Source organism: Mesorhizobium sp. WSM3868, assembly GCF_002294785.1.
GTDB lineage: Bacteria > Pseudomonadota > Alphaproteobacteria > Rhizobiales > Rhizobiaceae > Mesorhizobium.
Map to the genome: position 1 here is coordinate 288,358 of NZ_NSGB01000001.1, position 115,343 is coordinate 403,700.

Consider the following 115,343-nt stretch of genomic DNA (forward strand, 5'->3'; position numbering starts at 1 on the left):
GTGCGCGCGGCGGATGCGCTCGAAGATCGGCGCCAGCCGCACCTTTTCCGCATCATGGGCGAAGACCTGGCCGCGATTGTCCATCTCTGCCGAAAGCGCCAGGGTCTTGCCCCCGGCGCCCGCGCAATAGTCGAGCACCTGCATGCCTGGCTCGGCGCCGGCGAGCGCTGCTGCAAGCTGCGAGCCCTCGTCCTGCACCTCGAACCAGCCTTTCTGGAAGGCGGGCTCGGCCTGGACGTTCGGATGCCTGCCGTCGCCATTGATCGGCGGGATGCGAATGCCGTGCGGCGCGATTGCGGCAGCTGCTGCACCGGTGCCCCGGAGTTCCGCCAGCACCTTGCCGCGGTCTGCCTGCAGCGCATTGACCCTGAGGTCCAGCGGCGGGCGCATCGCGAGAGCCGCGCCCTCTTCGACCCAGGCATCGCCATAGGCGTGCTCGAGAAGCGGCGCGCACCAGTCCGGAACATCGGCCCGCACGGCAGCCGGCGCATCGGCGAGCCTGCCGGAGGCTGCCGCTTTCAGTTCGGCGGCGCTGAGCAGCGGCGGCGCGAATTTGTCGCCGTCGAGAGCGTCATTCAGCGACCGCGCCGTCTGGCCCCATTCCAGCAGCAACGCGCCGAAGCCGATGGCGCGCGGCGTCTCCTCGCCGAAGAGCCAGCCGGCCGAGCGCTTGCGGCGCAGCGCGTCGTAGACGATGTTGCCGATAGCCGCGCGGTCGCCGCCACCGGCAAAGCGGTGCGACAAGCCCCAGTCGCGCAAGGCGTCGGCCACTGGCCGATGCCGCCGGCCGATGTCTTCAAGCACTTCGATGGCCGCCGCCAGCCTTCCGCCCAGTCTCATTCCTGCTTCCGTCTATCGTTGCTTCCAGCCCTGCTCTTAGAGCCTTTCCGGCTCCGATTGAAACACTTCTCTTGCGGTGAAGCCAAAACGACCTGTCCCATGCCATCGTCCATGCAACAGGCGGAAGGTTCTTTCGCGGCAGTCGGCGGTCAGCGGATAACAAGAAAAACGCCTCGCACATCAAACTTCTCTAATGTCTTGACTGGCGAATGCAAAGCAAGACCGCTGGCTTAACACTCAGCTTTCCAAGTTTTGCCGGCAGGAATACTCTTTCGTCTGTGATTCGCGACGCGGAAAACGCGGTCTGGCGGATCCCTATGAGGAGAGGGCAATGAAGACTTATCTGGCAGAAGTTCTAGGCACGTTTCTGTTGGTGTTCATCGGCACGGCCTCCGTGGTCACGGGCGGCTTCGGCGGCGCGCTGCCGCTCGGACAGGAAGGTATCGGCCTGGCGTTCGGCATCGGCTTGATCGCCGCGGCCTATGCGATCGGCCCGATCTCGGGCGCGCATCTCAATCCGGCGGTGACGCTCGGCGTGTTCCTTGCGGGGCGGATGCCGGCGAGGGAAGTCGTGCCTTACTGGATCGCGCAGATCATCGGCGCCATCATCGCTTCGCTGGCGCTGTGGATCATCGTCACCGGTCAGGCCGGCGGCCACACCGGGGGCTTCGGCGCCAATGGCTGGGACGAGGCGAAATGGGGCATGAGCTCGGCCTTCCTGTGGGAGCTGATCGGCACCTTCACCTTCGTCACCGTCATTCTCGGCGTCACCAACGCCAAGCACATGACGGCCTTTGCCGGCCTGGTGATAGGCCTGACGCTGGCAGGGCTCCACTTTGCCATGATCCCGGTGACGGGCACTTCGGTCAATCCGGCGCGCTCGATCGGCCCGGCGCTGTTTTCGGGCGGGGCGGCGCTCGGCCAGCTCTGGCTGTTCATCGTCGCGCCACTGATCGGCGGGGCGATCGCCGGCATCGTCGCCAAGGCGGGCATCTTCGAAAAAGACTGATAGCTACTTTACCCAATGCAAAAGGCGCGGGCATGAACCCGCGCCTTTTTTTGGGAGGATGAGACCTAAAGCGTATCGCGATCTTTCAGTTTCGCTCCGTGCGCTTTAGTTTTTTTATTTGCGCATGTCTTTGTCCCGAAACCGGTTCCCACTCTCGGGAGACCTGCTTTACTTCGCGACCAGTTCGAACCGGTCGAGATTCATCACCTTCGTCCACGCCTTCACGAAGTCCTTGACGAACTTCTGCTTGGCATCCGCCGAGCCGTAAACCTCGGCCAGCGCACGCAATTGCGAGTGCGAGCCGAAGATCAGGTCGGCGCGGGTGCCGGTCCACTTGACTTGCTTGGTCTTGCGGTCGCGCGCCTCATAGACCTCATCCGAGTCTGGCTCGGAGCCGGCCGCCGGATCCCAGATGGTCGCCATGCTGAGCAGGTTGATGAAGAAGTCGTTGGTCAGCGTGCCCGGCCTGTCGGTGAACACGCCGTGCTTTGAGCCGCCATGATTGGCGCCGAGCACGCGCAGGCCGCCGACCAGCACCGTCATTTCCGGCGCCGTCAGCGTGAGGAGCTGCGCACGGTCGACCAGCATCGCTTCGACGGACATGGGCAGCCTGCCGCGGACATAGTTGCGGAAGCCGTCGGCCCTCGGCTCGAGTGCCGCGAAGGATTCGACATCGGTCTGCTCCTGCGAAGCGTCCATGCGGCCTGGCGTGAAGGGCACGTTCACCTCATTGCCGCCGTCCTTCGCGGCCTTCTCGATCGCGGCGGCGCCGCCGAGCACGATCAGGTCGGCGAGCGAGATCTTCTTCTCGCCAGCCTGCACCGCGTTGAACTCCTGCTGGATGGCTTCGAGCTTCACCAGCACCTTCGAAAGCTGGGCCGGCTGGTTGACTTCCCAGTCCTTCTGCGGGCTGAGACGGATGCGGCCGCCATTGGCGCCGCCGCGCTTGTCCGAGCCGCGGAAGGTCGAGGCCGAGGCCCAGGCGGTTGAGACCAGTTCAGGAACCGCAAGGCCGGAGGCCAGGATCTTCGCCTTCAGCGCGGCGATATCCTCTTCGCTGACCAGCTCGTGGTCGATCGCCGGGATCGGATCCTGCCAGATCAGTTCTTCCTTCGGCACGAGCGGGCCGAGATAACGCACCACCGGGCCCATGTCGCGATGGGTGAGCTTGAACCAGGCGCGGGCGAAAGCGTCGGCGAACTGATCCGGGTTCTGATGGAAGCGACGCGAGATCTTCTCATAGGCCGGATCGAAGCGCAGCGCGAGATCGGTGGTGAGCATGGCCGGAGCGTGACGCCTGGAGGGATTATGCGCGTCCGGAACCGTGCCGGCGCCGGCGCCGCCCTTCGGCGTCCACTGATTGGCACCGGCCGGGCTCTTCGTCAGCTCCCATTCGAAGTTGAACAGGTTGTCGAAGAAATTGTTGCTCCATCTGGTCGGCGTCGTGGTCCAGGTGACTTCCAGCCCCGAGGTGATGGCGTCACCGGCAATGCCGGTGGCATGTTTGCTCGACCAGCCAAGGCCCTGCGCTTCGATGCCGGCACCTTCGGGCTCCGCGCCCACCAGCGCGGCATCGCCGGCGCCATGGGTCTTGCCGAAGGTATGGCCGCCGGCGATCAGCGCCACAGTCTCTTCGTCATTCATGGCCATACGGCGGAAGGTCTCGCGGATGTCGCGGGCCGCGGCGACCGGATCCGGCTTGCCGTTCGGGCCTTCCGGGTTGACGTAGATCAGGCCCATCTGAACGGCGCCGAGATGGCCCTGCAGTTCACGGTCGCCGGAATAGCGCTGGTCGTCCAGCCACTTCGTTTCGGAGCCCCAATCGACGTCCTGCTCCGGCTCCCACACGTCGGCACGGCCGCCGGCGAAGCCGAAGGTCTTGAAACCCATCGATTCCAGCGCGACGTTGCCGGCCAGGATCATCAGGTCAGCCCAGGAGATCTTGCGGCCGTATTTCTGTTTGACCGGCCACAGCAGCCGGCGTGCCTTGTCGAGATTGGCATTGTCCGGCCAGCTGTTCAGCGGCGCGAACCGCTGCTGGCCCGCACCGGCGCCGCCACGCCCGTCGCCGATGCGATAGGTGCCGGCACTGTGCCAGGCCATGCGGATGAAGAGCGGTCCGTAATGGCCGAAATCGGCCGGCCACCAGTCCTGCGAGTCGGTCATCACATGGTGCAGGTCCTTGATCACGGCATCGAGATCGAGGCTCCGGAATTCCGTGGCATAGTCGAAATCCTCGCCCATCGGGTCCGAGAGGCTCGACTGCTGATGAAGAACGCCAAGGTCGAGCAGATTCGGCCACCAATCCCGATTGGTCCTGCCGGCGGATCCATGCGCCACGGGGCATTTGCCAGCGCTGTTGTCGTCGGTTTTCGCGTCCATCTTACTCTCCAGGGTTTTGATTTTTCCGAGATTGATTCTGCGCAGATTTCGGGGCCGGCCAGCGGCCGCGCCAATCTGGAACGATTCCAGCCTAGGCCGGCTGGGCGATAAAGACAAATTGCCTTTCCTGTTCGTTTTGATAAGCTTTCCTTATGATCGGCCTCACCGTGCGACAGATGCTTTATTTCGACGCGCTGGCGCAGACGCTGCATTTCGGCCGCGCCGCGAAGCTTGCCGGCGTCAGCCAGCCGGCGCTCTCCGCCCAGATCGCCGAAATGGAAGAGCGGCTGAACTGTCTTCTGTTCGAGCGCGGCGGCAAGACGGTGCGGATGACGGACGAAGCGCTTGTGCTGCAGCCGCGCATCGAGCGCATTCTTGCCGACATACGTGACGTCGAGACGACCGCCCGGCGCGGTCGCCCCGCGATGGAAGGCCGCTTCCGGCTGGGCATCATCCCGACCGTAGCGCCCTATCTCCTGCCGCGGGTCCTGCCGGAATTGAAGAAGCATTTCCCGGGCCTGCAGCTCGAACTGCGCGAGGCGCTGACGGCATCGTTGGTCGAGGACAATGTCTCGGGCAAGCTCGACGCTTTCATCGCCGCGCTGCCGCTCGACCATCCGGGGCTCGTCACGGAAGAGCTCTTCCCGGACCGCTTCTTCCTTGCGGTCCCCGCCGGCGATCCGGCTTTCGCCTCGCCGCCCGTGCCGCCGGAAAGCCCGGCGCTGGAACGGCTGATGCTGCTCGAGGAAGGCCATTGCCTGCGCGAACAGGCTCTGGCCGTCTGTGGCAATGTTCGACCGGTGGCGATGGCAAGCTATGGCGCCACCAGTCTCACCACCCTCTTGCAGATGGTGGCGCATGGGCTGGGCGTGACGCTGGTTCCGGAAATGGCGGCAAACGCCGCGGGCGTCATGCCGGACCTGAAGATCGTGCCGTTCCAGGAGCCGATGCCGCAGCGCATGATCTGCCTCGCATGGCGGCGCAACAAGGTGCGCCAGGACGAATGCGTGGAACTGGCAAAGATCATACGGGGATTGGATCAGGCGGTGCTGGCGGGCTGACCCTGGATTCTGAACTTTCCCAATCCCAGTTCTCAGCCAACGCCTGGTATCGGAAGCTTCTGCTGCTTACCCGAGCTAACGCTGCCCGCTTCGAAAATCCGATAGTGCGGTTCCCCAACCTCGTGTTCTCTACCCTGCGTTCGATTGCCAGCCTTTACGGCACAAATATTAGAAATACGTAGGTAAAGAACACCACAATATGAACCATTCCGGTCAGGAATGTCGTTCTTTCGGTGCTGAAGCTTACGCTGCAAATGAAAAGAGCCAGGGCCAAAAGTACCGCATCAGCCGCCGGAAGCCCAAGGGTTAACCCTCGGCCTGTCAGCAGGCTGGCGGCCGCGACCGCCGGTATCGTCAGACCGATGGTGGCGCAGGCCGAACCCATCGCAACGTTGAGGCCGCGCTGCAGCTCATTGTTGAGCGAGGCGCGAACCGCCGAAATGGCCTCCGGCATCAAAACCAGCCCGGCGATCATCGCTCCCACGATGCTGTCGGCCTGCGTCACCTGGTAGGCAACGAGCGTGTCCTCGACACCTGCGGCGACCTGCTCGGCCAGCATGACGATGCCGATCAGCCCGCTCAGCAGTAGCAGAACGCCGAGAGAAAGGCTTTCGTGAAGGGCAGTTCGCATCGAAACCCCGTGCGCCCGTTCCTGGACGAAGTCGTCCCGGTGCCGAACGGTCTGGGCGAACACGAAGCTTGCATAGAGCAGCACTGAAAGGACGCTCACAAAACCAAGCTGGCCTGCCGAAAACGTGCCTGGATCCGTCGTCTGGGTGTAGGTCGGCAGGACGAGCGTCATGACAGTCAGCGCGATCAGAACCGCGAGATACGCGCTGGTCCCTTGCCGAACGATTGCCTGCTTGCGATGACGCCAGCCGCCAAGCGTGAGACACGTACCGACGACGCCGGTGGAGATAATCATCACTGTCGAGAAAACGGATTCGCGCGCCAATGTCGGGTTGTTCTCTCCATGCAGCATCATGGAAACGATGATCGACACTTCGATTGCCGTCACGGCAAAGGTCAGCACCAACGTCCCGTACGGCTCCCCCACGCGCCGGGCCACTCCCTCGGCGTGGTCGAGCACCACGAAAATGGTGATGAACATGATCGCACTCGAAAGTGCTCCAACGACAATCCTGATGCTCAGCGAACCTTCGTCCACCGAAAGGCCGCTGGCTCTGACCGCGACAGCCATCACCAGGGCGGCCAATGGCATCGTGTAGGAAGTCACCGACCGCGCGAAACCAGTCATTGGAGCCCCTGCGTTTCCGCGAATTTAGCGGAAAAGCCTGTGGGAAACACCCCAGCCGACATCATTGCGAAGTGGACGGACCGATCGCCCGGCGTTCGACTTCTTCCGAGAAGCCGATCCGCTGCTGCCGAGGATGCTCGAGGAGTTGCGGCGCCGGCTGTTCCAGCGCACCGAAACCTCGAGATGCCGTGGTCTACGCCGTTTCCCGCCCCGGCAATCACCAACCTCAAAGCATCCGCGCCAGGACTTTACGCGTGCGTGACGTGCTCCCCCTTGCCGGTCTAGGGTGAGGCGGCTTTAGGAAACGATCGAACGGCTTCTGGCATCGACGGTGTCAATCGCCTTGCGAACCGCCGTGCAGAATTTTCGCAAAAGTTCCGGTTCGTTCCCCAGCCGCTGGCGCAGGGAGAAGGGTATCTCCAGCTGCGCTCCTTTGCCGGTCAATCCACGATTGACGATGTTCAAATCGCCGATGCCTGGAAAAATATGGTTGTCCCTTTTGGTGTTGAAGCCGGCTTCCTGGAGGCGCCGAACTATCTCTGTAATCAGCGCGGCATCCTTGCCGCCCATATAGATTGTCGAGGGATCGTCCCGATCCTGGCGACCATGGATAGCAACGACAATCGACTTCGCCCGCACCAAGTCGAGCGCGGATTCCTCGTCAAAGTTATTTGACGTTATGTGCAACTCGCGATTGCTGTGCGGCATCAGTCCTTCAAAGCAATACAGATCCAGATCGCTCCCTGCCACCGTCTCGGCAATCAGCGAGGTGCGGGGCTCGATCTTCCCACCGTGCGGGGCGAGGACGATCGCATTGCCGGTTCGAGTGCCACGCCGCACGACGATGCGATAGTCCACATTTTCGATTTTGGCGGCCTTCAGCGCCGCAAAATTTGGGAACTCGTTGTCCATAATCCCATCCAAACGCGTGGTCGGCAGTTGCGCTTCGAGCGCGTTTTGCGAAGGCTGAATATTTCCGGATCAATCCCGCCTCACGCCGTCTTCTGCGCCACCAGCCCCAGTTCCTCCACCATTGCCTCGCGCATCAGGAATTTCTGCGGCTTGCCGGTCACCGTCATCGGCAGCTCCGTGCGGAAGCGGATGTAGCGCGGCACCTTGTAATGCGCGATCTGGCCGCTGCAGAAGGCCTTGATCTCCTCAGCGGTGGCGATCTGGCCGGGCTTCAGCACGATCCAGGCGCAGATCTCCTCGCCATATTTGTCGTCGGGAATGCCGAAGACCTGCACTTCCTTGATCTTGGGGTGGCGGTAGAGGAATTCCTCGACCTCGCGCGGATAGACGTTCTCGCCACCGCGGATCACCATGTCCTTCACCCGGCCGACAATGTTGCAATAGCCCTCCGCGTCGATCGTCGCGAGGTCGCCGGTGTGCATCCAGCCGTCAGCGTCGATCGCCTCGCGGGTTTTTTCCGCGTCGTCCCAATAGCCCTTCATCACCGAATAGCCGCGTGTGCAGAGCTCGCCCGGCTCGCCGACCGCGACGGTGGCGCCATCGGCGCCGATCGCCTTGACCTCGACATGCGGATGGATGCGGCCGACCGTGGAGACGCGTTTTTCCAGCGGGTCGTCGACGCTGCTCTGGAAAGAAACCGGACTGGTCTCGGTCATGCCATAGGCAATGGTCACTTGCGCCATATGCATCAGCAACACCACCTTCTTCATCACCTCTATCGGGCATGGCGAGCCGGCCATGATGCCGGTGCGCAGGCTGGAGAGGTCGAAGCTAGAGAAATCGGCATGATCGAGCATGGCGACGAACATGGTCGGCACGCCATAAAGGCCGGTGCAACGTTCCTGCGCGACGGCTCTGAGCGTCGCGCCCGCGTCAAAACCTTCGCCCGGGAAGACCATCGTGGCGCCTTTGGTGACGCAGCCCATCGTGCCCATCGACATGCCGAAGCAATGATAGAGCGGCACAGGGATGCAGAGCCGGTCGTCGACGGTGAGCTCGATCGCCGAGGTGACGAAGCTGCCGTTGTTGACGATGTTCAAATGGGTGAGGGTCGCGCCCTTCGGCGCGCCCGTCGTTCCGCTGGTGAACTGAATGTTGATGGCGTCGCCGGGCTTCAGGCTTTCGGAGATGCGATCGAGGCTGTCATGCTCGTCGCGTCCGGCCATTGCCAGCACATCGCCGAAATTGAACATGCCGGGCGAGTTATCCTCGCCCATGCGGATGACGATCTTCAGCGACGGCAGCTTCTTTGCCTCGAGCTTGCCGGGCTCGCCCTTGGCGATCTCCGGCGCCAGCGTCTGGATCATGCCTAGATAGTCGGAGGTCTTGAAGCTGACCGCCGTGACCAGCGCCTTGCAACCGACCTTGTTGAGCGCATATTCCAGCTCGCTCAGCCGGTAGGCCGGGTTGATGTTGACCAGGATCAGGCCGATGCGCGCGGTGGCGAACTGCGTCACCAGCCATTCCCAGCGGTTGGGCGACCAGATGCCGACGCGATCGCCCTTCTCCAGGCCGAGCGCCAGGAAGCCGGCGGCCAGCGCGTCGACCGCATCCGACAGCTCGCTCCAGGTGAAGCGCTTGTCTTGGCCGACGAAGACCGCGGCATCGAGCGTGGCGTATCTGCTCACCGTATCGGAGAAGAGTTCCGGAATGGTTTTGTCGAGCAACGGCGCCGAACGGTCGCCCGAGACATGCGCCCTGCCGTCCATCGGAGCAATGAAGGTGCCATGCGTTCCGCGCCCGCGCAGATTGGTGGCGTTCATGAGCTCGTCGAGTTTGATCGCCATCGCCGTCTCCTCCCGGGATGAGCCAGCCTATCAGCCTGCCGGGACGGTGGAAACCCGCCGAAGGTACCGGTTAAGCGACCAGCGCAGCCATCTTCGCTGCGATGCCACGCAACTGTGCCTCATCGGCCGCGTCGCGCACCTTCCTGGAAGCAACGAGACAGGCCTGCGACTTCAGGATTATCCCATCGCTCAGCACCTTGAGATGGTTGGCGCGCAGCGTCGAGCCGGTGGTGGTGATGTCGACGATGACGTCGGCAAGGCCGGCCGCCGGTGCGCCTTCGGTGGCGCCGAGGCTTTCGACGATGCGGTAGACCTGGATGCCGTGCTTCAGCGAAAAGAACTGCTGGGTCAGCCGCCAGTATTTGGTGGCAATCCTGAGCCGCCGGCCATGACGCTGGCGGAAATCGGCGGCGACATCATCGAGATCGGCCATGGTATCGACGTCGAGCCAGATATCCGGCACCGCCACCACGACATCGGCATGACCGAAGCCCAGACGGGCGACGATCTCGGCGCGCGCTTCCCAGTCGGCGAGGTTTTCGCGCAGCAGATCCTCGCCGGTGATGCCGAGATCGACCGCGCCCTGGCCGATCTCGCCGGCGATCTCGGACGCGGAGAGGAAGGCCACTTCGACATTGTCGAGGCCCTCGATCCGGGCGCGGTATTTGCGGTCGTCCTCGGGCAGAGTGACCGCCAGTCCGGCCTTGGCCAGGACTTCAAGCGACTGCTCCTTGAGACGGCCCTTGGATGGGATCGCCAGCGTGATCATCGCGTGGGCTCCCGCAGTGCTTCGATGCGGTCGAGCCACACCGAGAAGCCGACGCCGGGGATAGGCTTCTTCGCGCCGAGCAGCGTCAGCAGCCGGTCGTAACGACCGCCGCCCACCAGCGGACGGTCGCCACCCTGGGCAGCAATCTCGAAGACGAGACCGGTATAGTAATCGAGCGGACGGCCGAAGGCGGCGTCATAGCGGATCTTTTCGACCGGCAGGCCATGCGCCGCGATCGCCTCGGCGCGGGCGGCGAAATTTTCGAGCGCCGCGCCAAGGGACAGGCCGGCAGCGGCGGCGAATTTTTCCAGCGCCTCAGTTGCTCCGCCCAGCGCGACGTCGATCTCGAGAAATCCTTTCAACGCCGAGAACGCCTCGTCGGACAGCCGCACGCTGCGCAGTTGCGCCTTCTCGATCAACCGCCGCGCGATGTCGGCCGGGGCGCGGCCCGAGGAGGCCGACAGCCCGGCCTCTTCCATGCCGGCGGCGATATAAGCGGCGAGGCCGTCGGTATCGCTGTCGAGCACCAGCAAGGCCACCGGACCCGACAGCTGGCTGTTGCGCGGCGGATTGGCGAGGTCGGCAAGGGCCGCTTCCAGCATCGACGCCGAGCCGAAGGCGCGGGCGAGGCGCATGCGCCAGCCACGCGGCAGGCCGAGCGCGGCCAGCACCGCCTCGAACAAGGTCTGGTCGCCGAGCGTGATGGCGAGCGGCACGCTGGGCAGCACCAGCGAGAGCAGCGCGTGCGCGTCGGCCAGCGAGCGCGCGTCAGCGGCGGCGGTATCACGATCGCCGAGATCCTCGATACCGGCCTGGAAGAACTCGTTGCCGCCCTCGCGGCGCTGTCGGAACACTTCGCCGAGATAGGAATAGCGCCGCGGCGTGCCCGCCTGGCTGGCAATGTGGTCGAGGCAGACCGGGATGGTGAATTCGGGCCTGAGGCACAGCGTCTTGCCGGTCTCGCTCTCGGTCAGAAAGATGCGGCGGCGCAGATCCTCGCCCGCCATATCGAGGAACGGATCGGCCGGCTGCAGCACCGCCACCTCGACCGCGTGGGTGTCGCGCGCGGCGAAGAGTTTTGCGACGTCGGCGGCGATGGCGGGATAGCGGGAAGTCATAAAGCGCCACCTCCCCTTCTCCCCTTGTGGGAGAAGGTGGATTGGCGCGCAGCGCCGAGACGGATGAGGGGTGCTGGGCGGAATGAGACGCTGGCGCTCCCTGGAACACCCCTCATCCGACCGAGCTTCGCTCGGCCACCTTCTCCCACAAGGGGAGAAGGAGAGGTTGGCGCCCTACTTGCCACGTGCCCGCTCCTCGGCCTGCGCTGCCAGGATCTTCTTCACCTCGGCGACCAGCTCGCTCTCCGCCACCGTCACCTGCGCCGGGCGCGCGGCGCGCCATTCGGCGTTATCGGTGATCTCGGCCGACAGGCGCGCGCCTTCGATGAGGTCCTTGATCTGCACCTCTCCCTTGACGCGCTCGTCGCCGCCCTGGATGACGGCGATCGGGCTGCCGCGGCGGTCGGCATATTTCAGCTGCGCCTTCATGCCGGCGCCGCCGAGATACATCTCCGAGCGAATTCCGGCGGCGCGCAGATCGGCGACCATCTTCTGGTAGCGGCCGAGGCTTTCCGTATCCTTGTCCATGACCAGAACGACGACCGGAGCAATGACGTCGGAAGTGTCGAGCTTGCCGAGGTTCTTCAGCGCCGTCATCAGCCGCGAGACGCCGATCGAGAAGCCGGTCGCCGGTACCGGCTCGCCGCGGAAACGCGAGACCAGCCCGTCATAGCGGCCGCCGCCGCCGACCGAGCCGAAGCGCACGATCTGACCTTCGTCGTTGGGGATCTCGGCCAGCAGCTCGGCCTCGAAGACCGGGCCGGTGTAATATTCGAGGCCGCGCACGACGGAGCGGTCCATCGCAACGCGGTCCTCCCCATATCCTGCAGCCCTGACCAGAGCTTCAATCGTTGCAAGTTCGCCGACGCCTTCCTGATACACGGCGTTGGCACCGACGGTGGAATCCTGGCCAGCCTGTCCGTTCCTTGCCGTTGCGAGAAGAACCGCTTCGGCCTGCGCGTCACTCAGCCCCGCGCCCTTTGCGAAATCGCCTTCGCCTTCCTTGCCGCCATCCCATCGTCCCGGGCCAAGCAGCAGCCTCACGCCTTCCGGCCCGAGCTTGTCCAGCTTGTCGATGGCGCGCAGCACCGTCAGCCTGCGCCCGGCATTCTCCTCACCGCCAAGCCCAATCGCCTCCAGCACCCCGTCCAGCACCTTGCGGTTGTTGACGCGGATGACGTAGTCGCCGCGCTTGATGCCAAGCGCCTCCATCACGTCGGCCATCATCATCGCCATCTCGGCGTCGGCGGCGACGCCCGGCGTGCCGATCGTATCGGCGTCGAACTGCATGAACTGGCGGAAGCGGCCAGGGCCCGGCTTCTCGTTGCGGAACACCCAGCCGGACCGGTAGCTGCGATAGGGTTTCGGCAGGCGGTCGTAATTCTCGGCGACGAAGCGCGCCGTCGGCGCCGTCAGGTCGTAGCGCAGCGACAGCCACTGGTCGTCATCGTCTTGGAACGAGAAGACGCCTTCGTTCGGCCGGTCCTGGTCGGGCAGGAATTTGCCCAGCGCGTCGGTGTATTCGATCATCGGCTGGTCGACCGGCTCGAAACCGTAAAGCTCATAGACCGAGCGTATAGTCGCCATCATCTTCTCGACGGCGCGAATGTCTTCTGCGCTGCGGTCGGCAAAACCGCGCGGCAGGCGCGCTTTCGTCTTTTCCGATTTGTCGGCCATGGATGGGTCTTTTCGCTATGTGAACGCTGACTTATTTCGAGCGGGCGTGTCCTAGACGATACCGCCTTGGGCGGCAAGGGTTGGCGCCTTCCCTTCTCCTTGTGCGAGAAGGAAAGGCCGCGCCTTCGAAACAAAACGGCGCCAAGAACGAAACAATCGCGTCACCGGCGCGGCATGCTGCCGACACAATCGAGGACCATATAAGCGCGCCGAAATAAGGGTTCCGGCCATGACGACCACGGAAGACATCATCGAGAGCAAGCCGGTTGCCAAGCTCCGGCCGGCCGGCAGCGCCACCCCCAAGCCGGCGCAGCAGCCTGCAGGGCCGTTCGAGGTCGTGGCGGAAGCCCACAAGCCGACGGTGCGCGACGCGCTGGTGACCGGACTGCTGGTGATCTACCCGGCCTTTGCGGCCGTGGCGGCCATCATCGCCGGGCTGTTTCTGACAAGCGCCGGCAGCCTCTGATCTTCCCCCACCCTCACGATGTGCGGACGCGTAGCGTCGGAGGCGATGAGCTCGGTTTTGCGACCCGACCCGCGCCTTCGGCGCGACCTGCCCACAAGGGGGCCATAAGGGGCAGGTAGAAGTGACGCTATTTCGGTCTCTTGAACCTCTGCCGCTCGGCCTCCACCTCTGCCCGGCAGACACAGCCTTCGAGATGGTCGTTGACCAAGCCCATCGCCTGCATAAAGGCGTAGACGGTCGTCGGGCCGACGAAGCTCCAGCCGCGCTTCTTCAGTTCCTTCGAGATCCGGACCGAGACCGCCGTCGTCGGATTGGCGCGCAGATGGGCGAGGTCGACAACCGTCGGCCGCTCGTCAGGCCCCGGCTCGAACTTCCAGAACCAGGCGGCCAGCGAGCCGAATTCATCGGCCATTTCACGGGCGCGCCCGGCGTTGTTGATGGTCGAGACGATCTTGCCGCGATGGCGGATGATGCCGACATTGCCGAGCAGACGCTCGACATCCTTGTCGGTGAACGCCGCCACCTTGTCGAAGTCGAAATTGGCGAAAGCCTCGCGGAAATTCTCGCGCTTGCGCAGGATGGTCAGCCAGGAGAGACCGGACTGGAAACCTTCGAGGCAGATCTTTTCGAAGAGCCGGCGATCGTCCGCTACGGGCCGGCCCCATTCATGGTCGTGATAGTGCAGATAGTCCGGCAGATTGCCGTGCCAGAAGCAGCGCGTGATACCGTCGGGGCCGTCGAGCAGGCCGGCATGTTCTTGTTCCATTGTCGGAAATCCGTCCGTTAATGCGCCAAAGCGTCGGTTTTACGGTGGCTTTACCAGATTCCTGAACCGGCCGGTAACCACACCACAAAGTTTACTGACAAGTCGGCATTTTACGCATTTCGATTCATGTTTTGCTTGCCGCTCAGCGCCAAGGATCGCCACGCCGAGGCCTCTTCCCTGCCCTCGGACGAGTTCGACGATCAAGGTGCGTTCCGATGAAGACAGCGTTCACTTTCGTGCTCGGCGCAGCCGCGGTGCTTGCCGCCGGCGCGACGACCTCTTTCGCCAATGACCGTTATGCCGACAGGCCGCCCGTGATAGTGAGCCCCGACCTTTCAGCGCCTTGGGTGCTGCAGCTCGGCCATGCGCCAGGGATCGTGCGCCCGAGCCGCCAGGCGACCCAGCAGCCGCTGCGGCGGCTTTTCCAGGCGCAGCCCGACCAGCAGCGCACCGCAGCCGTGCGGCAGCCTGCCAAGCGCATGGTGATGCGGCCACAGATCAACCCGATCTACCTGCCTCAGGAAGTCGCCTATGACGGGCCGCAGAAGCCGGGCACGATCGTCATCGATACCCACCAGAACTTCCTTTATCTGGTCGAGAAGGACGGCAAGGCGCGCCGTTACGGCGTCGGCACCGGCAAGCCCGGTTTCGAATGGTCGGGCACGCACAAGATCACCGACAAAAAAGTGTGGCCGGACTGGCGCCCGCCGGCGGCGATGATCGCCCGCGAGGCGGCCAAGGGCCGCTACCTGCCGACCTATCTGGCCGGCGGCATCGAGAACCCGCTCGGCGCGCGCGCGCTCTATCTCGGCACCACGGAATACCGCATCCACGGCACCAACCAGCCCTGGACGATCGGCGGCGCGGTGTCCTCCGGCTGCATCCGCATGCGCAACGAGGATGTTGTCGACCTCTACGAGCGCGTCAATGTCGGAACAACCGTCGAGGTGATATAGTAATTGCGAATCAGCCGGTTAGGCGGCGCTGAGCAGTTTTGGCGCTTGCTGTTGCCCTCAAGCCATAGCGCGCCTTTGATAGACATGCTTAGACTGGCATCGAGTTAACGGGGGACGGGCCGTGTGGGGATACGGCCAGTCACGAAAGGGCAGCACGGGAGACCGCGCTGCCCTTTTCGTTTCAAGCCCGTCAACGGGTCGCCCCGGAAGCAGCATGCTTCGCATTCGGGGCTGATTTCCCGGCGCACCTCTGCTATTGCAGCGCACAATCTTGGTTTTACGCAATTCCGGACGGAAAACCGCCCTTCTGGAGTTGCTCCAGAAGGCAGAGGTTCCACCTATGACCCGGTCCGACGACAGCCGCTATCTCAGGGGCGGTCCGGTCGCCCAGCGCATCATCGCTTCGGTACGCGAGGAAGCGGCCATCGCCACAGCGGAAGGCTTCCCGTCGAAGCTGGTCTCGATCACCGTCGGCGACACCGACGCGGTCGACGTCTATGTGCGCAACCAGCGCGCCAAGGCCGGGCTTGCCGGCATCGGCTTCGAGGAACGGCGCTTTGCCGCCGACATCACGGCGGGCGAGCTGGAAGCCGCCATTCACGGCCTCAACGCCGATCCGCGCGTCACCGGTATCATCATCCAGCGGCCGGTGCCGGCGCATATCCCGATCAAGACGCTGCAAGCGGCGGTGCACCCGCTGAAGGACGCCGAGGGCATGCATCCGGCCTCGATCGGCAACATCGTCTACAACCAGCTCGACCTCGCGCCCTGCACGGCGGCCGCATCGGTCGAACTGCTCAAAGAGACCGGCCTCGACCTGAAAGGCCTCGAGGTGGTGGTGGTCGGCCATTCCGAGATCGTCGGCAAGCCGATCGCCTTTCTGCTGATGAGCGAGGGTGCGACAGTGACAGTGTGCCATCACATGACGCGCTCGGTGGCGGCGCATGCGCGGCGCGCGGACGCGCTGTTCGTCGCCGTCGGCAGGCCGCGACTGATCAAGGCCGAGATGGTGAAGCCCGGCGCCTGCGTCATCGACATCGGCATCAATTCCGAGATCGGCCCGGACGGCGAGAGCCGCATCGCCGGCGATGTCGACACCGAGAGCGTCAAGGAGGTCGCTTCCTGGATCACGCCGGTGCCGGGCGGCGTCGGCCCGCTGACGGTGGCGATCCTGCTGCGCAACACCATGGTGGCGCTCAACCGTCAGCGCGCGCTCTACCGCGCGACCTACGGTGTGGCGGACCAGCTGGCGGCTGAGTAGCTATTCGGGGGCGACCAGGCTTTTCTCGGAAACGCCTTCCGGCTTCGGACCGCCATAGGCCCAGTCGAGCAATTTTATCGTGTGCACCACCGGCAGCTTCGCCGCGGACGCGATCTGTGTGATGCAGCCGATATTGCCGGTGGCCACCAACGAGGCCCCGGTCGCCTCGATATTTTTCACCTTGCGGTCGCGCAGCTTGGCCGAAATGTCGGGCTGCAGGATGTTGTAGGTGCCGGCCGAGCCGCAGCAGAGATGCCCCTCGCGCGGCTCGCGCACGACGAAGCCCGCCTTGGCCAAAAGCTCCTTCGGCTGACGGGTGATCTTCTGGCCGTGCTGCATCGAGCAGGCGGAATGATAGGCGACGATCGTGCCCGGCTTGCGCACCGGCTCGGGCAGGTCGAGGGCAGCGAGATATTCGGTGATATCCTTAGCCAGCGCCGAGACACGAGCCGCCTTTTCCGCGTAGGCCGGATCGAGACGCAGCATGAAGCCGTAATCCTTGATGGTGGTGCCGCAGCCGGACGCGGTGATGATGATGGCGTCGAGCCCGCCCTGGTCGATTGCGCGCATCCAGGCGTCGACATTTTGCCTGGCCGAAGCCAATGCCTGATCCTCGCGGCCCATGTGATGCACCAGCGCGCCGCAGCAGCCCTCGCCTTCCGGCACCACGACCTCGACGCCGAGCCGCGTCAGCAGCGAGACGGTCGCCTCGTTGATGGCGGGATCGAGCACCGACTGGGCGCAACCGGTGAGGATGGCGACGCGGCCGCGTTTCGTGCCCTGCCCCGCATGCACCCCGGGTGAGGCGATCGGCGATGCCGGCGGGGTCGACGACGGCGCAAGCTTCAGCATGGCGGCGACCGGCTTCAGGGTCGGCAGCTTTTCCAACAGGCCGATCAATGGCCGGCCGAGTCCGGCGAGCTTCAGCGCGGCGCGGAAGCGGCCCGGATAGGGCAGCACGAAAGCCAGCATGGCGCGGGTCAGCCGGTCGAGCAGCGGCCGTCTGTAGGTCTGCTCGATGTGGGCGCGGGCATGATCGACCAGATGCATGTAATTCACGCCTGACGGGCATGTCGTCATGCAGGCAAGGCAGGAGAGGCAGCGGTCGATATGGGTGACGATCTCCTTGTCCGCCGGCCGGCCGTTCTCCAGCATATCCTTGATGAGATAGATGCGGCCGCGCGGCGAATCCAACTCGTTGCCGAGCGTTACATAGGTCGGGCAAGTCGCGGTGCAGAAGCCGCAATGCACGCATTTGCGCAGGATCTTCTCCGATTCCGCGACATGCGGGTCAGCGAGCTGCGCGGCTGAAAAATTGGTCTGCACGAAAAATGTCCTTATCGTCTAAGCATGATCTTTTCCGCAGACCGGTTTCCACGTTGCTGGATCATGCTCTCATTGACCGAGAAGCCAGCTTCGCGGGTCCCTGATCGGCTCGCCACGCTGCAGCGCCTGCAGGCCGAGAATGCAGCGGACGATGAACCAGACGGCAACCGCAAACATCAGCAGGAAGCCGATCGCGAGCATCATCAGGACCACCGAGATCAGCGCGTAGAGAAGGCCGATCCAGAACGTCCTGATCAGGAATGTGTAGTGGCTTTCGACATAGCCGCCCGCCTTGCCGCGATTGATGTAGGCAAGCACGATTCCGATAATGCCGGTGACGCCGACGACAAGGCTGGCGAGATAGAGAATGTAGATGACCAGCGCGTTGGTCTGGCCCGGCTCAAGCCAGCGATCGGTCTGGCGCGAGCCGCTGCCCGGGCCTGGATTGGCATTGCTCATGGTGCTGCTCCCTCCGTTGACAGAGAAAGAGTAGCAGAGCTGGAAGTAGGCGCCATGCGGCCGGGGTTGAGAATGTGCTTCGGGTCAAACTCGGCCTTCACCCGCGCGGAAAGCGCCGCCAGATGCGGCGGTTGCGGTTCGAAAACGGGGAGCGCCGCGCGATGCGAGGCAGACGCGCGCACCAGGGTCGCGTGGCCGCCGCCATATTTGCGGATTAATCCGCGCAGCAGCTCCGCCTCCGGGTCGTCCTCGCGCATCGAGAGCCATACCAGCCCGCCCTGCCAGTCGTAGAAGGCGTCGGCCGCTGCCTGCATGCGCAGCGCCATCACCATGTGATGCGCCTCAGACGGCGGCATCGAGACGCGCCAGACCGGCCCTGCGCCGCCATCGGCAAAAGGCACGCAGTCGCGGATGTCGCGCCAGATCGCCTTCGACGCTTCGCCGGCAATTTCCTGCAGCGGGCCGGCCTTGCTGAGCAGGTTTCGCAATGCCTCCGTACGGTAGACGACCGAGGGGCCAAAGCCTTCGACGCGCAGCAGCGTCGCGGCATCGCTGCCGAGATGGCCGGCGGCGACGCGCGCGGTGATCCGCTCGGGCAGGTGCGCGGCGCTCGAGACCTCGGCGCTGGAGCCCAGCGCCATAGCCGCAACGGCAGCATCGTCGAGCAGGCCTCGAATGGCCAAAGTCACCTCGGTTTCCGCCGCCGGCAGCACCTTGAAGGTGACGTCGGTCAGCACGGCAAGCGTGCCCCAGCTCCCCGCCATCAGCTTGGAAAGGTCGTAGCCGGTGACGTTCTTGACGACCCGGCCGCCCGACTTGAAGGCTTCGCCGCGGCCGGAAACCGCCGATATGCCGAGAATGTGGTCGCGTGCCGCACCCGCCTTGAGCCGGCGCGGACCGGACAGGTTCGAAGCCAGCACGCCGCCCAGCGTTCCCTTACCCGGCTCGCCGCCGAGCAGCGGCCCGTAATCCATCGGCTCGAAGGCGAATTGCTGGCCGTTCTCGGCAAGCAGTTTTTCGACTTCGGCGAGTGGCGTGCCGGCGCGTGCCGAAAGCACCAGCTCGGCCGGCTCGTAGAGCGTGACGCCGGTGAGCGTCGACAGGTCGAGCGTATGCTCGGTCTGCAGCGGCCGGCCAATGCCGCGCTTGGAGCCATGGCCGAGGATTTCGAGCGGGCTTTCCTCCGCGGCGGCCCATTGGATGGTGGAGAGGACCTCGGCGGGGGTGGATGGGGTGAAGGTGGTCATTGCAATCTCCGGTTCCTCCCCCCGCGAAGCGGGGGCGAGGAACCCAGGTTCTGAGACGTTCCCATCAAAACCTCGGAATGTCCGGAAACGCCACCTGGCCCCGATGCACGTGCATGCGGCCGAGCTCGGCGCAGCGGCGGAGCTGCGGGAAGACCTTGCCGGGGTTGAGCAGATGGCTGGGATCGAAGGCGCATTTGACGCGCATTTGCTGGTCGAGATCGGTCTGGTTGAACATTTCGGGCATCAGATCGCGCTTCTCGACGCCGACGCCATGCTCGCCGGTGAGCACGCCGCCGACCTCGACACACAGCCGCAATATTTCGGCGCCGAAACTCTCGGCCTTGTCGAGCTCCCCCGGCACGTTGGCGTCGTAGAGGATCAGCGGGTGCAGGTTGCCGTCGCCGGCGTGGAAGACGTTGGCGACCCCCAACCCGTATTTTTCGGAGAGATCGCGCATGCCGGCGAGCACCCTCGGCAGCTCCTTGCGCGGGATGGTGCCGTCCATGCAGTAATAGTCGGGCGAGATGCGGCCGACGGCCGGGAAGGCCGCCTTGCGTCCGGCCCAGAAGCTCAGCCGCTCCTGCTCCGACTGCGATATCCGGCAGGTGGTCGAGCCATTGCGATAAGCGATCGCCTCTACGAGACCGATCAGATGATCGACCTCGACGCTCGGCCCGTCGAGCTCGACGATCAGCAGCGCCTCGACATCGAGCGGATAGCCGGCATGGACGAAATCCTCGGCCGCGTGGATCGCCGGGCGATCCATCATCTCCATGCCGCCCGGGATGATGCCGGCGCCGATGATGTCGGCGACGCATTGGCCGCCCTGCTCGCTGGTCGGAAAGCCGATCAACAGCGCGCGTGCCGTCTCCGGCTTCTTCAGGATGCGCACCGTCACCTCGGTGACGACGCCGAGCAGGCCTTCCGAACCGGTCATGACGCCGAGCAGGTCATAGCCTTCCTGATCGAGATGGCTGCCGCCGAGCCGCACCACCTCGCCATTCATCAGAACCATCTGGATGCCCAGCACATTGTTGGCGGTAAGCCCGTATTTCAGGCAATGCACGCCGCCGGAATTCTCCGCGACATTGCCGCCGATCGAGCAGGCGATCTGGGAGGATGGATCGGGGGCGTAGTAAAAGCCCTCGTGCTCGACGGCGGTGGTGATGCCGAGATTGGTGACGCCCGGCTGGGCGACGACGACACGGTTCGGATAGTCGATCGCGAGGATGCGGTTGAAGCGGCTCATCACCAGAAGCACGGCATCTTCGAGCGGCAGCGCGCCGCCCGACAGCGACGTGCCGGAACCGCGCGGCACGACGGGGATGTTGCGCTCGTTGCAATATTTCATCACGCGGGAGACCTGCGCCACCGTCTCGGGCAGCACGACGACGAGCGGCAGTTGGCGGTAGGCGGTCAGGCCGTCGCTCTCGAAGGCGCGCATCTCGGTGGCCGTGTCGACAACGCCCTCGCCTGGCACGATGATGCGCATGTCGGCGACGATCTCGGCGCGCTTGCGCAGCGTCCCGGCATCTGGCTTGGGCATGGCAAGGCCGGACATCGACGCCTCCTCCACTCGACTGGTCAAAATCTTTTACCAGCCGGGAGCATTCCTTGCAAACGCTGCTTTGGTCGAAATCGGATGGCGAACGACGGCCGAGCTTTCGCAGCGGCAATCTGCCGCTGGCTTCTGCCCGCTTGAGGGACCCTCGAGGGGAGATGGCCGCGAAGCGGTCAGGGGTTCGCCTCACGTAACCGCCGGCTCGTCTGGCGTCGAGGAAGATCCTGGAACTTATCGCGCCGCGGCCCTCTGTTGTCTTCCGGAAATCCCCCGCTCGATGGGAGGTTTACTCGCCCGGATGCTTGGCCGGCTCGGAGTGCAACTTGCGCACGCGGCGCATGCCCCACCAGACGAGCAGGATGGCGACCGGCACCGAAGCCGCGGTGACGACTTCCGGCGCGAAGGCATGGCCGAAGCTCGACGCGCCTTTGGCGACATAGCCGATGAGGCCGACGACATAATAAGAGACGGCAGCGACGGAGAGGCCTTCGACCGTCTGCTGCAGGCGCAACTGCAGCCTGGCGCGATTGTTCATCGAGGCCAGCAGGTCGCGGTTCTGCTTCTCGACGTCGACATCGACCCAGGTGCGCAGCAACGTGGTGGCGCGGGTGAGTTTTCGCGAGAGGTTCGCCTGGCGCTCCTCCACCGAGCGACAGGTTCGCATCGCCGGCGCCATGCGCCGCTGCAGGAAGCCTGCCCAGGTGTCGTAGCCCTGTACCGATTCCTCATCCAGCGCCTCCAGGCGCTCGCTGACGATGCCGTCATAGGCGCGGCTGGCGCCGAAACGGTAGAGGCTGGATGCCGCATCGGCCTCCAATTCGGCGGCAAGTTCGGTGAGGTCGGCGAGCAAGGTCTGGCTATCGCGGGTCTCGACCGCCTTCATTTCAAGCGTCGTCTGCGCCAGCCGGTCCTCGATGCGGCGGGCGCGACCAGACAGCGTCAGCGCCAGCGGCAGGCCAAGCATGGCGAGCGTCCGGTAGGTCTCGATGTCGATCAGCCGTTGCGACAAGGCGCCGGTGCTGGCCGGCGTCAGGCCGCGGTCGAGCACCAGCATGCGGGTCAGCCCGTCACCATCCTGGCGAAAGTCGGTGACGATGGCCGCCGCACCGCGCTCGACCAGCGAATAGCAGAGGCTGGTCGGGTCAAAGCCGGCGATCAGCTTCTCGCTCGCCTGCGTCCATTTGCGGATTTCGAGCCGGATGCCGGAGATCACCGTTCCCGGCGGCGAGAAGCCGTTGCCGAAGGGCGAGTCCTCCTGGCCCCGGCTGCTTTCGGCCAGCGGCCCTTCCCAGAGATAGGTCGAGAACTCCGTGTGCCGTTCCCAGCGCAAGGTGCCCTTGCCCCATTTCATGGCATGGTGGCGGGCATGGCGTTCGGGCGCTGCGATGCCCAAGCGCCGCGACAGGTCCGACAGCACGGCAAGGTCGACGGCCGAGCCGCCCTCGGTCATGAAGGAGAGTTGGATGAGCACGCGCGGCTTCTCGACCAGCGGGTGCGGACGAGCATGGACCTCGCCTAGCGCGCCGGGGCGACCCTCATGGGCCGGAAAGCCCATGACGCTGCCCTGGGCACGCGGCTGGAATTCGAGATTGGCGTCCGACACGGCTGGTCCCCCTGGTTTCGACCCTTCGTGCAATCGCGTTGTCTTGCGGCAATCGGCAGGGGCCGTAAACAGCAAATTTCAGCTGCAGCCGATTCACAGAGCCGCCGGGGAGTCAACCTGATTCGGCGAATTGGATAAATAATTTGACCAGTTGGCGACGGAGGCTTAGATCTGCGCGACATCCATTCCGTTTCCAGGCGCGCTTCCATTGAGCGATATCTTCTCCAGGATCGAGCATTCGCGCACCGCCGAAGAGGTGGTGCAGCAGATCGAGAGCCTGATCCTCGAGGGCGTGCTGCGCACCGGCGACCGGCTGCCGGGCGAGCGCGAGCTGGCGCGTCAGTTCGACGTGTCGCGGCCGATCCTGCGCGACGCGCTGAAGGCGCTGGAAGGACGCGGGCTGCTGACCACCAGACCGGGCGGCGGCACGCATGTCGCCGACGTCATCGGCCAGCTTTTCACCAAGCCGGTGACCGATCTGATCTCGATGCACCGCAAGGCGGTGACCGACTATCTGGAATACCGGCGCGAGGTCGAGGCAATCGCGGCCGAATACGCGGCGCGGCGAGCGACGCCCGAGGATCTGGCGCTGCTCGACCGCATCATGGCGCGCATGGACGAGGCGCACCGTACCGGCGACTTCGACGACGAGGCGGAAATCGACGTCGAATTCCACCACGCGGTCTGCGAATGCGCGCACAACATCATCCTCCTGCACACGCTGCGCTCCTGCTACCGGCTGCTCTCCGAGGGCGTGTTCCAGAACCGGTTGCTGGTCTTCACCGTGCCCGGCGCGCGCGAGGCGTTGCTTGAGCAGCACCGGGCGATCCACGCCGCGATCAAGGCGGCGGATCCTGCCGCCGCCCGCAAGGCGGCGATGGACCACATTACCTATGTCGAGCGCTCCATGGCTGAGGCCGAGCGCAGCGGCGACTGGCAGCGCGTGTCACGGCTGAGGCTCAGGCAGCGCTCGGAAGCCGGCGACATCGAACCCACACGCAAACGCTCCTAAGCACTGATCACGCGGGGACTACCATGAGCGACATCCTCACCATCGCCGACCTCAAGGACATGGCGCGCCGCAAGGTGCCGAAGATGTTCTTCGACTATGCCGATTCCGGCGCCTGGACGGAGAGCACCTATCGGGCCAACGAGGAGGACTTCGGCAAGATAAAATTCCGCCAGCGCGTGCTGGTCGACATGAGCAACCGCTCGCTGGAATCGACCATGATCGGTGAGAAGGTGGCGATGCCGGTGGCGTTGGCACCGACCGGGCTGACCGGCATGCAGCATGCCGACGGCGAGATGCTCGCGGCGCAGGCGGCTGAGGAATTCGGCGTGCCGTTCACGCTGTCGACTATGAGCATCTGTTCGATCGAGGATGTCGCCTCGGTGACCAAGACGCCGTTCTGGTTCCAACTCTACGTGCTGCGCGACAAGGATTTCGTCCTCAATCTCATCGACCGCGCTAAGGCGGCGAAATGCTCGGCGCTGGTGCTGACGCTTGACCTGCAGATCCTCGGTCAGCGTCACAAGGACGTGCGCAACGGGCTGTCGGCACCGCCCAAGATGACGCTCGCCAACATCATCGATCTGGCCCTCAAGCCGCGCTGGTGCCTGGGGATAGCGGGCACGCCGCGCCGCACCTTCCGCAACATCGTCGGCCACGCCAAGGGTGTCGGCGACGTTTCTTCGCTGTCGTCCTGGACGACGGAGCAGTTCGACCCGCAGCTGTCCTGGAAGGATGTCGCCTGGATCAAGGAGCGCTGGGGCGGCAAGCTGATCCTGAAGGGCATCCTCGACAAGGAGGATGCGTTGATGGCGGCCGAGACGGGAGCCGACGCGATCATCGTGTCCAATCATGGCGGGCGGCAGCTCGACGGCGCCGCCTCCTCGATCTCGGTGCTGGAAGAGATCGCCGACGCTGTCGGCAATCGGATCGAGGTGCATATGGATGGCGGCATTCGCTCGGGTCAGGACGTGCTCAAGGCGCTCTGCCTCGGCGCCAAGGGCACCTATATCGGCCGGCCGTTCCTTTACGGACTCGGCGCGATGGGCAAGGCGGGCGTCACCAAGGCGCTGGAGATCATCCGCAAGGAGATGGACATCACGCTGGCGCTGTGCGGTAAGCGTCTGGTAACCGACATGGGCAAGGACCAGCTGCGGCGCTAGGGGCTTATTCACCGATCCGCCCTAGTTTCCCGTGATGACAGACACGGGAAGACGTCGCCTTGACTGAAGCCGGCATCCACTATCTCGACGCGCGCGGGCCGAAAGGCATACGCATCTATGCCATCGGCGACGTGCATGGCCGTCATGACCTGCTCGCCGCCATGCACAGCCGGATAGCAAGCGATCTGGAGTACGGACCAAAGTCCGATTGGCGCATCATCCATCTCGGCGATTATGTCGACCGCGGACCGGACTCGAGGAACGTCATCGAATTCCTAATCGAGGCGCGGAGCCGTGATCCCCGCAACATCATGCTTGCCGGCAACCATGACATCGGCATGCTCGAATTCCTTGCCAAACCCGATCCGGAGGGTCTGTTCATGCGCTATGGCGGCGTCCAGACCGCGGCGTCATACGGGGTGAAGCTCTCGACCGGCAGCAGCTGGTTCGGCAGGTCGGACGAGGCGCTGGCGCACGGACACGCGGCCCTGGTCGAAGCAGTGCCGCAAGCCCATGTCGACTTTCTGCGCTCGCTGTCTTTTTCAGCGTCCTTCGGCGACTTCTTCTTCTGCCATGCCGGCATCCGGCCGGGGGTGCCGCTCGAAAGCCAGAACGAGCAGGACCTGATCTGGATCCGCGACCTCTTCCACGATTACCCGGGGCTGTATCCCAAAGTGATCGTGCACGGGCATACGCCGGTGCCGGACGTCGAGGTGATGGCCAACCGCGTCAATCTCGACACGCTCGCCTGGCAGGCGGGAACGCTCAGCGCACTTGCCGTCGACGGCGCTGAAAAGCGCATTCTGACGGTCGAGGGAATGGCGTTCTGGCCATGACCCCAAGTGTGGGATCAGCTTTCCGTTTGTCGGGAAGGATCAGGCTCTAGCGAAGCGCGGCGGTGACGCCGTAGCCGTCGACGGCCTGGTGATTGTTTGCAGCGTCGGCAGAATAAATGCCGAGGCCGCACACGACGATGGCAGACAGCATTACAAAGGACAAAAGCGCTGCTTTCACGGACGTCATCTCTGGTTGAGCTTTCTGCATCTGTGCACGAGGCGGTTACCAATGCGTTGAAACGATAAAATGCATCTCAATGTTTCGACGATTTCGCGCTTCTAAGCAGATTCTGTATCGCCGGTGTGTCGCTTGGATCACACAACAGGTTCATCGCGGTTGCACGGACGATACAGAGGGCGCCCTCTTAGGCGGGCGGCCGGACACAAACCAAGAATGAAGTGCGTTTTCCCCAGGCGGAACTGCCGCCGCGTGCCAATTATGTCACGCTCCGCGGCGGTGCGACGGTCAGATCGTCGCCACCCATGCACGCGCGATCGCGAGCCCTGCGGCGTCGGCGTGCGGTCCGTTGCTAGCCATCTCGTAGTCGAGCCTGCCGGTCCAGTCGGGATGGCGCTCGGCGATCAGCGCCGCGAAGGAGGTGCTCCAGTCGCGCACCAGCGGGCGATCCGCCTCGAAATGGAACTGGAAGCCATAGACGGCGCGGCCAATACGAAAAGCCTGGTTCGCCGCGACATCATTGCCCGCAAGCCGCACGGCCTTCTCGGGCAGGTCGAACGTATCGTCGTGCCATTGGAAAGTCGGGAACTTTTCCGGCAAGGCGCCGAGAACAGGGTCGTGCTTGGCTTCGGCCGTCAGCGACACCCCGCACCAGCCGAATTCAACCGCACCGCCGATGTGGTTGTCGGCGCCAAAGGCGCGGGCGACGAGCTGGCCGCCGAGGCAGATGCCAAGCACCGATCGGTCCTTGCCGGCGAAATCGCGCGTCAATTCGAGCAAGGCGGGAAAATAGGGATAGTCGTCGTCGGCCAGCGCATTCTGCCCCCCGCCCAGAACCACCATGGCATCGTGACCGTTCGCGTCCCGGGGCAGCGGATCGCCTTGGTAGGGGCGGCGCAAGTCAAGCTCGGCGCCAGCCTCCGCGAGAGCGGCGCCGACTTGGCCGAGGCCGGTATTGTCGTAGTTCTGGACCACCAGCACCCGCATCCGCGAATCCCTGCTGACATGAAAATGACGGTGGGAGCGATATCATGCCGCCTCGGTTTCAGCCAAGCCGCGCGCCGGAGAGAAAGCTATGCCACTGCAGAACCGGGTCGATCCGTTCGGCGCCATCCATGCCGTGCCCGAGCGCGGCCTCTTCACCGGCAATCGCGGCATCATCCATGACCCCGAGACTAAAACGCTTCTGACGAAGCGTTGGGCGCTGCCGGCCTGGATCATCTGCGTCTGCCAATTCCGCGGCGTGCGACGCGAGCCGATGGGCCGCAATCGGCCTGGAGGAAAGGCCGGCTGGACCGAGCTGTTCTTTCTCGACGAGGTGACGGCGCTCGCGGCCGGTCACCGGCCCTGCTTCTACTGCCGGCGCGACCAAGCGAGAGATTTCGTGCGGCGCTTCGGAAAGGTCTTCGGCATTGCCGAACCGCGCGCGCCGATGGTCGACAAGCGGCTGCACAAGGAGCGGCTGGCCTCCGGCGGGCGTCCGCCGGCCGTCTCATCGGACGAACTCGCCGGTTTGCCGGATGGAGCAGTCGTGGCCGAGGGGGAGACCGCCTATGCGCTCCGCGCCGGCAAGGCGCTCGAATGGTCCTTCGCAGGCTATGCCGAGCCCGTCTTGTTCAATCGCCTCGCCGGGCGATCGCTGCGACTGCTCACGCCTGCCACAAGTGTTTCGGTGCTGAGACATGGTTACGCGCCGGTCTGGCATCCGTCCGCCGATACTTGACGACAACCCGCGCCTCGCCCATTGCTCGGCCATGCGCGCCAACTACAAAATGCAGCGGCTGTTCGTGCCGGACGATCTCGGACCGGGCTTCGAATTCGATGCTGGACAGCAGCAGAGCCACTATCTCGCGCATGTGATGCGGCTCGGCGAAGGCGCGGAGGTCCTGCTCTTCAACGGCCGCGACGGCGAGTGGTCCGCTTCGATCGCCGCCAAGACCAAGAAAGCCGTGCGGCTCAAGGTGCTTACCCTGCAGCGGCCGCAGCCGCCGCTGCCCGATCTCGTCTATTGCTTCGCCCCGCTGAAGCAGGGCCGGCTCGACTATCTGGTGCAGAAAGCGGTCGAAATGGGTGCCGGCATCCTGCAACCGGTCATCACCCAGCACACACAAGTGGCCAAGCCTGGCATCGATCGGCTGCGCGCCAATGTCGTCGAAGCGGCCGAGCAATGCGGCATCCTGGCGGTGCCAAAGGTGTGCGAAGCAGAGAAGCTGGAGCGGCTGCTCGGCGGCTGGGACAAGGAACGGCGGCTGATCTTCTGCGACGAGGATGCCTCGACCAACAATCCACTGCCAGCCTTGCAGAAGGTGAGCGAGAAGAAACTCGCGCTGCTGGTGGGGCCGGAGGGCGGCTTTTCCGATGACGAGCGCAGGATGCTGCGGGCGCTGCCCTTCGTCAGCGCCATTCCGCTCGGGCCGCGCATCCTGCGCGCCGACACCGCGGCGGTCGCGGCGCTCGCGGTGATGCAGGCGACGATCGGCGACTGGTGATCAAATCCAGTTGAGGCGTGGCTCAGGATTTTTCGCTTGATCGGCTACTGACATTTCGTCCATCTAGCGCCCGGCGGCTAGCTGACGGCTGCGGAGGGCTTTCTTATGGCGCGCGACACAACCGATATCCAGCCCATCGAAGGCATCGACGAACTCGTCGGCTATCTGGCGGCCGGCAACAAGCCGCGCGACAAATGGCGGATCGGCACCGAGCACGAGAAGTTCCCCTTCTATGTCGATGGCAACGCGCCGGTGCCCTATGGCGGCGAGCGCGGCATCCGCGCCATCCTGGAAGGCATGCAGGAAAAGCTCGGCTGGGATCCGATCATGGATGCCGGCCGCATCATCGGCCTGGTCGAGCCGACCGGCCAGGGCGCGATCTCGCTGGAGCCGGGCGGGCAGTTCGAGCTCTCCGGCGCGCCGCTGGAGACGATCCACCAGACCTGCCGCGAGGGCAACGCGCATTTGGCGCAGGTGCGCGAGATCGCCGAGCCGCTCGGCATCCGCTTCCTCGGCCTCGGCGGCAGCCCAAAATGGTCGCTTGCCGAAACGCCGAAAATGCCGAAGTCGCGCTACGAGATCATGACTCGCTACATGCCGAAGGTCGGCTCCAAGGGCCTCGACATGATGTATCGCACCTGCACGATCCAGGTGAATCTCGACTTCGAAAGCGAATTTGACATGCGCCGCAAGATGCAGGTGTCGCTGAAGCTGCAGCCGCTGTCGACGGCGCTGTTCGCCAATTCGCCCTTCACCGAGAGCCGGCCGAACGGGCTGCAGAGCTGGCGCGGCGACATTTGGCGCGACACCGACAACCAGCGCTCCGGCATGCTCGAATTCTGCTTCGCGCCGGATTTCGGCTTTGCCGACTATGTCGAATGGGCGCTCGACGTGCCGATGTATTTCGTCATCCGCGACGGGCAGTATCACGACATGACGCGCTACACCTTCCGCCAGTTCATGGCGGGTGCCGCGCGCACGCAAGTGCCCGACGGCCTGCCGACGATGGGCGACTGGGCGAACCACCTCTCCACCCTCTTCCCCGATGTGCGGCTGAAGCGCTTCCTCGAGATGCGGGGCGCCGACGGCGGACCGTGGCGGCGCATCTGCGCGCTGCCGGCTTTCTGGGTCGGCCTGCTCTATGACGAGCAGGCACTCGACGCCGCGGAGACGCTGACCTCGAGCTGGACCTACGAAGAAGCGCTGGCGATGCGCAACGCCGTGCCGGAGCACGGCATTTCGGCGCCATTCCGCAACGCCACCTTGCGCGAGGTTGCCCGCGACGTGCTGGCCATCGCCCGCACGGGTCTGAAGAACCGCGCCAAGAAGAACCGCGACGGCTATGACGAGACCTCGTTCCTCAACACGCTCGACGAGGTCGTGGCGCGCGGCACCACCAGCGCCGAGGAGATGCTTTCGGCATATCACACGCGCTGGGGCGGCTCGATCGAGCCGGTGTTCATGGAATATGCCTACTGACCGTTCGCCGGCCACCTGAGCCGTGGCTCGGCAAAAGCTGCTTCATTCGGTGATGGAAACGAACTAGGCTCCCCCGTGAGGATATTGCGGAGGAGATCTCATGCCTTCCCTGTTCGATATTTTTTTGAAAGCCCAGAACGGCGCCGGCATGCAGGCGCTGGCCCAGCAGTTTGGCCTTTCGATGCAGCAGGCGCAGGCCGCGGTGCAGGCGCTGCTGCCGGCCTTCTCACAGGGGCTTCAGCGCAACACCGCCGATCCCTATGGAATGGGTGCTTTCATGACGGCGATGGCGAGCGGCCAGCACGCCAAGTATTTCGAGGACGCAACCCGGGCCTTCACGCCGCAAGGCATCGATGAAGGCAACGGCATTCTCGGCCATCTGTTCGGCTCGAAGGACCTGTCACGCGCTGTTGCAGCCCAGGCCGCTCAGGCGACCGGCCTTAGCCAGCAGGTGCTGCAGCAGATGCTGCCGGCGATGGCGTCGATGATGATGGGCGGATTGTTCAAGCAGACCAACAGCCAGATGCAGGCCGCCGGCGGCTTCGGTGGCGGCGGCAATCCTTTCGGCGAGATCATCGAGGAGATGATGCGGCAGGCGGGAGGCGGCGCACAGGCCCCGCAGCCAGCGCCAAATCCCTATGGCGACAATCCGCTCGGCAAGGTGCTGCAAGACATGTTCGGTGGCGGCGCCCAACAGCCGCAAAGCCAACCGCAGCAGGCGCCGAACCCTTACGGCGACAATCCGCTGGGCAAGATGTTCGAAGAAATGCTGCGGCAAGGCGGCGGTTTCGGCACGCCAGACGGACAGCAGGCGCCGCAGCAATCCCAGCCGCAGCCGCAAACCAATCCGAGCGGCCGGCCGAGAAATCCATTCGACGACATCTTCGGCAGGATGTTCGAGACCGGCGCGCAGCAGCGCGAGGAATATCAGAAGGGCATGGAGACGATCTTCGACCAGTTCAAGCGCGGGATGGACCGACGGTAGGGCGCTCCACTCAAAAGAAAAATGCCCGGTCCTGGAGGGGAACCGGGCAATGTGCAGGCAGGCCGGCGGGAACCGGCAGGGAGTGTGGGAGCCTGCATGAAACTTGGTCGCGCCGAGCCCTCGAAAGGTTCAGCGCGAGCGCAAACGCAGCCGGCGAAGCCGCTCAGGCGACCTTGCGGGCAAGATCCTCGATCATATCGGCGCGCTCTTCTGCGATTGCGCGCAGCTTCACCGTCGGATCGCGGCCGAAAGGCACGCTGACGGCGACGTGGAGGTCGGCGCGGGTCAGTCCGATATCGGCAAGCTCGGCATCGGACATCTCGCCAAGGCGATAAAAGGCGCGGCGGTTTTTCCAGGCGCGAAACGCATCGGCGACCGCATTGAGCACGCGGGTCGCAACGGCCGGACGCGTGGTGATGCGCGGGGTCTCGGAGGCGAATTCGATCGTGGTCATGTCAGTCTCTCCTTCGGAGTCGAGCGGACGAAACCATGCAATCGGCGCCTGGGAGGAGCGCCGTTGCGGTCTCGATACAGTTAACGTGACGCATGTCGTTGCCCCCCAACACCGGAGGCCACTTTTGGGCGACATGCTGTGCCTTCATGTGGACAATGGCAATTTGCCACGCCGCGATTGATTAATCCAACGAATGTTTCTAATCTTTAGCATCAACACGAATGATGGATTGGACCGATGAAAGCGCCGCTCGATCTCGATCAGTTGCAGACCTTCATCTCGATTGCCGACACCGGCAGCTTCACGCGGGCTGCCGAGGAGGTGCACCGGACACAGTCTGCGGTGTCGATGCAGATGCGCCGTCTTGAGGAGCGGATCGGCAAGCCGCTGTTCGAAAAGGATGGTCGCACCAACAAACTGACTGAGGAGGGCGACAGGCTGCTTTCATATGCAAGGCGGCTGATCTACCTCAACCGCGAGACTTTGGCGGCCTTCGACGACCAGCGGCTCGAAGGCACGATACGCATCGGCACGCCGGATGACTATGCCGACCGCTTCCTGCCCGAGATCATGGCGCGCTTCTCGCGCTCCAACCCGCGTGTGGAGCTCACCGTCATCTGCGAGCCGACGCCGGGCCTGGTCGAGCACATCAAGCGCGGCAATCTCGACCTCGCGCTGGTGACGCACAACGACACGCGCGGCCAGTCGGAGGTGGTGCGGCGCGAGCCGCTTCTGTGGGTCACCTCGGCCAACCACGCCACGCATGAGCAGGAAATCCTGCCGATGGCGTTCGGCCGGCCGAACTGCATCTGGCGGCGCGCGGCGGTCGACGTGCTCGACCGGCAGAACCGGGAATACCGCGTCCTCTTCTCCAGCTTCTCGGCGACCGTGATCACCGCCGCGGTGCTTTCCGGCCTCGCCATCTCGGTGCTGCCGGAATGCGCCCTCAGGCCCGGCATGCGCGTGCTCGGCGAGGCCGACGGGTTCGACGCGCTGCCGGATTGCCGCATCGGCATCATGCGCGGCCAGACCTCGCAGCCGGAGATCGTCGATGCTCTGGCCCGCCATATCGCGGAAAGCCTGGACAATATTTCCGTGCCGGTCAGCGAAGAGACGGGAAGCTTCGACTTCGCGGCACTCGCCTTCGCCAAGATGAAGCGGACCAAGGCAAACCAGATCCTGCCTGGATGGTAGGGGTTCAGGCGCGAGCGGCGGCGGGCTGAATCTCGTCCGGCGAAGCTAGACCAGAAAGGCCGAGCAGTTGGACCGGCTCAAGCGGCGGCGACAAGAAATAGCCCTGGAGTTGCCGGCAGCCCATTGCGACCAGCAGCATCTTCTGCGCCTCGGTCTCCACGCCCTCGGCGGTGACGTCGACCCCGAGCGCCATGGCAAGATCGATCAGGGCCTTGACGATCGCGGCCGAGTTGCCGTCGCCATCGAGAAGCCGCACGAAGGAGCGGTCTATCTTGAGCTTATCGATGGCGTGGCGACGCAAGTAGCTGAGCGATGAATAGCCGGTCCCGAAATCGTCCAGAACGATGCCGACGCCCAACTGCCGCAAGGTGGTCAGAGCCGCCCTCGAAGCATCGCTGTTGTCCAGAAGCACGCTTTCGGTGATCTCGAACTGCAGGCGCTGCGGCGCCAGCCCGGTGTCGGCAAGGATCGACGCGACCTGTTCGGGAAAGCCGGCGTCGCGCAACTGCAGCGGTGATACGTTGACGGCGAGCCACGGCAGGTCGGTTCGCACGGCGAAACGGCAGGCCTCCTGCAGCACCCACGCGCCGAGTTGGCCGATCATGCCGCGCTCTTCGGCGATGGCGATGAATTGCGCCGCCGGCAATGCGCCATGCACGTCATGCACGTCATGCCCCCAGCGGATCAGCGCCTCCGCGCCGAGGATCGTCTTGCCGTTCGCCGCGAACACCGGCTGGTAGGCGAGCCTGATGCCGGAGCCGCCGTCGAGAGCCTTGCGAAGCTCGGTCTCGACTGTGCGCTTGCGCAAGAGCAGGTCGTCCATGTCGCCGGCGAAGACCTGGTGCCGGCCCCGGCCGTTCTTCTTGGCTTCGTAAAGCGCGATGTCGGCCTTGCGCAGCAGATCGTCGGCATCCGTTTCGCCGCCGTCCGATAGCGCGATGCCGATCGAGGCGCTGACGAAGACCTGATCTTCCATGAGCTTGAACGGTTCCTGCAACTTCTGCAGCAGCCGCTCGGCGATATCCTCGGCGGCACGGATATCGCGGATGTCGACGAGGATCAGCGCGAACTCGTCGCCGCCCAGCCGCGCCACGGTGTCCACCTCGCGAACGGTGTGCTGGAGCCTGGCCGCCGTCTGACGCACAAGCTCATCGCCCGCCGGATGGCCGAGCGTGTCATTGATGTGCTTGAAACGGTCGAGATCGAGATAAAGCAACGCCACCCTTCCCATCTCGTGAACCGCCATATCCTGGCTGGCCCTGAGCAGGGCCCGACGCAAGCGGTCCTCGAACAAAGCCCGGTTTGGCAGGCCGGTGAGCGTGTCGTGGAAAGCGAGATATTGCGCCTCGTCCTGGCTTGTCTGCAGCGCGGACGAGGCGCGGCGGAGCCTGCGCAGCAGAAACGCCAGAACGCCGGCCGCGACAAGCAGCGCCAAGGCCAGCGCCGGGGCCATCTTGCGCACCAGCGTGAGACCTGGCCGTTCCTGGTCCCAGCCGACATAACCGAGCATTATACCGCGGGAATCGACCAGAGGCACCGCAGCGGCTCCGACCGATTGCGACAGCGGCACGAGACGCGCGCCGTCGAGCAGATATTTTTTGGCGATCTTGCCGATGACCGCCTCGTTGATGAACTCCACCGAAACATGCAGATATTCGGTGCCGGGCGCCTGCGTGACCCGGTCCGTACTCGGCACCAGCGCCATGACGCTCAGGATCGCCGGTTTTCCCTGGAGCGACACAAGGTCCTCCGCGACCATCTTGGCCGGCTGGCCGGCAGCGTCCGCCTTCTGTGGCTCAGCCAGCATGCGGCGCAGCTTCTCGATGGATGGCTGCAAGGCAGGCTCGTCATCGCCATAGGCGGACGCATCGACCACCTTACCTTCCTGCATGGCATGGACCGGACGATTGGCGGCATCGAGAATGTAGACCCGGTTGTGACCGTAATAGGTATACATCCAGACGCTGAGGTTCTCCTCGATCCAGGTCCAATTGCCGGCCCTGACATTGGCGACCGCGTCATCCCAGACCGTAACGCTTTCCTGTTCACGCTGAACAGACGCAATCTGGTCCTTCAAACCCTCGTCGATGAATATTTTCTGCCGTTCGAGCGAGGCGTTGTCAGCCTGAGCCGCCGCGTAGATGCCGAAGCCGACGACCATGGCCAGCGCGAAGACGGCCAACGTCAGCACGGTCAGCGTCACCTGATGCGTCAAAGGTCTGGTGTTGGCGGTTGCGCTCATGTGTTTCCGGCTGGCTCTTGCTATCGCCAGTCAAAGCAAATCGGGCTTAAGATCGCGTTATAATATTAGCGAGATTTCAGCTCTGCCTTGACGCCGCCCGATAAGCGTTCCCCAATCAGAGCATGAGCGAAGCAGCAACCGAATCACGCAGCAATGCCACCGAATATACGGTGAGCGAGATTTCCGGCGCGTTGAAGCGCACGGTCGAGGATGCTTTCGGCAATGTGCGGGTGCGCGGCGAGATTTCCGGCTACCGCGGCCCGCATTCCTCCGGACACGCCTATTTCGCGCTGAAGGACGACCGTGCGCGGATCGAGGCCGTGGTCTGGAAGACCACGATGGCGCGGCTGAAATTCCGCCCCGAGGAAGGGATGGAAGTGATCGCCAGCGGCAGGCTGACGACCTATCCCGGAAAATCCAACTACCAGATCGTTATCGACAATCTGGAGCCGGCCGGCGCCGGCGCCCTGATGGCCCTGCTGGAAGAGCGCAAGCGGCGGCTGCAGGCCGAAGGCCTGTTCGATGCCGGCCGCAAGCGGCGGTTACCATTCATGCCGCGCGTCATCGGCGTCATCACCTCGCCCACGGGCTCGGTGATCCGCGACATCATCCATCGCATCAAGGACCGTTTTCCGCTCACTGTGCTGGTGTGGCCGGTCCGGGTCCAGGGCGACACGACCGCAAAGGAAGTGACCGCAGCCGTCAACGGCTTCAACGCACTGACCTGGGACGGCGCAATCCGCCAGCCCGATCTCCTGATCGTGGCGCGCGGCGGCGGCAGCCTCGAGGACCTTTGGGGTTTCAACGACGAAGGGCTGGCGCGCGCCGTCGCCGCCTCACGCATTCCGATCATCTCGGCCGTCGGACACGAGACCGATTGGACGTTGGTAGATTTCGTCGCCGACATGCGGGCGCCGACGCCGACGGGCGCCGCCGAGATGGCAGTGCCGGTCAAGGCGGAGCTCGAAGCGACACTGGCAAATCTCGGCGCGCGGCTTAGTGCCTGCACCTCGCGGCACCTGGATCGCAAGCGCCAGGCGGTGCGCGCCGCGGCGCGGGCGCTCCCCTCACCCGACCAGCTGCTGGCGTTGCCGCGCAGGCGCTTCGACGAGGCAACGAGCCGGCTCGGCCGCGGGCTGACGGTGAGCATCGAACGCAAGCGCGCAAGGCTGGAGCGGCAGCGGCTGACGCCGGCCACCTTGTCGCGTCGCCTCAATGAGACGCGCAGGCTGACAGGCCGCGACATCGCCCGCGCGCGGGCCGCGTTCTTCGCAATCGTGCGGCAAAGCCGGGCGCGCTTTCAGCGCAACTCGGCAAGGCTGTCGCCGGCGCCGGTCGTCAGGCGCCAGAAGCTGCAGGCCGACACGCTGGCCGGACTGACCCGCCGCCAGGAGCAGGCGACGGCGCGGCGGCTTGACCGCCTGCGTGCCGCTCTTACCCAGGCCGACCGGCTGCTCACCACGCTGTCGCACAAGGCCGTGCTGGCGCGCGGCTTCGCGCTGGTCAAGGACGCCGATGGGACCGTCGTCAAGCGCGTCGCGGAGCTGGCGCCGGGTGCGGCGCTGCAGCTGGAGTTCGCCGACGGCAATGCAGAGGCCATCGCCACCAGCGGCGGCGCGCGGCCGAAGTTGGCCGCCAAGCCCTCGGGCAAGGCCAAGGAGCCGGGCAACCAGGGCTCGTTGTTCTGAAATGAGCAGGAGCGACCCGCATCTGCGCACGCCGTCGGGCAAGCCGCGCCTGCGCTCGTTCAACGTCGCACTGGACGGCACGCCCGGCCGCTTCAACGCCATCACCGACGTGCCGGGCGTCGCGGTCGGCTATACGACGCTGATTGCCGGCGGGGGCCCGCTGCAAGTCGGGATAGGACCGGTGCGCACCGGCGTGACTGCGATCCTGCCGAGACCTGTCGGCGAACTGGCGACGCCGGTGTTTGCCGGCGTGTTCAGCCAGAACGGCAATGGCGAGCTGACCGGCACGCATATCATCGAGGAGACCGGCGCCTTCGACCTGCCGGTTACCATCACCAACACCCATTCCTGCGGCCTTACCCGCGACGGAACGCTGCGCTGGATGAGCCGGGTGCTGCCGGCGGCGCTCGACAGCGCCTGGGGCCTGCCGGTGGCGGCGGAGACCTATGACGGCTTCCTCAACGACATCAACGGCCACCATGTGAGCTTCGAGCATGTCGCCTCGGCGCTCGACGGCGCGACGGACGGCGCGATCGAGGAAGGAAGCGTCGGCGGCGGCACCGGCATGATGTCGTTCGGCTTCAAGGCCGGGTCAGGTACCGCCTCGCGCATCGTCGAATGGCAGGACAGAAGCTACACGCTCGGCGTGTTCGTGCAGGCGAATTTCGGCAAGCGGCGCAACTTCACCATTCGCGGCCGGCATGTCGGGCCGGAACTCGCCGAGCCGGCGATCCGCGAAGGCACGCCGCGCGCCGAAAAGGGCTCGATCATCGCCGTCGTCGCCACCGATGCGCCATTCCTGCCGCACCAGATGAAGCGCCTCGCCAGGCGCGTGCCGCTCGGCATCGCCCTGACCGGCGGCTACGGCTACCACAGCTCGGGCGATATCTTTCTTGCCTTCTCGACCGCCAATCCCGAGGCCGCGCTGGCGGCTTCAGGCCGCGTCGCCCGCGCGGAGTTCATTCCCGATGTCGATATCGACCCGTTCTTCGATGCTGTGGTGCAAGGGGTGGAGGAGGCGATCCTCAACGCGCTCGTCGCCAATGAGGACATGACCGGGCGCGACGGCAATTTCGTGCCGGCGCTGCCAAAGGCGTGGCTGAAGGACAATTTCGGCTAAGTCGGACGCTCGGCTGAGGTCAGACAAACCGCGCGCACGGTATCTTATTCGGACGGCTTGTCCGACGTCGTCTGTTGCTCGCTCTCTTCGGCGACTTCCTCAAGGCGCGAAGCGATCAGTTCCTGGATGTCGCCGACCTCTTCCTGGATGTCTTCCAGAAGGATGCCTTCCTCGGCGGCCTTGGCGCAGCACTCCTTGGCGAGAGTTTCGGCCTGCTCGTCGATCTTCACCGGCGAATGCTGGCATTGGACCTTTTCGCCAATCCATCCGCGCAAGAACTCGATCGCATGTTCACTCATACTGCTTTTCCCTAGCGGCAATGCCGGTTGGTAGTCATGAACGCTCGCGTCCCGCCACGGGACGCAGGCCCATTCGAGCCGAGTCGGCCTCTGCCGGCAAGACGTCTTGCCAATGGGACAAGATGCCTTGCCCATGGGACAAGATGCCTTGCTCAGGGTCCGCGGAGCCGAAGGACTGGAAAGGTTCGAGGGACACGTTCAGATTGTTGAGGATGATGCTTTGGCCAGGATCGTCAAAGATCCGCTCTGTTGTTTTTGCTTGTTTTCTTCCGGTTTTTCAGACCGATTTCCGTCACAACACCACGCATTTACGGCGATCTCGCAGGCGCAGCCAAGGGGCGAGAAACCGAAAGCCGCCGCTATATAGTGATATCCCCATACAATGTCGACTCTGATCGTCGTGCCTGCTTCTTTCCGCCGCGTCAGGCGGGCGGCGGACAGCCTTTCGGGGAAGGTCTCGGCACCCTGCTGCGCATCTGGGCATGACGCTGCGCCATACTTGGCAGGTGGCGATCACCATCGCCTCGACTTTCGTTGCCGCGACGCTGCAGCTTCTCATTCCACATTCGTTGCGGCGCGCCATCGACCAGGCGCAGGGCGTGATGGTTGCGGGCGGCGGGACGGCTGCCGAACAGGCGCTTCGGAACACGGCTCTGATACTGCTGGTCGTCAGCGTCCTGCGCGGTCTTTTCACGATGGCGCAGAACGAGGCCGTCGGCCATCAGACCGGCTATGAGCTGAGCCTGGCCTTCTGCGAGGTGCGCGGGCTGCTCAGCCTGAGCTGCCCTTCGTCGCCCGGCGATGCTTCGTCACCCAATAGAGGAATGGGACGCGGCGGCCGGAAAAGCGACGTGACCGCCAGGAAGTCGATGGTACCGTTGGCTGGGCTCGAACCAGCGACCCCCAGATCCACAATCTGGTGCTCTAACCAACTGAGCTACAACGGCACATCCGCCTGAGCGCAATCCGAGGAGAAATCATTCCCCGCGTCCGCTCCGTCGTCGGCGATGCGTCCAATACGGATTATCGGAGTCTAATTCAAGGCCTTTGATGAGGCAAAGATCCGATGAACGAACCCGCGCAGTCCCGATTGGGCAAAAGAAAAGGCCGGCGGGAGGAGGTGCCGGCCTTTTCCTGTTACGAGCCAGCGGGAGGAGGAGCTGGCTGGTCACCCCGGAGAGCAAAGGGAGGAGGTTTCACACTCCGGGTATTCATCTCATCAATTCATCGCACATCTATTTGTCTGACGAAATGCGACGTTTTGATGCATCGTTGAGTTGCGCCTGAAATCAGGCCGCCTTGATGTCCTTGAACGCCTTCTCGAAAGCGGTCTTCACCGGCTTCGAGACGTCCTCGACAGCCTTGGAGGCGACGGCCTGAAATTCCTTGGCCTGCTCGACGGCCATCTCGGCGCGCTTGCGCAGGAAGGCAGTCTGCAGCTCGACGACTTCCGACAGCGTCTTGGCGCTGACCAGGGCTTCAAGGTGCGAGAAGCTGGCCTCGGCATTGGCGCGAAGGATGGCGATGGTCTTCAGCGAGACATCGCCGGAAACGGTCTTGGCGGTCTCGTAGGTCGACTCCAGAACCTTCTGGGTCTCCTCGGCGCCGTTCTTCAGTTTGGTATAGGCCTCTTTCGACTGCTCGACGCCTTTCTCGGCGAAGGCGCGGATCTGGTCGGTGGCCTTGGAAGCGTCAAAGCTCGGGAATTCAACGTTCTCGATGGTCTCAGCGGTCTTGGCAGTCTTGGACATTTTCCAACCTTTCAAGGGCAGCGGCTTTGACGGAAAGCCGTCTCGTTCATGTATGATGGCAATATAAAGGCAAGTTTTGTGCATTGCAATATCTTTGTTGCACTGCACCATAAAAAAATCGCCCCGCCATTAACCAAGAGCCCAGAGATTTCGGCCGATACACGGCATGGCTTGTGGACCTTGGTCCCGTACGCTTTTATTAACAAAGCGTTAACTCAAAAAGCCCGCCTGGAAGGTCCGCCAGTGCCGCCTGAAAACTACTCCTTCCTCGACGTCGCCGTGCTCGACGCTGTGCGCCAGCGCTTCGCCGCCGGCGACGCGCTGGCCATACTGTCGGCCGATCTCGAGCAGGTGATCTGGGCCAACGGGCCAGGTGCCGCGGTTTTCGGCTATCCGGAAATCGAAGCAATCATCGGCGCTTCCGCGCGGCTGCCGCTAATTGCCAGGCGGCAGATCATGGCGACCAGCGGCTTTCCGGATATCGGCAGCGACCGCGCCGTCACCGTGCGGCTGGCGACCGGCATGGTCAGCCGCGCCGTCGGCTTGCTCGCCAGCGCGGTAACGATGCCGGACGGCGAAAAGGCGATCATGCTGGCGATGCCCGCGGCGCAGACCGGCTCGCGCGGCGCCGCCGAAATCGCCAGCCGCGCCATTGGCGGCTTCACCGAGGCCGGACATTTCATCGCCTTCGTCGATGCCCAAGGCCATGTCGAGGCGGCTTCGGAGGGATTTGCCGCGCTCGGCATCAGGCCGGAGACGCTCGCTGCCCTGGTCGCGGACGTGGCAAGTGTTGGAGACCGCATCGTCAAGCGGCTTGTTCCCGGCGCAAGTACCTCGTACCCGGCCGGCTTTGCGCGCTTGACCGACGCGCGCCATCTCCTGGTGGTGATCGACGAAGACCAGCTCGACGGCGAGCGGAACGACCAGCCCGACGCCGGTAAGTCGGCAGCGCCGGAAAGCGCGCCCGCCGTCTCCGAAGACAAAAACACCACAGTCAGCGCCGAGCCGGGCCGAGAGAACAATACCCAGTCTCCGGCCGCGGCAACGGGCGAAAAAGCAGACGCGGCCCCGGCGGCGGCCACGGATGACGCCCAGCCAACGCAAAGGACCGCGGCCACGGCCGACCGCGCGCCGGATGCTGCGCTGGTAGGCGGTGCCGGCCCGGCGCAGCATGACCATTGGTATTTCAATGCCGGCGGCGACGATGTGAAGGGGCCGGAGAGGCCGCCACAGATCGGACCGGCGGAGGTCGCGGCCGGAAGCCGGCAGCACACCGCCGGAACGGCGGCGGCCGAGCCGAGCGCGGCGCGCAACATCGACCGTTCGGCGCCGCCGCTGCGTTTCGTCTGGCGGACCGACGCCGAAGGCAAGTTCAGCGCGCTGTCGCCGGAATTCGCCGATATCGTCGGCAAACCCGCCGCCGATGTGATCGGTCGCCGCTTCAGGGATGTCGCGACGACTTTCGGCCTCGACGCATCGGGCGAGATCGCCACTCTGCTCGAGCGGCGCGATACCTGGTCGGGACGCTCGGTGCTGTGGCCGGTGGCGGGCACGGACCTGAAGATCCCCGTCGATCTTGCGGCGCTGCCGGTCTATGGCCGCAGCCGCGCCTTCGAAGGTTTCCGCGGCTTCGGCGTCGCGCGCAGCGCCGACGCCGTTGTCGACCCGGAAGCGCTCGGCATGGCGCTGGTGCCCAATGGCGCCGCTCCGACCGAACCCGAACCTGCCGCCGGGCAACCCGCGGCCGAGCCGGCGAAACCTGCCGACCCGTTCCTGGGCGAAGTCCCGGCGCTGACCATCGTGCCCAAGCCGGAGCGCCGCTATGCCGACAAGGTGATCCGGCTGGCCGAGCACAGGCAGCCGGCCAACGACAAGCAGCCGGGAAATGACAGGCCGACGAGTGAGAAAGGGCTGTCGATCCTCGAGCGCAGCGCCTTTCGCGAAATCGGCGAGCGGCTGCGGAAGGACAGTTCCGGCCCGGCCGAGCCGCCAAGCGGCGTAACCGCGGGTGCTCAAAAGCAACCAGATGCGGCTGCATCCGCCGACAATGCTCCCACGGCCGAACAACCGACCGGTGAGAGGAAGACCGACCACTCCGATCTGAACGCGACTGACGCCACCTCGCCTGAGCCGGCCAAACCGGAAGACAGCGAGGCCATTGGTGCGGCCGAAGCGGAGACCGAGGCGGAAGATCAGAAGGATCTGGCTCGGCTCGACGGCCTCGATGTTCCCGAGACAGCCGCTGGAAAAGACGAAACGCCCGCTGCCTCCGGCTCGTTGCTCAACTATGCCGGGCGCGAGAAAGCCGCCGATGAAGCGCAGGAAGCGGCGGGTTCCGACACCCGCCAAACCGCAGCGGCGGACAGGGCAGCCGAATCGACGGCCGAGCGGCCGGCAGCCGAAGCCCCTGCCCCAGAGGCAGGCGCTGGCGACGACGACGGTATGACCGCCGACGATTTTCGCGACGCGGAAGACAGCGAGGACTGGGCCGGTTCCGACCGGGACGGCGCCCTGCCCGCGCCTGAACAGCCTGGCGAAGCAAAAGCGCGGCCGGAAAGGCCGCGCCTCAGGGTGCCGCCGCTCAAGCTCGAGGGCTTCGTGCCCTCGGCTTTCTCAACCGGGGAAGGAGGCAGGGCTCCCGACACGTCCATCCTCGCCAGGCTGCCTGTGCCGCTGCTCATCCATTCCGGCGACGTGCTGCACTATGCCAATGAGGCGTTTCTCGAGCTCACCGGCTACGACGCGCTGGAAGACCTTGCCGATGCCGGCGGGCTCGGCGCGCTGTTCGCCGACCATTACGCCGATGATGGCGAGACCGACGAAAGCGATCGTTCGCTGAAGCTCACAACCCGCCAGGGCCAGGAATTCCCGATCGATGCGCTCCTGCGCTCGGTGCCGTGGCGCGGCGGCAAGGCGCTGATGCTGGTGGTTCGTCGCTCGGGCGAGGACGAGGCGCCCTCCGCCCATCTCAGCGCGGCCAATGACGAGCCGAACCAGCAGCCGGACGTGTCCGAGCTGAAGTCGCGAATCGCCGAAATGCGCACCATCATCGACACCGCCACCGACGGCGTGGTGCTGATCGGCCGCGACGGCAACATCCGCTCGATCAGCCGCCCGGCTGAAGCCCTGTTCGGCTTCGACAGCGACGAGATCGCCGGCAAGCCCTTTGCCTCGCTGTTCGCCATCGAGAGCCAGCGCGCGGCGCGCGACTATCTCGTCGGCCTTTCCGAACCTGGCGTGGCAAGCTTGCTGAACGACGGGCGCGAGGTGATCGGCCGCGAGGCGCAAGGGCGCTTCATCCCGCTGTTCATGACCATCGGCAGGCTGCCCAACGACAGCGGCTTCTGCGCCGTCGTGCGCGACATCACGCAGTGGAAGCGGGCCGAGGAAGACCTCACCCAGGCGCGCGCCGTGGCCGAGCGCGCCTCCTCACAAAAGACGGATTTCCTCGCCCGCATCAGCCATGAGATCCGCACGCCGCTCAACGCCATCATCGGCTTTTCCGAACTGATGGTGGACGAGAAGTTCGGCCCCGTCGCCAACGACCGCTACCGCGACTACCTGCGCGACATAAACCGTTCGGGCAACCATGTGCTCGACCTCGTCAACGACCTGCTCGACATCTCCAAAATCGAGGCCGGCCAGCAGGAGATGGCCTATGAGGCGGTGTCGCTCAACGACACGCTGGCCGAAACGGTAGCGATGATGCAGCCGCAGGCTAACCGCGAGCGCGTCATCATCCGCTCGAGCTTCGCCTCGCGGCTGCCGGAAGTGGTGGCGGATTTGAGGAGTGTGCGCCAGATTGCGTTGAACATCCTGTCGAACGCCATCCGCTATACCCAGGCCGGCGGCCAGGTTATCGTGTCCACCGCCTACGAGACCTCCGGCGACGTCGTCATGCGCGTGCGCGATACCGGCATCGGCATGACGCCGGCCGAGATCGAGCAGGCACTGAAGCCGTTCAAGCAGATCAATGCGCTCAAACGCGGCCGCGGCGACGGCACCGGCCTCGGGCTGCCTCTGACCAAGGCGATGGTGGAGGCCAACCGTGCCCGCTTCACCATCACATCGACACCTGGCGAAGGCACGCTGGTCGAGGTCGTCTTCCCATCGACGCGCGTGCTGGCCGAATAACGATCCGCAAGACCGAGCTTCGGCCAAAGAAAAAGGCGCCCTGGAGGACGCCTTGGAAAATGGGATGCTGTCACAACGGGGCTTGAGCTGAACCTCAGGGGACGAGGAACGGGATTTCTCCCTCAAGTTACACGCGACTATCGGCGCCGTCCCTTAACAAGTCCTTACCGGGAGCCAAAAAAATTTACGAATGTGTACCACTCGTGAAATCTAGGTAAATTGGACCGACACTATTTCTTAACCATGCCGGGGAGGCCTAATCAGCAAGCTGCGGCAGGTTCCTGAACAGCTCCAGCGCCTCGGGATTGGCGAGCGCTTCCTTGTTCTTGATGGCGCGACCATGCACCACGTCGCGCACGGCAAGCTCGGTGATCTTGCCCGACTTGGTGCGCGGGATGTCGGTGACGGCAACGATCTTCGCCGGCACATGGCGGGGGCTGGCGCCCGAGCGGATTCTGGCGCGGATGCGCTTTTCCAGATCCTCATCGAGGCTCACGCCGGCGGCCAGCCGCACGAACAGCACGACGCGCACGTCGTTGTCGAAATCCTGGCCGATGCAGAGCGCCTCCAGGATTTCCGGCATCTGCTCGACCTGGTTGTAGATCTCAGCCGTGCCTATCCTGACCCCACCGGGATTGAGCGTGGCGTCGGAGCGGCCATGGATGATCATGCCGCCATGCGCGGTCCATTCGGCGAAGTCGCCATGGCACCAGATGTTGTCGAAGCGCTCGAAATAGGCCGCGTGGTACTTCTTGCCATCCGGATCGTTCCAGAAGCCGATCGGCATCGACGGGAATGCCTTGGTGCAGACGAGTTCGCCCTTCTCCTGCCGGACCGGCTTGCCGTCGTCGTCCCACACGTCCACCGCCAGTCCGAGGCCCGGCCCCTGGATCTCGCCGGTCCAGACCGGCTCGGTCGGGACACCCAGCACGAAGCAGGAAACGATGTCGGTGCCGCCGGATATCGAGGCGAGATGCACGTCCTTCTTGATGCCGTCATAGACGAAGCGGAAATCCTCCGGCGACAGCGGCGAGCCGGTGGATGAGATGGTCCGCACGCTTGCAAGGTCGTGGCTGTCGATCGGCTTCAGCCCTGCCTTGCGTACGGAATCGATGAATTTCGCCGAAGTACCGAAATAGGTCATCTTCTCGGCATCGGCGAAATCGAACAGCGCATTGCCGTCGGGGTAGAAGGGCGAACCGTCATAGAGCAGCAACGTCGCCCCCGAGGCGAGGCCTGAGACCAGCCAGTTCCACATCATCCAGCCGCAGGTGGTGAAGTAGAAAAAGCGATCGCCGTCGAGCAGGCCGGCATGCAGCCGCTGTTCCTTGACATGCTGGATCAGCGTGCCGCCGACCGAGTGCACGATGCATTTCGGGATTCCGGTCGTGCCGGAGGAGAACAGAATGTAGAGCGGGTGCGAAAAAGGCAGCCGCTCGAAGGCGAGCGGCCTGGCGGCAAAGGGCGAGAGCGCTCCTTCCAGCGCCTCGGCCTTGTCGATAGTGGCGGCGACATCGGCCGACGTGCCGAGATAGTCGACGATCAGCACCTTGCGCACGGTCGCGAGTTTCTCGGCCACCGCGCGGATCTTGTCGGCGACCTCGATGGCTTTGCCGTTGTACCAATAGCCGTCAGGCGCGATGAAGACGACCGGCTCGATCTGGCCGAAACGGTCGAGCACGCCCTGTTCGCCGAAATCCGGTGAGCAGGAAGACCAGACCGCGCCGATCGAGGCGACAGCCAGCATGGCTGCGACCGTCTCCGGCATGTTCGGCATCATGGCGGCGATGCGATCGCCCTCTCTGACGCCGATCGACAGGAAGAGCTGCTGCAGGCGCGAAGTGAGCGCATGGAGCTCGTTCCAGGACAGCCGGCGCTCGACCTTGTCCTCGCCGCGGAAGACGATAGCGAGGCTGCCGCCGGCTTTTTTCAGAAGGTTCTCGGCGAAATTGAGTTTCGCGTCGGGAAAGAAGGCGGCGCCAGGCATTTTATCGCCATCGACCAGAACCCGCTCGCCCTTGTCACCGACAAGTCCGCAGAAGTCCCAGACAAGGTCCCAGAACGCCTCGCGGTTGTCGATCGACCAACGGTGGAGCTCGGCATAGCTGGAGAAAGCCTGGCCAGACTTCCCAACCGCAGCTTTCATGAAGGCGGTCATGGGCGCGGAGGCGATCCGGTCCTGCGTCGGCGTCCACAAGGGGGTGTCGGCAGCCATATCGTTCCTCCCAAAGCGCGTCGCGATTGCGGCAATTAAGCCTGATGTCGCCTGCGTCGTTGTCCCAAAACCGGCGTGGCGTTGGCGGACCGGACGGGTTTATCGCTTATGCATACCGCAGCGCAGCAGAGCAAGATTTTGTTGAAATGGCCGGCAAGGACACGGCGCAAACGCCATCGGAGGGCCATAAAGACTTGAAAAGCGTCGGCGCTCGGCTACACCCGTCGGGCGATTTGTCGGCAATGGAAACTCACGGGGCGAGATGAGATCATCTTTGATCCGGCGCGGGGTATGGGTAATCGGCGTTGCGGTGCTGGTCATCGCGCTCGCCGTCGCCGCCTTGCCGCTGATTGCCTCGACGCGCATCGTACGCGACCGCATCGCTTGGGAATTGAGCGCCTGGAGCGGTTTTCGCGTGACGATCGACGGCTCGCCGCGCATCGAGGTGTGGCCTAAGTTCCGAGCCATCCTCAGCGATGTGACGCTGTCGCAATGGACGGAGACCGACGCGCCGCCGGTGATCGAAGCCGAGCGCGTCGAAGTCGATCTCTCGGCCATGGCCGCCGTGCAGGGCGACGTCCAATTCTCGACGGCACGGCTAGTGCGGCCGACGATCAGGGTGGAGCGCAAGGCGAGCGGCCTCTATCTGCCGCCGCTGCCGACCGGCGGCCGCATCACGCGCTCGATCGACACTGCGCGCGGCGTGGTCACCGCGAACCCGCAGAAGCCCGACCTCGGCAGACTCCCTTCCGATCCGTTCGGCATCGTCGAGTTCCGCGACGGCCGCGTCGTGACCTCGGTTGGCGGCAAGGATACCGAGATCCTGAGCAGCCTCAGCGGCCAGGTGAACTGGGCGGCGATGAACAGCGACGCCGCGCTCACGGCGACCGGCATATGGCGCGGCGAAAGCGTCCAGATCGATTTTTCCTCGGCGAAGCCGCTGGTGCTGTTTGCCGGAGGGGTCGCCCCCGTCACGCTCGCCTTCAAGGCGGCGCCCGCCACGCTTTCTTTCGACGGCGTCGCCTCGATGTCGGAGAACGGCTATCTGGACGGCCAGGCGAAATTCACCGCCCCTTCGCTGCGACGCCTGCTTGAATGGTCGCAGGCCGGCATGGCGCCTGGTGCTGCGATCGGCTCCGTCTCGGTCGCGAGCAAGGTGGCGGCCTCGGCGGGACGCGCGAAGTTCGAGAACACGACGGTGGCGCTGGACAACAACCCCGGCATGGGAGCACTGGACTTTTCGTTCAGCGAGCCCCTGCCCGTCATTTCCGGCACGCTTGCGTTCGATACGCTCGATCTTCGATCGGTGCTTTCCGCTTTCACGCCGATCGCTCCGGCCGGCCAGGCAGCCCCCGGCGAGTTCGACACCGGCTTCGCCGACAAGATCAACCTCGATCTCAGGCTGTCGGCAGCGCACGCCACCGCCGGCCCGATACAGCTTGCCGATGTCGCCGCGACCGCGCAGGTCAAGAACGGGCTTGCCGTCTTCGACATCTCCGACGCGTCGGCCTTCAACGGCAACATCCAGAGCAGCCTGCGCTTCGACCGCAAGCCGGACGGCACTCAGGTCGAGTTGCGGCTTTTGGCATCGGACGTCGACACCGGCGCCTTCGCCACCGCGGCGGGGATGACGCGGCTGGTGCCGGCCGGAACCGGAACCGTCTCGGTCATTCTGAAGGGGCCGGGCAAGGCCTGGGACTCGATCTTCGAGAACGCCGACGGGTCTTTCTCGGCGACGTTCGGGCCGGGCTCGCTCAACGGCCTCAACCTGCCTGCCTTTCTCAAGCGCAACGAACAGGGCGGATTCTTCGCCCTCGACGACGTCGCCGACGGCTCGCTGCCCATCGACGGCGCCGAGATCAAGGCGAGCATCTCGAAAGGTGTGGCGCGGCTGGACAAGGCCGAGGTCAATGCACAGAAGTACAAGATCTGGCTTTCGGGCATCGCCTCCTATACCGGGCGCGGGCTGGCGCTCTCGGGCGGCATCATCCCGAACGGACAACCTGCGCAGCAACAGCCGGCCCAACAACCGGCTGCCGCCGGTCAGACGGCGGTGCAGGCGCCGCAGCCCCCAAAGCAGTCGTTGTTCTTCGTCGGCGGCAACTGGAGCACTCCGTTCATCTCGCCGATCAGCCGCGGCGTTTCAGGCCAATAGACCAAGCGCAGGTCGCGCCCGTCTTTGTTCCCTATCCGCGCTGCGCCGCCTGCTCATCGCGCTGGCGCTGGACCTCGCGGCGCTTGTTGGCGATCGAGGCAATGATGACGCCGATCGCGACGACGGCGATCAGGATGGTGCAGGCGGCATTGATCTCCGGCGTCACGCCGAGGCGCACCTGGCTGTAGATCTTCATCGGCAGCGTCGTGGCGCCGGGGCCCGAGGTGAAGGAGGCGATGACCAGATCGTCGAGCGAGAGCGTGAAGGCCAGCATCCAGCCGGAGATGATCGCCGGCAAGATGACGGGCAAGGTGATCTGGAAAAAGGTCTTCACCGGCGGCGCGCCGAGGTCCATCGCGGCTTCTTCCAGCGAGCGGTCGAAGGAGACCAGTCGCGACTGCACGACGACGGCCACGAAGCACATGGTGAAGGTGATGTGGGCGAGCGTGACGGTGAAGAAGCCTCGGTCAAGCCCGACGGCCACGAAGAGCAAGAGCAGCGACAGGCCGGTAATGACTTCCGGCATCACCAGCGGCGCAAAGACCATGCCGGAAAATAGCACCCGCCCCTTGAAGCGTGTGTAGCGGGTCAAGGTGATCGCCGCCAGCGTGCCGAGCACGGTGGCAACGGTCGCCGAGATGACGCCGACGCGGGCTGTCACCCAGGTGGCGTCCATCAGGCCCTGGTTGTGGAACAGCGACACGTACCATTTCGTCGAAAAGCCGCCCCAAACGGTGACGAGCTTGGATTCGTTGAAGGAAAAGACGATGAGAAGCACGATCGGCAGATAGAGAAAGGCAAAGCCGAGCACGATCGAGGTGATGTTGAAGCGGCTCCAGGTGGCGTTCATTTGCCTTGCTCCTGGGCTTTCGCTTGAGCCTGCTGGAAGAACATGATCGGGACGGTCAGCACCAGGAGCAGGATGACCGCCACCGCCGACGAGACCGGCCAATCGCGGTTGGCGAAGAATTCGTTCCACAGCGTCTTGCCGATCATCAGCGTCTGCGAGCCGCCGAGAAGGTCCGGTATGACGAACTCGCCGACCGCCGGGATGAAGACCAGCAGGCAGCCGGCAATCACGCCCGGCAGCGACAGCGGGAAGGTGATCTTCCAAAAGGCGCCGATCGGCGGGCAGCCGAGATCCTGCGCCGCCTCGATCAGCGAATAGTCCATCTTCTCCAGCGACGAGTAGAGCGGCAGCACCATGAAGGGCAGATAGGAATAGACGATGCCGATGAAGATCGCGGTGTAGGTGTTGAGGATGACCAGCGGCTGGCTGATCAGGCCAGTGGCGAGCAGCACCTGGTTGAGCAGCCCTTCGGGTTTCAGGATGCCGATCCAGGCATAGACGCGGATCAGGAACGAGGTCCAGAACGGCAGGATCACGAGCATCAGCAAGGTCGGCCGGATCGTCGCCGGCGCGCGCGCCATGCCATAGGCGATCGGATAGCCGACGATCAGCGTCAGCACCGTCGAGATGCCCGCGATGATCAGGCTGGTCACATAGGCGTTGAAGTAAAGCGCGTCCTGGGTCAGCCACGTGTAATTGTCGAAGTTGAGCTCGCGAAAGCCGGCGAAGAATCCGGAAATACCGTCGCCGAAATCGAGCACCGGGGTGTAAGGCGGCATCGAGATCGCCGTCTGCGACAGCGAGATCTTGAAGACGATGATGAACGGGACAAGGAAGAAGAACAGCAGCCAGAGATAGGGAATGATGATAACGAGACGGTCGACGAAGCCCTTCGCCAGCTTGGTCGGCAACTGAGCGGCGGTTTCGGCCGAGGAAGGGGCGGCGGCGATATTGGTCATGGCCGCCCTATTACCTTGTCAGCACGACGCCGGCGTCTGGCCGGAAGGAGACCCAGGCGCGATCGTTCCAGGTCAGCGGGTCCTCGCTGACGCGGGCAGCGTTCAACGCGCTTGCTCGCACCATCTGTCCGTCGTCGAGCTTGATGTGGTAGACGGTCATGTCGCCAAGATACGCAACGTCATAGACTTCGCCTTCCAGCGCATTGACGGCATCGGCCGGCTTCCTCGACGACACCTTGATCTTCTCCGGCCGGATCGCGAAGACGATGTCGGCGCCCTTGGTGGTGTCGGCGGCGTTCTCGACGACGATCTGCGCACCGGTCGCGCCGGTGATGCGCGTCGTATTCGCTGCCCGCTCGGCAACCTTACCCTCGAACATGTTCACATTGCCGACGAAGTGCGCGACGAAGCGCGATGTCGGGGCCTCGTAGATTTCCGCCGGCGTCGCCACCTGCATCACCTCGCCCCTGTCCATGATGGCGATGCGGTCGGCCATGGTCATGGCTTCCTCCTGGTCGTGGGTCACGACGACAAAGGTAAGGCCAAGCTCCTGCTGCAGGTCCATCAGTTCGAACTGCGTCTCCTCGCGCAGCTTCTTGTCGAGCGCGCCGAGCGGCTCGTCCAGCAAAAGCACCTTCGGCCGCTTGGCGACCGAGCGGGCAAGCGCCACACGCTGGCGCTGACCGCCGGAAAGCTGGTGCGGCTTGCGCTTGGCGAACTGCTCGAGCTTGACCAGCCTCAGCATCTCGGCGACGCGCTTTTCGATATCGGGAGCGGGCATGCCTTCCTGCTTGAGGCCGAAAGCGATGTTCTTTTCCACCGTCATATGCGGAAACAGCGCGTAGGACTGGAACATCATGTTCACCGGCCGCTTATAGGGCGGAATGCCGCGCAGGTCCTGGCCGTCGAGCAGAATGCGCCCCGCGGTCGGCTCCTCGAAGCCGGCGAGCATCCTGAGCAGGGTCGACTTGCCGCAGCCCGAGGCGCCGAGCAGGGCGAAGAACTCACGTTCGAAGATGGTCAGCGAGAGATTGTTGACAGCGGTGAAGTCGCCAAACTTCTTGGTTACTTTGTCGAATTGTATATACGGCTTGGCGCTCGGATCATTCCATGGCGCGAAATCCCTGCGGATGCTGCCAAGCGATTTCATGTCCCACTCCGGGTCTGTTTCGTTCCGCTGGAACGGTTCATGGTTTCGAGGAAACGTCGAACCGCTTTAGCTTTTTATTTTGACGCAATTCCGGGCGGAAAACCGTCCCACACTGTTGCTGGAATTGCTTCTAAAGAAAGCGACCCCGGCAGTTTCTGCCGAGGTCGCGTCTCGATGCTTATTGGCCGGTGACGATCTTGGTCCAGGTGCGCGTGATGATGCGCTGTGTCTTGGGATCGTAGGGCTGCACGGTGTAAAGCTTCTTGGTCGTCTCCTCGTCCGGATAGACCGAGGTGTCCTCCAGCAGGGCCTTGTCGACGAACTGCTGCGAGGCCTTGTTGCCGTTGGCGTAGAGCACATAATTCGAGGATTTGGCGATGACTTCCGGCGTCATCATGTAGTTGATGAACTCATGCGCTTCCGCGACATGCGGCGCGTCGGCGGGGATCGCCATCTGATCGAACCACATCTGGGCGCCTTCCTTGGGCACCGAATAGCCGATCTCGACGCCCTGCTTGGCCTCCTCGGCGCGGTTGCGCGCCTGGAACACATCGCCGGACCAGCCGATCGCCAGGCAGATGTCGCCGTTTGCCAGCGCGTTGATGTATTCCGAGGAATGGAACTTGCGAATATACGGCCGGACCTTGAGCAGGGCTTCCTCGGCCTTGGCGATATCGTCGGGCGAGGTGCTGTTTGGATCGAGGCCGAGATGTTTCAACGTGGCCGGAATGATGTCGGAGGGGGAATCCAGCACATAGACGCCGCAATCCTTGAGCTTGGCGAGGCTCTCCGGATTGAAGAACACATCCCAGCTGTCGATCTTGTCGGTGCCGAGTGCCGCCTGCACTTTCTTGACGTTGTAGCCGAGGCCGACCGTGCCCCACATGTAGTTGACCGAATACTCATTGTTCGGATCATACTTTGCGGTGCGCTCCGAAATGACATCCCACATGTTGGAGATGTTCGGCAGCTTGGACTTGTCGAGCTTCTGGAAGACGCCGGCCTGGATCTGGCGCGCCAGGAAATTGGCGCTGGGCACCACGACATCATAGCCGCTGCCCCCGGCCAGCAGCTTGGTCTCCAGGATCTCGTTGGAGTCGAAGGTGTCGTAGACGACCTTGATGCCGGTCTTCTTGGTGAAGTCCTCGATGATCGAGCTGTCGATATAGTCCGACCAGTTATAGACGTTGACGACGCGGTCGTCGGCATGGCCGCTCGCGGCGAAGAGCGTCAGCAAGGCCGAAGTCGCCGAAAGCAAAAGCGCTTTGCGGATCATGATATTCTCCTTTGGTGAGTGTTCCCGTGCCGGCTCGTCGCGACATGGGCGCGGGCCGGCGTTTGTTTCAGACTATTGAGCTTTCCGGGGAGCGACAAGCGCGCGCGCCTGGCAGTGCGCCGGATCGTTGAGTGACGGGCGCCGCCCTTGCCTCCTTTCCAGGAAGCTGTTCGGACGGCCTCAGCGGCGTTGGCCGCGGCGTAGGCAGAGATGTAACGATGCGGTCCGGCCTCGATGAGGCCGGCGGAGTCACTTGGCAAGATACGCCTGTCTTGTTGTTGCCGTAATTGCAGCCTGCCCGGCCCGCAACGGAGTTGTCAATGGGGAAGACACTCGAGCATCAATTGGGAGACGGCAGCCCGGTGATGCCCGGCCGCTCGGGCCGGGTCTGCCGCTTGAACTCAAACGCAACATGTACAAGCAGCGCGGCGATGACGACCGCGCCGCCGATGATGGTGCGCCCCGACGGCACCTCGGAATGGACGAGCCACACCCAGATCGGACCGAGGATCGGCTCGAAAGTGCCGAGCAGCGCCGCGACGGCCGCGGGCACCAGGCGGGCGCCCATGGCGAAAAAAGCAAGACCGACGCCGAGATTGATGACGCCGAAGGCGAAGAGAAAGCCCATGTCGCGCCCGGAGACGGTGAATTCCGTGGCTTGCGAGGCAGCAAAAGCACCGGCGAGCAATGCGCCGAGGCAAGTGGCCGGCACCATGCGCACATGGGCAAAGCGCCGGGTGATCACGGTCGCGAGCGACAACATCACCGCGATCAGCAGCGCCAGGCCATCGCCGATCGGCGAGACGGCGCCGCCAAGCGATTCCGAGACCATGACGGCCACGCCGGTGATGACGGCGGCAATGGCGACCCAGGTTCCTGGGGTCACGCGTTCGCGAAACAGCACCCAGGCGAGCATGGCCGCCAGAAGCGGGACACCGGCCTGCATCAACAAGATGTTGGCGACCGTCGTGTAGGCGAGCGCGACGATGAAGCTCGTGGAGGCGGTGGCGAAGCAGAGAGCGACGCCCAGCCCAGGCAGGCCCATGTCGCGGAACAATCTCCAGGTGCTGCGCCAGCCGTCGCGCCAGAGCATGAAGGCGACGAGGAAGCCCACCGCCCAGATCGAGCGCCAGAACACCACGGTCCAGCTGTCGCCGACATGGATGAAGCGAGCTATGGTGCCGCCAAAACTCCACATCAGCGCCGACAGGAAGACCAGCAGCATGCCGATCCGCTCCTCGCGCGGCGAGACGGCGGCCAAGGCAACGCGAGACGACGCGGTATCGGTCATAGGCGAGACTGTCAGCGATTTGCCGGCGGCACGATCCACCACGGACGACCACACCATATCCCATTCGCGTAGCGCAAATGCTGGAGCCAGGCGTGATCCAGCATCCGCTGAAATGTAGGACAAAGCCCGGCTTGCGGGCCGCCGAACCGCTGCGGCTGGCGGGGGTGCTACCCCTGGAAATCGAAGGCGCTGAGACCCGTCACCATCTCGTCGAGGCCTAGCGGCCGGGTCACCGGCGGCTCGGCGCGCGCCAGGCAGCCGACGCGTTCGCAGAGCCTGCAGGCCGGGCCAACCGGCGTTGCATATGCCGTGCTCTGCGCGACCTTGGCGGCGGACGGTCCGGGCAGCGCCGCGCTGTAGACGATCTCGTCGCGAAAGCCGATGTCGCAGCCCAGCAGAAGCGCCGTGCGCCGCGGCCGCTCGGAGAAGGCGCCTTGCGGCCCTTCGAGCGTGCGGGCGATGCAGAGGAACTCCGCGCCGTCCGGCATTTCCACAGCCTCGACCAGAATCCGGCCCGGCTGCGAAAAGGCTGCATGGACAGGAAGCTTCGGACAGGCGCCGCCAAAGCGGCTTTGCGGATAGCCAAGGCTGCCCGCCTTGCGGAAGCGGTTGCCGGCATTGTCGACCTCTAGCATGAAGAACGGTACGCCGGGGGCGCTCGGCCGCTGCAGCATGGTCAGGCGGTTTGCCGCCTGCTCGAAGGAGACGCCGAAGCGCGAACGCAAGACGTCGATGTCGTAGCGGGCGCGGACGGCCGCTGCATGAAAGGCGTGATAGGGCATCATCAGCGCGTGCGCCGCATAGCGGCCGAGCTCGAAACGGGCTAAGCGGCGCGCTTCGTCGGAGCCGAGCTTCAACGTCTGGATCTCGCTCGCCACCGCCACCGTCATGCGCATCAGGCTCGCCTCCATGGCGACCTCGCGCAGCTGATCGAAGGGGGAGAGCCGCTCTGACAGGAACAGGCGTTGCGAATGGCGATCGTAGCGCCTGCGCCAGTTCGGCATGGTGGCCACCGGCAGCACCTTGACCACGATGCCGTGCTCGCGCCTTAGCCACGCCTTCAGCGTGCCGAACAGGTCGTCGCCTGGATCGAGCAGCGAAATGAAGGCCTCGGCTTCCTCCTCCAGCGCGGCGAAATGGTTCGGCCTGCGCTCGAAAGTCTCGTGCACTTCGTCGACAGGCAGGCGCGTGCCGGACAATGCGGTCGCCCTGCCCTCCCGCGCCAGGAGTTCATTGAGATCCGACAGCCGATCGGCCTGCTCGCGATAGGCGCGAAACAATTTCACCATCGCGGCGGAAGCGTTCGGCGCGATCTCGGCGAGGTCGATCAGTTCCTGGTCACCCGGCAGTTCGCCGGCCAGCAGCGGATCGCCGAACACTTCCTTCAGCGCCGCGATCGATAGTTTGGTCTCGCCCTGCAATTCGTGCGGGTCGATCTTGTAGACCGACGCCAGCTTGAGGATCAGCTGCACCGTCAGCGGCCGCTGGTTGCGCTCGATGAGATTGAGGTAGGACGGCGAGATGCCCAGGCCTTCGGCCATCGCCGTCTGGGTCAGGCCCTTGGCGTTGCGAAGCCGGCGGATGCGCGGCCCGGCGAAAATCTTCTGCTCGGCCAATCGGCTACCTTGACAAGAGTTTTACATAACGGCGCGCCGTCGCGGGCTCATCCAGCTTTTTACAATCATGACAGATTTACAGCCCCGACCTGTCAAACGCAACACTAGTTTTCCCGTATTTTAGCGGGCAAGCTCCGGTTTTTCTGGCGACTTTTGCGGCGCAATGTAAACAATGTAACACGTGAACGGCCCACAGATACGTCCCTCAAACGGGCCATCTAAACAAGCAAGACTGACCTGGAGCAATCGATGACTGATTTTTACAACCTCGTCCCGTCCGCGCCGGAAGGCCGTTTCGACGGCATCGAACGGCCCTACTCGGCGGAGGACGTGAAGCGGCTGCGCGGCTCGGTCCAGATTCGCCATACGCTTGCGGAGATGGGCGCGAGCAGGCTGTGGAAGCTGATCCACGAGGAAGATTTCGTCAATGCGCTCGGCGCCATGTCGGGCAACCAGGCCATGCAGCAGGTCAGGGCGGGCTTGAAGGCGATCTATCTGTCGGGCTGGCAGGTCGCGGCCGACGCCAACACCGCGTCGGCCATGTATCCGGACCAGTCGCTTTATCCGGCGAATGCGGCGCCGGAGCTGGTCAAGCGCATCAACCGCACGCTGCAGCGCGCCGACCAGATCGAGACATCCGAAGGCAAGGGTCTTTCGGTCGAGACCTGGTTCGCGCCCATCGTCGCGGACGCCGAAGCCGGGTTTGGCGGGCCGCTCAACGCGTTCGAGATCATGAAGGCTTTCATCGAGGCCGGTGCCGCTGGCGTCCACTATGAGGACCAGTTGGCGTCGGAGAAGAAGTGCGGCCATCTCGGCGGCAAGGTGCTGATCCCGACCGCAGCGCATATCCGCAACCTCAATGCGGCCCGGCTTGCAGCGGACGTGATGGGCACGCCGACGCTGGTGGTGGCGCGCACCGACGCGGAAGCCGCCAAGCTGCTCACCTCCGACATCGACGAGCGCGACCGGCCTTTCGTCGACTATGACGCCGGCCGCACGGTCGAGGGCTTCTATCACGTCAGGAACGGCATCGAGCCCTGCATCGCGCGCGCCGTCGCCTACGCGCCGCATGCGGACCTGATCTGGTGCGAAACCTCGAAGCCGGATCTTCAGCAGGCAAGGAAGTTCGCTGAAGGGGTGCACAAGCACCACCCCGGCAAGCTGCTCGCCTATAATTGCTCGCCGTCGTTCAATTGGAAGAAGAACCTGGACGACGCGACCATCGCGAAGTTCCAGAAGGAACTCGGCGCCATGGGCTACAAATTCCAGTTCATCACACTGGCCGGGTTCCACCAGCTGAACTTCGGCATGTTCGAACTGGCCCGCGGCTACAAGGAGCGCCAGATGGCGGCCTATTCGGAACTGCAGGAGGCGGAATTCGCGGCGGAGGTCCATGGCTATACCGCGACCAAGCATCAGCGCGAAGTCGGCACCGGCTATTTCGATGCCGTTTCGATGGCGATCTCCGGCGGCCAGTCTTCGACCACCGCCATGCATGAGTCGACCGAGCACGCCCAGTTCAGGCCGGCGGCCGAGTAATGACAACACCAGAGGAAACGCCCGAAGGGCACTTACGTCGAGGAGAACAGCAATGGCATCGATAAGCCGGGTCAAGGAACGGGCCGAAGAACAATCAAGCGCGATGAGCGTCGATCAGCAGGCGACGATCCGCATGCTTGCCAACGACCTGCACAGGCTCAACCAGTCTGTGATGAAGGCGGTCGAAGCGGGTGTGTCGGTCGAGCTGGTGCGCTCTGCCAGGCACCATGGCGGAGACGGCAACTGGGGTGATCTTTTGATCCCAGTGATCGTCACCCATCAGAGCCAAGGCTGACGTAACGTCAACAATCACTCGCGAGTGTCTCCCGTGCGCTATACGTTCCGGGAGACGTTCGTTTTTTCGAATTGTGGCCGTGGCGCCGGGGAGAACTTGCGCCGGATTTTAGCAATTCTTGCTATATTATCATTTTCCACTATTTTTGCTTGACACCGCTGGCGATCTCGCGCCAATTGCGCGCTTAAGGTTTCAACCCTGCATTGAACCAGAGCCTCCGCCAGACATGTGTCCCGCCAATCGTGACGACTCTGAAAAACCAATGAAATCGGCGGACCGTGGCGCGGCGGCCCGGCTGCCGGCGGATTTCTCCAAGGTGCTGGTGGTCGGCAAATCGTCGATCAACCGGGTCGTCGTTTCGAAAATCGTGGAAAAGTCCGGGCTGAAGCCGATTTCGGAGCCACCGGAGGCGGCCGAAAAATCTTTGGCCGGCCTGGTTCCCGGCGCAATCATACTCGACGGCGGACCCGACGACAGGGATTGCGACAGGTTGCTGTCCGGCATCGACGCGCTGCGGCGCGCTTCCGGCAAGACGCGGCCCGCCGTGATCCTGCTTTCAACCAGGAATGGCACGCCGGACAGCCTCGGCCTGTCGAGCGTGGTCGACGCCGTGGTCGCCAAGCCGATCACGCCCGAAAGGCTGCAACCAGTAATCGATCGCCTGGTCGGCCGCGGCTAGGCAGAGGCGACGCTCAGCCGGGCTTCGCTATTGCCTCGACCAGGGCCGGCAACTCGCCGAGATCTGCGATCTCGCGAAAACGCGGCGCCGCGACAGGCGCCTCGGCGTGTTCGATCGCCCAGGTCAATTCGTGCGGCACATGGATGCCCCAGCCACCGGCCTCGATGGCGGGAACAACGTCGGACTTGAGCGAGTTGCCAACCATCATGCTGTTCTGCGGACCGTCGCCATGGCGGCTGAAGATGCGGGCATAGGTGGCTGCGCTCTTGTCGCTGACGATCTCGACGGCATCGAAGAGATCACCCATTCCCGACTGCGCGAGCTTGCGCTCTTGATCGAAGAGGTCGCCCTTGGTGATCAGCACCAGATGGTAGGAGCCCGCCAGATTTTCGACCGTCTCGCGGGCATGCGGCAGCGGCTCGATCGGATGGCTGAGCATCTCGCGGCCGGCAGCCAGGATTTCGCCGATGACGGAACCGGGCACCTCGCCGTTTGTGATCGCGACGGCCGTCTCGATCATCGACAGCGTAAAGCCCTTAATGCCGAAGCCATAGAGGGCGAGGTTGCGCCTTTCCGCTTCGAGCAGCCGTGCCGCGATGTGCTCATGATCGCCGTGCTCGGCTAGCAAGGCGGCAAAACGCTTCTCGGTCAGGCGGAAGAACTGCTCGTTCTGCCACAGCGTGTCGTCGGCATCGAAGCCGATGGTGGTCAAACGTGGAGCGGACATGTGCGACCCTTTGCTTACAGGCTCATCTAGACCCTGTGGCGCTGCGCCGCCAGCAAGAAGACAGGCACGCCGGTTCCTTTGGGCTGCGGCTCGGCTTGCCTGTGGCCACGCGGGCGCCTCCCCTTTCCTTCCGCCACGGCGCCCGTCTATACTTTGAAATCCGCAACACAATCTGGTGAATGATGCCGCCTGAAAAAAAGGAAGTCCGTCCGTCGAGCCGGGGGGGACGCGCCCGCACGCCTGCCTTCTTGAAAAACGAACGCGGTGTGAAGAACTGGAAGGAAGCCAGCGCCTGGCTGGAATGGCGCGGTATCGAGGACATCGAGTGCATCACGCCGGACCAGGCCGGCGTCGCCCGCGGCAAGATGATGCCGTCGAAGAAATTCACCTCCAACACATCGCTGGCCTTACCTTCGGCCGTCTTCATGACGACGATATCCGGCGGCTATCCGGAAGACGGCAATGGCTTCCACTATCCGGAGGACGACGGCGACCTGAAGCTCTTGCCCGATCTCTCGACACTGACCGTCGTGCCCTGGGAGGAAGATCCGACCGCCGCGGTGATCTGCGACCTCGTCCACCAGGATGGCCGCTCCGTCGAATTCACGCCGCGCAACGTTCTGAAGCGCGTGCTGGCCGCCTATGACGACCGTGGGCTGAAGCCGGTGGTGGCGCCCGAGATCGAATTCTATCTGGTACGCAAGAACCCCGATCCGGACTACCCGCTGACGCCGCCCGTCGGGCGCTCAGGGCGGCCGATCGGCGGCGGCGCCGGCTATTCGATCGCGGGCGTTAACGAGTTCGACGAACTGATAGACGACATCTATCATTTCTCGGAGCGGCAAGGCCTGGAGATCGATACGCTGATCCACGAGGAGGGCGCCGGCCAGCTCGAGATCAACCTGCGTCACGGCAATCCGATCGAGCTTGCCGACCAGGTCTTCATGTTCAAGCGCACGATCCGCGAGGCGGCGCTGAAGCACGAAATCTACGCCACCTTCATGGCCAAGCCGATCCAGGGGCAACCTGGCTCGGCCATGCATATCCACCAGTCGGTGGTCGACAAGAAGACCGGCAAAAACATCTTCTCGGCCGAGGACGGCGCCGAAACTGATGCGTTCTTCCATTTCATCGGCGGCATGCAGAAACACGTGCCGAACGCGCTGGTGATGCTTGCGCCTTACGTCAATTCCTATCGGCGGCTCACGCAGGCTGCGTCGGCGCCGGTCAACAACAAGTGGGGCTACGACAACCGCACGACGGCTTTCCGCGTGCCGCGTTCCGATCCAGCGGCGCGGCGCGTCGAAAATCGGATTCCGTCCTCGGACGCCAATCCCTATCTGGCGCTTGCCGCCTCGCTTGCCTGCGGGTTGATCGGCATGAACAACAAGGTCCAGGCCGAGCCGCCGGTGCTGACGACCGCCAACGAGGACGAGATCGACCTGCCGCGCAGCTTGCTCGAGGCCGTGGACCTTTTCGAGGCCGACAAGGAGCTTGGCGCCATTGTCGGCAAATCCTTCGCAGCCACGTATGCGGCCATCAAGCGAGCCGAGTTCGAGACATTCATGGAAGTGATCAGCCCTTGGGAGCGGGAGTATCTGTTGCTGAATGTGTGAGCGGCCACTTCGTCGAGTGAATGGGTGAATAGTGAATGGTATTGGATGGGTGAACGCAGCCAGAGCGCTCTAGCAAAGCATTCACTATTCACCATTCACCATTCACCTGCGTTTCCGCATGCCTCGATGGGCGGGTATTCCGGCCACGGCATCATGCTGTCCAACTTCTTCGGCAAGCTCTACGCCGAGACGGTCGCGGGCAATCGCGACCGCTGAAGCTGATCGAGTATCTGAAGATTCCCGCCTTCCCGGACAGCTGTTGTTTACGCGCACCGCTGCTGTTTCTGGCGCTCAACTGGTTCGCACTGCGCCGCAGGATCTGAAACCGGAACATGTGCAGAAGCTGTTAATTCGACAAGTCCGCTTCCCTAACGGCACGTTGCGGAATCCTTAACAAACGCGCAAAATTTCGCAAAAAGGCGCACTGATGCCATAATCGGCGGTAAAAGATGCCGGTTCTGGGCGATAAGACGGGGATTTGCGCGGGCCTGCCCGCTGGAAATTTCGGGACCGATGCCAATCAGCCGCGAACGGTTTGCGGCAAGATCGAAAGAACGTCGGCCCGGTTGTTGGAGGTGGTTTAGGTGAACGAGCCCTTCAGTTTCGGTGCGCCGGAACGACGGCACTTTGCTGTGCGGTTCGGCTATGACATGCAGCCCTCGTTCTGGCAGGGCCTGCAGTCGAACGCGCATCTGGTGATCGCGGCCGTCGGCACCGCGGCGCTGCTTGGCGTGGCGGCGGTGGCGCTTTGGCTGGCCTTGCCGGCCAATGAGCGGCAGGCGATCGCGAAAACGGAGCAGACCGTCCCCGCGATCCCGGTCAAGACGAAGAAAATCGCCCCGGCCGCGGCGAGCTCTGTCAGTGTCGCCGCCGCGCCGCAAGCGGCGCGCAAGGCCGATGCGGTTTCGCCCATGACTGCGGCCCGGGAAACTGCCATCCCGGCACTGGCTTCCAACAATCCCCGCTGGAACGGCACGGTTGGTGAGCCCGCGCCCGCGGCGGATGCTCCGCCGGCCTCATCCGCTCAGGCAGCGGAGAAGCCGGCGACGCAGAACGACAAACCGGCCGTTGCCGCCTTCGCCGAATCCGGGTCCGGAAACGATGCTTCGGCCGCCCTGGCTGAGGTCGCGGCGCCAGCGCCGGCGGCTGCCCAACCGGCAGACGCAAAAAAGCCTGAGGACAAAATGGATGCGGCCCAGACCGCCGCCATCCCGGACGCGAAGCCCCAGGTTGCCGAGGCCCAGCCGGCGTCACCCGAGGATGCGGCACAGGACGAGCCGAAGCCCGAAAACGCCGGCACTGGCACCAATGGACGCGTCCTGAGGGCTGTTACCATGCGTTCCGGCCCGAAGAACGGCGCCGCCGCGATCGTCACTGTGCCTGCCAAGTCAGCCGTGCAGGTGATGAGCTGCAAAAAATGGTGCGAGATCGTCTATAACGGCAAACGCGGCTGGATCTACAAGAGCTTCGTCAAGACCGGCGCCTGATCTGGACGCGCTTGGCGGCCTGACGCCGCCGCGACGTCGGTTCAGATGCAGCGCCCGCCGTCGACTTCCAGCGCCACGCCGGTGATGAAGGCCGCCTCGTCCGAAGCCAGCCAGAGCGCCGCGTTGGCGATGTCGAGCGGCGTCGAGAGCCGGCCGAGCGGGATAGAGGCGCGGAATTTTTCACGGATCTCCGGCGTGTCGGCGCCCATGAACTTCTCCAGCATGCCGGTCTCGCCGGCGACCGGGCAGAGGCAATTGACGCGGATGTTCTTCGGGGCGAGTTCGACCGCCATCGACTTGGTGGCGGTGATCGCCCATCCCTTGGAGGCGTTGTACCAGGTGAGGCCCGGCCGCGGCCTGATGCCGGCTGTCGAAGCCGTGGTCAGTATGACGCCGCCGCCCTGCCGGTCCATGATCGGCACCACGGCAAGCACGGCATGATAGATCGCCTTCATGTTGACAGCGGTGATCAGGTCGAAGGTTTGCTCGTCGACGCCGAGCATGTCGCCGTTGCGATGGGTGTAGCCGGCATTGTTGACCATGATGTCGACGCGGCCGAAGGCGCTTTTGGCGGCATAAACCATCTCGTCGAATTCGGAGCGTTGCGAGACGTCGGTCTGGGTCCAGATCGCGTTGTCGCCGATTTCCTTCGCCACGCGCGCTGCGCCCTTGGCATTGAGGTCGGCAACCACGACGCGCGCGCCTTCCTCGGCGAAGCGCTTCGCCATGCCCTCGCCGAAGCCCGACGCCGCGCCGGTGATGATGGCAACCTTGTTTTGCAGACGCATGGTTTTCCCCATCATTGAAGGGCCGGCGGTCGCCATTCTCCCTTAGCTTTCGTCACATTCAGGTTCTATGTTGCAGGCGCGAACGCTTCCGGAAAGCTGTTGCTTGCCGACAAGCCTCCCGGTGGCGCTAGTGTCAAGGCCACATATGGGCCCGATCGATTGTCCAGCGATTGGTCCTGGATGTGACACCATGACACTGGACGATTTAAATCGATTAGAATATATCAGCCCCGCTACCGGCTAGCGGCATCAAACCGGACTGACCATGACCAGCCAGATCATCCCTGTCGAACCTTTCGACTTCATCATTTTCGGCGGGACCGGCGACCTGTCGGAGCGCAAGCTTCTGCCCTCGCTCTACCACCGCCAGCGCGGCCACCAATTTTCGGAGCCGACGCGCATCATCGGCACGTCGCGCGCGAAGATGAGCGATGCCGAGTTCCAGAGCTTCGCCAAGAAAGCGATATCGGACCATGTGAATCCGGCCGACATCGAGCCGAAGGAACTGGACACATTTCTTGCTCGGCTTTCCTATGTCTCGGCGGACGCCACTTCGGGCGTCGGCTTCGACAAGCTCAAGAAGGCGATCGGCGACAGCGACCGCATCCGCGCCTTCTACCTCGCGGTGGCGCCGGCGCTGTTCGGCGACATCTCGCATCAGCTCAAGGAACACAAGCTGATCACCCCGAATTCGCGCATCGTGCTGGAGAAGCCGATCGGCCGTGACCTCGCCTCGGCGCGGACGCTCAACGACGCCGTGGGTGACGATTTCCACGAAAGCCAGATCTTCCGCATCGATCACTATCTCGGCAAGGAAACGGTGCAGAACCTGATGGCGCTGCGCTTTGCCAACGCGCTTTATGAGCCGCTGTGGAACTCCGCCCATATCGATCATGTGCAGATCACCGTGGCCGAGACCGTGGGTCTCGAGGACCGCGTCACCTACTACGACAAAGCCGGCGCGCTGCGAGACATGGTGCAGAACCACATCCTGCAGCTGCTTTGCCTGGTTGCCATGGAAACACCGTCCTCGATGGACGCGGACGCCGTGCGCGACGAGAAGCTGAAGGTGCTGCGGGCGCTGAAGCGCATCAACGGCAACGAGGCGCCGAAACACACGGTGCGCGGCCAGTATCGCGCCGGCGCCTCCGCCGGCGGGCCGGTCAAGGGTTATGTGGAGGAACTCGGCAAGGACAGCAACACCGAGACCTTCGTCGCCCTCAAAGCCGAGATCGGCAACTGGCGCTGGGCCGGCGTTCCTTTCTATCTCAGGACCGGCAAGCGGCTGGCGACCCGCGTTTCGGAAATCGTCATCGAATTCAAGCCGATCCCCTATTCCATCTTCGGCGACAGCGCCGGGCCGATCTTCGCCAACCAGCTGGTGATCAGGCTGCAGCCGGACGAAGGCGTCAAGCAGTACATCATGATCAAGGATCCGGGGCCGGGCGGGATGCGGCTGCGCCAGATCTCGCTCGACATGAGCTTCGCGCAATCCTTCCACAGCCGCGCGCCGGACGCTTATGAGCGGCTGATCATGGATGTGGTGCGCGGCAACCAGACGCTGTTCATGCGTCGCGACGAGGTCGAGGCGGCCTGGAAGTGGATCGATCCGATCCAGAACGCCTGGGAAAGCGCCAGGCAGGAAGCGCAGGGCTATACGGCCGGCACCTGGGGTCCGTCGGCCTCCATCGCGCTCATCGAACGTGACGGACGGACATGGCACGAGAGCAATTGAGCGGGGCCGCTTACGCCTGGAACGGCTTTGCCGACCGCCAGCAGCTGGCGGCGGCCCTTGCCGGCCACGTCGCCGCCCGCCTGACCAAGGCGATCACCGACCGCGGCACGGCGCTGCTCGCCGTATCCGGCGGCACGACGCCGGCAAAATTCTTCGCCGCGCTCTCCTTAATCCCGATCGCCTGGGACAAGGTCACCGTGACGCTGGTCGATGAACGTTTCGTGCCGCCCTCCTCGCCGCGCTCGAATGCCGGGCTGGTGGCGGCCAACCTGCTCCAGAACAAGGCAGCGGCAGCGCGCTTCGTGCCGCTCTACCATGAGGCGGCGACCATCGAGGACGCAGCGGCGTCGGACAGCGAGGCCCTGCAATCATTGCCCTGGCCTCTGGATGTGGTGGTGCTTGGCATGGGTGCCGACGGCCACACGGCCTCCTTCTTTCCCGATGCCGGCAATCTCGCCGAGCTCATCGACCCGTCCTCACCGCGCATCGTGCTGCCCGTGCATGCGCAAAGCGCCGGCGAGCCGCGTCTGACGCTGTCGATGGCGCGGATCGTTGCCGCCGGTTTCATCGCGCTCCACATCGAGGGAGAGGACAAGCGCATTGCCTTCGACGGTGCGATGGGAGCGGGCATGAAAAAGCCCATCCGCAAAGTGCTGGAGGCGGCGCCGATACCGGTAGAGGTGTTCTGGGCACCCTGATTTCACCAAAGGAACAGCCCCGGAGGCTGTGGGAGGACGTTTTCCGGGGCCAGAAAGGACCAGCCATGACAGCCAGACGCGACGTCGAAGCCATCACCGAACGCATCCGCCAACGCTCGAAGGCCGGTCGCGAAGCCTATCTCGGCCGCATCGCGGAGGCGTCGGGACGCGCCGCCAACCGCGCGGTGCTCTCCTGCGGCAACCTCGCCCACGGTTTTGCCGTCTGCAGCTCATCGGAGAAGGTGGCGCTCGGCGGCGATCGCGTGCCCAACCTCGGCATCATCACCTCCTACAACGACATGCTGTCGGCGCATCAGCCGTTCGAGACCTTTCCGGCGCTTATCAAGGACGCGGCACGCGAAGCAGGCGGCATCGCCCAGGTCGCCGGCGGCGTGCCGGCGATGTGCGACGGCGTGACGCAAGGCCAGCCAGGCATGGAACTGTCGCTGTTCTCGCGCGACGTGATCGCCATGGCAGCGGCGATCGGCCTTTCGCACAACATGTTCGACGCCGCCGTCTTCCTCGGCGTCTGCGACAAGATCGTGCCAGGGCTGGTGATCGCGGCGCTCACCTTCGGGCACCTGCCGGCTGTCTTCATCCCCGCCGGGCCGATGACGTCGGGCCTGCCGAACGACGAGAAGGCCAAGGTCCGGCAGCTCTATGCCGAGGGCAAGGCGGGCCGCGCCGAGCTGCTCGAGGCGGAGTCCAAATCCTATCACGGGCCGGGCACCTGCACCTTCTACGGCACCGCCAATTCCAACCAGATGCTGATGGAGATCATGGGCCTGCACACGCCCGGCGCCTCCTTCGTCAACCCGGGTACGCCGCTGCGCGACGCGCTGACCAGGGAGGCGGCGAAGCGCGCGCTGGCGATCACCACGCTCGGCAATGCCTATACGCCGGTCGGGCGCATGATCGACGAGCGCTCGATCGTCAACGGCGTGGTCGGCCTGCACGCGACCGGCGGCTCGACCAACCACACCATCCACCTCATCGCCATGGCCGCGGCAGCCGGAATTTCGCTTACCTGGCAGGACATCTCCGACCTGTCGGAGGCCGTGCCGCTGCTCGCCCGCGTCTACCCGAACGGACTCGCCGACGTGAACCATTTCCACGCCGCCGGCGGGCTCGGCTTCCTGATCCGCGAGTTGCTCGACGAAGGCTTGCTGCACGAGGACGTGCAGACGGTCTGGGGCGAAGGCCTGCGGCCCTATGCTGTCGAGGCAAAGCTCGGCGCCGACGGCAGCGTCGTGCGTGAAGCAGCGCCGCTCGAGAGCGGCGATGAGAAGGTGCTGGCGCCGTTCAAGAAGGCGTTCCAGCCGACCGGCGGACTGAAGGTGCTTGCCGGCAACCTCGGCCATGCCGTGATCAAGACCTCTGCGGTCAAGCCCGAACGGCGCGTCATCGAGGCGCCGGCCAAGGTGTTCGACAGCCAGCAGGGGCTGAACGAAGCTTTCAAGTCGGGCACGCTGACCGGCGACTTCGTCGCCGTGATCCGCTTCCAGGGGCCGAAGGCCAACGGCATGCCGGAACTGCACAAGCTGACCACCGTGCTCGGCGTGCTGCAGGATCGCGGCCAGCGCGTCGCGCTGGTGACCGACGGGCGCATGTCGGGTGCTTCCGGCAAGGTGCCGGCGGCGATCCATGTGACGCCGGAAGCGGTCGAGGACGGGCCGATCGCCAGGATCCATGACGGCGACATCATTCGCCTCGACGCCGATGCCGGCACGCTGGAGGTGCTGGTGCCGGGAACGGAGTTCGCGCTGCGCCGCACGGCGGATGCCGACCTGATCGGCAACGAGTTCGGCTTCGGCCGCGAGCTGTTCGCCGGCTTTCGCCAACTGGTTGGCCGCGCCGACCACGGCGCCGCCGCCTTCGCAAATGCCTAACGTCAATCTGCTAAAAAAGAGCGGCTCGGAGCCGCCGCTCGGAGCCGCCCTTTGTCGTAAGCGGTGTGCCATCGGCACCTAGACAAGAGGTCTCACGAGGTATTCTTGCCACTGAAGACCTCCGCCAAATAGTCAATAAACACCCTGACTTTACGTGGGGTGTGACGTCGCTGAGCGTAGAAGGCGAAGATCGGTTGCTCCATGGGTTCATGATCCGGCAGCAGCCGCACGAGGCGGTTCTCCGCTATATCCTGGGCGACCATGAAATCGCCCAAGAGGGAGTACCCCCCTCCCGCTAGGCAGGCGTTTCTCACCGCTCGCGCTGAGTTCATTGTCAATTGCTGCGGCACTTCGAAGTCAATGACCTTTCCTTGATGCGAAAACTTATGAACGCGCCCCCATTCCCCGCTGACCTGAGTAACGGATGGGCACGCTCTGATCTCGTCCAAGGTCCTGGGTGTCCCATATTGCTGGCAAAACCGGGGTGTCGCGACGAACACGATCCTCTGCGTGAAAATCCTCTGCGCAATCAGGGATGAATCGTTCAACGGTCCTACCCGGATGGCGACATCGAAGTGCTCGCCAATGAGATCAACCAAACGATTGCCAAGGTCGATTGAGACATCGAGCTGCGGGAACCGTCGCACGAACTCAGGAACCACTGGTGCCAGGCACTCATTACCAAAGGCCGTTACGCAGGAGACGTGGAGTTGGCCGCGAGGAGTTTCGTGGCGTTCGCGTACTGCGCTCCGCATCTGATCAAGCTCCTCCAGGAGGCCGGTGCTCTTTTGCACGAACTCCATCCCGGCATCCGTCAGATTGATCTGCCTGGTGGTGCGGTTAAAGAGACGTACGCCGAGATCGGTCTCCAAGTCCGCCACAATGCGGCTTACCGAGGCAGCGGAAAGGCGCAAATCCCGGCTCGCAGAAGAGAAGCTGTTATGCCTGGCGACTGCCACGGCCACCTTCATGGCCTCGATCATATCCATCCGCCATTCTTCCGAAATTCAAAATAATGTCTCTCACCGTGCGCTCTTTAACACGGAAGCCGAAATCATGCATCAATGGGGCGAACGCTCAAATTGAGGAGATGGACATGTCCAAAAATCCTAGCTGGATACTTCGCAGCTACCCTTCCGCAATGCCCTCCGTCGAGAACTGGAGCCTGGAGGAGCGTTCAATTCCCGATGCCGCGGATGGTGAGCTGCTGGTGAAAACTCTGTGGCTCTCCGTCGATCCCTATATGCGCGGTCGGATCAGCCCCGCGAAGAATTATGCTGCTGGTTTTAGAATTGGCGACCTGATGTGTGGCGGCGGAATTGGCGAGGTAATTACGTCTGAGTCTGCGGACTTCAAGCCAGGCGACCTCGTGATGAGCGATCATTTTGGTTGGCAGCCGTTCAGCGTGATCCCGGCCGCGTCAGCCAAGCCAGTGACGACAACCGACGCTCCGATTCAGGCCGTACTGAGCTATCTCGGCATGCCCGGTCTCACCGCCTACTTTGCCCTCCTCAAAACCGCAACTCCGAAGGTGGGGGAAACGGTGTTGATCTCTGCCGCTTCAGGAGCTGTGGGGCAGATTGCGGGACAGATCGCGCGGATCAAAGGGTTCGACCCAGTCGCTGTTGCGGGCTCGGATGAGAAGCTGGAATGGTGCAGGGAGCTTGGATATCGGACTGGCGTCAATCATCGACGCTCCGCTGATCTCGTGGCAGATGTCGCGACCGCATGCCCTAGCGGCGTCGATGTCTTTATCGACAACACCGCCGGGCCGATTCACGATGCAGCCATGCTAAATCTCAACATCTTTGGCAGAGTGGTGGTTGTCGGCACTATTGCCTTGGCCGACCGGTTTGACCAGCCTGATGTCGGTCTCAGGCATCTCAGAAGGACACTAATCACCCGTGCGCGGATAGAAGGGTTCTTGCTCGACGACCACGAAGGAGAATACGAGACCGCGATTGCCGATCTGCTGTCATGGTACAAACAGGGACTGCTTCAGACACGGGAAGATGTTGCGGAAGGGATCGAGACCGTGCCCCACGCTTTCGTTCGGATGTTGAAGGGAGAGAACTTCGGCAAGCAACTGGTCAAGCTATGATGCTCAAACGAGGGTTTGTCCGCTTCGGCCAGACTGCTATTTTTTGTGCACGCGTTACTCAAGCGGATCGTTCCAAGGCAGCAGCTCATCGATCCGCCTCCGCTTGTGGCCGTTGACGACGGCGGCAAGCGTGGTGGTCAAGTAGACCTGCGGATCAACAGCATTGAGTTCGCAGATCTCCTCTGGCGCAGGCAAAACTAGCTTGCCCTGCCGGGCCAGCGTTCGCCAGGACGACAGATGGTTGGCCTCCAGCCCGTGGCGCTCCGCTACTTCGTTCACCGTCACGCCCGGACGCAAGCCCTCCGAAACGATCTGTGCCTTGACCTCATCCGGCCATTGGCGATGCGCCTCACGTCGGCCCCGCCGTGTCGTGAGAACCTCCAATGTCGTGTCCATGGAGAAACTGCTTCTCGCTCATCCATGGAACCTTGATCGCAGATCAGGCGTCAGCGGACAACGTTGGGGGCAAAACAGCGGTTACCCTTTTTCGTTCGTTTGCGGACGGCGATGCCTACTGAACGGTGATCTCGCTCCGCTCACCGGCCTTGATCGTCACCGGCATTTCCTTGTCCTGGCCCTGATCGGACATGTGCCGCACGACGACATAGTCGCCGGCGGGGATCGTCTGTTGCCAGCTGTCGCCATAGGTCAGGCCGAGCGATTTGCGCTTGCCCTCAATATCCTTCTTTGACGAGAACACCTCGATCGAATAGGCGCCGGGCGCCGACATTGCCAGCACGCCGGCGCCGAGAGCCACCTTCACATCCTGGTTGTCGCCGGCCTTGATGCTGAAGGGCTGTTCGACAACGGCGAGATCGAGCGTGGTTAGCGCGACATAGTCGTCCGGCGGCAGCCAGAATTTGCTGTCCGGACCGTAGGAGTGCTCCACGCTTTCACGCGAACCGTCGATCTTCTTCTTCGCCTTGATGATCTCGAAGCCGATGCCGGAATTGTCGGCCTTTTCGCCGCCGGCCGTGTAGTAGGCGTTGAGCACGGCATGGCCGACGCCGATCACGATATCCTTCTCGACCGTCTGTCCGGCGGCAAGCTGGATGGTTTCGGTCACCGTGCCGGCGCCGATCTGCACCGTCACCTTCTGCTCGCCGGCGGGCACGGTGGCCTTGGTGTCGCCATAGTGGGTCGTGCTGCCGCCCGGATAGGCGAAGTCGACACGCGCCTCGCCGCTGATCTCCGAGCCCTGGCTCGCATGCGGGTGGATAACCAAGGTTCCGGCGTTCAGCGTGAACAACGGGCTGTAGGTCTGGCCGGCTTCGATCTTGATCTTCTGCTCGCTCCTTGCCTCGTCGGCGCGACCGACGACAATGTAATCGCCCGGCTCGAGTTTGGTCTTGAGCTCGCCATACTCGGTCATGACCTGATCGCCGCGCGAGCCGTCGGACTTGGCCTTGTAGATCTCCCAGGCATTGCCGTCGGTGATGGGATCGCCGCCTTCAGCCATGACGACGCTCGGCGTGAAGTTGAATTCAGGCTTGGCGGGTTCGGGTGCAGGCGCCGGCGCCGGGGCCGGAGCAGGCTCTGGCGCGGGCGCCGGCGCCGCGACGGTCTCGACCAGCGCTTGCTGCAATGCCTTCTCGTCGGAGGCCTGGATGTATTTTCCGCCGGTGTTCTCGGCGAGGCAGGCGATCTGCCTGCCTTCGTCGGCGGTCAGGCCGAAGCCGACCACGTCGGCGGTGAAGTCGACGCCGGTCTCCTTCAGCTCCTTGCCGAGCGCGCACGGATCGCCACCGCAGGTCTCAAGACCGTCGGTGATGAGAACGACCGTGGCCTTGTCCTCGGTGTATTTCAGCGCTTCGGCGGCCTGCTTGACGGCCGCCGTCAGCGGCGTCTTGCCAAGGAATTTCATGCTGTCGGCGGCCGCCGAGATCGCGCTCGCCGAACCCGCCTGCGGCGGCACGATCAGCTCGATGTCCGCGCAGCTGCCTTTCTGGCGATGCCCGTAGGCCATGAAGCCGATCTCGTCGTCGCCCGGCACCGACTGCAGCACCGTGCGCAGCGATTCGCGCGCGATCTCGAGCTTCGGCTTGCCGTCTATCTGCGCCCACATGGAGCCGGATGCATCGAGAATGATGATGACCTTGTTGGCGGCAAAGCCAAAGGTGGTCATCGACAAAAGGAGGATCGCCGCAGCGACGCTCCGTGCCAGTCCCGCCATGAAAATCTCCTGAGTGAACCCCCGTCCGCGCCGGGAAAGCTATTTGAGCCGGGCTTTGCAGACAAGTCCGATGGCCGGCAAGTCGCTCAATAGGTGGTTCGGCGCTCTTCCGACGGCGGACGGCCGAACTGCAGCCGGTAGCTTTGCGCGAAATAGGAGTGGGAGGTGAAGCCGGTGGCGATCGCGACGTCGAGGATCGGCATATTGGTCTGGCGCAGCAATTCGCGCGCCCGCTCGAGCCTGAGCCGCATGTAGTAGCGGCCCGGCGTCACGTTGAGATGGCGCAGGAACAGGCGCTCGACCTGGCGCACCGACAGGCCCGCCGACTTGGCAAGCTGCACCGCCGACAAAGGCTCATCGAGATGGTCGGCCATCAGCTCAACGATACGTCTCAGCTTCTCCGACTTGCCGGTGAGGTCGCGCTCAGGTCCGACGCGCTGGCGGTCACCGGCCGAGCGGATGCGCTCGTGCTGGAACTGGTTGGCGACGCCATTGGCGAGGTTGGAGCCGAAATCGCCGCGCACGATCTCCAGCATCAGATCGATCGAGGTGGTGCCGCCGGCGCAGGTGTAGCGCTTGCGATCGATCTCGAAAACGTTGCCGGTGCAGTTGATGTCCGGAAAACGCTCCATGAAGCCGGCGCGGTTTTCCCAGTGGATAGTGCAGCGGTAGCCGTCGAGCTGGCCGGCCTCGGCGAGCAGATAGGAGCCGACCGAGAGCGCGCCGAGCGCGTTGCCGCGGCGGCCCCAGCTGCGCAGCGCCGCCAGCACCTTGCTCTTGCCTGGGAACTCGGTGGTGAGCCCGACCGAGACGAACAGGATATCGACCGGCGGCATGTCGGCGACTGAATAGTCGATCTTGAGCGGCAGGCCGTTGGAAGCCATGACCGCGTCGCCATCTGCCGATATCGTCGTCCAGCCGTAATATTCGCGGCCGAGCAGACGGTTGGCCGAGCGGAAGCAATCGATCGCCGCCGCCAGCGAGAACATCGAAAACTTGTCGACCAGCAGGAAGCCGAACTGCCGACCGCCCTGAACGGGATCGCCCATGACCGGCCGTTCAACAGGAGCAGTAAGATTCGGCAAGGATGCTGCTTTCCGATCAGAAGGACGGCCGCTTCAATCCGGCCGCGAGGTAGGCGGAAGCTACAGTGTTGGCCATCAGCATGGCAATGGTCATCGGTCCGACGCCGCCGGGGACCGGCGTGATGGCGCCGGCGACCGCGGCCGCTTCGGCATAGACGACGTCGCCGACCAGCCGCGACTTGCCTTCGCCCTTCTCCGGCGCCGGAATGCGGTTGATGCCGACATCGATAACGGTGGCGCCGGGCTTCACCCAATCACCCTTGATCATTTCTGGACGGCCGACGGCGGCGACCAGGATATCGGCGGTGCGCGCCAACGCCGGCAGATCCTTGGTACGGCTATGGGCAATGGTGACGGTGCAGTTGGCGGCGAGCAGCAGATTGGCCATCGGCTTTCCGACGATGTTGGAGCGGCCGACGACGACTGCATTGAGGCCGGAAAGGTCCTTGCCGCGCACGCGCTGGATCAACAGCATCGAGCCGGCGGGCGTGCAGGGCACGAACGCCGTCTCGAGCTCGCCGGTACCGAGCTTGCCGACATTGATGAAGTGGAAGCCGTCGACATCCTTTTCCGGCGCGATCGTCTGGATGACCTTGCCGGCATCGATATGGCCGGGCAGCGGCAGTTGCACGAGGATGCCGTGGATCGACGGGTCGGCGTTGAGATCGCCGATGGTCTTCAACAGCTGCTCTTCGGTCGTCTCAGCCGGCAGCGTGTGCTGGAGCGAATGGAAGCCGCACTCCTTGGCCGTGCGCGACTTCGAGGCGACGTAGACCTGGCTTGCCGGATCCTCGCCCACGATCACCACCGCCAGACCGGGCCTGGTCGCGCCCTTGGCCGAAAGCTCGGCGGTCAGCGCCTTGACCTTCGATACCACGTCTGCGGCGACACTCTTCCCGTCGATCACTTCGGCCATCATTCACCTTCAACACTGTTGCGCGGCCACGCCTCGCACGCAGCCCTGATCCTCAATCCAGCAGTCGGCACGCGAACGCGGCGCGCAAGCGGTCAAATGCCGCGCGGCATTTTCACGAAAATTCGACAGGCCAATCCCGTCAAAACGTCGTCGGATGCCGTAAACCCGAAACCGGCTGCTTTTATCGAAGGCCGCTTTTAGCGAAGACGGGGTGTTTTAGAAATAGCGGCGGCGCGAGCGGCTTTCGGTCAGAACGCGCACCGCCTCCCGAAATTCGCGCAGGCTGGCTCTGATCTCGCCGATCTGGTTCTGCTGATCGCCTGGCGACTGGCGCGCCTCGGCTGTCGCCGATTGCGAACGGGAAGGCGCCGACGGAGCGTATGTGTCGTCCGGTAGTTCCGGACGCTGCGGATGGTCCGAACTATAGGAATAGGTGCGGCTTTGAGCGGACGGCGTCTCCAAGCCATGCTCCGACCTTGGAGACTGGACTTTTCCGGAACCGCGCGAGCGGCTAAGGAGAGCCCTCTTTGCGGAGGTTTCGATGACCATCAGGCTTGTTCTCGCCGGTTGCGGCAATATGGGTTACGCGATGCTCTCGGGCTGGCTGAAAGCCGGCAAGCTCGAGCCGTCGGCGGTGTTCGTGGTCGAGCCCAATGCCGAATTGCGCAGGCGAGCCGAGCATCTTGGTTGCGGCGCCGCGGCCGACGCGTCCGCAATTCCCGCCGATGCCATGCCCGATCTCGTCGTCATCGCCGTGAAACCGCAGGTCATCCGCGATGTGACGGCAAGCTACAAGCGCTTCGGCGACGGCAGGACCACCTTCGTCAGCATCGCCGCGGGCACGCCGGTCGCGACCTTCGAGGAGATCCTGGGCCGGCTCGCGCCGATCGTGCGCTGCATGCCGAACACGCCGGCGGCGATCGGCAAGGGCATGATGGTGGTGTTTTCCAACCCGCTCGTTCCCGACAACGTCAGGCGGTTCGTCGCTGAGCTGCTCTCGGCGAGCGGTGTCGTGACGACGATCGACGACGAGAGCCTGATGGACGCCGTGACCGCGGTCTCCGGTTCCGGCCCGGCCTATATTTTCCATTTCATCGAGGCGCTGACGGTCGCCGCCGAGAAGGCTGGCCTGCCGGCCGAGACAGCCAAGCTGCTCGCCCTGCAGACCGTCTATGGTGCAGCCTCGCTTGCCGCCGAAAGCGATGAGGAGCCGGGCGTGCTGCGCCAGCAGGTCACCAGCCCCAACGGCACGACCGCCGCCGCACTTGCCGTGCTGATGGGCGAAGACCGGCTGACGAAGCTTTTGACCGACGCGGTGGAAGCGGCGCGGCTCAGATCGATAGAGCTGGGGAAGTAGTCCTCACGCCATACAACATCTCGTCCTGCAGTTGGCGCAGGGCAAATAGCTTGGTCGTCTTGTCGGGCGCGGCGTTGTCGGCGGTCAGGAGTTCGCCCTTCCTGACCGGCTTCAGCACCTTGCCGCCTTCAAGCAGTCCGACCGGCACGGCACGGCTGGCGCGCGCCTCGGCGACCGTCATGGTCCAGGAGCGGTAGCAGGTCTCGCCGATGGCGTCGAAGATCTCGCCTGCGGCGAGGTCGCGCTTGGCGACCGCGCAGACCTCGGCCACCGGTTTAGGCAGCGGCACCATGTCGGGTTTGCCGTAGAGCATGATGCGGGCTGCGGTCAGCGGCACCTCCAGCGAGGTCAGGTGGTACGGCCTGAAGAAGCTGTAATAGGGGCCGTGGCCGACATGGAGATCATCCATGCGCTCGACGACGCGGGGATGCGTCGCCTCGACGATGACGAAGACGCCAGGCGCCACGCCTTTGCCGATCGTGTAGTCGACGATACCCTTCTTCGACAGGATGCCGCCGTCCTCGCGCGGGATCAGCACCTTGGCCAGCTGATCACGGTCGGCTTTCGGGCCGTGCATGCCCGGAACATCGGGCACCAGGCCAGTGGCGTTGGCGATGGCGCACATCTCGACCATGGTCTTGGAGCCGTCGACGAACTCGACCAGCATGCGCGGGTTCATGTTCCGGCGCAGCGCTTCATCCCGATAATCGTCGGGAACGGCGTCGTGGTTGAGCGGGTTGTTCTTGCCCTTGCCGGCCGAGACGATGGTATAACCGAGCGACGAGGCGAACTCGATCAGCTCCATGCAGCTCGACGGCTCGTCGCCGGCGCCGACCGAATAGACGACGCCGAGCCGATCCGCCTGCTGCTTGAGGTAGCAGCCGATGGTCACGTCGGCCTCGACATTCATCATCACCAGATGCTTGCCATGCTGCATCGCCATCAGGTCGAAATCGGCGGCGACGCCGGGTTTGCCGGTGGCATCGATGACGACGTCGATCAGCGGATTGGTGACCAGCATCTCGTTCGAGGTGATGGCGATCCTACCGCTTTCTATCGCCTGGCTTACCTTGGAGGCGGTCTCGGCTTCGGCAGCCATTGCATCGTCGCCATAGGCGATGCGGATCGCGTCGCGAGCCGTGTGCGGGCGGCGCGTGGAAATGGCCGCAATCGAAATGCCCGGCATCAGCATGCCCTGCGTCACCAGATCGGTGCCCATCTCGCCGGAACCGATGACGCCGATGCGCACGGGGCGGCCGTCGGCGGCGCGCCGGGCGAGATCGCGGGCAAGCCCGGTCAGGGCGACATTTGTCATAGAAGAACGTCCATGCTTTGCTTCAGCCCGCAATACAGGGAACGATCCCCGTTTGCCAACAAAACCAGCCACCCATGGCAATTTCGTGCGCACGTCTTGCAGGACCGGCGCAGATTTCCCGCAGCAATCCGCAACCTTCAGGTGTTTCAAAGCCTTGGCCATGTCCGGAGGAAGGGCAGATGCCGCGGTTCATGCCAAGTGCCGATCTGACCGCCAAAAGTTGGCACGGTGAGCGACGCCTCGGTCGATTCCTTTGTGCGGACTTACTGTTTATTTAGGGAAAATAGTGTTCGCGGTCGGTTTCAACTGAACGGCGCCCTCGGCGAGGATCGTTTTCTGTGCCATTTTTGCTACATCCGCCGGGACTAATGGCTGGAATCCGTGCTTTTGGAGCGCTCTAAATCAATAAGTCCTCCCATCCGCGAAAAATCTGCTAGATACTCGTTGCAAGCTCCGGTGGCAGGCTTGGGCGAAATAAGCGCTGACAAAAACAAAAAGGCGCGGGGATAGTCACGGGGTAGAAATGACCAGGACGGGTAAAGTGACCGTCGGCTGGCGCCTTGCGCTTGCCATGACGGTGTCGATGCTGGCTTGCGGAAGCGCCAGCGCACTCACGCTCAAGGAAGCTGTAGCAGTCGCGGTCGAATCCAATCCGGAGATTGGGCAGGCGATCGAAAACCGCGAAGCCATCGAATTCGAGCTGCGCCAGGCGAAAGGGCTCTATCTTCCCAGCGTCGATCTCGAAGCGTCGACCGGCGTCCGCCGTCTGGATAACGACTCCCGGCGAGCGCTCGACGAGGACCATGACGCGCTTTATCCAAACGAAGCGGACCTCACCGTCTCACAGACGCTCTATGACAGTGGCGCGAGACGGGCCGAATTGAACCGCCAGGCCTCGCGCGTCGACGGAGCTTCCTTCAGGGTGCTGGAACGGTCCGAATTCATCGGGCTTGCCGTCGTCCAGGACTATCTCGAATACATGCTGCAGGCGTCGATCGTCGCCGAAGCGAAGAAGAACCTCGGCTTCCATCAGTCTATACTCGGCGACATCAAGCAAGGCATCGCGGGCGGCGCGCTCAACGATGCCGACCGGCAGCAAGCCGAGGAGCGGCTTTACGCCGCCAAGGCGCGGATGCAGGAGGCGACCGAGGAACTGGAAGCGGCCAAGATCCGCTTCTTCAAGAATGTCGGCAAGCCGCTGACCAATCCGTCGCGGCCGGCCGATGTGGCCGGCGCGCTGCCGCGCTCGCTCGATGACGCGATCGGGCTTGCCAGACAGAACAATCCGCGCGTCCACATGGCCAACAGCGACATCGATGCGGCCGCGTCGCTCGTCGACGCCGCGCGGGCGAAATACGGCCCCACCATTACCGCCGAGGGTGTCGCACGGGGCGGCTATGACATCGACGGCGACGACGGCGACACCAGCGACCTGCAGGCTCGGGTGGTGCTGCGCTGGAATCTCTATCGCGGCGGCATCGACAAAGCCAACGAGCAGGAGCAGATCCGCCGCACCAGCGAGCAGCGCCTCGCGCTGCATCAGGTGCTGCGCGAGATCGAGGAAGCCGTCCGCACATCATGGGACCGCCGCTTCCGCCAGGCGGAACTTGCGCAGACGCTGCGGCTGCAGGCAGCAACCAACGAAAGGCTGGTTGCCTCCTACCGCGAGCAGTTCAAGGTCGGACAGCGCTCGCTGCTCGACGTGCTGGATGCGCAGAACACGCGCTTCAACACCGCGACGCTGGCCGACACCTCGTCCTACGCGTCGCTGTTTGCCCAATACCGGCTGCTGGCCGCGACCGGGGAGTTGCTGAAGACACTGAACATCCAGCCGGCCAAGCAGGCAGCCGCCTACGCGCGTAGCGAATTCGGCACGCCGGCGACAGCCGATACCGAAACCTATGCGCGCACACCATCGGAGCAGAAGAACGATCTGCCGTTCGACATCCTCGCGCCGGTCAGGAAGAAGTAGCCGATGTAAGCATCGATCTCTGGTCCTTCGGGCGGATCGTGAACCAGCAACCTAATATCATCTCGCCCAAGGAGGCTTTCAAAGCCTGCTTCTCGGCGATTGCAGCCTATCTCGGCCGGCCGAGCGCCGAGACCGTGCTGTTTGCCGGGGTGCCGATTTCGGACACGCGCATCGAGCCGGACGACATCAGGCATCTGGCCGAACGGATCGGTCTCGAGGTCCAGGCGTTCAACCATCGCGATTTCGTGCGCGGCCGGATCGATCTTCCGGCCATCGTCTTTCGCGCCAGCCAACTCCCGGTTGCGTTGCTCGCCGAAACGGAAACCGGGCAATTTCTAACGGCGCCGCAGGAAAACGGCCGCACCACGATCGGCAAATCGGAGCTTGCCGAGAGCTACATCAGCGGTGGCGCCTCATTCTCGATCACCTATGCCAACACCGCCGAGGAGATGACGGTCGGCACGGCGCCGAGGATCGAAAGACGTCATTGGCTGACCGGAACGATGGGGACGTTCTGGCGCACCTACTCGAAGGTCGTGCTGTCGGCGGTCTTCATCAACCTCTTGGCGATCGCCTCGCCGATCTTCACCATGAACGTCTACGACCGCATCCTGCCGAACAAGGCGATCTCGACGCTCTGGGTGCTGGCGCTCGGGATCGGCGCGGCCATCCTGTTCGACCTGTTGCTGAAGACGGCCCGTGCCTCGCTTATCGACTATGCCGGGCGCAAGGCGGATCTCAGGATTTCCTATCTGCTGTTCGAGAAAGTGCTCAACTCGTCGCTTTCGGCGCGGCCGGGATCGACCGGCGAATACGCGAATCGTGTCACACAATATGAGTTCGTGCGCGAGTTCTTCACCTCGAATACCATAAGCGTCTTCATCGACACGGTTTTCGTCTTCGTCTTCCTGCTGGTCATCTACGCTATTGGCGGCTGGCTGGTGAGCATACCGGCGCTCGCCTTCGTCATCGCCGTCATTGTCGGTCTGGTGACACAGAGGCGCATCGGCAGGCGGGTCGCCGCCTCGATGAACGAATCTGCCCAGCGCCAGGCGCTCCTGGTCGAGTCCATTTCCACGCTGGAGACGATCAAGTCGCTGCGCGCCGAGGCCTATCTGCTGCGCAAATGGGGCGAGCACTCGAAGAACGCCGCCAACACCTCGGAGAAGATCAAGGAGCTTTCCGCCGCTGCCGGCAACATCACCGGCGCCATCCAGCAATTCGTCACCGTCGCCCTGGTGGTTGCCGGCGCCTATGCCTTCTCGGAAGGCCAGGTCTCGACGGGCGCGATTATCGGCACGGTCATGCTGGCGGGCCGCGCGGTCGCGCCGCTCGGCCAGATCGCCATCACGCTCTCCCGCTTCCGGCAAGCCGTGCTGTCGCTCAGGATCGTCAATACGATCATGTCGCAGCCGGATGACCGACCCGACACGGTCGGCTTCGTCAACCGGCCGATCCGCAGCGGCGCGATGCTGTTCAAGAATGTCGGCTTCGCCTATCCAGGCACCGAAAACGAGGTTCTGAACGGGCTCAACATTGCAATCCGCCCCGGCGAGCGCATAGGCATCATCGGCCGCATCGGCTCCGGCAAGACCACGATGGGCCGCCTGATCGGCCGGCTGTTCCTGCCGACGTCCGGAGAACTGCTGCTCGACGGCATCGACATCCGCCAATACCACCCGTCCGAAGTTCGTGCCGCGGTCGGTATCGTCGCGCAGGCCGGCGACCTGTTTTCGGGCACGATCAAGGAAAACCTTCTGATGGCCGTGCCGGACGCGACCGACGAGGAGATCATCGATGCGGCGAAGGCCGCGGGCGTCGACGACTTCGTCTCTCGCCATCCGCGCGGCTACGACATGAATGTCGGCGAACGTGGCACCAATCTGTCGGGAGGCCAGAGGCAGGCCGTGGCGATCGCGCGGCTGCTGCTGACCAAGCCGAAAATCGTGTTCCTGGACGAGCCGTCGGGTTCGATGGACCTGGCCTCGGAACGGCAGTTGATCAGGCAGCTCAAGGTGGCGTTCGACCGCAACACGACGCTGATCGTATCGACCCATCGCTACAGCATGCTGGAGTTGGTCGACCGCCTCATAGTCATCGAGCAGGGGCGCGTGGTCGCGGACGGAGCAAAGGAACAAGTCATCCAGGCATTGCAGAAGGCGAATGCCTGACCGGGACGTTGGGGAATGTTAGCAAAAGACGACCGGCCGCCGCTTTTCGCATCGGCGTCGGTATACATCATAGGGGCACTGTTCGTGGCCTTCACCGCCTGGGCATCCTTTGCCGAGGTCGATGAGATCGCGCGCGGCGACGGCAAGGTCATTCCCGCTTCCAAGACGCAGATCATCCAGGCGAGCGAAGCCGGCGTCGTCCAGGAAATCGCTGTCAAGATCGGCCAGACCGTCAGGAAGAACGATCTGATCATCCGCCTCGACAACACAGGCAACACCTCGAGCCTGGGTGAAGAGCAGGCCAAGGCGCGGGCGTTGCAGGCGCGCATTGCCAGGCTCAAATTCGAGCAGAGCGGCAATCTCGAGGGCGCGTTCCCCTGTCCGTCCGACATCCAGAAGACTGCCCCGGAGATCTGCGACAACGAGCAGAAGCTGCTCGTTGCGCGCCGGGACAACTTCCAAGTCAAGCTTTCCGTGCTGAAGTCGCGTCTCGATCAGCGCGAGAAGGAACTGGACGAGGCAACCGCCAATTCAGACCGCCTTTCCAAGAGCCTCGCCGTCAGCGACCAGGAAACGGCGCTGGTCGAATCGATGGTCAAGAAAGGCCTGATGGCCAGGACCGAACAGATACGCGTCGAGCGGGAGCAGACCGATCTCCGCGGTCAGCTCAACCTTGCCGGAGAGACCATCAAGAAGAGCAAGGCGGCCATCACCGAGGCGCAGCTTCAAGTCGACGAACTCGGCCTGCAATTGCAGCAGGAAGCATTGAGCGACTTGACGCAGGCGCTGGCGGACCTCTCTGTGGTGGACGAAACCATTCGCGGCGCCACCGACAAGGTGGCGCGGACCGATATCCGTTCGCCTGTCGACGGCATCGTCAACACGCTCGATGTCAACACGCTCGGCGCTTTCGTCCAGCCGGGCGCGGTCGTGGCCGGCATCGTGCCGACCTCGGAGACGCTGCTGGTCGAGGCGCGGGTCTCGCCGCGCGACGTCGCCTTCATCCAGCCGGACCAGGACGCGCTGATCAAGGTCACGGCCTACGACTTCTCGATCTTCGGCGGCATCGAAGGCAAGGTCTCCAACATCACCGCCGACAGCCTGGTCGACCAGAAGACGGGCGAGCCCTACTATCAAGTGCGCGTCGCGACCGAGAAATCCACGCTGCAAAGGAACGGCAAGACTTATTCGATTATCCCCGGCATGATCTGCTCGGTCGATATCAAGACCGGGCGCAAGACGATCCTCAACTATCTTTTGAAGCCCATCAACAAGGCGCGCCAGGAGGCGATGAGTGAACGATAGCGCCGCACGCCCCGACACTCCGCGCGACCGGCTGCTGCCGCCGCTCGCAGCCGAGGATTTCGGCCCGGAGTTCCGCGTCGTGGCGCGTGGCGGCGTGCGCCGCGGCATCCGGCTGGAGCGAGCCTTCTGGGTGTCGCTGAAGCAGATGGCCGAAAACCGCAAATGCACGATCGGCATGCTGGTCGAGGAGATCGCCGAAAATCATCCCGACCAGGGCAATCTCACATCGGCGATCCGGGTCGCATGCATGCGCGGCCTTGCCGAGGAAAGCATGGAACTGCGCAAGCTCGCCTCGATCCGGACCATCAACGCGATCCTGGTCGCCTGCCCCTCGCCCGCCTTCGCGCTGTCCTCGTCGAAGAAGATCCTGACCTTCAATGCCCCGTTCCAGCAATTGGTCAGGCGCCAGCTGCCGAACGCGCCGGGCGACGATGGCAGGCAGGACCTCAAGCTGGCGCTGGACCTCAACGTCATCGAAGTTTTTGCCCGGCTCGACGCCAATGGCGAGACACCCGTCACCACCGGCTTCGTCATCGGCGCCGGCGAGCGCCGCTACAGGGGCCAGCTCAGTGCGGTGCGCGCGCCGGTCACAGAGCCGGAGCTGTTGATGGCGTTCGTCTTCAACGGTTGAAGAGGCAAGCCGCCTACTTCGCTCCGAAACCGGAGCCTGCCGACGTGACCGTCACATCGGGCGAAGCGCCTTCGCCGGGCGCCACTGTCGCGAAACCACCGGCGATGTCGGCGATCTGTGCGCCGGCTTTCGTGCCGTGGATCCAGGCTCGGTCGGTGCTGAATGAATAGAGCGGGACATAATCGGGAAGATCGCGGTCCATCGCCACAACGTTGCTGAGGCTGTCCAGGATGAAGGTGCCGCTTCCGGTGCTCACCGACAGCACCGCGTGGAAAAATTTCCGGCGGCGATCCTGCAGCACGACGAGCGACATGCTCTGCGCCGGGATCCCGGCGCGCAACAGCGCCGCCATCTTCAGGATCGCGAAATCCTCGCAATCGCCGGCGCGATGCTCGAGGATCTCCGACGGCTTCGCCCAGTAGTCGAGCTTGCCGTAGACGACGCTGTCCTTGCGATAGGCGATCAGCCGGTTGATGCTGCTGTTGACGAAGTCCAGCTTGTCGCGAAAAGTCTTGTTGGCTGCAATGCCGACGATCTCGCCAAACGCAGCGTTCTCACGATCGCAGGCACTTCCGGCCGTGCAGTCGATGATCGCCTTGTAGACGGGGGCCCAGCGCGCGGCGACCGGGAAGTTGCGCATGGACAAGGCGATCGACCCGAACACGCCGGGAATAATCGCCCCAGTCTGGATCGGGTCAACCTGGATCGGGTCGATCCGGATCGGATCGACGCCGAGGGTAGCCTCTCCACTCGCAGAACCTGACGCCGGGCGGACTTCGAGAGGCGCATAGGCACTGGCGGCACCGCCGACCCGGTAGGCGGCAACAGGCTGCCATGGCTGCAATCTGGCCAGCGAAACGCCGCCGAGATCGGCCGGCGCAGGTAGCGTTTGAGAGGCGGGACTTGCGACGGAGATCGCGCTGGCCGACGACGCATTCGGCAGACCGGCCAGGCCGATTGCCAGCAGCAGAACCTTGACCCTCGACGCCGACGAGGCAGCTTTTTGTATTTTCATGACGCCCACCTTTGACTGTGGACGCTAGCGATCTTGTCTCAAATTATCGGAAAGGAAGGTGGGTAAGTTTCCGCGAATCAATCTATTCTGCTTTGTCTCAAATTTTATTCAAATTTATACTTGAATTTGTCGAACTGCCGCCGCGCTCCCCAGCCGGTTCGGCGGCGCCCCTGAAGATATATAATTGGATATATCGTTGCGATTTACCAAGTGTAAAAAATGCAAATCCATGCATATTCAAGTATATCAAAAAGATTGAAGGTACGTTGCAAAGTTCGAGCCCCGCATGTCTCTTGCCGGGAAATGCCGAAGGGGGCTTGAGCTATGACGACCAGTATCGAATTCGACGCCGTTTCAAATTTCTCGGACGAGCACGCGACTGTCGGCGAACAGCCGATTTCGGGTGTCATTTCGGGCGTCCAAGTCGCCCAGGCCTCCGGCGGCCAGACGGCACCAGCGGCAGGCGAACCTGTGCCGGTCGATGCGGGAAGCGGCGCGCCGGCAAAGGGCGACGGCAACGCCCAGAACGCACAAAGCACAGCCAAGCCGGCGGCGGACGGCAACGCTCCTGCCGCCAACGCCCCTGCCGGAAACGCGCCAGCACCGAACACGGCAGCCTCGAACGTTGCGCATGAATATCACGTCGAGGCCGGCAATGTCGTGAAGCTTCCGGCCAATGTCTCGATCGACGACATCAAGGTCGACGGGCACAATCTGGTGCTGGTGCAGCCGGACGGCGCCGAGATCGTCATCAAGGACGGCGCGCTCAACGTACCGACCTTCATCATCGGCGATGTCGAGGTGCCGCGCGTTGCCCTGATCGCCGCGCTCGAAGCCAGCCATGTCGATGTCGCCTTCGGCGCCGACGGCTCGATCTCGGCCGGCGGAAATGGCTCGCCAAGCAGCGCCGGCGGAGACTTCTCGGTGCCGCCTGGCGGGATCGGCGACGGCTTCGGTCTGTCGGCACTTTTGCCGCCAACGGCATTGGCGTTCGGACAGCCGGAGAACCGTGACCTGTTCCCGTCCCTGCTTAAGCCGGACTCCACGCCGTCGATCGGGACCATTGGCGAAGCGAGCGTCAACGAAGCCGGCCTGCCGGCGCGCAACGGTGAACCGGCTGGCTCGGATTCCGCCTCCAACTCCGAAACCACTTCGGGTGCCATCGGCTTCACGTCGCCGGACGGCGTATCGCAGGTCACGCTGGGCGGCCATGTGCTGACCACCGCGGCGCAGACCTTCACCGACGCCACCGGCTCGCTAACGGCAAGCTATTCCTTCGACGCGGGCACGGGCACCGGCGCCATCAGCTATTCCTACACCCTGCTCGACAACACCTCGGGCGACAACACCAGCGTCAGCTTTGGGGTTGGCGTCGTCGACTCCGACGGCGATGCCGCACCTCCCGGCACACTCACCATTGACATCATAGATGATGTCCCAACGGCGGTGGCCGATACGGACGTGGTGCCGTCGGGCTCGCATACCGAGATCGACGGCAACGTCATCACCGGCGCGGGAAGCGACGGCAACCCGGCAGGTGCCGACGTCAAGGGTGCTGACGATGTGACTGTGGTTGGTGTCGCGGTCGGCAACACCGGCGCATCACTGGACAACACGACGACCGTCGGCACGGTCATCCACGGCACCTATGGCGACCTGACGCTCGGCGCCAATGGCAACTACAGCTACGTCCGCAATGCCGGCACGCCCGGCGGCGTCAACGACGTCTTCACCTACACCATCAAGGACGGCGACGGCGACCTGTCGCACACCACGCTGACGATTACGATCGGCGACTCCACGCCGAGCGACAGCATCCCGGCGCCGGGCCTTGCCTCGACCACCGTCTATGAAGCGGGCCTGCCGCCGCATGGCGGACTGCCGGCCGGCTCCGGCGAGATCGCCGACGGCAATCCCAACAACAACTCCAACACCTCCGAGACCACGTCCGGCAGCATCGGCTTCACCTCGCCCGACGGCATCCAGACCGTCTCGCTCGGCGGCCACGTGCTGAGCGGCGTGCCGCAGACCTTCACCGACGCCACCGGCTCGCTGACGGCAAGCTATGTCTATGACGCGGCCACCGGCGCCGGCACCATCAGCTACTCCTACACGCTCGCCACCAACACCTCGGGCGACAATACCAGCGTCAGCTTCGCGGTCGGGGTGACGGACGCCGACGGCGACAGCGCGCCGGCCGGCAACCTGGTCATCAACATCGTCGACGACGTGCCGACGGCGCATGCCGATACCTGGGGTTCGCCCATCACCGGGCCCACGGCCCTCACCGGCCTGTTGAGCAACGACGTTTTTGGTGCCGATGGCGTGGCGACAACAACGCCCGGCGTGATAATGACCACCAATGGGGCTCACGGAACCGTCGTCTACAACAACGACGGAACCTTCACCTACACGCCGACCGGCGTTTATGTAGGATCCGATACCTTCACCTACACCATCAAGGACGGAGACGGCGACACCTCTACGGCGACAGTCACGGTGAACGTCAACACCAACACCGTTCCGACGGGCGGCGGCACCGTGTCGCTGACCGTCAACGAAGCGGCGCTTGACACCACGCTAGATGCCACGGCTCCGGCCGACCTTCAGCCGGGCGTCGTGACCGGCACCAACCCGAGCAGCCGCGGCGAGACCGCACAGGCCAGCAGCGGCATTACGTTCAACGCCACGGGCGAAGCGATCAGCGTCGCATTCGCCAACCCGACAGGAGATCCGAACTGGGTGGCTCCGACGGTTTCCGGCATGGCGGCTGGGTATTCGATCAGCTGGGCTCTCGTCGGCGGCCAACTGGTCGGCACGCTCATGCATGGCGTCACCAATCTTGGGCCATCCATCTATCTGGCGCTGTCGAACACCAGCGCCGGCCCGAACAGCACGTTGACCCCGGTGGTCACCGCGACGCTGACCGACCAGCTGCAGCATGCGGCCGGCTCCGGCAACATCACCGTCAACGGCCTGCAGGTGGTGGCAACCGACACGAGCGGCGATCATGTCTCCGGCGCGGTCAACCTGACCGTCCTGGACGATGCCCCAATGCCGTTCGTCGGCGACGGCATCAATCTGCCGGACTCGTTGCACTCGACATTGACGGAGCATCTGAACTTCGCGTCGGGGGCCGGCGCGGACGGCGTCGGCAATGTCGTGTTCAATGTCACCGAGGGCGGCGCCGTTACCGCTACGAACGGTTTGAACGTCTTCCTCAATGGCGAACAGGTCTTCTTCCATCTGGTTGACTCGCATACGATTGAAGCTCGGACCTCCGTCGCAAACGGCAGTGACCTAGCGTTCACTGCGACGCTCGACCCGGTAACGGATACCTGGACCTACACGCAAAACGGGTCGCTGTTCGCTGGCAATCAGTTCAACAGCGGTGGCTTCTCAAACCCAGGCGGTAGCAACAGCCCGGCGATCGTGCTGAATGGACCCGATGCCACCCAGAACGACCTTTTGGTCACCGCTAATAGCGGCAATACCGTGAATACAAACAATTCCGAATTCGGTGTCGACGGCGGCAACAGCATCGGCAGTGGAGAGACCATCCGGTTCGATTTCGTTCAGAATGCAACCACAGATGGTACCGTCGCCGGAAGCAACTTCACGAACCACTATGAGGTCAGCAGCTTCACGAGCACTGTCGACACCGGTGGCGGTGGCGCCGCCACCCTCATGATACGGGGCGTAAACGCGGACATTGACCACGTATATGTCGGCGACGGAGACGAAGGCACCGCCCAGTTCCTGACGGTCACCGTTGCGAACAACTCCGGAGGTACGGCACCAGTCGTACACTACAACGGCGACGGCACCGTCACGCTGACGAACCTGGGAAATGGCGACACCTTTACGGTGACCGCGAGCAGCGACGCTTTCAGCGCAATGGAGATTTCGGGCCTCCCGGGCACGAACACGTTCAAGCTCACGTCGCCGCTGTTCACGACGGCCAACGCCGAGACCCCTTTCGACATCAAGATCCCGGTGACTGGGACCGATGGTGACGGCGACACGGCTTCCGGCAGCCTGACCGCGCATCTCTATCCGACGAGCTCCTCGCTCGAAGGCACAAGCGGCATCGACTCGCTGGCCGCGACGGCCACCAAGACCACAGTCATGGGGCAGGACGGCAACGATACGCTGACCGGCATCAACGGGCACGACACGATCCTGGCTGGTGGGCAAGGCAACGACACGCTGACCGGCATGGACGGAAATGACATTCTCTACGGCGGATCCGGCAACGACACGCTCGTCGGCGGCGCCGGCAACGACCTGCTGGTCGGCGGTTCCGGCCAGGACACGCTGACCGGCGGCACGGGCGCCGACACGTTCAAGCTCGAGCATCTCGACATCAAGGATCTCATCACCGACTACCATGGTGCGGGTCCTGGTGGCGAGGGCGACAAGATCGACCTGACAGCGCTGTTCGACACGCCGGTGGGAGGCAATCTCGCCGACTACGTGCACTACGACGCCGGCACAAAGACGCTGAGCGTGGACACCAACGGCACGACCGGCGGCGCCAACTTCGTCGATGTCGCCGTTCTTCAGAACGCGCCTGCGGCCGGAACGATCAACATCCTCTATGATGACTCGAACCATCAACAGCACACGGCCACGATTTAGTGCTTATGCGCGGCGGTGCTGCTATGCTATGCGTTAGCGAACCGTGAATTCGCAATTTGGAGAGGGGCTTACATGAAACATTCCGTAAGACTGCTGGCCTCGGCCGTGGCGGTGCTGCTCGCCGGATCGACCGGCTTTGCCGCAGATATCATCGGCGAGCCGGCGGTGAATTATTGCCGCACCGTCGGCACCTCGGACCTGGTGCTGACCGACAACATGGTCGAGCTCAAGGACCATGTGGTGAAGCTGATGGACGAATCGGTCGCCGTCGCCAACAGCCCGGAATGGATCAACTCGTCGCGCCCCGCCTTCGTCTGGGCCTCGGAAGCCAAGGTCGCCTGCGGCAAAGCCTATGGCTATCTCAAGACCAACTACAAGGACGAGGACTACCTCAACAAGTGCGAATGCTTCCACGACCGCATGGTCGAGTACATGCACTGAGCTGACGGGCGCGCCGACCAGCTGCGATGATGGCCAAGAGAGCCTGCGCCGAGGCCGACGCTTGCGTGCCGGCGTGGGTTGCCACGCATGCCGGCGTGCCGCGGCTTTTCCGACGCGGGTTTTCGCGAGCGTTGGAGCGGTTCATCCGTTCGGGGAAACGCGGAACTGCTCCGGCTATGCGTTTTTGCGCAATCGCGGACGGGAAACCGCTGCGCACTTTTCCTGGAATGGCCCCGGCGCTTGCCCTTGCCGTTGTCGCGGCGATCTCCGGCTGCCAGTCGAAGAACGGCGCATCGGAGGTGCTGGATCCCGCGGCGATCGCCGCTCCGGCAAGCCAGGCCGGTGCCAACACCGCCGCGCCCGCGCAGCTGACCGCCAGTTCCGCAGCGACCGCTTCCAAGGGCAATCTGACGCTCGGCACGGGCTCGACCAAGATCGCCATGCTTTTGCCGCTCTCCGCCCCCGGCAGCGCGGGCGAGAACGGCAGGAAGATGTATGATGCCGCGCGGCTGGCAATGGCCGATCTCGGCGACAAGCTGGTGACGCTGACCATCGAGGACACGCGCGGCGACAGCGGCTATGCCAAGGACCTGGCGGTGAAGGCGATCACTTCGGGCGGCGTGAAAATCGTCATCGGGCCGGCCGAGCTTGCAGCGGCACAGCACCTTGCCAAGCTCTCCGGCACGCAGCGGCCGCCGGTGCTGGCGCTGGCCGACAATTTCGCCGGCGGCCCCGGCGTCTATTCGGTGCGGCTGAGCGAAGCCGACAGCGCGGCGGCGGGCGCGGCAGCGGTCGCCAGCAAGGGCGCCAAGAAATTCGTGCTCCTGGTGCCGGCGGGCGCGAACGCCGGCGCCGTCGAGGCGCGGGTCGCCAACGCACTCAGCATCTATGGCGCAACGCTTGCCGTGACGCTTCCCTATTCGGCGTCCGACGCCGCCAAGGTGGTGTCGGACATGGGCTCGCTGGTCGAGGCGCCCGACGCCGTCGTCGTCGCCAGCGGCGACGGCAGCCCTGTCGCCGTGCTGGCGGGCCTTAAGGCGAAGGGTATTCCGGGCAAGGCGGTGAGCCTGATCGGCACCGAGCGCTGGCTCGAGCGCCCGATCGATCCGCTCTATGAGGGCGCCTATATCGCAACGCTCGACCAGAGCGAGACCGGACCGATCGCCGACCGTTTCAAGGCGACCTACAACTATCAGCCCGACGTCAACGTCGCCTACGCCTATGACATGGTGGCGCTGTCGGCAGGCATAGCAAGCTCTGTCGGCCCGAACGGTTTCTCCAATCAGGTGCTGGAGAACGCCAGCGGCTTCCGCGGCTCGACCGGCCTGTTCCGCTTCCGCGCCGACGGCTCGAGCCAAAGATCGATGCCGTTTTTCAAGGTGGAAAAGGGTAGACTGAAGCTGGTCGAGAAGCAGACCGTGGGGTTTTGAAATTTCACTCGGGTGGTGGCCGTTGGATTTTCTCAGAAAGCTTCTGATTTTGGCTGTTGTCGGCGCGGTTGGGGCTGGCGCCGTCGCGCTTGCCGAACGGCTGATGTTTGAAGACCCGAGACCAGCTGTCTCCGGCGAGCCGCCGCCTCTGCCCGTTATCAAGAAAAAGCCGGTGCGGCGATGGAAATGGCGTCTGACATAGCGGCCGAACGATCGCGGTTCTCAGTCTCCGCGAAGCTCGCAGTCTTTGGCCTGTGCTATGCCGGCCTTGCGGCCTATCTGTTCCCAGTCACCTATTTTTCTGCGCTTGGCGCGGTCAGGCTGAAGCTGCTTTATCTGTTGCTGCCCTTCCTGATCCTGATCGGGCTGATCGTTGCAGCAGTCATCAGCCAACCGCGAGCTCCAGCAAGCTGGCTACGGTACAAACTGGCGTCGCGCGGCCCGGGCGCAACAATCACACTTGGAATTTTCATACTTTGCCTGGCAGCATTCACTGCGTATAAGCATGAATTCTCGCAGCTGGTGCCGTTCTTCGCCGATCAATTCCTGGCAAGGATCGACACCGTTTTGCATTTCGGCGGTCCATGGAGATGGGCGCGCGCCGTGCCGGTTCCAAACGTTGCGGATCGGGCACTCTACATGCTGTATTCGCAGCTTTGGTTCGTTGTGCTCGCCGCTGTCGTAGTCGTGGCGGCCTGGCTCGACGACGCCCCAAAGCGGCAGCGCTATTTCCTGTCGCTGATCACATGCGCAGTCATTCTGGGCATGGCCGTGAGGTTGGCGGCATCGTCCGCAGGGCCGATCTTTTACGACCGGCTGTTCGATCCGGATGTGTTCGAGGACCTTATCCGATCGCTTAAGGCAAGCGATTCCGGACCGGACACCCTTCGCATCACCGATTATCTATATTCGTCGTACACGGCCCACAAGGCCTCGATCGGGACAGGTATTTCGGCGATGCCCAGCTTCCACGTCGCTATTGCCGTGCTGAACGCCCTTTTCCTTTCGAGCTTGAATCGGCGGGTGGGTGCCGTAGCGTGGATCTATGCAGGCATAATCCTCTTCGGCTCAGTGTATTTCGGCTGGCACTATGCCATTGACGGCTACTTCTCGATCATCGCGACCGCGGTGATATGGCGCCAGAGTGGGCGGCGCATCGGTGGCGGCGCAGGTCCGTCGAGATGGGCGCCTTGAAAAAGGTCAGCCGAAATCGAAATCGGATCTCGCATATTCTGCGGTAGCCATGACTGGATCTTTTGAAAGCCGCCGCGCTAGGATCCAGATGACCGGCGTGGCCAGCATGGAGGCGTACCCGTCAATGGCGTAGTGCCATGCCAAGTGCACGGCGCCCAATTGAATGGCAATCAGGAAGATCACGCCGGCCCAACGCAGTATCCCGCCAAAACGCCATAGATAGATCACGTTGAGCATGGCAACCGCCACGTGGAGCGAAGGGAATGCGGATATGCCGCTGCCCAGGCGTGGACCATCGAGGGCGGCGTTGGCAAGGAGATTCCCCTGCGCGTGAAGAGCCCACACGGGATAGACCGCGTTTGTCGCCTGAAGATAATTCATCAGTGGGAAGAACGTATCGTCGCCATAGAAGGGCATGATGAAGGCAGGTCCGACCGAAGCAAAAATGGTCGCTACTGCGTTCCCCAGAAGCACCCAGGTCAGGACAAAAGCCACCAGATATTGCGACCGAAGACGCTTGTTGCCTGTCGAGAAGGTTACGCAAAACAGCACGACGAGCATCACAACGAACCAGAGATTGTAGAGAAAGTTCAGGGCAAAGGTCAGCGGCCCTGCTCCGAGGAGAGGATGCAATATCCTCCAGGCATCCCGGCCGCCATGGATCATCCTGTCGATGGCGACAATCGTGGGGTCGGCATAGAAGGGCACTATCCTGCTGAGGCCGCCCTTCATGCTGGTAAAAAGAGAAAAGAAAACAGGTAAGGTCAAGGCGGCCGGCAAACCTATGACGAGCCTGTTGGGCAAGTCGTTTTCCAACAAGCGACGGATCAGACCAGGAAACAGCCGCTCTGGCCGTTCAAGCATTACCCGCGTCGCGACGGTGGCAAAGAGGATAAACGCAACTCCGCCCCCGAACAGCAGGAATGGTTGGCTATAGATCTGAGGATCGAGTGGAATTTGCCAATAGTTCGCAGCAAAGGCGACCGCCACCGCGTAAGCCGCCAGTGTCACGAAGAATGGCCGGTTGGCGTGCCAGGAGTCCGAACAGACATGTTGAAGACCGACCATCGGCGTCTTCGGAGCTCTTGAGATGAACTTGGCGATCATCAAGCCTCTGGGCGCGGACAGTTTTTCGACAGCCAACCGGCGGCGGCCCAGATGGCGGATGTTGCAAGGATTGAAACATATCCATCGACAGCATAATGCCAGCCGAGATGCACCGATCCCAATTGGATAGCGATTAGAAACGCGATGCTGCCCCACCTCAGCACTCGGCCAAAACGCCAGAGATAGATCGCGTTCAAGGTCGCGGTAGCGACATGAACCGACGGAAAGGCCGAAATGCCGCTGCCCAGACGTGGACCATCAAGTCCGGCATTCGTCAGCAGATAGCTCTGCGTATCCAGCGCCAAAACGGGATAGGTGATATCGGTCGCCTTAAGGTAGTCCATCAGCGGAGAAAACGTACCGTCGCCGTAGAAGGGCATGACGAATGCCGGTCCGACTGAAGCGAAGGCCGCCGCCAAAATGTTGCCAAGCAAGACCCAGGTGAGGACGAATGCGACTAGAAATTGTGAACGCAGTCTCTCGTTCCAGGTCGAAAAAACGACGCAGAACAAAACGATGAAAACCTCAGCAAACCAGAGATTGTAAAGAAGGTTCAACGAGAAAGTGACAGGGCCAAAGCCAAGCAAAGGATGAAAAAATCTCCAGGCATCGATCCCACCATGAATTACCCTGTCGATCGCGGTCAGAGGCGCGTCGGCATAGAATGGTTGAATCTTGCTGATGCCTTCCTTAATGCTGGTGAACATCGAAAAAAAGATCGGCAGGACGAGCGCAACCGGCAATCCGACTGTAATTCGGTCCGCCAGCCTATTGGAAAGCATAACATTCTTTATGGCGCGCAACGGTTGCAGTGGCCGCTCAATGATCAACCGACCGCAAACCACGACAACAAGGATCAGGGTCACTACAGACCCAAAAAACAAGAAATTTTTATTGTACAGTTTTACGTCAACAACAATTTTCCAACGCGCCGCTGCTGTCAGTGCGATCAGAATATAGGCAAGCACCGTCACGAAGAATGGTTGATTGGCGCGCCACGCTGCCGAACTGCTGCGAACCGCCAGCCTCGCTATTGACATGAAAGGACCCCCCGGACCCAAACGCTAGTTAAGCTGTTGCAGAACCCCCGAGCTGCTGGCCAGCATCACACCGCCATAGATCTGGAACAGGATCGCGCAGATCGCGGCGGCCGAGATCGGCACGCCGAATGGCACGACACCTTTCCTGTCCATATGCTGCACGTAGAGGCGGAAGGCACCCGCCGGCAGGAGAAAGGGATTCTTCACCAATGCCGCGGTCGCCAGCGCGAAGATCAGCAGGAAAATCGTGAACACGACAAGGCCGTTTCCGCCAATCAGAAGCGGCACGGCCGCCATCAGCTTCACGTCACCTGCGCCCAGCTTGCGTAGAACCCAAAATGGAAACAGTGCCACGAACAGCAGGATACAGCCGATCGCGCTCAGGCCCATGTCCCACCATGATCCGGTCTGAACGGACACGAGCTGGAGCGAACCGAGACCCAGGCATATCACCAGCAGCACGTCACGGTTGGCGATCTTCTGCGTCGTGAAATCGGTCCAGGCGATCTTGCCGAGGAGCGGCATGGCCAGCGCCCTAAGCAACAGCGATGCGGCAAGCAAAAGGCTCATGACCGCTCTATGTTTCTCACACTGGACGACAGAAGCTTCAGATTGTTCGCCACGGTCGGATCGTTGGGCGCGAGCTCATAGGCCTTGAGGAAATTCGTTCGCGCTTCCTGCAGCTTGCCGCGCAGCAGATAGGAATAGCCGACGTTGTTGTAATATTCCGGCGTCGCGCCGAGCAGGCGATAGGCCCGGCCATAGGCAAGATCAGCAAGATCGAAGCGCCGGATACGGTCGCAGGAAGCGGCAAGACCCAGCCAGGCGACCCCGTCATTAGGAGCCAATCGTGTCGCCTTGTAGAACAGGGCGCCGGCGTTGCCGTAGTTCTCGGAACGGAATTGTGTCTTGGCCTCGGTCACCGCCTGGTCTGAGGCATAGTAGTCGACGTCGCTGATCGTCTTCAGTCCGTCGAAGGTGTCGCCAAAGGCCGTGTAGTCGCCCTTTGCCGGCTCGTTGGTGCGCACGACGCCGCCGGTGGCGTCGGTCGACTGGCAGCCGGCGAGCATGACCAGCAGCACGCTGGCTGCGGCGGCGAGGCGCGTCGGCCTTGTCATCTTTTGCCCCAAGGAGCCCTCCGACTCAGTTTCAGAACCTAAAGCATATGACGGTTTAGAAGAAAATGCCCTTCATACGAATGATGACCGGTAGCATTATCACCATCATCACCACAGGGAAAATGCAAAGTCCCAGTGGAATCATCATTTTGACGGGCAAAGAATTGGCGCGCTCTTCCGCCTGGAGGATGCGCTGGTCGCGCATCTCGGCGCTATAGACCCGCAAAGCGTCCGTCAGGCTGGTGCCGAGTTCTTCGGACTGCCGGAAGAGCACCGCCAAGGCCTTCGCCTCCTCCAAGCCGATACGATCGGCAAGCTCACGAAGCGCCTCGCGCAGCGGCTTGCCCGCACGCAGCTGCAGGTTCATGATCGAGAGCTGGATGCCAAGCCATTTATGGGTGCCGGCGAGTTCGTGGCTGACCCGCTCGACCGCTGCCTCCAAGCTCATGCCCGCATCGGCGCAGGTGATCATCATGTCCATGAAATCCGGAAAGGCGCGACGATAGATCTGCTTCTGCGTGTTCTCGAAACGATCCAGCATGATGCTCGGTATGACGACGCAAGCCAGGCCGAGCAGCGCGGAGCCGGCCAAAGGAACGAAACCGGGCAGTCGCGGGGGCAGCACCCAGGACAAGAGCGCATACATGATCAGAAAGCCCACGCAAACACAGGCGAGGCGACTGAGGGTGTAAATTAAAGGTGCAGTCTTCTGATAGAAACCAGCACGGAAAAGCTTCGCCTCAAGCGCGTCCGGCTGCATGTGTTCCTTTTCAACCGCCTTGAAGTAGGCATCGATCGGCTTCTGCGCTGCGAGCCTGGCGCGCTGATCCTGGCCGAGAATGGACCGCGGGTCGACTGAGCCCTCGCCCAAAAGGCTATCCGAAACGAGCTTCCGGGTCTGCATTGCTGGCATGAGGACCAGTGCGGCGAACAGGAACAAAGCCACCGCCGCCGCGAAGACGGCGAGTGAGACCAGAAAGGTCAGGTCGTTCATGTTCGACAGCAGGCCCATGGTCACTCCTAGAAGTCGAAATTGACCATGCGATACATGATGTAGTCGCCGAGCAAGGCCCACCCGCCGAAGACGGTAAACACCGGATAGATAACCGGACTATGCCAAATCTTTCCATAGTACGACGGCGCAATGACCTGGAGCACCAGGAACATTGCAAGGGGAAACAGAGAGATAACCCATGCCGAGACTCGCCCTTCAGCCGAGAGCGCTCTGATTTTCATCCGCAATTTTTGCCGTTCGCGAAGAACGGACGAAAGATTGGCGAGTATCTCGGTGAGGTTTCCGCCGGTTTTCGATTGGATCGACAAGGAAACTGTCAGCAAATGCAGTCCCTCGAAACCCACGCGTTCCGACAGCTTCCTTACAGCCTGCTCCATGCTGAGCCCGAAGGTGATTTCGTCGGCGACGATGCCAAATTCTGTTCCGAGCGGGTCCGGCATCTCACGAGCAACGAGACCTATGGCAACAGAAGCAGGGTGCCCAGCGCGCAGCGAACGAACAATCATGTCCAAGGCATCGGGGAGCTGCTTGGCGAACTTCTGGATTCGCTTGCCGCGGGCGCGCCGAAGGACAAGGAGGGGCAGCGCAAGACCCACGACCAAAAACGCGATCACCGCCCCGACAACCGAAAAGCCAAAAAACAGTGTCAGCACCAGCGCAATCACGAACCCGGCAAGCAGGAAGACCGCGGCAAAAATCAGCGGATTCCCGGTGATTCCGGACTGTGTATACAGCCGATTGAGCCACACGAAGCCGAATACAAAGTCTCCGGTTTCGGTCAGGCCGCGCTCACGCAATAAACTTTTTAACGTCTTTTCCGCCGGCGCTTCATCAGCCAGGCGGCGAAGCCTGTGATTGACCGCGGCGAAACGTGAGCGTCGACCGGCCAGCGAAAGATAAAAGGCTTCACCGGCAAGAATGACGGAAGCCGCCGCAACGGCATAGATAAAATAGAGAAGCACCTGTCCAGTGAGCATTACAAGGGAACCTGCGGATTGAACACATCCTTGCCGAAGTGGAGACCAAGCGTGGCAGCCTCGGCGGCGAACCGCGGACGAACCCCGGTCGCCCGGAAATCCCCTATGATCGATCCGTCGGCGGCCAGATCCCGCCTGACAAAATGATAGATTTCCTGCAACTGGACGACGTTGCCTTCCATACCCGTCAGTTCCGAGATGGAGACCACACGCCGGCCGCCATCGGAAAGTCGTTGCGTCTGCACGATGATATCGATGGCGGAGGCGATCTGAGCGCGGATAGACTCATGAGTCATCGGCATACCCGCCATGCCGACCATCTGCTCCAGGCGCGATATGGCATCGCGCGGCGTGTTGGCATGGATTGTCGTCATCGAGCCTTCGTGGCCGGTGTTCATGGCTTGCAGCATATCGAATGCTTCCTCGCCGCGCACTTCGCCGACGATGATGCGATCCGGCCGCATGCGCAGCGCGTTCTTGACCAGTTCGCGCTGGCGAACCTCGCCCTTACCCTCCACATTGGGCGGGCGCGTTTCCAGCCGGCCGACATGCGGCTGCTGCAATTGCAGTTCCGCAGCATCCTCGATGGTTACCAGGCGCTCTTTGGCCGGGATATAGCTCGACAACGCGTTGAGCAGCGTCGTCTTGCCGCTGCCGGTGCCGCCCGAGACCAGGATTGATTTGCGCGCCTGCACGGCAATTCGCAGCATGTCGATCATCGGCTGGCGGATCGAGTTGAACGCCATCAACCGTTCGAGCGAATATGGATTTTTGGAGAATTTTCGGATCGACACCAGCGGGCCGTCAACAGAGATCGGCCGCACCGCGATGTTCACGCGCGAGCCGTCGTCGAGACGTGCATCGACCATTGGCGACGATTCATCGACGCGCCGGCCGATGTTGGAGACGATCTTGTTGATGACGCGAAGAAGATGCGGCTCGTCGCGAAAACGGATCGAGGTCTCCTCGATCACGCCGCGGCGCTCGATGAAGACGCGCTCATGCGTATTTATCATTATATCGGTGATGGAGTCGTCCTTGAGCAGCGGCTCGATCGGACCCAGGCCCAACATCTCGTCCGCCGTATCGCTGGTCAGTTGATCAAGCTCGCGCGCATTCAACGGTACATTTCGCCCGCGCACGAATTCACGAACGATCGGCCGGATCTCATTGAGAATCTCGTCCTTAGTGGCATTCTCAAGAGCGGTCAGGTTGAAGCGGTCGATAAGATGGCGATGCAGTTCGACTTTGAGCGTCAGGAAATCGTCACTTTGTGGTTCTGCTTCCGCGGCTGGGACAACTGCCGGTCCATTTGCTGTTGCGACAACTGTGGTCGGCGGCACGCGCTGCTCTCCCGGCCCTTTGATGAAGCGACCCAACATGCCGCGGATCCCCTTCTGATTTCCCCACATCGAAACTAAGCGTTAACCACGAGGGGCACAAGCGGCGTAGAGGACACACAAGACGTATTACTTGCGACATAGTTAAGAAAACCGTATTTGGGAAATTGTTCTATTTCTCCTCGCTCCCGGTGTACAGACCAAAGTCTTAGGACCTTGGTCGCCTCATGCCTGCCTGTTCGGGTAAGTTGCCAGATATAATGTTTTATGCGTCATCCCTAATGTGGCGGAACCTTCGGCTGAACGAGGCAGAATTATGAACGAATGGTTAAGATCGCTTGAAAAATCAAGCGAATCAAACTCTTGTAAAAAGTCAGAAACCCTCAGATCGAGTATTGAAAGGTTAACGGATTGTTAATCCGTTTGACTCGGCTTTTTTGCGGGACAAGGATTGCACGTGACGGGGGATGCTTGGGTATGGGGTTCATTCCTTGGCTCTGTCTCGTCGGGTTCAAACCTCCAAAGGGAGAAATTGGCATGAAAAAGCTCATGACGATGACCCGGCAGTTCCGCGACGATGAAAACGGCGCTGCTATGGTCGAATATTCGATCCTGATCGGCATCATCGCGGTCGCCGCGATCGGCTTCGTCATCGGTATCGGGGGCTGGGTGACGGGCCGCTTCTCGGGTCTGTGCAGCGCCATGGACAACTCGGGCATCGGTTCCTGCGCCAGCGGTGCGGGTTCTTGATCGTTTGAAGAATCAGGCCCGGATTGTGCAATCCGGGCCTGAACTTAATGGTGGCGGGACCTATCCCGCTCATTGGCTCGGGGCTTGGGGTTATGCGCGCCAACACAATCGTCATGATCGTTCTCGCCGGCATCTTCGGTGTGCTGGCGGTCGTCCTCGTCAACATTTGGCTCGCGGGCCAGCGCAATGCGCTTGCGCAATCCAACGGCGTGCAAGCAGGCAGCATTGTGGTCGCGGCAATGCCGCTGAAATTCGGCGACACTCTGAGCGCCGATAAGTTGCGCGAAATTGCGTGGCCGGCCGGAGCGGTGCCGGCGGGAGCCTTCAAGACAGTAAAAGAGGCCCTGGCCGGCAACGGGAGCCGTCAGGCCCTGCAGCCCATCAGCGTCAACGAGCCGATTCTGGCCAGCAAGATCACGGGCGCGGGACAGCGCGCAACGCTGTCAGCCGTACTCGCTGAAGGAATGAAGGCCGTTTCCATTCGCGTGAACGACGTGCTGGGCGTTGCAGGATTTGTCTTCCCTGGTGATCGGGTGGATATTCTGCTCACTCGCACCGTGCGCAGCGATCAAGGCGCCGACAAAAGTTTTGTGGACGTGCTGCTGCAAAGCGTGAAAGTGCTTGCCGTCGACCAGGTCGCCGACGAGAGCAAGGAAAATCCGCAAGTGGTGAAAGCGGTTACTGTGGAAGTGAGCACCAAGGATGCTCAGAAGCTGACTTTAGCGGCCGGCGCCGGCCAGCTGTCGCTCGCGCTTCGCCAAGTCGCGGGCAGCAAAGGCGAAACGACCGAACGTGTAACGCTGGCCGATTTGACCGGCGACACGCCGGACGATGTGGCCAAGCGGCAGGCCGAGCTTGACAGGCAGGCCGCGGAGGAAGCCGCACGCAAGCAGGCCGACGAGAAGATTGACGGCCTCGCCAAAGCAGTGGAGCGCGTCGGCAGTCAACTCGATCAGATGAGCAAGGTGAAACCGGCCCCCGCTGTGGCGCCCGTGCCACAAGCTAAGGAAGTTGTAAAGGAAGTGGTCAAATATGTGCAGCCGGAGCCTCCCGCCCGCGCTACAATCGGCGTGTTTCGCGGCGTGAAGCTCGAAACATACGACGTACCGCGACAAAAATAGAAAACGGCGCATTCGGATAGGGGATCCGAGTGAGTCTGTAAGGGGGATGATCCAGATGCGCATTTTCCGGGGATCACTGGCCGCGGCTGCACTGGCTTGGTCCTGGGCATTGTTGCCGTTGAGCCCAATGGCTCACGCGGCTGACCGCTTCATCGATGTGTCGAGCCCGTCGCTGCACCGCGTGTTCGTACCCATTTCCCAATCCGCCACGATCCAGGTCAATGCCACGCTTGGCGATATCGTCGTCGGTGACGAGAAGATCGCCGATGCCCAGCCGATGACCGACAAGACACTCTACATCATCGGCAAGAGTGTCGGCACCACTACGGTCAATTTGTTTTCCGAGGACAAGCGCTCGCTGGGCGCCATCCAGATCGAGGTCGGCCAGGATGTCAGCGACATGGCGGCCGCGATCCGCCAGGTGGCGCCGAAAGCCCGCATCGAAATCGGTTCAATCAACGGCAAGGTTCGGCTGAGCGGTCACGTCAAGGATGCTGCGACGCTCGCATCTATCGTCGAGGTGACGCAGCAATATGGTCCTGACGCCATCATCAACGCCGTCACCATCGATGACAGCGAGCAGGTCAATCTCTCGGTGCGCATCCTGGAGGCCAAGCGCAGTACCGGCCGCGATCTCGGCGTGTCGTGGAGGGGCAGAAACAGTAGCGGCAAAACCGTCTTCGGCACGGGCGATGCGACAGTAGACAGCGACGGAACGGTGCTCGGACCTGGCACTCTGATCAGCGGGCTTTTGTCGAATTCGAGCCCGTTCGCGGCCTTGATAACCCGTGTCATCGACAGCAACGTCAAGATCGATCTGATTATTCAAGCGTTGGAGTCGAAAGGCCTCGTTCGTACGCTGGCCGAACCCAACCTAACGACGGTTTCCGGCGAAACTGCGAGCTTCAACGCCGGCGGCGAGGTGCCAATCCGCACCGTCCTCAATGACGCGGTGAGAATCGAATTCAAGCAGTTCGGCGTCAATCTGAACTTCACGCCTGTCGTGCTCGATGACGGCAAGATCCATATGAAGCTAGCGCCGGAAGTCAGCGACCTGACCGGCTTCACCCCTGCCGGCGATCCGATCTTCACCAATCGCAAGCTGCAGACCACGGTCGACCTGCGTGATGGCCAGAGCTTCGCGGTGGGCGGCCTGCTCTCCAGCAAGAACACCAGGCTGCAGGAACAGGTGCCGTGGCTCGGCCAGGTGCCGATCGTCGGCGCGCTGTTCAAGAATTCGAGCACGCAGAAGGAAGAGACGGAGCTGGTCGTCATCGTCACGCCGCATATCGTGCGGCCGGTCAAGCCAGGCGAGCAACTGGCGACGCCCTTCGACAAGACGAAGCCCGCCAACGATCCGGAGCTTTTCCTGCTTGGCCAGCTCGAAGTCAGCAAGGACATGATCCGCAAGTATGAGCACGGCGACGGCGTCACCGGCCCTTACGGCCACATGCTGGATGTGAAATCGAAGGACAAGCTGGTCTATGTCAAAAAATAAGTTCCTGCTCGTCCTTCTCGGTTCCAGCCTGCTTGCCGGCTGTGCGGCGGACTATCTGAACAATTACGACACGATGACTTTGGCGTCGGGCGATACGCAGAAAGCCAACCAGTTGCTGCAGACGGTCGATCCGTACAATCCGGCTTCCAACAACACGAAGATCGAAGGCAATGGGGCGCGGTCAGTTGGCGTCGTTCAGAGATACAAGTTCCCGCCAGCGCCGGCGCCAACCACAAACATGACGGTGAATGTCGGCCCAGCCGGCACACAGTGAATTAAGCAGAAGGATGCGGTGCGTCAGGCGAGCGAGGACGCCTGGCACGAATGGAACAGAGAGTAAGATCATGTTGAGGACCATTCGTGAATTCTGGAACGATCAACGCGGCATAGCGATGATCCTGGTCGCCATCATGCTGCCGGTGCTTGTCGGCTTTGCATTGGTGACTATCGACATGAGCCGGGCCACCGGACTGCATAACGACCTGCAGAAAGGTGTGGACGCGCTGGCCCTTGCCGCAGCGGCGGAGCTCGACGGCAGATCGGATAGCATCACCAGGGCCAATAGGGCCGTCACCAATCTCCTCGCCAACAGAACGCTATTTTCGACAGCAGGCGATCACCAACTCGCCCTGGCCGACGTAACGGTAACCTATTTGACTGGAATACCTGCCAGCGACAACACGCGACTAAGCGCCGCTGGTGTCGATTCGAACGGCGTGAACTGGGCCAGCACTGATCCAAAGGCTGTGTCATTCGCGGAAGTGACGGTGAACCCCTCAGGCCTCACTGACGGCGCGGGTGCCTTCGCGACGATTTTTCCAGCCAGTTTCAATGGTGGCAGCGACACCATGGATATCGATCCGCAGGCGGTGGCCGGCTTCACCCAGTCCATCTGCGAAACCGTCCCGATCTTCATGTGCAACCCGTTTGAGACGGCCACACCCGCAACCAGCAAGACGATCCAGCAAGCGTTCGCATCGGGCGATACCTACAGCCGCGAGTTTCGCATTCTTAAAGTGGACTCAAACCCCGGTCCTGGCAACTTTGGGCTGATCGACAACAACCTGACTTCGGTGCGAGACGCAATCGCAATGGGCACAGCGGGCACCTGCTATCAGCGCGACAAGCTGACAACGAAGACAGGGGTTACCTTGGGCCAGGTGAATGCTGGGCTGAATGTCCGCTTCGACATCTACAGCAGCTCATTGAGCAAGTACAATAAGGACTGGAACTATCGTCCCGCAAGCAACGTGCGCAAGGGTGCCGATAAGACCAGCAATTGCAATAAGTTCACGGCGGCCACTGACGGCTCGGCAATGGGTCTCCCCGCCGGTACCAATTACAACAGCTCAACGGGGATGAGTGATCCAATCAGCGCACAAAGCTTTTGGAGCACCTACTGGAGCATAAACCACAACGGCGCCGCCTATCCTTCGATCCCGAGCGCGAGCTACCCGACCGGAGATACGACTCATCCCGCGTCTCGCTACGACGTCTACAAATACGAGATTTCTCACAGTCTTGTCGGCGACAAGTCGCCGAGCCCGTCCAAGGAGAGCGGCACTCCATCATGTTTCAAGGGTGACACGCCTACTGCCGATCCTGACCGACGCTTGCTGAACATGGCGATTGTCGACTGCATCGCGAACCAGTCCAAGATAAATGGGCACATCCAGCTCAAGCCGGATGGATATGCAAGCATTTTTGTGAACAGTCCTGTGCAAAAGCAAGACAACACGAAAAGCGACGAAGACTCCACCGCTGCCGAAAAGCCCATTAGCCTTGAAATCGTCGACGTCGACGGTCCGCTAGGAAACGGCACTCTCGACAAGGCTCTCCGGAACGAAGCACAACTCTACCGGTGAGTCTCATGACCAAGTTCGACCACATCACCCAACTGTTCCGCCGCGACGAGGACGGCACAGCTTTGGTCGAAATGGCGATCGTCGCACCTTTCGTGCTTTTGTTGTCAGCCGGCGTGTTCGAGTTCTCCAATATCTTGAACACGCGTCTGCTTCTCGAGGCCGGCGTCGAGGATGCGGCTCGCTACATGGCGCGCTGCAGCAGCGATTGGGACACTTGCAAGGGTCTGGCGCAAAAGCTCGCGGCCTATGGCGCGGTCGACGGCACCAGCGCCAGGGTGACTGGTTGGCTTCCGGCACAAGTCACAATTGCAAAGACATCCACTGCGGCGACCGATACGACCACCACACCCCCTACCCAGATCTATCTCAGCAGCAAGAGCACCGTCGATGTGGTGACGGTCAGCACGTCGTATACGTATCCCGATCTCGGATTCTGGTCCTATCTCGGCTTTGGTGATTTCACTCTCAGCGTGGCCCATCAGGAGCGTGTCTTCGGATGGTGACGCCGCGCAACCCGTTTTGGAGCTGCCAGTCCGGGGCGGCGTTGATCGAAGCCGCTATCGCAATGCCGCTGCTGTTGACCCTGCTTCTTGGCTTCGTCGACTTCGGCTATGCTTTCTATCAATGGAACGCGGCAAACAAGGCGGTGCAGGCGGGCGCTCGGCTGGCGCAGATTTCCACTCCCGTTGCGAGCGGACTCTCATCCGAGACGCTGACGCAAAGCGACGTAACCAAAGTCGGTACCGCAGTGGCGGCAAATACTTACAACTACATCTGCACCGCCAATAGCGCAGGGGTTGCTTCCTGTACTTGCGGAGCAGGTGCTACCTGTCAAAATCTGAATGTGAGCCAGGCGGCCTTCGATCTGATCTTCAGCGGCAGCAGCACCCGTGCCGGGATGCAGACATACTTGCCGCTGCTCAAGAAGTCCGAAGTCAGGATACAATATCAGGCATCCGGTCTGGGCTATTGGACACGACCAGGCGGACCGGTGCCGACGATCACGGTCAGCATCGTCAACCATCAATTCCAGTTCTTCTTTCTGGGCGGACTGCTCGGGTTCGGCAATATGACCATGCCTTCCATGCTCAGTACTGTAACGGGTGAAGATTTAAAGAGTACCTCGCCATGAACGCCATCGACACCAGAGTGCTGCCGACGAAACGCAAGCAGGTCGCGCTGTTTTCGTCGGATGCGAATTTCAGGCACGACGTGACCACGCGGCTCGACGCGCTGGCGATCTATGACGCCAAGGTTTCGGAGGCGGTCGAGTTCCTCAAGGGGCCGCCGGTCGATGCGCGGCCGGGCATCATCATCCTCGATCTCGGCGATGGCGAGCTGCTCGGCAACAATGCGCTGGTCGAGGCGCGCTCGGCCTGGGCTTCGGTGCCGCTGATCGCGGTCTCGGGCGAGCTGACGTCGGAGCAGACGCGGGTGCTGGTGCGCATGAATGCGTCGGACTGGCTGCACAAGCCGCTCGACCCCAAGGAGCTGCTCAACGCCGTCACCTTCCACGACACCGGCAACCAAGGCACCAAAAGCCGGATCGTCACCTTCATTGCCGCCAGCGGCGGCGCCGGCGCGACCACGCTGGCGATTTCGGCGGCCGAGCATCTCGCCTCGAAATCGGCCGAGCGGGCGGCCTCGACCTGCCTTGTCGACCTCGACTTCCAGAGCGCCAATTGCGGCGCCTATCTCAACCAGTTCAACCAGTTCGACCTTGCCGGCATCATCGGCCAGCCGGAGCGGCTCGATGTCGAGCTGATGGACGTCATCAAGCTGTCGCGGCCGTCCGGCCTCACGCTCTATTCCTTCGAGCGGCCCCAATTGCCGTTCGAGCCGCGCGGCGCCGATTTCGTCTTCCGCCTGCTCGACCTCGTCGCCTACCGCTTCGACGACATCGTCATTGACCTGCCCAACATCGAGACGCCATGGCACGAGTCGGTGCTGCGCACCAGCGACGAGATCTTCATCGTCTTCGAGCTCAACGTCGCCTCGCTCAGGCAGGGCAAACGGCTCTACAAGAGGATCCGCGAATTGCGCGGCAACGGCGTCTCGATCACGCTCGTCGCCAACAAGCACAAGCGCAAATGGTTCGGCAACCACTTCTCGCGCAGCGAGCTGGAGAAGATCTTCAAGGCGCCGCATATCAAATCGCTGGTGCTCGACAACGCGCTGCTGGCCGATGCGCTGAACCGCGCCATACTGCCCTCCGAGGTGGACGGGCGGGCCCGCTTCAACAAGGACCTGAAGCGCATGTTCAAGGAGCGGCTGGACAATGCCCAGCGCTAGAGCAACTCCAGGAGATCCGCGCAGCGGTTTTCCATCAGGAATTGCGACAAAGCAAATGCGGCAGATTGCGACAGCAATCGCCGGCGCCTGCCTGATCGGCATCGTCCTGGCGGTGCCTTGCGATCTCGCTGAAGCCGGATCGGGGCTGCCGCCGCTTCCCACCATGGGTCCCAGCCTGCGCAAGACGGTCGCCCTCCAGACCGGCGAGCATCCGGGAACGATCATCATCCGCAAGAACGAGAAGGCGCTCTATCTGGTCACCAGCAAAGGCCAGGCGCTGCGCTATCAGATCAGCGTCGGCCGCGACGGCTTCGGCTGGACCGGCACCGTCAAGGTCGCAGCCAAGACCGAATGGCCGGAATGGCGCCCACCCAAAGAAATGCGCGTCCGCCAGCCGGAGCTGCCGGCGATGGTGCCCGCCGGCCCCTACAATCCGCTCGGCGCCAGGGCGCTCTATCTGTCGCGCGACGGGCGCGACACGCTCTATCGGATCCATGGCACCAACGATCCCAAAGGTGTCGGCTTCGACGGCACGTCCGGATGTTTTCGGCTGACGAACACGGATGTGATAGATCTCTTCAAGCGCGTCGCGGTGGGCGCAAAGGTGGTGGTTGAATGACGATGATCAGCGAGGCGGATATTCCGGCAATCGAACTCAGCGAACAGGAAAAGGCGCCGGGCAGGCCGAGCCGGGCGAGAACCATCGGCGCGGTCGCGGCCGGCGCGGTCCTCGTCACCGCCATCAACGTCACCGCCGCCATCTATCTCTATCGCGGCGTCAACGACCTTCGGGCATTGGAGGCGCGGTTGGACCAGCTCGGCCAGTTCGAGCAGCGGATCGGTGCCCGCATCGATACCGTCAACAACGGCTTCCAGAGCCGGTTCGAGACGCTGGACCGGCAGCTGCAGGCGAGTTTCGGCCAGATAAACGGCAATATTGCCCGGCTTGAGCAGGGCCAGCCCGTCGCCGCCGATGCCGAAACGCCGCGGGCGCCAGAGCCCAGTTTCGCCAACACAACCGTGGCCGAGGCCTCGGCAGGTGAAAACCCCTCCGTCGGCGCGCCGGCATTCAAGGGCAAGGCCGCGCCGCCCGGACCCAATCCGTCCTATCAGCGCATCCAGCAGGCCGACGGTAAGGTCTACTACAAGAAGATCAACTGACGCGGCACCGGGCGATAGCGGAAGGCATTCCGATCAGCACGGTCTACAGATCACGCTGCAGCGCCAGGATGCGGACGGCGCGGGCTTCGGCGCGCAGCCTCGCCTCGCGCAGGAAGGCGACATGGCAATAGGCGCAGGCCGCAAGGCCAAGGCACAGCACCATGCAGTTTTTCAAGCTGAAGTCGATCGCCAGCGAGAATTGAAAGCCGCGCGGCGCCGTGAAGTTGGCGATCGTGCTCGCCGTTTCCGAACGGCTGCCGGCCGCTATCATCAGACCGGCGAACATCAGCGCGGCATGGTTGGCGAGGAAAAAGCCGGCGGATCTCTTGGCATGGCAAGCCATCCAGCAGACGCCTGACGCAACGACGATGACGGCGGCATCGACGGCCATCGAGCCGCCGAGATAGAAGTCCACCTGCTGCCAGAACATCGTCGAGAAGGGGCGCAGCTCGAGCCAGATGCGCCACATGGTCGGGCTGGCCGAATAGCTTCCGAGCAGAAACGTCGCCGTCCGTTCCGCCGCCAGCAGGAACAGCATGAGAGCCGGGAAGGCAAAGAGCAGTGTCGGCTTGCGCGTCATGTCATCCCCCTCGACATCCGATGCTCGATTGTAGGCCGCATTGGTTGCGCGAGACTTAACGCAAAGCCTTGCTTTTCAAGCGATGTCATCGGCGCCTAATGTATGATCCGGTGAAACGACGAGGCGCGCTTTGGGCGAGGCGAAATCGACCGGCCGGCTTGCCACGACGCTCGGCAGCCTCGGGCTGGTCGCCGGCGCGCTGCTGGTCGCCGCGTCGAGGCACTGGTTGCCGCCGGACCTGCCCTCCCCGCCTGCCCAGGTCGCGAGCGAGGCCCGACATGCCTCGCGCATCGCCGTCCACGACACGCGGCCAGGCCAGCCGGCGCGCAGGATAGCCGAGCACCTCATCGCTCCGCCGCCGCTCGACGTGGCGCGGATCGAGCGCATCGAGCCCCGCCCTCCGCTCGGCGAGCTCGGCCTCGCCGTGCCGCCGAAGACGCCGATGCCGCAGGACTGGCATGAGACGCTGCTTTATCGCCCGATCGCCACCTCGTCGGCGATCTTCGAGGCCATGGGGCGCAGGGTGATCGTCAGCGGGACCATCGAGGTCGATCCCGCCAAAACGTGCGCGTTCGGCGACGTCATCTGGCCCTGCGGGCAGCGCGCCCGCGCCGCCTTCAATGCCTGGCTGCGCGGCCGGGCGCTCAAATGCGTCTTGCCGCCCGATGCCGACCGTTTTGCCATCGCCGCGCCGTGCATGCTCGGCAAACAGGATGTCGGCGCCTGGCTGGTTGCCAATGGCTGGGCGATGGCGTCTCCCTCGGGCATCTACGGCAAAGCCGAATCCGTCGCCAGGGCTGCCGAGATGGGTGTCTTCGGCCCGCCGCAATAGGGCAGACCCGAAAAAGGCGCGCAACGGCCTTCCCTGCGGCATTGCGTAAAAACGGAATGGCTAAAGCAGCTCGGCGATCCTACCAAACGCTGACCAGTTTCAGCGACGAATCACATCGAAGCGAGAAGCGGGCCGCAGCCGCCGACGCCATCCAGGGAGAAAGACACTGATTTCCTTCAAATTGTAGGCCACGCTGAAACGGAAATCGTAACACACCGCCTTTAAGCCAATGCGTCCAACAGGAGATTGGCCAGTGAGTATGAAAACCGAGACCGCGCCGGCAGAGGCCTGGAAGCATGTCATCTGGCTGACCCTGCTGGGCACCGCCGGCTGCGTCGGCCTGTCGCTCGGCCTCAACTATCTGCTGCTGCTCAGCGATGTGTTGACGCCGTTCGGCCGCAGCGTCATCACGGCCGCCCTTCTGCCCATCATCATCGGCCTGCCGCTTTTTGCCTTACTCGGCTGGAGAGAAGTCGAGATCCGCCGCTACCGGCAGGAGCTCACCAGATCCGGCACCTACGACCATCTGACCGGCTGCCTCAACGGGGCCGTGTTCACGTCGATGGTCGACAGGCGAGCCGCCAGACCGGCCGGGCCGCGCTCCGGCGCTTTTCTCGTCATCCATCCGGAGCATCTATCGGCGATCAATTTGCGCTTCGGCCTCGAATGGGGCGACGAAGCCTTGCGGCTGATCGCCACCGCCATCAGGTCCTCGGTGCGCAAGGAGGATCTGATCGGCCGCATCGGAACCGCGATGTTCGGTGTTTTCCTCGCGGGCGCGACCGAGGAGGACGCCAAAGAGATCGGCAAGCGCGTCCGGGAAGCGGTCGGGCAGATCTATTTCGCGCCGAAAGGCGACAAGGACGTGCTCGCCATCCGCGTTGGCGGCGTCGTCTTCGAGCATGAATTGGCTTTCGAAGACATGTTCCGCTCGGCCGAGGAAGGATTATCCGAGTTGCAGGACGAGACCGGCTTTCACTTGTCCCATTTCAACAACTGAGCGGCGCGATCAGCAGCCAACCCCCGCCGGCAACCTGGCGTGGGCTGCGGTTCAAATCTCTGCGTCTCAGATGCCGCCCATGCAGAGATATTTCATCTCAAGGTAATCCTCGAGGCCGTGGCGGGACCCCTCCCGCCCGATGCCGGACTGCTTGACGCCCCCGAAGGGTGCTGCTTCCGAGGACATGCGCCCGGTGTTGATGCCCACCATGCCGTATTCCAGGGCCTCCGCCACACGCCAGACGCGCTTCAGGTTGGATGCGTAGAAATACGCGGCTAGTCCGTAAATGGTGTCGTTGGCCTCACGCACGACCTGATCGCCATCCTCGAAACGGATGACGGGGGCCAACGGCCCGAATGTCTCCTCCCGCGCCACCGTCATGGCGCTGGAGACGTCGGTAAGGACCGTCGGCTGGAAAAACGTGCCGTCTCTGGCGATCCGGCCTCCGCCGCACCGGATCGCGCCGCCCTTTGCCACGGCATCGGCGATGTGGGATTCGATCTTGGCGAGCGCCCGCCTGTCGATCAGCGGGCCGATGGCGACGCCGGGATCGAAACCGTCACCGACCTGAAGCTCGCCGACCCGCCGCACGAATTTGTCGACGAACTCATCATGAACGTCCGATTGGACGTAAAGTCGGTTCGCCGAAACGCAAGTCTGGCCGGCATTGCGGAACTTCGCCTGGACCGCCCCATCCACGGCGGCATCGATGTCGGCGTCGTCGAAGACGATGAAAGGCGCATTGCCGCCGAGCTCGAGACTGACCTTCTTGATCTGGTCCGAGCACTGGCGCATGAGCAGGCGTCCGACCTCGGTCGAGCCGGTAAAACTGATCTTGCGCACTTTGGGATTGTGGCAGAGCTCGCACCCCACCGCGGCACCCTCCGAGGCATAAATGAGATTTACAACACCATCGGGAAAGCCGGCCTCGGCGGCAAGCGCGAACATGGCACCTGCAACAAGCGGCGTCTGTTCGGCAGGCTTAAGCACAATGGCGCAGCCTGCCGCCAGCGCCGGTGAGATCTTGCGCGCCACCATCGATGCGGGAAAGTTCCATGGTGTGATGGTGCCGACGACGCCGATCGGCTGCTTGATCACCAGCATGCGGCGGTCCGTCGACGGTGCCGAGATCGTCTCGCCATAGATGCGATTGGCCTCCTCGGCATACCATTGCAGATACGCCGCCGCATGCGAGACTTCCGATCTGGCTTCGGCGAGCGGCTTGCCCATCTCCGCGGTGAGGATCGCCGCGAGATCGTCGGTGTGGGTGACGATCAGTTGATGCCACTGCCACAGCATTTCGCTGCGCTCCCGGGCCGTCAGCCCCGCCCATTCGGCCTGTGCGGCATAGGCCTTGTCGATCGCCGCGCGCGTCTCCGCAATCCCCATGTCGGGAAGTTCCGCCAGCAATTCGCCCGTCGATGGATTGAAGACCTCGAACGTGCTCCCGCCAACCGGCGTGCCAAGCGCCGGCACACGGTCGATAGCGCCGAACAGGTCAGGGGATTTCAGGTGGCGCATGATCGGCAGGCATAAGGGCAATACCGGTCTCCTCCTTCAACGAGCTGACGTTTGAGAAGGTCAAGATGTATTCCGCACGTCCGTGCCTCTCATAGGGCCTGGGAAGGACGGCGGTAGACCCACCTCGGGCAGCTGGCTTTCTCGAACCACCACCGAATGAGAGCTCGACCAAGGGAGAGGAGGTGCCCCGAAAGCGGGCTGGTGCTGCGAGAGAGGATTGAAGTTCCTCAAAGGCGACACCCAGCATTGAAAACATTTAGCTTTTCAGCGCTTCGCTGGTCAATTCCATAGCACCGAACCGTAACAGTTTCAAACCCTATGGAGACCTTATGAACGCCCAGCCTACGCCTGCCGCCTTCCTGGACACCATCTCCCAGGCGATGCCCGAGACCGAACTCCGCCGCCTCCTCCAGAGAGCCGACATCGCAATAGGCTTCGCCCTGGAGCACCTGGAGGCCTTCGAGGCCCCGGCCTTCTTGCGGGCCTGGCGCGATGGCCACGACCTGGGGCCTTGGCTCCCCACCGCGAAGCGCTCGGCCAAGATCGAACTTCCCGACAATGACCTAACGCCGGGGGCCTGGGTAGCCGACAAGGAAGCGAGTCTTGCCAAGCTCCGCGCCCCTCTTAGTGCAATCCAGTTCGCCCTCCGCGCCCTCCAGCCCTTCGAGATCGCCGACTTCCTCAAGCAGTGGGCAGAGGGTAGAGACCTCAAGCCGTGGCTGGACGCCCTCCACCACGACCAGGACATGGCGGGCGAGGATATGCCCGATCCCTCCCTATTGGGGCACTAGTCGAGGTCTAACCCGTAAGGCCTTCCAGGGGCGGTAGGGTGAAAATCCTGCCGCCTCTTTAGTTCCCACGTATATGAAGAAGCAAGCCGCCTCGCAGCCGCCCACCCCGGCCCAATGGGGCGCAAACGGAAACACAAGCTACACAGACGCCTTCCTGAAGCGCCTGGAGGAGCAAGAGGCCCGCTTCATGCGGAACGTCTCCAGGCGGCCTCTACGGGCTGGCCTGAGGCGCGGCGGGAGGCGCTAATTGTGGCGACAATGTGCATTAATTCCCACGTATATGCTCCAAGTCATACCATTAAGTAGTAGCCTAGAGTGGAGGGGGATGGACCCCATCTCCCCCTCATTGCTTCTATAGGGTTTCCCTCTCGGCATTAGTGCTCAAGGTGTTCCTTGCGGCGATAATTCCCGACCTACTTGATGAACACCAAGCCGTCTCGCCAACGGGGACCTACTTGATATACGCCGAGCGGCTCCCCAATGCCCTTGTACTTGATGAACCAATCGTGGTCTCCCCACCACGCCCTACTTAAGCCTCAGGTATCTCCGTCCGGCAGGATAGAGGATGAAGGTAGCCCCACCTCCCAGGCCACCAAGTGTCCGACATTAAGTAGCGCCACCGGGAGGGAAGAGGGGAGCGTCGCGCTCATCCCCCTTACCCCAGGCCAGATACTCCAGGTCCTCCCTCAAGTCCTCCTATCAGTGACCCAATCCAATCGGGTCCACCTCAAGCCCCCCTCACCGGAAGAGGCTCAAAGACGCTTGCGCCGTCCAGCCAAGCCGAAAGCCTCCCTCCCCGCTCGCCGGGCTGCCTCCCAGCGCCCACCCTCAACGGCAGACCTGAAGCCTACGAAAGGAATTGCCCCCATGCCTACGCCTACGACCTTCCTAGACTCCCCCCTCCTCACGCCAGAGCGCATTGCCGCCGACCCCGAGGCTGCCTTCGCGGTCCGCCCCTCATGGGTGCGTGGCCTGGTGCTGGTCCACCCGGATGCCGACCCAGAGCGGCCCTCCGAGGCCACACCGCAGGGCGTATCCCCCGCCGCCGTGGTGTCCCTGGGCGAAAGCCACCTGGCCCACAAGACGTACTCCCTCACCGGCCTGGCCCTCCTGTTTGAACTGAGCCGGCTCCCTGGGGTCTCCGTGGTGACCAACAGCGACGGCAAGGGCCGCCACTATGAGCGCGTCACCATCGCGGACGCCGCCGAGGACCTGACCAGCGTCAACCGCCTCCTCATCGGGGCCACCACGTATGACCAGGCCAAGGTGGTAGGCATCAAGTCGGACATGCGGCCTGAGAACCTCAGGGCCACGCCCGCGAGGAAGCTAGGGAAGGACGCCAGGGCGGTGCTCCTGGGCCACGCGGAGCGCATCGTGAGGGCCTGGGAGGCGAAGGGGACGATGCCCCATCTTCTCACTGCCGATGGCTACCTGGCCAACCTGGAGCGGCTCCTGGCGCTGACGGACCTGGAGGCCAGCGGCCTTGATCCCCTTGCTGCCCTGCCCGTGGTCTCGGAGGAGGCATGAACATGGCCGACCAAACGACTGACGGTCTCTCCTCTGCCCAGACCCCCGAGGCCGAGGCCGCCCGCATAAAGCGAGCCTTCGAGCGGGCCGATACCAGACTAGCGATCATGCAGAGGGCGGACACCCTGGGCCAGATCGACCAGGCCATAAGGCAGCGCCGGCAGCTCTCCAACCCGAACGACCCGACCAGCGACCAATCCTTCAACGACCGCGCCGAGTTGTCCCAGATGGAAGGCCAGGACGGGGCGGGCGTGCTGGAGCGTACTGCGCGGGCTGCCTCACTGGGTGCCGCCAAGGCCGCCATGGAGACGAAGGACTTCCTGGTGGGCGAGCCTGCCGAGGACCAAAAGTCCGGCCTCCGCAAGAGCTTCGAGGCCCAGGACCGGGCGCTTGGCGACATCAGCGCCGGCTACTCCCTCACTTCCGGGGTCTCCCAGATGGTCACGGGGCTCATCGGCGCGGGCAAGCTCATGGCTCCGCTCAAGGCCGGGGAGTGGTTCGCGGCTGGCGGCAAGCTCGCCCGGACGGGCTACGAGACGGCCAAGGGTGCTGCGGCGGGTGCCGTGGTGCTCGACCCCCACGAGGAGCGCCTGAGCAACCTCATCGAAGAGTTCCCCGACCTCCAGAACCCCGTGACGGAATACCTGGCGGCCAAGCCTGGGGACACCGCCGCCGAGGGCCGCTTCAAGAACGCCCTGGAGAGCATCGGCGCGGACCTCCTCCTGGTCGGCGCGGTGAAGGCCTTCAAGTTCCTCAAGGCCGGCAAGAACGCCGAGGCCGCCAAGGAGATCACCGCCCTGGAGAAAGCCCAGGCGGCCAACAAGGAAGCATTCAGCCTGCATGAAGCCCCCTCCGTGGGCGGCGAGGTGCGGGCTCCCGAGAAGGTGGCGGTGCCAAATGCAAGGCCCCAAATCGAACCCAGGACGAGCACCGTGGAAACGCCTCAGGAGGCCCCGCCAGCGAGCGCCGTGCAGGAAGCGGCGGATCGTGCCGGGAACCCCGTGAAGCCCACAGGCGAGTCTGCCAGCGCCCACGGCGGCGACACTTTGACGGCACCCGGCCCGAAGCCGTTCGACGTGACCATCGATGCCGTGGGCTCGATCCTGAAGGGCACCGCCGACGAGTTGGACGCCATTAAGCAGTACGGAAGCCGCCAGGCCGCCGCCGAAGCTGGGGCCGCCCTGTCCCGTGGCACTCGCCTCCCATGGCAGAAACTCACCGGCCCGGAGGAGGTGCGAGTCTTCCTCGACAACGCCGCCGCCTCGCTCAAGGCCCAAATGGACGCGGCCAAGGGCGGAGCCATCCTTACCGACCAGGCCCTCCGCGACAAGGTGGGCTCCATGGCCGACTTCTTCGGGGAGCACCCGGACCTGTTCATGGGGCAATTGGCGGAGGCTGGCCAAAACGCCTCCCAGATGGTTGCCCGCATGGAGGCCGGGTACCTCACCGCCAACGCCATGACCCAGGACGCATTCACCACCGCCACCAAGATCAGGAACGGCATCCTGGACGACTGGGGCGGGGACGCGGTGCGAGCCCAGGAGACCCTCCGGACCCAGATCAAGACGGCCATGAACCTCCTGGCCGCCGCCAAGGCAATCTCTTCGAACAGTGGCCGCGCCCTCCGCCGCATGCGAGGCAGCTTCCAGCTAACACCGGAAGACCTTGCGCGGGTGGACAAGCTCGACGCGCGGCAACTGGCGGACCTCCTCCACACCACTAAGGGAGACCCCAAGCTCCTGGCCCAGGCGGTCAATCCGTCGTTCCTCCGCCGCGCCACCGACGAGGCCACCTTCCTCCTCCAGAACAACCTCCTGTGGAACTACCCGACCCACGTTTGGAATATGGCTGGTAGCGCCCTGATGGTGGTCGGGAGGCCGACTGAGAAGTACCTGGGGTCTCTCGCCATCGGCGAGCAGGCCGGCAGCATCCTCCGCAGGCAGGCCCTTAAGGAATACGCCGCCACGGTTAGCGCACTGGGCGACGGATGGACGGCTCTGGTAGAGACCTTCAAACGCGGGGACTCGATCCTGGCCCCGCACAATACCGAGTACCACGGCAACGGCGGCATCACCCTGCCTCCCCTCGCCTGGAAGCCAGTCCGCTCCATCACCGACCTAGCGGAGAATGCCTTCATGGCGGCCAACTATCGGACGCTCATCGGGCTACCCACGCGGTCCCTGGGGGCGGTCGATGAGTTCTTCAAGACGCTCCGCTACCGGGCGGTGGTGCAGGCCGAAGCAGCGGTGGAGGCGGAATCCAGGGGCCTTACCGGGGCCGACCTCAAGGCCTTCGTGGAGGGCCGTCTGGCCGACGCCATAGACCCGAGCACCGGGCAGGCGCGGAACGCCAGGGCACTGCGCGAAGCCCAGGTAACGACCTTCCAGCAAGACCTCATAGAGGGCAGCGTGGGAGCCACCGTCCAGATGGTCCGCTCGCGCCATCCCATCCTTGGCCTGGTCCTGCCGTTCGTGAAGACTCCCATCAACGCACTTCGCTACGGATGGAAGCTGACGCCAGGTCTCAACCTTGTGCAGCAGGAGTTCCGGGACGCGCTCCGGGGTCTCAACGGGCAGGAGGCACAGGCCCAGGCGGTAGGCCAGATGGCGCTTGGCAGCATGTTCATGGGACTCGCCGCAACGCTCACCATCAACGGCAAGATCACCGGGGCTGGGCCATCGGACCTGGAGGCGCGGAAGCACCTGGAGTCCACCGGATGGAAACCCCTGTCGTTCGTGCTGGAGGATGCCCAGGGCAACAAGCGGTTTGTGCCGATGGGCCGCCTCGACCAGGTGGGAATGGCGTTCTCCATGGCGGCGACCTTGACGGAGGCCCTCCGGTTCGACCAGGACGGCATGGCGTCAAGCGAGCATGGGACCGGCATCCAGGCCCTGGGCGTTGCGCTCGCCAAGAACTTCTCAGACCGGACATTCCTGGCCAACATCAACCAGGCGCTCCAGGCCCTCACCAGTCCTGAGAGGCGGGCCGGGGGCGTCCTGGCAGATACGGCGGGCAACCTCATCCCCGCCTCCGGCCTGCTTAAGGCGGGCAACCCAGACCCCTACCTGAGGGATGCCCAAGGGTTCATAGACCGGATGCTGAAGACGATGCCAGGATACTCCTCGACCCTGGCCCCCGTGCGGGATGTCTTTGGCGACCCCGTGGCGAGGCAGATGGGTCTAACCACTAGCAGCGAGGCCGACGCGGTGGAGGCGGAGCACAGTCGCATCATCCTGGAGACTGGGAAGAGCATCGGTAAGCCGAGCTTCGAACTTGAAGGGGTGGACCTCCGCGACATCACCTTGACCAAGGGGAAGTATGCAGGGCGCAACGCCTATGACGTGCTCCAGGAGCTATCCGGCCACATCCCCGGCCAGCCCAGCCTCAAGACGACCCTGGCGAAAATCATCAAGTCGCGGGCCTACCAGGACCTGGTGGACGGAGACCCTGAGATACCGGGGACACGCATCCGGGCACTCAGCCTCACCACCGACCGCTACCGCAAGGCTGCCAAGATGGTGTTCCTCCAGGAGCACCCCGAGTTGCATTCCCTCATT

Annotated in this window: 97 protein-coding genes, 1 tRNA gene and 3 pseudogenes (2 of these 101 only partly in view); 52 read left to right on the forward strand and 49 right to left on the reverse strand. The window is 63.3% G+C overall.

What is annotated here, in order from left to right:
- Positions 1-840: the 5' portion of an RsmB/NOP family class I SAM-dependent RNA methyltransferase gene (locus CK221_RS01290; protein WP_095776366.1), read on the reverse strand. Its footprint begins 450 nt before the window's first position; the window shows 840 of its 1,290 coding nt (coding positions 1-840); it begins with the start codon at positions 838-840; its stop codon lies beyond the left edge, outside the window.
- Positions 841-1,171: 331 nt separating this feature from the next.
- Here CK221_RS01290 and CK221_RS01295 point away from each other — a divergent pair, with 331 nt between their 5' ends.
- Positions 1,172-1,849: an MIP family channel protein gene (locus tag CK221_RS01295; RefSeq protein ID WP_066989218.1), complete on the forward strand. Its 678-nt coding sequence runs from the start codon at positions 1,172-1,174 to the stop codon at positions 1,847-1,849.
- A gap of 168 nt (positions 1,850-2,017) precedes the next feature.
- Here the strand turns inward: CK221_RS01295 and katG are convergent, their stop codons facing one another.
- On the reverse strand, positions 2,018-4,231 hold the full coding sequence (gene katG / locus CK221_RS01300) for a catalase/peroxidase HPI (protein WP_095776367.1): 2,214 nt from the start codon (positions 4,229-4,231) through the stop codon (positions 2,018-2,020).
- A 152-nt stretch (positions 4,232-4,383) separates the two neighbouring features.
- Between katG and CK221_RS01305 the strand changes: the two genes are divergently transcribed.
- The gene (locus CK221_RS01305; RefSeq protein WP_095776368.1) at positions 4,384-5,292 is read left to right on the forward strand and encodes a hydrogen peroxide-inducible genes activator; all 909 of its coding nucleotides are present in this window, start codon (positions 4,384-4,386) and stop codon (positions 5,290-5,292) included.
- A gap of 154 nt (positions 5,293-5,446) precedes the next feature.
- Here the strand turns inward: CK221_RS01305 and CK221_RS01310 are convergent, their stop codons facing one another.
- From CK221_RS01310 to hisS, 6 genes are all read right to left on the reverse strand, one after another.
- On the reverse strand, positions 5,447-6,550 hold the full coding sequence (locus CK221_RS01310; protein WP_095776369.1) for an ionic transporter: 1,104 nt from the start codon (positions 6,548-6,550) through the stop codon (positions 5,447-5,449).
- Between the two features lie 297 nt (positions 6,551-6,847).
- Positions 6,848-7,462, reverse strand: coding sequence for a poly-gamma-glutamate hydrolase family protein (locus tag CK221_RS01315; protein WP_095776370.1), 615 nt, complete (start codon positions 7,460-7,462; stop codon positions 6,848-6,850).
- Positions 7,463-7,542: 80 nt separating this feature from the next.
- Positions 7,543-9,309 carry an AMP-binding protein gene (locus tag CK221_RS01320; protein WP_095776371.1) on the reverse strand — a complete coding sequence of 589 codons (1,767 nt, stop codon included), beginning with the start codon at positions 9,307-9,309 and terminating at the stop codon, positions 7,543-7,545.
- Between the two features lie 70 nt (positions 9,310-9,379).
- Positions 9,380-10,078: an ATP phosphoribosyltransferase gene (gene hisG / locus CK221_RS01325; protein ID WP_095776372.1), complete on the reverse strand. Its 699-nt coding sequence runs from the start codon at positions 10,076-10,078 to the stop codon at positions 9,380-9,382.
- On the reverse strand, positions 10,075-11,196 hold the full coding sequence (locus CK221_RS01330; protein WP_066989230.1) for an ATP phosphoribosyltransferase regulatory subunit: 1,122 nt from the start codon (positions 11,194-11,196) through the stop codon (positions 10,075-10,077). The genes hisG and CK221_RS01330 overlap by 4 nt, the downstream gene beginning before the upstream one ends.
- A 174-nt stretch (positions 11,197-11,370) precedes the next feature.
- A complete protein-coding gene (gene hisS, locus CK221_RS01335) occupies positions 11,371-12,873 on the reverse strand; it encodes a histidine--tRNA ligase (protein ID WP_095776373.1) in 1,503 nt (500 codons plus the stop codon).
- 229 nt (positions 12,874-13,102) lie between these two features.
- Here hisS and CK221_RS01340 point away from each other — a divergent pair, with 229 nt between their 5' ends.
- Positions 13,103-13,339: a hypothetical protein gene (locus tag CK221_RS01340; RefSeq protein WP_066989234.1), complete on the forward strand. Its 237-nt coding sequence runs from the start codon at positions 13,103-13,105 to the stop codon at positions 13,337-13,339.
- Positions 13,340-13,466: 127 nt separating this feature from the next.
- Here the strand turns inward: CK221_RS01340 and CK221_RS01345 are convergent, their stop codons facing one another.
- On the reverse strand, positions 13,467-14,105 hold the full coding sequence (locus tag CK221_RS01345) for a DNA-3-methyladenine glycosylase I (protein ID WP_095776374.1): 639 nt from the start codon (positions 14,103-14,105) through the stop codon (positions 13,467-13,469).
- 215 nt (positions 14,106-14,320) lie between these two features.
- On the opposite strand from CK221_RS01345, the gene CK221_RS01350 reads away from it, so the two are divergent.
- Positions 14,321-15,061, forward strand: a complete 741-nt coding sequence (locus CK221_RS01350; RefSeq protein WP_095776375.1) for a L,D-transpeptidase — start codon at positions 14,321-14,323, stop codon at positions 15,059-15,061.
- A gap of 340 nt (positions 15,062-15,401) precedes the next feature.
- On the forward strand, positions 15,402-16,322 hold the full coding sequence (locus CK221_RS01355) for a bifunctional 5,10-methylenetetrahydrofolate dehydrogenase/5,10-methenyltetrahydrofolate cyclohydrolase (protein WP_095776376.1): 921 nt from the start codon (positions 15,402-15,404) through the stop codon (positions 16,320-16,322).
- On the opposite strand, the gene glcF is transcribed toward CK221_RS01355, so the two are convergent.
- The 5 genes from glcF to CK221_RS01380 all read right to left on the reverse strand — a co-directional run bounded on the left by glcF (position 16,323) and on the right by CK221_RS01380 (position 22,518).
- Positions 16,323-17,648, reverse strand: coding sequence for a glycolate oxidase subunit GlcF (glcF, locus tag CK221_RS01360; RefSeq protein WP_095776377.1), 1,326 nt, complete (start codon positions 17,646-17,648; stop codon positions 16,323-16,325).
- A 69-nt stretch (positions 17,649-17,717) separates the two neighbouring features.
- Positions 17,718-18,107 carry a DUF4870 domain-containing protein gene (locus CK221_RS01365; protein WP_095776378.1) on the reverse strand — a complete coding sequence of 130 codons (390 nt, stop codon included), beginning with the start codon at positions 18,105-18,107 and terminating at the stop codon, positions 17,718-17,720.
- Complete coding sequence (locus CK221_RS01370; RefSeq protein ID WP_095776379.1) at positions 18,104-19,354, reverse strand: FAD-binding protein; 1,251 nt, start codon at positions 19,352-19,354, stop codon at positions 18,104-18,106. Before CK221_RS01370 ends, CK221_RS01365 begins: the two co-directional genes overlap by 4 nt.
- 64 nt (positions 19,355-19,418) lie before the next feature.
- Positions 19,419-20,915, reverse strand: a complete 1,497-nt coding sequence (locus tag CK221_RS01375) for an FAD-linked oxidase C-terminal domain-containing protein (RefSeq protein ID WP_095776380.1) — start codon at positions 20,913-20,915, stop codon at positions 19,419-19,421.
- A gap of 286 nt (positions 20,916-21,201) precedes the next feature.
- Positions 21,202-22,518 (reverse strand): DUF3422 family protein, encoded by a 1,317-nt coding sequence (locus tag CK221_RS01380; protein ID WP_095776381.1) that lies wholly within the window; start codon positions 22,516-22,518, stop codon positions 21,202-21,204.
- A 208-nt stretch (positions 22,519-22,726) separates the two neighbouring features.
- Between CK221_RS01380 and CK221_RS01385 the strand changes: the two genes are divergently transcribed.
- From CK221_RS01385 to CK221_RS01395, 3 genes are read left to right on the forward strand one after another with little or no spacing between them, the layout of a single operon-like run.
- Positions 22,727-23,530: an FCD domain-containing protein gene (locus CK221_RS01385; protein ID WP_095776382.1), complete on the forward strand. Its 804-nt coding sequence runs from the start codon at positions 22,727-22,729 to the stop codon at positions 23,528-23,530.
- 23 nt (positions 23,531-23,553) lie between these two features.
- A complete protein-coding gene (locus CK221_RS01390; protein ID WP_095776383.1) occupies positions 23,554-24,690 on the forward strand; it encodes an alpha-hydroxy acid oxidase in 1,137 nt (378 codons plus the stop codon).
- Between the two features lie 59 nt (positions 24,691-24,749).
- Positions 24,750-25,526 carry a metallophosphoesterase family protein gene (locus CK221_RS01395; RefSeq protein ID WP_095776384.1) on the forward strand — a complete coding sequence of 259 codons (777 nt, stop codon included), beginning with the start codon at positions 24,750-24,752 and terminating at the stop codon, positions 25,524-25,526.
- A 46-nt stretch (positions 25,527-25,572) separates the two neighbouring features.
- Here CK221_RS01395 and CK221_RS01400 read toward each other — a convergent pair whose 3' ends face one another.
- Both CK221_RS01400 and CK221_RS01405 read right to left on the reverse strand, forming a co-directional pair.
- Positions 25,573-25,713, reverse strand: coding sequence for a hypothetical protein (locus CK221_RS01400; RefSeq protein ID WP_124997890.1), 141 nt, complete (start codon positions 25,711-25,713; stop codon positions 25,573-25,575).
- Between the two features lie 279 nt (positions 25,714-25,992).
- Positions 25,993-26,691: a type 1 glutamine amidotransferase gene (locus CK221_RS01405; protein WP_067327335.1), complete on the reverse strand. Its 699-nt coding sequence runs from the start codon at positions 26,689-26,691 to the stop codon at positions 25,993-25,995.
- Between the two features lie 88 nt (positions 26,692-26,779).
- Between CK221_RS01405 and CK221_RS01410 the strand changes: the two genes are divergently transcribed.
- From CK221_RS01410 to CK221_RS01425, 4 genes are all read left to right on the forward strand, one after another.
- On the forward strand, positions 26,780-27,427 hold the full coding sequence (locus CK221_RS01410; RefSeq protein ID WP_095776385.1) for a hypothetical protein: 648 nt from the start codon (positions 26,780-26,782) through the stop codon (positions 27,425-27,427).
- Between the two features lie 31 nt (positions 27,428-27,458).
- Positions 27,459-28,193 carry a 16S rRNA (uracil(1498)-N(3))-methyltransferase gene (locus CK221_RS01415; RefSeq protein ID WP_095776386.1) on the forward strand — a complete coding sequence of 245 codons (735 nt, stop codon included), beginning with the start codon at positions 27,459-27,461 and terminating at the stop codon, positions 28,191-28,193.
- A gap of 105 nt (positions 28,194-28,298) precedes the next feature.
- Positions 28,299-29,672: a glutamate--cysteine ligase gene (locus CK221_RS01420; RefSeq protein WP_095776387.1), complete on the forward strand. Its 1,374-nt coding sequence runs from the start codon at positions 28,299-28,301 to the stop codon at positions 29,670-29,672.
- Positions 29,673-29,772: 100 nt separating this feature from the next.
- Positions 29,773-30,657, forward strand: coding sequence for a DUF937 domain-containing protein (locus tag CK221_RS01425; protein WP_095776388.1), 885 nt, complete (start codon positions 29,773-29,775; stop codon positions 30,655-30,657).
- A 163-nt stretch (positions 30,658-30,820) separates the two neighbouring features.
- Here the strand turns inward: CK221_RS01425 and CK221_RS01430 are convergent, their stop codons facing one another.
- A complete protein-coding gene (locus CK221_RS01430) occupies positions 30,821-31,111 on the reverse strand; it encodes a DUF1127 domain-containing protein (RefSeq protein WP_067327317.1) in 291 nt (96 codons plus the stop codon).
- Positions 31,112-31,348: 237 nt separating this feature from the next.
- On the opposite strand from CK221_RS01430, the gene CK221_RS01435 reads away from it, so the two are divergent.
- Entirely contained in the window at positions 31,349-32,305 is a 957-nt protein-coding gene (locus tag CK221_RS01435) for a LysR substrate-binding domain-containing protein (RefSeq protein WP_066989268.1), read from the forward strand.
- Positions 32,306-32,309: 4 nt separating this feature from the next.
- Here the strand turns inward: CK221_RS01435 and CK221_RS01440 are convergent, their stop codons facing one another.
- The gene (locus tag CK221_RS01440; RefSeq protein WP_095776389.1) at positions 32,310-34,547 is read right to left on the reverse strand and encodes an EAL domain-containing protein; all 2,238 of its coding nucleotides are present in this window, start codon (positions 34,545-34,547) and stop codon (positions 32,310-32,312) included.
- Between the two features lie 122 nt (positions 34,548-34,669).
- On the opposite strand from CK221_RS01440, the gene xseA reads away from it, so the two are divergent.
- Both xseA and CK221_RS01450 read left to right on the forward strand, forming a co-directional pair.
- Positions 34,670-36,235 carry an exodeoxyribonuclease VII large subunit gene (xseA, locus tag CK221_RS01445; protein WP_095776390.1) on the forward strand — a complete coding sequence of 522 codons (1,566 nt, stop codon included), beginning with the start codon at positions 34,670-34,672 and terminating at the stop codon, positions 36,233-36,235.
- A gap of 1 nt (position 36,236) precedes the next feature.
- Entirely contained in the window at positions 36,237-37,355 is a 1,119-nt protein-coding gene (locus CK221_RS01450; protein WP_095776391.1) for a P1 family peptidase, read from the forward strand.
- A gap of 44 nt (positions 37,356-37,399) precedes the next feature.
- Here CK221_RS01450 and CK221_RS01455 read toward each other — a convergent pair whose 3' ends face one another.
- The 4 genes from CK221_RS01455 to CK221_RS01470 all read right to left on the reverse strand — a co-directional run bounded on the left by CK221_RS01455 (position 37,400) and on the right by CK221_RS01470 (position 39,405).
- Positions 37,400-37,654, reverse strand: a complete 255-nt coding sequence (locus CK221_RS01455) for a DUF768 domain-containing protein (RefSeq protein WP_067327302.1) — start codon at positions 37,652-37,654, stop codon at positions 37,400-37,402.
- 422 nt (positions 37,655-38,076) lie between these two features.
- Entirely contained in the window at positions 38,077-38,376 is a 300-nt protein-coding gene (locus CK221_RS01460; protein ID WP_095776392.1) for a hypothetical protein, read from the reverse strand.
- A gap of 148 nt (positions 38,377-38,524) precedes the next feature.
- Positions 38,525-38,601: transfer RNA gene (locus CK221_RS01465), tRNA-His, on the reverse strand.
- 342 nt (positions 38,602-38,943) lie between these two features.
- On the reverse strand, positions 38,944-39,405 hold the full coding sequence (locus CK221_RS01470; protein WP_095776393.1) for a phasin: 462 nt from the start codon (positions 39,403-39,405) through the stop codon (positions 38,944-38,946).
- Positions 39,406-39,648: 243 nt separating this feature from the next.
- Here CK221_RS01470 and CK221_RS01475 point away from each other — a divergent pair, with 243 nt between their 5' ends.
- Positions 39,649-43,539, forward strand: coding sequence for a PAS domain S-box protein (locus tag CK221_RS01475; protein ID WP_245430556.1), 3,891 nt, complete (start codon positions 39,649-39,651; stop codon positions 43,537-43,539).
- Positions 43,540-43,795: 256 nt separating this feature from the next.
- Here CK221_RS01475 and CK221_RS01480 read toward each other — a convergent pair whose 3' ends face one another.
- Positions 43,796-45,754, reverse strand: coding sequence for an acetoacetate--CoA ligase (locus CK221_RS01480; RefSeq protein ID WP_095776395.1), 1,959 nt, complete (start codon positions 45,752-45,754; stop codon positions 43,796-43,798).
- A gap of 262 nt (positions 45,755-46,016) precedes the next feature.
- Here CK221_RS01480 and CK221_RS01485 point away from each other — a divergent pair, with 262 nt between their 5' ends.
- Positions 46,017-47,909: an AsmA family protein gene (locus CK221_RS01485; protein ID WP_095776396.1), complete on the forward strand. Its 1,893-nt coding sequence runs from the start codon at positions 46,017-46,019 to the stop codon at positions 47,907-47,909.
- A gap of 31 nt (positions 47,910-47,940) precedes the next feature.
- Here the strand turns inward: CK221_RS01485 and CK221_RS01490 are convergent, their stop codons facing one another.
- The 6 genes from CK221_RS01490 to CK221_RS01515 all read right to left on the reverse strand — a co-directional run bounded on the left by CK221_RS01490 (position 47,941) and on the right by CK221_RS01515 (position 55,051).
- On the reverse strand, positions 47,941-48,759 hold the full coding sequence (locus CK221_RS01490) for an ABC transporter permease subunit (protein ID WP_067327282.1): 819 nt from the start codon (positions 48,757-48,759) through the stop codon (positions 47,941-47,943).
- A complete protein-coding gene (locus CK221_RS01495; RefSeq protein WP_066989289.1) occupies positions 48,756-49,718 on the reverse strand; it encodes an ABC transporter permease subunit in 963 nt (320 codons plus the stop codon). The genes CK221_RS01490 and CK221_RS01495 overlap by 4 nt, the downstream gene beginning before the upstream one ends.
- 10 nt (positions 49,719-49,728) lie before the next feature.
- Entirely contained in the window at positions 49,729-50,868 is a 1,140-nt protein-coding gene (locus CK221_RS01500) for an ABC transporter ATP-binding protein (protein ID WP_095776397.1), read from the reverse strand.
- Positions 50,869-51,046: 178 nt separating this feature from the next.
- The gene (locus tag CK221_RS01505) at positions 51,047-52,144 is read right to left on the reverse strand and encodes a polyamine ABC transporter substrate-binding protein (protein ID WP_095776398.1); all 1,098 of its coding nucleotides are present in this window, start codon (positions 52,142-52,144) and stop codon (positions 51,047-51,049) included.
- A gap of 340 nt (positions 52,145-52,484) precedes the next feature.
- Positions 52,485-53,435: a DMT family transporter gene (locus tag CK221_RS01510; RefSeq protein ID WP_095776674.1), complete on the reverse strand. Its 951-nt coding sequence runs from the start codon at positions 53,433-53,435 to the stop codon at positions 52,485-52,487.
- 167 nt (positions 53,436-53,602) lie between these two features.
- Positions 53,603-55,051 carry an XRE family transcriptional regulator gene (locus CK221_RS01515; protein ID WP_095776399.1) on the reverse strand — a complete coding sequence of 483 codons (1,449 nt, stop codon included), beginning with the start codon at positions 55,049-55,051 and terminating at the stop codon, positions 53,603-53,605.
- Between the two features lie 249 nt (positions 55,052-55,300).
- On the opposite strand from CK221_RS01515, the gene aceA reads away from it, so the two are divergent.
- The 3 genes from aceA (at position 55,301) to CK221_RS01530 (ending at position 57,564) form a co-directional block, all read left to right on the forward strand.
- Positions 55,301-56,590 (forward strand): isocitrate lyase, encoded by a 1,290-nt coding sequence (aceA, locus tag CK221_RS01520; protein WP_067327261.1) that lies wholly within the window; start codon positions 55,301-55,303, stop codon positions 56,588-56,590.
- Between the two features lie 52 nt (positions 56,591-56,642).
- Positions 56,643-56,885 carry a hypothetical protein gene (locus tag CK221_RS01525; protein ID WP_067327258.1) on the forward strand — a complete coding sequence of 81 codons (243 nt, stop codon included), beginning with the start codon at positions 56,643-56,645 and terminating at the stop codon, positions 56,883-56,885.
- Positions 56,886-57,147: 262 nt separating this feature from the next.
- Complete coding sequence (locus CK221_RS01530; protein WP_095776400.1) at positions 57,148-57,564, forward strand: response regulator; 417 nt, start codon at positions 57,148-57,150, stop codon at positions 57,562-57,564.
- Between the two features lie 13 nt (positions 57,565-57,577).
- Here the strand turns inward: CK221_RS01530 and CK221_RS01535 are convergent, their stop codons facing one another.
- On the reverse strand, positions 57,578-58,291 hold the full coding sequence (locus tag CK221_RS01535) for an HAD family hydrolase (protein ID WP_095776401.1): 714 nt from the start codon (positions 58,289-58,291) through the stop codon (positions 57,578-57,580).
- Positions 58,292-58,473: 182 nt separating this feature from the next.
- Between CK221_RS01535 and CK221_RS01540 the strand changes: the two genes are divergently transcribed.
- The 3 genes and pseudogenes from CK221_RS01540 (at position 58,474) to CK221_RS01550 (ending at position 61,394) form a co-directional block, all read left to right on the forward strand.
- Positions 58,474-59,907, forward strand: coding sequence for a glutamine synthetase family protein (locus CK221_RS01540; RefSeq protein WP_095776675.1), 1,434 nt, complete (start codon positions 58,474-58,476; stop codon positions 59,905-59,907).
- A gap of 114 nt (positions 59,908-60,021) precedes the next feature.
- Positions 60,022-60,230, forward strand: a pseudogene (locus CK221_RS01545) (FAD-dependent oxidoreductase); the annotation flags it as partial.
- A gap of 261 nt (positions 60,231-60,491) precedes the next feature.
- Positions 60,492-61,394, forward strand: a complete 903-nt coding sequence (locus CK221_RS01550) for an SH3 domain-containing protein (protein ID WP_095776402.1) — start codon at positions 60,492-60,494, stop codon at positions 61,392-61,394.
- Between the two features lie 41 nt (positions 61,395-61,435).
- Here CK221_RS01550 and CK221_RS01555 read toward each other — a convergent pair whose 3' ends face one another.
- Entirely contained in the window at positions 61,436-62,182 is a 747-nt protein-coding gene (locus CK221_RS01555) for an SDR family oxidoreductase (RefSeq protein WP_095776403.1), read from the reverse strand.
- 265 nt (positions 62,183-62,447) lie between these two features.
- On the opposite strand from CK221_RS01555, the gene zwf reads away from it, so the two are divergent.
- The 3 genes from zwf to edd all read left to right on the forward strand — a co-directional run bounded on the left by zwf (position 62,448) and on the right by edd (position 66,504).
- On the forward strand, positions 62,448-63,917 hold the full coding sequence (zwf, locus tag CK221_RS01560; protein ID WP_066989313.1) for a glucose-6-phosphate dehydrogenase: 1,470 nt from the start codon (positions 62,448-62,450) through the stop codon (positions 63,915-63,917).
- On the forward strand, positions 63,899-64,615 hold the full coding sequence (pgl, locus tag CK221_RS01565; RefSeq protein ID WP_095776404.1) for a 6-phosphogluconolactonase: 717 nt from the start codon (positions 63,899-63,901) through the stop codon (positions 64,613-64,615). Before zwf ends, pgl begins: the two co-directional genes overlap by 19 nt.
- A gap of 65 nt (positions 64,616-64,680) precedes the next feature.
- Entirely contained in the window at positions 64,681-66,504 is a 1,824-nt protein-coding gene (edd, locus tag CK221_RS01570) for a phosphogluconate dehydratase (RefSeq protein WP_095776405.1), read from the forward strand.
- A 92-nt stretch (positions 66,505-66,596) separates the two neighbouring features.
- Here the strand turns inward: edd and CK221_RS01575 are convergent, their stop codons facing one another.
- Entirely contained in the window at positions 66,597-67,493 is an 897-nt protein-coding gene (locus CK221_RS01575) for a LysR family transcriptional regulator (protein WP_095776406.1), read from the reverse strand.
- A gap of 107 nt (positions 67,494-67,600) precedes the next feature.
- Between CK221_RS01575 and CK221_RS01580 the strand changes: the two genes are divergently transcribed.
- Positions 67,601-68,605 carry an NADP-dependent oxidoreductase gene (locus CK221_RS01580; RefSeq protein ID WP_095776676.1) on the forward strand — a complete coding sequence of 335 codons (1,005 nt, stop codon included), beginning with the start codon at positions 67,601-67,603 and terminating at the stop codon, positions 68,603-68,605.
- 54 nt (positions 68,606-68,659) lie between these two features.
- Here CK221_RS01580 and CK221_RS30630 read toward each other — a convergent pair.
- The 6 genes and pseudogenes from CK221_RS30630 to CK221_RS01605 all read right to left on the reverse strand — a co-directional run.
- Positions 68,660-68,785: pseudogene (locus tag CK221_RS30630) on the reverse strand (transposase domain-containing protein); the annotation flags it as partial.
- A gap of 3 nt (positions 68,786-68,788) precedes the next feature.
- Positions 68,789-69,001, reverse strand: a pseudogene (locus CK221_RS30635) (transposase); the annotation flags it as partial.
- A gap of 115 nt (positions 69,002-69,116) precedes the next feature.
- Positions 69,117-70,778, reverse strand: a complete 1,662-nt coding sequence (locus CK221_RS01590) for a VWA domain-containing protein (RefSeq protein WP_095776407.1) — start codon at positions 70,776-70,778, stop codon at positions 69,117-69,119.
- Positions 70,779-70,864: 86 nt separating this feature from the next.
- On the reverse strand, positions 70,865-71,827 hold the full coding sequence (locus CK221_RS01595; RefSeq protein ID WP_095776408.1) for a GlxA family transcriptional regulator: 963 nt from the start codon (positions 71,825-71,827) through the stop codon (positions 70,865-70,867).
- A gap of 52 nt (positions 71,828-71,879) precedes the next feature.
- Positions 71,880-72,779 carry a bifunctional methylenetetrahydrofolate dehydrogenase/methenyltetrahydrofolate cyclohydrolase FolD gene (gene folD / locus CK221_RS01600; protein ID WP_066989437.1) on the reverse strand — a complete coding sequence of 300 codons (900 nt, stop codon included), beginning with the start codon at positions 72,777-72,779 and terminating at the stop codon, positions 71,880-71,882.
- Between the two features lie 216 nt (positions 72,780-72,995).
- A complete protein-coding gene (locus tag CK221_RS01605; protein ID WP_143749001.1) occupies positions 72,996-73,241 on the reverse strand; it encodes a hypothetical protein in 246 nt (81 codons plus the stop codon).
- 79 nt (positions 73,242-73,320) lie between these two features.
- Between CK221_RS01605 and proC the strand changes: the two genes are divergently transcribed.
- Entirely contained in the window at positions 73,321-74,136 is an 816-nt protein-coding gene (proC, locus tag CK221_RS01610) for a pyrroline-5-carboxylate reductase (RefSeq protein ID WP_095776410.1), read from the forward strand.
- On the opposite strand, the gene CK221_RS01615 is transcribed toward proC, so the two are convergent.
- Positions 74,111-75,451 (reverse strand): NAD(P)H-dependent oxidoreductase, encoded by a 1,341-nt coding sequence (locus tag CK221_RS01615; protein WP_095776411.1) that lies wholly within the window; start codon positions 75,449-75,451, stop codon positions 74,111-74,113. The genes proC and CK221_RS01615 overlap by 26 nt on opposite strands.
- Before the next feature lie 523 nt (positions 75,452-75,974).
- Here CK221_RS01615 and CK221_RS01620 point away from each other — a divergent pair.
- Genes CK221_RS01620 through CK221_RS01635 form a run of 4 tightly spaced genes read left to right on the forward strand, consistent with a single transcriptional unit; the run spans position 75,975 to position 81,530 of the window.
- Positions 75,975-77,423 carry a TolC family protein gene (locus CK221_RS01620; RefSeq protein WP_082953989.1) on the forward strand — a complete coding sequence of 483 codons (1,449 nt, stop codon included), beginning with the start codon at positions 75,975-75,977 and terminating at the stop codon, positions 77,421-77,423.
- Between the two features lie 38 nt (positions 77,424-77,461).
- Positions 77,462-79,594 (forward strand): type I secretion system permease/ATPase, encoded by a 2,133-nt coding sequence (locus tag CK221_RS01625; protein ID WP_095776412.1) that lies wholly within the window; start codon positions 77,462-77,464, stop codon positions 79,592-79,594.
- A gap of 15 nt (positions 79,595-79,609) precedes the next feature.
- Entirely contained in the window at positions 79,610-80,899 is a 1,290-nt protein-coding gene (locus tag CK221_RS01630; protein ID WP_066989331.1) for an HlyD family type I secretion periplasmic adaptor subunit, read from the forward strand.
- The gene (locus CK221_RS01635; RefSeq protein ID WP_095776413.1) at positions 80,889-81,530 is read left to right on the forward strand and encodes a ribbon-helix-helix domain-containing protein; all 642 of its coding nucleotides are present in this window, start codon (positions 80,889-80,891) and stop codon (positions 81,528-81,530) included. The genes CK221_RS01630 and CK221_RS01635 overlap by 11 nt, the downstream gene beginning before the upstream one ends.
- A gap of 13 nt (positions 81,531-81,543) precedes the next feature.
- On the opposite strand, the gene CK221_RS01640 is transcribed toward CK221_RS01635, so the two are convergent.
- Positions 81,544-82,545 carry a transglutaminase-like cysteine peptidase gene (locus CK221_RS01640; RefSeq protein ID WP_066989335.1) on the reverse strand — a complete coding sequence of 334 codons (1,002 nt, stop codon included), beginning with the start codon at positions 82,543-82,545 and terminating at the stop codon, positions 81,544-81,546.
- A 324-nt stretch (positions 82,546-82,869) separates the two neighbouring features.
- Here CK221_RS01640 and CK221_RS01645 point away from each other — a divergent pair, with 324 nt between their 5' ends.
- From CK221_RS01645 to CK221_RS01660, 5 genes are all read left to right on the forward strand, one after another.
- Entirely contained in the window at positions 82,870-87,186 is a 4,317-nt protein-coding gene (locus CK221_RS01645; RefSeq protein WP_095776414.1) for an Ig-like domain-containing protein, read from the forward strand.
- A gap of 72 nt (positions 87,187-87,258) precedes the next feature.
- Positions 87,259-87,627 carry a hypothetical protein gene (locus tag CK221_RS01650; protein ID WP_066989339.1) on the forward strand — a complete coding sequence of 123 codons (369 nt, stop codon included), beginning with the start codon at positions 87,259-87,261 and terminating at the stop codon, positions 87,625-87,627.
- 227 nt (positions 87,628-87,854) lie between these two features.
- Complete coding sequence (locus CK221_RS01655) at positions 87,855-89,057, forward strand: ABC transporter substrate-binding protein (RefSeq protein ID WP_095776415.1); 1,203 nt, start codon at positions 87,855-87,857, stop codon at positions 89,055-89,057.
- Positions 89,058-89,079: 22 nt separating this feature from the next.
- Positions 89,080-89,259 (forward strand): hypothetical protein, encoded by a 180-nt coding sequence (locus CK221_RS29535; protein WP_143749002.1) that lies wholly within the window; start codon positions 89,080-89,082, stop codon positions 89,257-89,259.
- The gene (locus tag CK221_RS01660) at positions 89,244-90,251 is read left to right on the forward strand and encodes a phosphatase PAP2 family protein (RefSeq protein WP_179294424.1); all 1,008 of its coding nucleotides are present in this window, start codon (positions 89,244-89,246) and stop codon (positions 90,249-90,251) included. Before CK221_RS29535 ends, CK221_RS01660 begins: the two co-directional genes overlap by 16 nt.
- A gap of 6 nt (positions 90,252-90,257) precedes the next feature.
- Here the strand turns inward: CK221_RS01660 and CK221_RS01665 are convergent, their stop codons facing one another.
- The 7 genes from CK221_RS01665 to CK221_RS01695 are packed head-to-tail and all read right to left on the reverse strand — an operon-like array spanning position 90,258 to position 96,890.
- Positions 90,258-91,358 carry a phosphatase PAP2 family protein gene (locus CK221_RS01665; RefSeq protein ID WP_095776417.1) on the reverse strand — a complete coding sequence of 367 codons (1,101 nt, stop codon included), beginning with the start codon at positions 91,356-91,358 and terminating at the stop codon, positions 90,258-90,260.
- Positions 91,358-92,398, reverse strand: coding sequence for a phosphatase PAP2 family protein (locus CK221_RS01670; RefSeq protein ID WP_095776418.1), 1,041 nt, complete (start codon positions 92,396-92,398; stop codon positions 91,358-91,360). The genes CK221_RS01665 and CK221_RS01670 overlap by 1 nt, the downstream gene beginning before the upstream one ends.
- A gap of 24 nt (positions 92,399-92,422) precedes the next feature.
- Complete coding sequence (locus CK221_RS01675; protein WP_095776419.1) at positions 92,423-92,968, reverse strand: prepilin peptidase; 546 nt, start codon at positions 92,966-92,968, stop codon at positions 92,423-92,425.
- The gene (locus CK221_RS01680; protein WP_095776420.1) at positions 92,965-93,516 is read right to left on the reverse strand and encodes a tetratricopeptide repeat protein; all 552 of its coding nucleotides are present in this window, start codon (positions 93,514-93,516) and stop codon (positions 92,965-92,967) included. Before CK221_RS01680 ends, CK221_RS01675 begins: the two co-directional genes overlap by 4 nt.
- Positions 93,517-93,571: 55 nt before the next feature.
- A complete protein-coding gene (locus CK221_RS01685) occupies positions 93,572-94,528 on the reverse strand; it encodes a type II secretion system F family protein (RefSeq protein ID WP_179294423.1) in 957 nt (318 codons plus the stop codon).
- A gap of 8 nt (positions 94,529-94,536) precedes the next feature.
- Entirely contained in the window at positions 94,537-95,508 is a 972-nt protein-coding gene (locus CK221_RS01690) for a type II secretion system F family protein (RefSeq protein ID WP_095776421.1), read from the reverse strand.
- The gene (locus CK221_RS01695; protein WP_095776678.1) at positions 95,508-96,890 is read right to left on the reverse strand and encodes a CpaF family protein; all 1,383 of its coding nucleotides are present in this window, start codon (positions 96,888-96,890) and stop codon (positions 95,508-95,510) included. The genes CK221_RS01690 and CK221_RS01695 overlap by 1 nt, the downstream gene beginning before the upstream one ends.
- Positions 96,891-97,385: 495 nt before the next feature.
- On the opposite strand from CK221_RS01695, the gene CK221_RS01700 reads away from it, so the two are divergent.
- From CK221_RS01700 to CK221_RS01745, 10 genes are all read left to right on the forward strand, one after another.
- Complete coding sequence (locus CK221_RS01700) at positions 97,386-97,598, forward strand: Flp family type IVb pilin (RefSeq protein WP_095776422.1); 213 nt, start codon at positions 97,386-97,388, stop codon at positions 97,596-97,598.
- A gap of 92 nt (positions 97,599-97,690) precedes the next feature.
- Entirely contained in the window at positions 97,691-98,719 is a 1,029-nt protein-coding gene (gene cpaB, locus CK221_RS01705; RefSeq protein WP_095776423.1) for a Flp pilus assembly protein CpaB, read from the forward strand.
- Positions 98,720-98,846: 127 nt separating this feature from the next.
- A complete protein-coding gene (locus tag CK221_RS01710; RefSeq protein ID WP_245430557.1) occupies positions 98,847-100,217 on the forward strand; it encodes a type II and III secretion system protein family protein in 1,371 nt (456 codons plus the stop codon).
- On the forward strand, positions 100,204-100,491 hold the full coding sequence (locus tag CK221_RS01715; RefSeq protein WP_095776424.1) for a hypothetical protein: 288 nt from the start codon (positions 100,204-100,206) through the stop codon (positions 100,489-100,491). Before CK221_RS01710 ends, CK221_RS01715 begins: the two co-directional genes overlap by 14 nt.
- Positions 100,492-100,561: 70 nt before the next feature.
- The gene (locus tag CK221_RS01720; RefSeq protein ID WP_179295055.1) at positions 100,562-102,082 is read left to right on the forward strand and encodes a pilus assembly protein TadG-related protein; all 1,521 of its coding nucleotides are present in this window, start codon (positions 100,562-100,564) and stop codon (positions 102,080-102,082) included.
- A 5-nt stretch (positions 102,083-102,087) separates the two neighbouring features.
- Positions 102,088-102,585: a TadE/TadG family type IV pilus assembly protein gene (locus CK221_RS01725; RefSeq protein WP_095776426.1), complete on the forward strand. Its 498-nt coding sequence runs from the start codon at positions 102,088-102,090 to the stop codon at positions 102,583-102,585.
- The gene (locus CK221_RS01730) at positions 102,579-103,214 is read left to right on the forward strand and encodes a TadE/TadG family type IV pilus assembly protein (RefSeq protein WP_095776427.1); all 636 of its coding nucleotides are present in this window, start codon (positions 102,579-102,581) and stop codon (positions 103,212-103,214) included. The genes CK221_RS01725 and CK221_RS01730 overlap by 7 nt, the downstream gene beginning before the upstream one ends.
- A complete protein-coding gene (locus CK221_RS01735; RefSeq protein WP_095776428.1) occupies positions 103,211-104,374 on the forward strand; it encodes an AAA family ATPase in 1,164 nt (387 codons plus the stop codon). Before CK221_RS01730 ends, CK221_RS01735 begins: the two co-directional genes overlap by 4 nt.
- Positions 104,375-104,429: 55 nt before the next feature.
- Complete coding sequence (locus CK221_RS01740; RefSeq protein WP_095776429.1) at positions 104,430-104,993, forward strand: L,D-transpeptidase; 564 nt, start codon at positions 104,430-104,432, stop codon at positions 104,991-104,993.
- The gene (locus CK221_RS01745; RefSeq protein ID WP_095776430.1) at positions 104,990-105,535 is read left to right on the forward strand and encodes a hypothetical protein; all 546 of its coding nucleotides are present in this window, start codon (positions 104,990-104,992) and stop codon (positions 105,533-105,535) included. The genes CK221_RS01740 and CK221_RS01745 overlap by 4 nt, the downstream gene beginning before the upstream one ends.
- 43 nt (positions 105,536-105,578) lie before the next feature.
- On the opposite strand, the gene CK221_RS01750 is transcribed toward CK221_RS01745, so the two are convergent.
- Positions 105,579-106,115, reverse strand: a complete 537-nt coding sequence (locus CK221_RS01750) for a hypothetical protein (protein WP_067325454.1) — start codon at positions 106,113-106,115, stop codon at positions 105,579-105,581.
- A 130-nt stretch (positions 106,116-106,245) separates the two neighbouring features.
- Between CK221_RS01750 and CK221_RS01755 the strand changes: the two genes are divergently transcribed.
- Complete coding sequence (locus CK221_RS01755) at positions 106,246-106,947, forward strand: thermonuclease family protein (protein WP_095776431.1); 702 nt, start codon at positions 106,246-106,248, stop codon at positions 106,945-106,947.
- A 259-nt stretch (positions 106,948-107,206) separates the two neighbouring features.
- On the forward strand, positions 107,207-107,947 hold the full coding sequence (locus CK221_RS01760) for a GGDEF domain-containing protein (RefSeq protein WP_095776432.1): 741 nt from the start codon (positions 107,207-107,209) through the stop codon (positions 107,945-107,947).
- A gap of 66 nt (positions 107,948-108,013) precedes the next feature.
- Here the strand turns inward: CK221_RS01760 and CK221_RS01765 are convergent, their stop codons facing one another.
- The gene (locus CK221_RS01765; RefSeq protein WP_095776433.1) at positions 108,014-109,489 is read right to left on the reverse strand and encodes an NAD-dependent succinate-semialdehyde dehydrogenase; all 1,476 of its coding nucleotides are present in this window, start codon (positions 109,487-109,489) and stop codon (positions 108,014-108,016) included.
- A gap of 308 nt (positions 109,490-109,797) precedes the next feature.
- On the opposite strand from CK221_RS01765, the gene CK221_RS01770 reads away from it, so the two are divergent.
- The 3 genes from CK221_RS01770 to CK221_RS01780 all read left to right on the forward strand — a co-directional run.
- The gene (locus CK221_RS01770) at positions 109,798-110,259 is read left to right on the forward strand and encodes a hypothetical protein (protein WP_095776434.1); all 462 of its coding nucleotides are present in this window, start codon (positions 109,798-109,800) and stop codon (positions 110,257-110,259) included.
- Positions 110,260-111,126: 867 nt separating this feature from the next.
- On the forward strand, positions 111,127-111,786 hold the full coding sequence (locus CK221_RS01775; RefSeq protein ID WP_095776435.1) for a hypothetical protein: 660 nt from the start codon (positions 111,127-111,129) through the stop codon (positions 111,784-111,786).
- Positions 111,783-115,343, forward strand: the 5' portion of a protein-coding gene (locus CK221_RS01780; RefSeq protein ID WP_245430558.1) for a hypothetical protein. It continues 105 nt past the right edge of the window; 3,561 of the gene's 3,666 nt are visible here — the first part of the coding sequence; its start codon is at positions 111,783-111,785; its stop codon lies off the right edge, out of view. Before CK221_RS01775 ends, CK221_RS01780 begins: the two co-directional genes overlap by 4 nt.

Excerpts from the sequence above, each read along its gene's own strand:
- CK221_RS01295 (WP_066989218.1), top strand. The coding sequence starts at position 1,172 with ATGAAGACTTATCTGGCAGAAGTTCTAGGCACGTTTCTGTTGGTGTTC.
- katG (WP_095776367.1), bottom strand. The coding sequence starts at position 4,231 with ATGGACGCGAAAACCGACGACAACAGCGCTGGCAAATGCCCCGTGGCG.
- CK221_RS01305 (WP_095776368.1), top strand. The coding sequence starts at position 4,384 with ATGATCGGCCTCACCGTGCGACAGATGCTTTATTTCGACGCGCTGGCG.
- CK221_RS01310 (WP_095776369.1), bottom strand. The coding sequence starts at position 6,550 with ATGACTGGTTTCGCGCGGTCGGTGACTTCCTACACGATGCCATTGGCC.
- CK221_RS01315 (WP_095776370.1), bottom strand. The coding sequence starts at position 7,462 with ATGGACAACGAGTTCCCAAATTTTGCGGCGCTGAAGGCCGCCAAAATC.
- CK221_RS01320 (WP_095776371.1), bottom strand. The coding sequence starts at position 9,309 with ATGGCGATCAAACTCGACGAGCTCATGAACGCCACCAATCTGCGCGGG.
- hisG (WP_095776372.1), bottom strand. The coding sequence starts at position 10,078 with ATGATCACGCTGGCGATCCCATCCAAGGGCCGTCTCAAGGAGCAGTCG.
- CK221_RS01330 (WP_066989230.1), bottom strand. The coding sequence starts at position 11,196 with ATGACTTCCCGCTATCCCGCCATCGCCGCCGACGTCGCAAAACTCTTC.
- hisS (WP_095776373.1), bottom strand. The coding sequence starts at position 12,873 with ATGGCCGACAAATCGGAAAAGACGAAAGCGCGCCTGCCGCGCGGTTTT.
- CK221_RS01340 (WP_066989234.1), top strand. The coding sequence starts at position 13,103 with ATGACGACCACGGAAGACATCATCGAGAGCAAGCCGGTTGCCAAGCTC.
- CK221_RS01345 (WP_095776374.1), bottom strand. The coding sequence starts at position 14,105 with ATGGAACAAGAACATGCCGGCCTGCTCGACGGCCCCGACGGTATCACG.
- CK221_RS01350 (WP_095776375.1), top strand. The coding sequence starts at position 14,321 with ATGAAGACAGCGTTCACTTTCGTGCTCGGCGCAGCCGCGGTGCTTGCC.
- CK221_RS01355 (WP_095776376.1), top strand. The coding sequence starts at position 15,402 with ATGACCCGGTCCGACGACAGCCGCTATCTCAGGGGCGGTCCGGTCGCC.
- CK221_RS01365 (WP_095776378.1), bottom strand. The coding sequence starts at position 18,107 with ATGAGCAATGCCAATCCAGGCCCGGGCAGCGGCTCGCGCCAGACCGAT.
- CK221_RS01370 (WP_095776379.1), bottom strand. The coding sequence starts at position 19,354 with ATGACCACCTTCACCCCATCCACCCCCGCCGAGGTCCTCTCCACCATC.
- CK221_RS01375 (WP_095776380.1), bottom strand. The coding sequence starts at position 20,915 with ATGTCCGGCCTTGCCATGCCCAAGCCAGATGCCGGGACGCTGCGCAAG.
- CK221_RS01390 (WP_095776383.1), top strand. The coding sequence starts at position 23,554 with ATGAGCGACATCCTCACCATCGCCGACCTCAAGGACATGGCGCGCCGC.
- CK221_RS01400 (WP_124997890.1), bottom strand. The coding sequence starts at position 25,713 with ATGACGTCCGTGAAAGCAGCGCTTTTGTCCTTTGTAATGCTGTCTGCC.
- CK221_RS01405 (WP_067327335.1), bottom strand. The coding sequence starts at position 26,691 with ATGCGGGTGCTGGTGGTCCAGAACTACGACAATACCGGCCTCGGCCAA.
- CK221_RS01410 (WP_095776385.1), top strand. The coding sequence starts at position 26,780 with ATGCCACTGCAGAACCGGGTCGATCCGTTCGGCGCCATCCATGCCGTG.
- CK221_RS01415 (WP_095776386.1), top strand. The coding sequence starts at position 27,459 with ATGCGCGCCAACTACAAAATGCAGCGGCTGTTCGTGCCGGACGATCTC.
- CK221_RS01420 (WP_095776387.1), top strand. The coding sequence starts at position 28,299 with ATGGCGCGCGACACAACCGATATCCAGCCCATCGAAGGCATCGACGAA.
- CK221_RS01425 (WP_095776388.1), top strand. The coding sequence starts at position 29,773 with ATGCCTTCCCTGTTCGATATTTTTTTGAAAGCCCAGAACGGCGCCGGC.
- CK221_RS01430 (WP_067327317.1), bottom strand. The coding sequence starts at position 31,111 with ATGACCACGATCGAATTCGCCTCCGAGACCCCGCGCATCACCACGCGT.
- CK221_RS01435 (WP_066989268.1), top strand. The coding sequence starts at position 31,349 with ATGAAAGCGCCGCTCGATCTCGATCAGTTGCAGACCTTCATCTCGATT.
- CK221_RS01440 (WP_095776389.1), bottom strand. The coding sequence starts at position 34,547 with ATGAGCGCAACCGCCAACACCAGACCTTTGACGCATCAGGTGACGCTG.
- xseA (WP_095776390.1), top strand. The coding sequence starts at position 34,670 with ATGAGCGAAGCAGCAACCGAATCACGCAGCAATGCCACCGAATATACG.
- CK221_RS01450 (WP_095776391.1), top strand. The coding sequence starts at position 36,237 with ATGAGCAGGAGCGACCCGCATCTGCGCACGCCGTCGGGCAAGCCGCGC.
- CK221_RS01455 (WP_067327302.1), bottom strand. The coding sequence starts at position 37,654 with ATGAGTGAACATGCGATCGAGTTCTTGCGCGGATGGATTGGCGAAAAG.
- CK221_RS01460 (WP_095776392.1), bottom strand. The coding sequence starts at position 38,376 with ATGGCCGACGGCCTCGTTCTGCGCCATCGTGAAAAGACCGCGCAGGAC.
- CK221_RS01470 (WP_095776393.1), bottom strand. The coding sequence starts at position 39,405 with ATGTCCAAGACTGCCAAGACCGCTGAGACCATCGAGAACGTTGAATTC.
- CK221_RS01480 (WP_095776395.1), bottom strand. The coding sequence starts at position 45,754 with ATGGCTGCCGACACCCCCTTGTGGACGCCGACGCAGGACCGGATCGCC.
- CK221_RS01485 (WP_095776396.1), top strand. The coding sequence starts at position 46,017 with ATGAGATCATCTTTGATCCGGCGCGGGGTATGGGTAATCGGCGTTGCG.
- CK221_RS01490 (WP_067327282.1), bottom strand. The coding sequence starts at position 48,759 with ATGAACGCCACCTGGAGCCGCTTCAACATCACCTCGATCGTGCTCGGC.
- CK221_RS01495 (WP_066989289.1), bottom strand. The coding sequence starts at position 49,718 with ATGACCAATATCGCCGCCGCCCCTTCCTCGGCCGAAACCGCCGCTCAG.
- CK221_RS01500 (WP_095776397.1), bottom strand. The coding sequence starts at position 50,868 with ATGAAATCGCTTGGCAGCATCCGCAGGGATTTCGCGCCATGGAATGAT.
- CK221_RS01505 (WP_095776398.1), bottom strand. The coding sequence starts at position 52,144 with ATGATCCGCAAAGCGCTTTTGCTTTCGGCGACTTCGGCCTTGCTGACG.
- CK221_RS01510 (WP_095776674.1), bottom strand. The coding sequence starts at position 53,435 with ATGACCGATACCGCGTCGTCTCGCGTTGCCTTGGCCGCCGTCTCGCCG.
- aceA (WP_067327261.1), top strand. The coding sequence starts at position 55,301 with ATGACTGATTTTTACAACCTCGTCCCGTCCGCGCCGGAAGGCCGTTTC.
- CK221_RS01525 (WP_067327258.1), top strand. The coding sequence starts at position 56,643 with ATGGCATCGATAAGCCGGGTCAAGGAACGGGCCGAAGAACAATCAAGC.
- CK221_RS01530 (WP_095776400.1), top strand. The coding sequence starts at position 57,148 with ATGAAATCGGCGGACCGTGGCGCGGCGGCCCGGCTGCCGGCGGATTTC.
- CK221_RS01535 (WP_095776401.1), bottom strand. The coding sequence starts at position 58,291 with ATGTCCGCTCCACGTTTGACCACCATCGGCTTCGATGCCGACGACACG.
- CK221_RS01540 (WP_095776675.1), top strand. The coding sequence starts at position 58,474 with ATGCCGCCTGAAAAAAAGGAAGTCCGTCCGTCGAGCCGGGGGGGACGC.
- CK221_RS01555 (WP_095776403.1), bottom strand. The coding sequence starts at position 62,182 with ATGCGTCTGCAAAACAAGGTTGCCATCATCACCGGCGCGGCGTCGGGC.
- zwf (WP_066989313.1), top strand. The coding sequence starts at position 62,448 with ATGACCAGCCAGATCATCCCTGTCGAACCTTTCGACTTCATCATTTTC.
- pgl (WP_095776404.1), top strand. The coding sequence starts at position 63,899 with ATGGCACGAGAGCAATTGAGCGGGGCCGCTTACGCCTGGAACGGCTTT.
- edd (WP_095776405.1), top strand. The coding sequence starts at position 64,681 with ATGACAGCCAGACGCGACGTCGAAGCCATCACCGAACGCATCCGCCAA.
- CK221_RS01575 (WP_095776406.1), bottom strand. The coding sequence starts at position 67,493 with ATGGATATGATCGAGGCCATGAAGGTGGCCGTGGCAGTCGCCAGGCAT.
- CK221_RS01580 (WP_095776676.1), top strand. The coding sequence starts at position 67,601 with ATGTCCAAAAATCCTAGCTGGATACTTCGCAGCTACCCTTCCGCAATG.
- CK221_RS01590 (WP_095776407.1), bottom strand. The coding sequence starts at position 70,778 with ATGGCGGGACTGGCACGGAGCGTCGCTGCGGCGATCCTCCTTTTGTCG.
- CK221_RS01595 (WP_095776408.1), bottom strand. The coding sequence starts at position 71,827 with ATGGGCGATCCCGTTCAGGGCGGTCGGCAGTTCGGCTTCCTGCTGGTC.
- folD (WP_066989437.1), bottom strand. The coding sequence starts at position 72,779 with ATGGCCGAAGTGATCGACGGGAAGAGTGTCGCCGCAGACGTGGTATCG.
- proC (WP_095776410.1), top strand. The coding sequence starts at position 73,321 with ATGACCATCAGGCTTGTTCTCGCCGGTTGCGGCAATATGGGTTACGCG.
- CK221_RS01615 (WP_095776411.1), bottom strand. The coding sequence starts at position 75,451 with ATGACAAATGTCGCCCTGACCGGGCTTGCCCGCGATCTCGCCCGGCGC.
- CK221_RS01620 (WP_082953989.1), top strand. The coding sequence starts at position 75,975 with ATGACCAGGACGGGTAAAGTGACCGTCGGCTGGCGCCTTGCGCTTGCC.
- CK221_RS01630 (WP_066989331.1), top strand. The coding sequence starts at position 79,610 with ATGTTAGCAAAAGACGACCGGCCGCCGCTTTTCGCATCGGCGTCGGTA.
- CK221_RS01640 (WP_066989335.1), bottom strand. The coding sequence starts at position 82,545 with ATGAAAATACAAAAAGCTGCCTCGTCGGCGTCGAGGGTCAAGGTTCTG.
- CK221_RS01645 (WP_095776414.1), top strand. The coding sequence starts at position 82,870 with ATGACGACCAGTATCGAATTCGACGCCGTTTCAAATTTCTCGGACGAG.
- CK221_RS01650 (WP_066989339.1), top strand. The coding sequence starts at position 87,259 with ATGAAACATTCCGTAAGACTGCTGGCCTCGGCCGTGGCGGTGCTGCTC.
- CK221_RS01655 (WP_095776415.1), top strand. The coding sequence starts at position 87,855 with ATGGCCCCGGCGCTTGCCCTTGCCGTTGTCGCGGCGATCTCCGGCTGC.
- CK221_RS01660 (WP_179294424.1), top strand. The coding sequence starts at position 89,244 with ATGGCGTCTGACATAGCGGCCGAACGATCGCGGTTCTCAGTCTCCGCG.
- CK221_RS01665 (WP_095776417.1), bottom strand. The coding sequence starts at position 91,358 with ATGATCGCCAAGTTCATCTCAAGAGCTCCGAAGACGCCGATGGTCGGT.
- CK221_RS01670 (WP_095776418.1), bottom strand. The coding sequence starts at position 92,398 with ATGTCAATAGCGAGGCTGGCGGTTCGCAGCAGTTCGGCAGCGTGGCGC.
- CK221_RS01675 (WP_095776419.1), bottom strand. The coding sequence starts at position 92,968 with ATGAGCCTTTTGCTTGCCGCATCGCTGTTGCTTAGGGCGCTGGCCATG.
- CK221_RS01680 (WP_095776420.1), bottom strand. The coding sequence starts at position 93,516 with ATGACAAGGCCGACGCGCCTCGCCGCCGCAGCCAGCGTGCTGCTGGTC.
- CK221_RS01685 (WP_179294423.1), bottom strand. The coding sequence starts at position 94,528 with ATGGGCCTGCTGTCGAACATGAACGACCTGACCTTTCTGGTCTCACTC.
- CK221_RS01690 (WP_095776421.1), bottom strand. The coding sequence starts at position 95,508 with ATGCTCACTGGACAGGTGCTTCTCTATTTTATCTATGCCGTTGCGGCG.
- CK221_RS01695 (WP_095776678.1), bottom strand. The coding sequence starts at position 96,890 with ATGTTGGGTCGCTTCATCAAAGGGCCGGGAGAGCAGCGCGTGCCGCCG.
- CK221_RS01700 (WP_095776422.1), top strand. The coding sequence starts at position 97,386 with ATGAAAAAGCTCATGACGATGACCCGGCAGTTCCGCGACGATGAAAAC.
- cpaB (WP_095776423.1), top strand. The coding sequence starts at position 97,691 with ATGCGCGCCAACACAATCGTCATGATCGTTCTCGCCGGCATCTTCGGT.
- CK221_RS01710 (WP_245430557.1), top strand. The coding sequence starts at position 98,847 with ATGGCTCACGCGGCTGACCGCTTCATCGATGTGTCGAGCCCGTCGCTG.
- CK221_RS01715 (WP_095776424.1), top strand. The coding sequence starts at position 100,204 with ATGTCAAAAAATAAGTTCCTGCTCGTCCTTCTCGGTTCCAGCCTGCTT.
- CK221_RS01720 (WP_179295055.1), top strand. The coding sequence starts at position 100,562 with ATGTTGAGGACCATTCGTGAATTCTGGAACGATCAACGCGGCATAGCG.
- CK221_RS01725 (WP_095776426.1), top strand. The coding sequence starts at position 102,088 with ATGACCAAGTTCGACCACATCACCCAACTGTTCCGCCGCGACGAGGAC.
- CK221_RS01730 (WP_095776427.1), top strand. The coding sequence starts at position 102,579 with ATGGTGACGCCGCGCAACCCGTTTTGGAGCTGCCAGTCCGGGGCGGCG.
- CK221_RS01735 (WP_095776428.1), top strand. The coding sequence starts at position 103,211 with ATGAACGCCATCGACACCAGAGTGCTGCCGACGAAACGCAAGCAGGTC.
- CK221_RS01740 (WP_095776429.1), top strand. The coding sequence starts at position 104,430 with ATGCGGCAGATTGCGACAGCAATCGCCGGCGCCTGCCTGATCGGCATC.
- CK221_RS01745 (WP_095776430.1), top strand. The coding sequence starts at position 104,990 with ATGACGATGATCAGCGAGGCGGATATTCCGGCAATCGAACTCAGCGAA.
- CK221_RS01750 (WP_067325454.1), bottom strand. The coding sequence starts at position 106,115 with ATGACGCGCAAGCCGACACTGCTCTTTGCCTTCCCGGCTCTCATGCTG.
- CK221_RS01760 (WP_095776432.1), top strand. The coding sequence starts at position 107,207 with ATGAAAACCGAGACCGCGCCGGCAGAGGCCTGGAAGCATGTCATCTGG.
- CK221_RS01770 (WP_095776434.1), top strand. The coding sequence starts at position 109,798 with ATGAACGCCCAGCCTACGCCTGCCGCCTTCCTGGACACCATCTCCCAG.
- CK221_RS01775 (WP_095776435.1), top strand. The coding sequence starts at position 111,127 with ATGCCTACGCCTACGACCTTCCTAGACTCCCCCCTCCTCACGCCAGAG.